Genomic DNA, 113,893 nt, shown 5'->3' with positions numbered 1-113,893 from the left:
CAAGCTGCTGGCGGTGTTCTCCTGCATCGCCATCGTGGCGCAGGTGGGCCTGTGTCTGCGCCGGCTCCGGGTGCTGCTCGGCGTGGAGGCCACCGAGGGGCCCTGCAAGCCGGAGCAGCTCGGGCAGGCCCTGCTGGAGGTCCACCGCATCGCGGACTTCACCTTCCTCTGCACGCTCGCCACGTGGCTGCTCACCCCCGTCTTCGTCAACCTGGGGCTGTGGGTGAGCGGCGCGTCCATGAGTCTGGACGAGGTGGTGCGCGTGAGCTGGCCGGGGCTGCTGTTCGGCCCGCTCTCCGCGCTGCTGACGTACTGCATGGTCACGCTGCGGGCCCGGCGCGTGGTGCTGGAGATGGCCCCCCTGGGCCTGACGCCCGAGCTGGCCATCTCCGTGGCGCCCCGGCGCTCGCAGATCCGCCTGCGGCTGAGCCTCTTCACCGGCATCGTGGTGGTGACGCCGGCCGTGCTCATCTGGGACGTGTGCTCGTCGCTGGCCAACCGGGCGTTCGATCAGGTGCTGGCGGAGACCAACCCGGTGCGGCAGGTGGCACTGGCCGAGCAGCTCCGCTCCGAGGCGCTGTTGTCCGGCGGAGCGCTGTGCGCGCTCGTCTTCGCGGTGGCCCTGGCCGCCGCCTACCTGGGCGGCACGCTGCTGGGCCGTCCCATGCGTCAGTTGGGGGAGGACGCCCACCGCATCGCCGAGGGGGACCTCAGCCGCCCGCGCATCATCCCCGCCGAGGACGAGGTGTGGGCCGTCTCGGCCGCCTTCACCACCATGCGCGCCCACCTGGCGGACGTCCTGGCCCAGTTGCAGCGCGCCGGCTACCGCATCGGCACCACCACCGAGGAGATCCTCTCCACCTCCGCGCGCTACGAGGGCGGTGCCGCCGAGCAGGCCAGCTCGCTGGACGAGACGAGCGCCACCACCGAGGAGCTGGCGCGCTCGGCCCGGCAGATCGCCGAGAACGCCGGCTCGGTGGCGGAGATCGCCCACAAGACGCTCGCGGCGGCCCGGAACGGGCAGGCCAGCGCCGAGGCCTTCCTCGAGACGATGAACCGCATGCGCCACGACAACCAGGCCATCGCCACCGCGGTGGCCCGGTTGAACAAGCGGGTGCAGCAGATCGGAAAGATCGTCGAGTTCATCAACGGGGTGGCCGACAAGTCGGATCTGCTCGCGCTCAACGCCGAGCTGGAGGGCACCAAGGCGGGCGAGGTGGGGCAGGGCTTCTCGCTGGTGGCCGCGGAGATGCGCCGGCTGGCGGAGAACGTCATCGAGTCCACCAAGGAGATCGAAGGGCTCATCGAGGAGGTGCAGGACGCCTCGGGCGGCGCGGTGATGGCCACCGAGGGCGGCGTGCGCGCCACCGAGACGGGCACCTCGCTGGCGCAGCAGGTCTCCGAGTCCTTGCGGCAGATCGTCGAGCTGGCCGGGCGCACGTCGGACGCGGTGCGGGCCATCTCGCTGGCCACGCAGCAGCAGCAGGGCGGAACGGATCTGCTGGCCGAGGCCATGGCGGACATCCTGCGCATCACCCAGCAGAGCCACAACGCCACCAAGCAGGTCATCAGTGCCAACGGCGACCTGTCCACGCTGGCGCGTGATCTGAGAGGAGTGGTGGAGCGCTTCCAGATCGATCCTCCGGTGCCAGGAGGCAAGGTGTGAGCGCGCGGGAGAAGCTGCTCAAGCAGTTCCGCGAGCTGGTGGGGGTGCGGCTGGAGCGCATCAACCGCCGCATCGTGGAGTTGGAGGCGGGCGCGAGCCTGGAGGCCGGCCGCACCGTGTTGCGCGAGCTGCACGGCCTGAAGGGCGAGGCCCGGATGATGGGCTTCGACGCCATCAACTCCGTCGTGCACGAGATGGAGGAGCTGGTGCGCTGCACCGAGCGCGCCGAGCATGCGATGTCCGCGGGCTCCATCGACGCGCTGCTCCACGCCGGAGACGCGGTGCTGGTGCTGGCCGGGGCCTCGCCCGAGCCGGCCCAGACGCCTCCCGAGGTGGACAAGCTGGTGCGGTGGCTGAAGGAGTGCACCCGCGCCGAGGCTTCCAATCCGGCGGTGCCCGCGTCTCCCCCGGGTCCGGCACAGGCCCCCGACTCCCGGGCAGAGCCCGCGACCGTCCCCGCGCGCAAGGACGTCCACGAGAAGGAGCGGGATGACCGGGAGGAGGTCACTCCCTCCTGGGGCTCGGCCCCGCTGGGCGTCTCCATGCCCTCGCTGGTGTCCCGGCAGGCGCCGCCCCCTCCGCCAGTGACTCCCGCGCACCCGGCGCAGCGGCCTCCCCTGGTGGGCCGGTCGGTGCCGGTGGAGCCTCCGCGGGTCCAGTCCTCCGCGACGACCGTGGCCACCACCACCATCAACCGGATGCCGCCCGCCTCGCCCGAGGTGCCCGTCCGGACGGGCTCGGTGCCGGGCGTGCGCGCGGGAGACCGTGCGGATGGCTCGGTGCGCATCGGCGTGGCGAGCCTGGATCTGCTGACGAGCGCGGTGACGAACCTCACCCAGGTGTCGCGCCGCCGCGAGCTGGCGACGGCCCGGCGCTTGGAGCTGGCGCGCGAGCTGAGCCTGCTGGCGCGGGCCGCGGAGGACCTGGGACCGGCGGCCGCCGCGCTGTCGGAGCGGCTCGGCAGGACGAAGGAGCTGGCCGCCGCCCTCCACCGCGAGGCGAAGCTGCTGGCCAACGAGGAGCTGCGCGACCTGGGCTACGTGGCCGAGGAGGTGCAGCGCCTGCGCATGCTGCCGCTCTCCGTCCTCTTCGAGCCCTACCCGCGCATGGTGCGGGACCTGGCGCGCGAGCTGGGCAAGGAAGTGGAGCTGGTGGTGGACGGCGAGGACACCCGCGCCGACCGGGCGGTGGTGGAGGCGCTGAGAGACCCTCTGCTGCACCTGGTGCGCAACGCGCTGGACCACGGGCTGGAGTCCCGGGTGGACCGGGTGGCCACGGGCAAGCATCCGCGCGGGCGGCTGACGCTGGGGGCCTCGCGGGATGGCAACCGGCTGGTGCTGCGGGTGCAGGACGACGGCGTGGGCCTGGAGCCCGCGCTGCTGCGCCGGGCGGCGGTGCGCAAGGGCTACCTGGACGAGGCCTCGGCGTCGGCGCTGACGGACCAGGCGGCGCGCGAGCTCATCTTCCTCTCGGGTTTCACCTCGCGCGAGGTGGCCACGGACATCTCCGGGCGCGGCGTGGGGCTGGACGCGGTGCGCAGCTCCCTGCGGGCGCTGGGCGGAGACGTGCTGGTGGCGTCCACGCCGGGCCGGGGCACGCGCTTCGAGCTTCCGGGTGCCGGTGTCCCTCACCGTGTCCCCGCTGCTCTTCGTGAAGGTGGCCGAGGAGACGCTCTGTCTGAGCGCCGTCCACGTCTCGCGGGCGATGAAGGTGGAGGCCTCGCAGATCAAGGAAGTCGCCGGGCGCGCGGTGCTCCTGGTGGATGATCAGCCCATGCCCTTCGCCTCGCTGGGGGCCCTGCTCGGGCTGGGTCCGGACGAGGTGGCGGGCGAGGGGGCCCTGGTGCTGGTGGTGCGCAGCCAGGGCGCCACGGCCGCGCTGGCGGTGGACCGGGTGCTGGAGGAGAGCGTCCAGGCCATCCTGCCGCTCAAGGGGCTGATGGCGCACTTCCCGCACCTCACGGGCGCCACCACCCTGGCGGACGGCCGGCTCGCCATGGTGCTGTCGGCGGCCCACCTCATCGCCAGTGCCCAGGGCACCCTGGGCCTGCGGATACCTCGCGCGCCCGCGGCCGCCCGTCCCCCCGCCGCCCCCCGCCGCCGCATCCTCGTGGTGGACGACTCCCCGCTCACCCGGGAGCTGATCGGCTCCCTGCTGGAGGCCGTGGGGTACGACGTCATCATGGCCACCGACGGCATGGAGGCCCTGGACATGCTCAACGGGAGCCTCAACGGGTACCTCAACGGGAACCTTAATGGGGGCTCCAATGGTCCGAAGGTGGACCTGGTCTGCACGGACCTGGAGATGCCCCGGGTGGACGGGTTGGAGCTGACCCGTCGCCTCAAGGAGCATCCAACCCACAAGGTTCTCCCGGTGGTCATCCTCACCACGCGTGGAGGCGAGGAGGACCGGCAGCGTGGGTTGGCGGCCGGAGCCAACGGCTACATCACCAAGGGTGACCTGGTGCGTCAGGATCTCGTGGATGTGGTGGGCCGTCTCCTGGGCTGACATGCGCCTGCGGGACTGGGGCCCATATTGGGTATACTCGGGGCGTCGCGCACGGGGTATGGAAGCCACATGGGCAAGAAAGTGTCAGTGCTGGTCGTTGACGACTCGCACATCTGCCGACAGCTGATTTGCGAAGCTCTGGGCCGGGATCCGGACCTGGAGGTTGTCGGGACTTGCGCCAACGGCAAGGAGGCGCTCGAGGCCGCGCGGGAGCTGCGTCCGCAGGTCATCACCATGGACGTGGAGATGCCCGTGATGGACGGGCTCACGGCCGTGGAGCACATCATGGCCGAGGTGCCCACTCCCATCCTGATGCTGACGGCGGATCCGCGGCAGCAGGCGCCGGAGCTGACGTGCCGGGCGTTGGAGCTGGGCGCGCTGGCGCTGCAGATCAAACCGGCCATCGACGCGGGCACCGAGGCGTGGAACCTGTCGCGCGAGGTGAAGCTGCTGTCCTCGGTGCGCGTCATCCGGCACATCCACAACAGCAAGCGCCGGCCGCCGCTGCCGGGCAGTGGGACGACGCCCGCTCCGGTGGTGGGCATGCCCTACGGGGTACTGGCGGTGGCCAGCTCCACGGGAGGCCCGCAGGTCCTCTTCCGGATGCTCTCCGAGCTGCCGGCGGACTTCCCCACGCCCATCGTCATCGTCCAGCACATCAACGCCGCCTTCTCCGAGTCGCTGGCGGGCTGGTTGGCCAACTCCTCGAAGCTCAAGGTGCGGCTGGCGACGGACGGCGAGCAGCTCCTGCCGGGCAATGTGCTGATCGCCCCGCCGGGGCAGCACATGTCCATTCCCTTCCGGGGGCGGGTGGCGCTGAGGCAGGGCGTGGAGCGGGACGGGCACATGCCCTCGGGCACGGTGCTGCTGGAGAGCGCGGCCAAGGCCTACGGGCGGCGCACGCTGGGGCTCATCCTCACCGGCATGGGCGAGGACGGGGCGGACGGCATGCTCGCCATCAAGCAGGCGGGCGGAATGACGTTGGCGCAGAACGAGGAGTCGTGCGTGGTGTTCGGCATGCCGGGCGCGTCGGTGGCGCGCAAGGCGGTGGATCACCTCGTCCACGGCGACGACATCGCGGGAGCGCTGGTGCGGCTCGCCCGGGGTGAGTCCCTCGCCGCGGGGCGCTGAGCGCCGGTGGCCCCTCCCACCTTCCCGCTGGCCTCCAGTCCCTTCCACGCCTTCGTGGCGCGGCGGACGGGCATGGCGTTGAGTGATTTGCAGTGCCGGCGGCTCGACGAGAAGCTGACGGCACGGCCGGGGGGGTTGAGCCCGCAGTACCTGCTGCACCTGCAGTCTCCGGCGGGCGCGGCGGACCTGGCCGAGCTCATCGACGCCATCTCCGTGCAGAAGACGGAAGCTCTTCCGGGACGAGTCGCAACTGGAGGCGCTGCGCGCGCACGTGCTGGGGCCCATGGTGGCGAGGATGCGCCGGCCGCTGCGGCTGTGGAGCGCCGGCTGCGCCACGGGCGAGGAGGTGGCCACGCTGCTGGTGATGCTCGCCGAGGTGGGGGCGGAGTCCTCCAGCACGGTGCTGGGCACGGACATCTCGGAGACGGCCATCACGCGGGCGCGGGAGCTGTGCTTCAGCGCGGAGCAGCTCCAGCGGGTGCCGTCCGGGGCGCGCGAGCGCTGGTTCCTGCCGGCTCCCGGGGGCCGCTTCACGCTGGTGGGGCACCTGAAGGATCGGGCCGGCTTCGAGTGCCACAACCTGATGGACCTGCCGTACCCGACGGCGGTGGAGGGGCAGGGCTTCGACGTCATCGTCTGCCGCAACGTCCTCATCTACTTCTCGCCCGAGTCCTTCGAGCGGGTGGTGGCGTCGCTGGCCGCGCGGCTGGCGCCGGAGGGGATGTTGGTGCTCTCGGCCGCCGAGCCGCTGCTGCGCACCCCGCCGAGCCTGCGCACCGTGCGCTTCGAGCAGGCCTTCTTCTACGCCCGGGCGCAGGAGGCCACGGCCTTCGTCGACGCGGTGCTGCCCGGGGCCCCGAGGACGCCGAGCTCCGGTGGCCTGCCCGCGGTGGGCACCCGCCAGCCCCTGCCGAGGACGCCGAGCGTCAGCGGGTTGCCGGCGGTGGGCGCCTCGACGTCGCTGCGGACCGCGACCTCGGGCCGCTTTCCGGCGGTGGCACCCCAGAAGCCGGAGGGCTCCACCGAGGTCCAACCCGGGGATGCGGGCGCGCACTCGGAGGCGGATGCCCTCTTCGCGAAGGTGCTGGAGTGGGCCTCCTCGGGCGGCGAGGCGAGCCCCCAGACGGCGGAGTCGCTGCGGCGCTGCCTCGCGTTGGATCCAGACCTGTCCGCGGCGCGCTACCTGATGGGGATGTTGCTGGAGCAGCGGGGCGCGCTGGCCGAGGCGGCCGCGGAATACCGGCGGGCCCTGCGCTCGCTGGAGGAGGGGAGGGCGCGCGCCACCCCCTTCTTCCTCAACAACGCCCGGCTCCAGGTGGCCTGTGCCCGCGCCATCGAGCGGGTGGAGCGGGGCGCCGGTCCTCCTCCGGCGCGTTGACGGGCAGGCAGGCGGGCCGCGAGGACGTGAAGAAGCCCGCGCGGGCCCGGGGGTTTGACCGTAAGATGCGCCCCCTATGCGAAGGCTTGCCCTGATCGCCCTCCCGCTCGCGCTCTCCGGCTGCTTCTACCCCGCGGATCGCGGGCGTGCCCTGGAGACCCGTCTCGCGAAGCTCGACTCCACCCAGGCGCAGCTCCAGGCGGAGCTGAAGCAGACCCGCGAGCAACTCGACGCCACGCTGCCGAAGATCGACGCGAAGATCGCCGAGGTCTCCAAGGCCCTGCAGAGCCTGGACAACGCCTCGCGGCGCTCGGGCGCGGACATTGGCATCCAGCTCCAGAAGACGGTGGAGGACCTGGCCCAGCTTCGCGGCCAGGTGGAGACGTACCTCTACAAGATTGGCGAGCTGGAGGGCGCGCTCACCAAGACGAACGAGGAGACGGAGAAGCGGCTGCTGGCCCTCAAGGGCGAGGCGGCCCTGAAGGAAGCCGAGGCGAAGAAGAAGGCCGAGGAGCTGAAGCGGCCCACGGACAAGAAGGAGTTCCTCGCGCTGGCGCAGGAGAAGGCCAAGGGCGGCGACGTGGCCGTGGCCCGGCAGCTCTACTCGGAGTTCCTCAAGAAGTGGCCCAAGGACGCGCTGGCCTCCGAGGCCCACTTCGGCCTGGGGGAGACGTACTTCACCGAGGACAAGTGCCGCGAGGCCCTCCACGAGTACGGCAAGCTGCTGCAGGAGTACCCCAAGGCCGAGTCCACTCCGAATGCGTACCTGCGCTCGTCGGAGTGCTTCAAGAAGCTGAAGATGCAGGATGAGTCGCGGCTGGCGCTCGAGGAGCTCGTGAAGGGCTACCCGAAGTCGGAGGCGGCGAAGACGGCCAAGGCGCGCCTGGCAGAGCTGGACAAGGCGAAGAAGGCCGATCCCAAGAAGGGTGGAAAGAAATGAGCTGGCGTCTGACGCTGCTGGCCGTGCTCTCGCTGCTGCTGACGCCCCTGGTGTCGGGCGCGGCGTCCAAGCAGGTGGTGCTCCTGTTCACCGGAGACAACGGGGGCGAGATCGCCCCCTGTGGTTGACGCCACAACCCGTCTGGCGGTCTGGCCAGACGAAAGACGGCCTTCTCGCAGGAGCGCGCGAATGGCGGGCCGGTGCTGGTGCTGGATGCGGGCAATGCGCTCTTCAAATCCTCCAGGCCGGGAGGGGATCCGAAGGAGAAGGAGCGGGCCGCGCTGCTGCTCGAGCTGATGGACGCGATGGGCACCACGGCCATGGCCGTGGGCTCGCGTGACCTGACGCTCGGGACGGACTTCCTCGTCCGCACCACCAAGGGCAAGAAGCTGAAGCTGCTGTCCGCCAACCTGGTGGGCGCGGGAGGCAAGCCGCTCTTCCCGGCCTCCACGGTGGTGACGGTGGGCGACGTGAAATTCGGGCTGGTGGGCCTCTCCCCCGAGGGGCCTGCCGGCGCGCAGCAGGGCGTGGTGGGCAAGCCTCCGGTGCCCGCGGCCATCGCCGAGGCCCGCCGCCTGCGCACCCAGGAGAAGGTGGACGTGGTGGTGGTGCTCGCCGCCATGCCCTACCCGGATGCCCTCGCGCTCTCCCAGGAGGCGGGCAACTCCGTGGACTTCATCCTCCAGTCGCACGACAACCGGGGCCAGGGCGTGGCGCAGCGCAACGACTTCGCCACCCTCGTCCCCACGGGCGAGCGGGGGCGGCAGATCGGCCACCTGGCGCTCTCCGTGGGGGGCAAGGGGCCCTTCGTGGACCTCTCCGAGCCGGAGCGGGCCCAGCAGAACCTGCGGATCCTCGATGCCAACCTCCAGCAGGCGCGGCGGAGCCTGGCGGCCGCCAAGGACGAGCGGACCCGGAAGACCTGGGAGGAGACCATCGCCAGCTTCGAGGCCCGCAGGAAGGCGCTCGCACTGCAGGTGGAATCGGGCAAGCAGGGGCTCGAGCGGACCCACCGCCTCTCGTACATCCAACTGGGCAGCAACGTGCGGGATGATGCCGAGGTGAAGAAGCGGGTGGAGCGAATCGAACCCCCGGGTTCCGCATCTCATTAGTCTGGACGGGGCCCGGTCGCGGGCCTTGTGCCAGGGCCGGTCCGCCGTTATAAGCGCCGGCCTACCTCTAGAACGCCAGACCTCCCACCCCGGTGTGGGGGCAAGGCGCAGGGAGTTGTCCAAATGAAGCCCGATCTGCACCCGGTCTATCCCGCCGCCCGTATCACCTGCGCGTGCGGTCACACCGTCGAGACCAAGTCCACGCGTGGCTCGTTCACCGTGGAAGTCTGCTCGAACTGCCACCCCTTCTTCACCGGCAAGTACAAGCTGCTCGACACCGCGGGCCGCGTGGAGAAGTTCCGCAAGAAGTACGGCACGGGGGCGGGGACGTCCGCCGCTGCTCCCGCCGAGGGCGCTGCTCCGGCCGCTGCTCCCGCCGAGGGCGCTGCCCCCGCCGCGAAGAAGACCGCCGCCAAGAAGGCCAAGGCCTAGTCTCTTCCGCCTCACCGCGTAGCACCCGCCGAGCACGGCGCTGGAAGGCCTCGATGAGAGGCACTCCCGCCGTGCTCGCGGCGTTTCTGGCACCCGCGTTCCACGTCAAGTTTCAGGGTGCTACAGGCCAAAATTTGGACGTAGCACGCTGTTGCCCGCACATTGCCGCCCGTCACGACGACCCCTGACGGAGGCGAGATGTCCGCGGAAGCCACTGCCCTGAAGCTTGTTCAGCAGCCCTCTCTGCGCGAGAGCCTTTTCGCCAAGAGCGATGCCTACCGGCTGTACCAGGGCGATAGCCTGGCGCTGCTCGAGCAGTTCGACGCGGGCACCTTCGACATGGTGTTCGCCGACCCGCCCTACTTCCTGTCCAACGGCGGCTTCACCTGCAAGAACGGCAAGCGCGCCGCGGTGAACAAGGGCGGCTGGGACGTGTCGCGCGGGGTGGACGAGGACCACGCCTTCACCACCGCGTGGCTCAAGGCCTGCCAGCGGGTGCTCAAGCCCACCGGCACCATCTGGGTGAGCGGCACGCAGCACGTCATCTTCTCGGTCGGCTTCGCGATGCAGAAGCTCGGCTACAAGCTGCTGAACACCGTCACCTGGTACAAGCCCAACGCCAGCCCCAACCTGGCGTGCCGCTACTTCACGCACTCCTCCGAGCTGCTCATCTGGGCCTCGCCCAAGCCGGCGGCCAAGCTGCAGCACACCTTCAACTATTCGAAGATGAAGGCGGACAACGGCGGCAAGCAGATGCGCGACGTGTGGGCGCTGCCGCGCACGGGGGACGAGGAGCTGGCCGCGGACGAGTCCGGCCGCGTGTGGACGATGACGGCGCCGCGCCGCGAGGAGAAGGCGCACGGCAGCCACCCCACGCAGAAGCCGGTGTCGCTGCTCGAGCGCGTCATCGAGGCGAGCACCCCCGAGGACGCGGTGGTGCTGGACCCCTTCAACGGCAGCGGCACCACGGGTGTGGCGGCGATGAAGCTGGGCCGGCGCTACGTGGGCATCGACATGGACGAGCAGTACCTGAAGCTGTCGCAGAAGCGCCTGGCCGAGGCCGAGCGCGCCGCGCGCCGGTAGTCCTCACTTCGTGGCGAGCTGGAGGGGCTGGCCTTCCGGCACGTGCTTCATCGCCACCGAGTTCATGCAGTAGCGCAGTCCGGTGGGCGGCGGACCATCCGGGAAGACGTGTCCCAGGTGGCCATCGCACCGGCCGCAGCGCACCTCGGTGCGCAGCATGCCGTACGAGCGATCCTGGTACTCCGTCACCGCATCCGGCCCGAGGGGCTGGGTGAAGGAGGGCCAGCCGGTGCCCGACTCGAATTTCTCGCCGGACTTGAAGAGCGGGTTGCCGCAGCCGGCGCAGACGTACGTGCCGGGCGTCTTCGTCCCGAGGAAGCACCCGCTGCCGGGGCGCTCGGTGCCATGGTGGCGCAGCACCTGGTACTCCTCGGGTGTCAGGCGCTTGCTCCACTCCTCGTCACTGAGGATGAATTTGTCAGCCATGTCTTCATCCTGCTGTCCGCCCTGCCCGGGAGCAATCCTTCCTTGGGGCTCGGCGCTCGGGGATTGACACAGGCTGTGTGGGTGCCCATCCTGGGCGTCTGGTTCGCGCGGATGCTCCTTGCGCGGCGGGAGGTGTGCCATGGGACGTGTCGAAAACGGTGTCTCTGGTCTCTCCACGCTGCTGCTCGCGTAGCCGGGCGCGTTCCGTCTCACCGCTGAACGGACCCGCTGGCTCCGGTGCTCGGGCACCGGTGTGGAGCCTCGTCTTTTCCTGACTGATGGCGCCGTGCCCCCGTGCGGGTGCGGCGTCCAGGGAACCGTTCGCTCCATGAGCTCGAAGCCTCGCCGTCCCCGCGGCGCGTCGCCACACGACGCGTCCCTTCCGGCGCGTCACCTGCGCCTGCAGTCCTCCATTTTCGAGGAGGTGTCCCTCCTGTTCCGAGGTGAGCTGTCCGACCCGCTGCTCGAGGGCGTCACGGTGACGACGCTCGAGCTGTCCCCGGACGGCCGCCAGGCCCGTATCGGCTTCACCCTTCCGCCCGAGCGCCAGGAGTCCGGCCCCGCTCCGGTGGAGGAGGCCCTCGAGCGCGCGACGGGGTTCATCCGCTCGCAACTCGCGCTGGGCCTGAACCTCAAGCGCGTGCCGAACCTGCGCTTCGTCTGCGTGGGCGTGGCACCGCGCCTGCTGGCCACCGACGGGGAAGGAGACGCGTCATGATGCCTCGTGTCCTCGAGAGCCCGCCCGGGGCCCTGCCCATTCTCGCCTGGGCGCGCGAGGTACCGCCGGGCGCGGTGAAGCAACTCCAGCACATCGCCAGCCAGCCGTACGTGGTGGAGCACGTGGCGGCGATGCCGGACGTCCACGTGGCCCAGGGCGTGGCCGTGGGCACCGTCTTCGCCACCGAGCGCACCGTCGTGCCGGGGGCGCTGGGAGGAGACCTCGGGTGCGGTGTCAGCGCCCACCGGTTCGCCTTCCCGGCGGCGTCACTGGGGAGGGCGGAGCTGGAGCGGCTGCTGGCGGCCGTGGCGCGCCGGGTGCCGGTGGGAGACGCGGTGCACCGGGGCGCGGGCCTGCCCCTGCCACCGGAGCTTCCAGGCGGCGAGCCTCTCCACCCACCGGCTCCAGAAGGACTGGGAGCGCCTCGCGCCGCGGCACCTCGCCACGCTCGGGGGAGGCAACCACTTCCTCGAGCTGGACCGGGATGCCGGGGGAGACCTGTGGCTGCTCATCCACACGGGCTCGCGGGGCATTGGGGGCGCCATCGCCTCGCACCACCTGCGGGTGGCCGCCGCGCAGGGGGTGGGCTCGCTGCCGGGCCTGCGCACCGACTCGCCCGAGGGGGCCGCGTGCCTGGCGGACATCGACTGGGCCTGCCGCTTCGCCCGGGCCAACCGTGACGTGCTCGCCGCGCGGGCGGTGGAGGTGTTGTCCGAGGCGCTCGGCTGCGAGCCGGAGCCGGGCGCGAGCGTGGACGTGCACCACAACTACGTGGAGGAGGAGGCGCACCTGGGCCGCGTGCTGCTCGTCCACCGCAAGGGCTCGGTGGGGCTGGAAGCGGGGCAGCGGGGCCTCATCCCCGGCTCGATGGGGACGGCCTCGTACGTGGTGGAGGGGAGGGGAGCGCCGCTGGCCTTCCGCTCCTGCTCGCACGGGGCGGGGCGGGTGCTCACGCGGAGCGAGGCCCGGGCGCGCATCCGCCCGGCGGCGCTGGAGCAGGCGCTGCGCCGGGTGGTGTTCGACCGGGGCCGGGTGGAGGCACTGGTAGAGGAGGCTCCGGCCGCCTACCGGGACATCGCGGAGGTCTTGGAGGATGAGGCGGACCTGGTGTCGCCAGTCTTGAGGCTCACGCCCATCGCCGTGCTCAAGGGCTGAGCCTGCTACTCCAACTCCTTCCACATGTGCACCAAACTGTTGTTGGGCCGCCCCATGAAGGAATCGAGCAGACGTTCCTCGACACCGTGGGATTCCCAAACAGCCGCTGGCTCAAGCCCAATACACTCCTGGGGGGACGCCTCTCTCGAATTGCCGAGGGTGTCGAAAATCCAACAGCGCCGGAGTGGGCCCACTTCCATTCTGAATTGGACAATGGGTTGCGTCAGGCGCGCCTCGAGCTCTCTCCTCCCAATGAGTTCCCATGACTTCGGGTAGGGATACTTGACCATAATCCTGAAAAGAACGGGCTTGGATGCGATCCTGTCCAGGTCCGAGTCTGGACTGGTGGTCCTGTAATTGTAGAAGGCATCGAAATGCAATTCGAGAGCCCTCCCATAGCCGAAGGAGCCGTCTGGGAGGGGAATTCTCCAGAATGAACCTGGTTTATGCTTTGGCGGCATATCCTAGTATCCTGTGTAACGGTGAAGCTCGCCCCAGCGAGTTGTAGCAGCATCGTGAAACCGTCTGCCCCGCGGGTTGTCTTTTGCCACGGCGCGCACGACGTTCTCGGTTCGATGGGGCTTGCCCGTGTCGGACTGGGCGCCTCCATGGGAATCCATCAACTGCTGCTCTCTTCCGCGAATCCGCCAATACGCTGGATCATCATACCGCAGATTGTAGTCGATGGCGGTTCCAATATCGAACACATCAAGTTGTGCTTGAGCAAATGAAACATCCTTCGGGTCTTCGTTCTCATCAACATGATGATTCCTGTCTCGGTACCGAAGGGCCAACTGTGCCTGGAGGTCAAGAGGCAGGCCAAGATCAACGACCATGCTGGTGCGCCCTGAGTAGTAGAGCCTGGTTCTCTTGTTGAGCTTTCTGTAGGTCACATAGAGACGGCCGCGTTTGTTTTTGCTTTCTCTGCCGGATTCCGCATCTGGCTGTCCACTGGGAAGAGCGCGGAAAGAAGACACTGACTCGGGTTGGGGCGTGGGCGCGCTTGTCTCTACTGACGCAGTGCGATCAGGCGCCTGGTGAATGAGGATTTCTATTTCGAGGGTGCTCGGAGTCGCAGAGCCCTTTGGGGGCTGATACCGGCCTTGAACCCATCCAGAAACGTCTCCGAAGTGTGTGCCGTAGAACTCGTCCGCGATGTCGATGGGGGTCTGCTCACCGTCCATAACCGCTTTGACGGTGAGGCAAAGCAGCAGAACACTGCCCGTGGCCGCGACGACCGCGCCGCCCGTGACCAGGGCTTCTCCTCCCGCAGTGCCTGCTCCTGCCGCGGTCGTGCCGCCTTGAGGCACCGGGCGCAACATGCCGCGGGGGACCCCATCGCCTGTGCCTCCGCCAGGAAGCCCTCGCAGCGGTGGTTGGGAACGGGGACGTGGAGCAGTCGGCGAACTCGCCCCCGGCGCGGGCACGGCGGCAGATGCTTCACCTTGTTCTGCCTGCGCAACGCCGCTGCTCGGGATGTAGACGCAGTACCTTGCTTGTCCAGTGGCAGGGAGAACGCTCCGGGGAACGCTGCTACACCCCACGAGCAACATGCATGTCAGCAGAGCCACCCCTCTTGGCACCCAGCGCCTCCTGGCAGGAGCTCCGCTCGCGAGGAGCCCCACGCGGGATTACAGGGAGGCCGTGCGACCGAGTCAACCAAGGGACCGCGAACGCGTGGAGGCGGCGGGAATCGAACCCGCCGCCCCTCACTCTTCACCAGGCTACGGCAAGCTCACCTCTTGGAGGAGCTGTCCGAGGTCCAGGGGTTTGCGGAGGACTCGGACGTCCGCGAGCCTCCGGCGGCTGCAGCAGGGCGGTGACCATGACCACGAGCGTCGCCTGAAGCAGTCCTTCGGCGCGGCTCTGTCTGACCAGCCAGCCTCCGCTTTCTCCCGGCAGGACGTAGTCCGTCACCAGCAATGAAACACTCTCCGCGCGCAGGCTCGCGATTCCCTGCTCGGCGGTGGCGAAGGCGTTGACCCGGTAGCCGCTCGTCTCCAGAAGCTCCGTCAACGCTTCCCGGATGGCGCCGTCGTCCTCGACCAGGAGGGCCGTGGGTTGAGTCTTCATGGCTTCTCCTTGGGCACCACGGCTTCCGGGGTGGAGGCCAGCGGCAGCCGGACCGTGAAGGTCGAGCCTTCGTTTGGAATGCTGGCGAGCCCGATGCTCCCGCCATGCGCATCGATGATTTCCCGGACAATCCACAGCCCGAGCCCCATGCCCGAAGGACCGCCGCTGTGGGCGCGCTCGAAGCGCTCGAAGATGCGCCGCTGCTCAGATGCCGGTACGCCCAGCCCCGTGTCCGTCACCGCCAGGACGGCGAAGGCCCCCTCCCGGCGGACCTTGATGTGCACGGGCTTCCGGTTGCCGTATTTCAACGCGTTGGAGAGCAGGTTGCCCACCACCTGCTCGAGCCGCGCCACATCCCACTCCCCGGTGACTGGCTCCGCGTCCAGCGTGACCTCGATACCGCCCGCGGTGAGCTCGTCCGCGTTGCGCACCAGGAGATCCCTGGCGAGCTCCGCCAGGTCCACGCTCGTGCGCTTCAGCTCGATACGCCCCACGGTCATCCGCGAGACGTCCAGCAGCAGATCGATGAGTGTATTCAGCCGCTCGGTCTGCCGGACGGAGGCCTGCAGCTTCGTGGTGAGCACCTCCACCGCCAGGCCCGCTCCCGTGCTGACGCGGTGCAAGAGGTTCTGGACCTGCAGCCGGAGCGCCGTCAGGGGCGTGCGAAGCTCGTGGGCCGCGGTCGCGAGAAACGCATCGTGCAGGCGGACGCTGTTGCTGACCTCCTCATAGCGGCGCGTGCTCTGAGTCTCGCGGTCCCGAAGCTCGGTGATGTCCCGGAACGAGGTGACCACGCCGGCGAGGCTTCCCTCCGCGCTCGCCAGGGGATGGGAGGTGAACGAGAGCCAGCTCAGCTCGCCACCCGATTGCCGGATCCCGATGATCAATCCGCGCTCGGATTGCCCGGTGCGCAGGCACACCAGCGCGGGACAATGCTCCAGCGAGAACGGGCTGCCATCCTCCTGAAGTGCTTCACAGTGCTCGAGCACGGAGCGCCTGCCCAGCAGCGCATCGGCTGGGATGCGCAGGATGCGCTCCGCGCTCGGGTTGGTGGCGCGGATGACGCCGTCCTGATCGTGGAAGACCACTCCTTCTTCCATGCCCTGGACGACGAGCCGGTAGTGGAGCTCCATCGGGTTCGGGGATTGAGACCCACTCACCGCTTCGTTCCTGGCGACGATACGTTTGGCCGCGTCCACGCGCGTTTCTCCTGGTTGCTCTGTGTCACCTCCGCCCTCCCCCAGACCGGCAGGGCCCATAGCAATCGAAATGCCACTCCTCGGCGCGTGGGTCGGCGCCGAACAGTGGCAGATCGTTCCCTGTAATTTTGGGGGGTTGAGGGTCGGCCGCCGAACAGCGAGCGTGTCGCCGGCTCGACGAGAACGGCCTCGTCGGGGCGGACACTGAAAAAACAACAGCCCGGCGTCCGGAAGAACTTACCGGATTGTTCGGCGATCGACCCACGCGCGGGGCCGATCGCCGGAGGAGGCGAAGCAGGAGAGGACGCCCGGGACTACGCGGCGGGCTGCTCCTTATGAGAGCGCCAGATGAAGGAGTAGACGTCCATCAGGTCGCGAGGCGGGTGCCCCGCGGCCGTCAGCCGCTCCGAGGTCTTCCGCGCCACGTCCAGGAATCGCTCGTAGGTGGTGCTGGCGACGGGCGCGTGCTTGTCCGCCGTGAGGTTCAGGACGAGCGCCTGCTGCTCGAAGACGGTGGGCTTCACGAAGGTGTGCTGCGCGGGGGCGTAGAGCGCCTGCAGCAGCGTGGCCAGGGGCCAGGTGACCTTCCGGCCCTGGCCCTCCGCGTCCCAGATGCGGACCGAGCTCGCGAACTTCTCGAAGCGCGGCCCGTGCGCGCCCTCGCCGTGCAGCAGCCCGCCCAGTGCCGTCACGAACGCGGCCCGGTCCTCCTCCTTCATGGAGGTGAAGGGGATGGGGCCCTCCAGGGGGAAGACGAGGTTGGTGAAGCCCATCAGCTTCTTGGCGGCCTCGAAGGTCTCCTCCGGGGTGGCGCTCGCCAGCCGCTCGGGGGAGAGCGTCTCCTGGGCGAGCTTGATGGCGGCGGTCTTGTACCCCTTCTTGCCCTTGGCCTCGGGGGCTCCCCGCTCCTCGGAGACGAACTTCTCCCCCGTGAAGCCGCCGGGGAAGAAGGTCTCGAACCAGCGCACCTGGGCTTCGAAGGACGGGAACACGGCGGTGAGCGGGCGCGCCGCCTTGGCCTTGGCCTTGGCGGACTTCTTCGCGCCGCCCTGCGGGTGCTTCCCACGCAGCCGGGTGTCCACGGTCCGGGCCTCGTCGGCGCTCAGCTCGACGGCCTGGAGCCCCTTCACCTGGGACTTGATGAAGACTTTCCGCCCCCCGTGTTCGAAGGCGAGGACGAGCTTGCCGTCCTTGTCGTCCAGCAGGGTCGCGCGACCCCACGAGGGTTGGCTCTCCAGCGTGAAGAGGGTCGGGGTGGCGGTGGCGCGCATGCGGTTCTCCTGGGGTGTGAGCCGTCCGCGTCCGCGACGGGCTCGTCGCGGTGGCGCTCTTCGGCAAGGCCCCACGGATGAGGGGGGCCACTCAGGTATACGCCAGCGACGGAAAACATGTTGGATGCGCGGGAGCCTCTGGCGCACGACACCGGCCGGGCGCTGGGCCGGGTTGGCCAGGAAGCAGGCTCAGCGCGCCCCCCAGTCCTTGAACCTGGGGGGCTGAAGCGGCGGCTCAGGGCAGGGCGACGGCCTGCTCCAGCGCCTCCTGGATCTGCGGCAGCGAGTAGGGCTTGGGCAGCACCACCACGCCCTCCAGGGGCGCCTCTCCCCGGGGGAGGGCCACGTTCCCATGGCCCGAGGCGAGGATGACCTTCATCCCCGTCTTCCGCTCCGCCACCTCTCGCGCCAGATCCACTCCCGACGCACCCGGCAGCGACACGTCGGTGAACAGCACATCGAAGCCGCTGGCGGCCATCGCCCCCCGGGCCTCCTCGGCGCTGGTGACCGACAGGACCTCGTGCCCCAGCAGATCCATCAACTCGACCGCCGAGGAGCGCACGTCCTCGTCATCCTCCACCAGCAGCACGCGCAACCGGCGGGACGCGGCGGGCGCGGGCGGGCGCGCGGGGGTGGTGGGGGGCGTGGGGGGCGTGGGCGCCGGCGCCGCAGCCGCACGGGGCGGCCCGCGGACGGCCAGCCGCTGCTGGCGGCCGTTGAGCAACTGCCGCAGCCTGCGGGCCAGCTCCTCCCGGCTGTAGGGCTTGCTCAGCAACTGCACCCCCGCGTCCAGCCGGCCACCATGAACGATGGCGTTCTCCGTGTAACCCGAGGTGAAGAGCACCTCGATGTCCGGGTGCAACGCCTTGGCCTGCCGGGCCAGCTCGGGGCTGCGCACCGGGCCGGGCATCACCACGTCCGTGAACACCAGATCGACGGGGACGCCGCTCTCGAGGATCACCAGCGCGCTCTGCGCGTCCACGGCCTTGAGCACGCGGTAGCCCAGCTCGCTCACCATCTCCACCACGGTGGTCCGCACCTCGGCGTCGTCCTCCACCACCAGGATGGTCTCCGAGCCCCCTTCGATGGGGCCGGTGACGACCTGGGCGTCCGCCGACTCGGCCTCCACCGCGCGAGGCATGTAGAGCTTGATGGTCGTGCCATGCCCCAGCTCGCTGTAGAGCTTGATGTGGCCGCCACTCTGCTTGACGAAGCCGTACACCATGCTCAGGCCCAGGCCCGTGCCGCGGCCCTCGGGCTTGGTGGTGAAGAACGGCTCGAAGGCCCGCTCCATCACCTCGGGCGTCATGCCGCCGCCGGTGTCCGAGACGGCCAGCAACACGTACTGGCCGGGGAGGATCTCGGGGTGCAACCGGCAGTAGTGCTCGTCGAGCACGGCATTGCCGGCCTCGATCGTCAGCTTGCCGGTGCCGTTCATGGCGTCCCGGGCGTTGACGGCCAGGTTGATGATGACGTTCTCGAACTGGTTGGGATCCAGGGCCGTGTTCCACAGCTCCTTGGAGGTGGAGGTCTCCAGCTCCACCTCCTCGCCCAGGGTGCGGCGCAGCAGATCATCCATGCCGCGCACCAGCTTGCTCACGTTGACGACGAGCGGTTGGAGGGGCTGGCGGCGCGCGAAGGAGAGGAGCTGGGAGGCGAGCTTGGCGCCCCGATCCACGGCGCGGGCGGCGGTCTGGACGCGGTTCAGGGCGCGCTCGTTGCCCACCACGTCGCGCTGCAGGAGCTGGAGGTTGCCGGCGATGACCTGGAGCAGGTTGTTGAAGTCATGCGCCACGCCGCCGGTGAGCTTGCCCACGGCTTCCATCTTCTGGGACTGCCGGAGCTGGGCCTCGGTCTTGCGGCGCTCCTGCTCGCTCTCCTCGAGCGCGCGGGTGCGCTCGCGCACCAGCTCCTCCAGGTGCTCCTGGTAGTGGCGCACCTGCGCCTCGGCGAGCACCCGCGACGTGACGTCCTGGCCATAGACGAGGACGGCCAGGACGGGCCCTCCCGGCAGGCGGATGGGCCGGTAGTCGAAGTCGAGGAACAGCTCCTGCAGCGGATCGCTCTCCTTCTTGCGGAGGGCGATCTTGAAGGCGCGCATGCTGATCGACTCGCCCTGGTGGAACACCCGCTGGAACAGGCCGTAGACGCCTTTGTTCTTGTCCTCCTTGAGCTCCGGCCGCACCTGGAGCAGCGGCATGCCGATGATGTTCCGGAAGCCAACGAACGGCAGGTAGTTCTCGTTGACCATCTCGAAGACGAAGTCGGGCCCGCGGAGGACCGCCACCACCCCCGGCAACGTCTCGAGCAACTGGCGGAGGTAACGGCGCTCGTGCTCCAGCTTCTCGTTGTTCTCCTGCACCGTGGACATCCGGGCCAGCAGGGGCGCGAGCTGGTCCAGGGAGAAGCCCTCCCGCCCGTCCTCCCGCGCCCACTTCGCCAGGTCCGTGGAGCGCAGGTCCGTCACATCCACGGCCTGCTGGAGGATGAAGGCCACGTTGCCCGCGGCGTCGAGGAGGGGCTTGTGGGAGTAGGTCCAGAAGCGCTCCTCGAGCACCGGCCCCGCCTGGGTGGGGCGGGAGATCGGCCAGGCCACCATCGGGACGATGTCCGCCGTGCGCCGGGTGAGCACCCGCTCGAGGGACTCCCGGAGGATTCGCGGGCCCTCCGGGTCCGCGGGGCGAGTGCCCTGGGGGAGCACCTCGAAGACGTTGCGCCCGATGATCTCCTCACGCCGCAGCGACGTGGCATTCAGGTAGGCCTGGTTGGCCGCGACGTATTTCAACTCCCGGTCCAGCGCCATGAGCGGAGCCGGAGCGGAGTCGAACAGGTTCTGGGTATCGATCATGTGGGACATGCGGGATTCAGGATAGACGACGAAGCCGGTCCAGAGGACAGGTATCCCACGGCTTCCTGTCTAGTTGTCGCCCCAGGTGAAACCAGTACCCAGGGTGAAGGTGACGCCCTGGGCCCAGGGGGCCGTGGGGGGCGCGAACGCGCGGTACTGCGCCTCCGCGCTCAGGGAGACCCCGCGGCTGAGCAGCGTGTGGAGCCGCAGGCCCACCGGCAGCTCCGGGAAGAGCTGGCCTCGCTGGGAGGACAGGCCCGCACCCGCCGTGGCGCGCAAGTCGAGCCCTCGCGAATAGCCGAGCCGCGCCGTCAGCAGCGGGGGAGAGAGCAGCGCGAGCGACCAGGCATTCGCCCCGGCGCCTCCCACGAGCGGATGGGCCAGGGCCCGTGCGTAGCTGGCCGAGAGCGCCATGGCCCAGGGCAGGGGGAAGAGGACGCGGGCCCCGGCCACCGGTGCGGCACCGCGCAGCGTGGTGACGGCACCTCCCAGCACCTCCAGGGCGAGCCCGGGAGAGGGTTTCCACCGGGGCTTCGCGGCCAGCTCGCGCGCCTCGGCCAGGGCGGTGAGCCGCTGCGCCGCGTAGAGGAGGAAGGCGCGGGAGTAGGCCACGGCCGACTCGACCCGCGCGTCCACGAAGTCGTCGTACTCGGCGGGGTCCACCTTCCACGTCCGTCCCTGCCAGCGCACTTCCTTCGAATCGAAGGCATTGCCCACCACGCCATAGGCGCCGAAGGCCCCGGGCCCCGGGGTGGCCGGCGCGGCCCAGAACGCGCTCCAGGGGATGGTGCCTCCCTGCACGCGCAGCGCGCCCGTGCGCACCACCTCCAGCGTCTCCCGCGCCAGCGCGAGCTGCGCCTCCACGCCGGAGAGCGGCTCGATGTCCCGCCCCGCGTGCACCAGGGCCTGTCTCGCCGCGTGCTGCTCGAAGCGATCCGACAGCCCGTGCATCACCGGCACCACGTGCATGGGGACCGCCATGTCCTGGATGTGGTGCACCAGGTGGCCCACGCGATCGAAGGCCCGGGCCAGGTCCCCGTTGCTCGCGGCCTCCTCGGCCTCGGCCCACAGCCCCTGCACGCGGGCCCCGGAGTCCTTGCGGAAGGAGGAGTCCAGCGACGTGCCCGGGTGGAAGAAGTGGTGGTAGCCGGTCCACTTCACATGGAGGTTCAGGTCCTCCGCCCGGCTGCCCTCCACGATGGCTTCCCGGTGGGCCGCGAGCTCGGGGTGGCCCGCCGCGAGGGCCGCATCGACGGAGGCCCGGGTCATCGCCTCATGGTCCGGCACCGAAAAGGCACTGGCTCCCAGGGGGAGGAGGAGGGCGAGCAGCGGCAGGAGCGGCAGGCGGGCAGGAATCATGGGCATGGCGCGGAGCCATCGTAACCGTCGGCTTTCCAAACGCTTCCCGCGCCGGACCCGGGGAGGAGGGCGCCCGCCTGGGTCCTTGCTGCTACTGTGACTCGAAAGTTCCGCTTGGAGTGTCGGAATGTTTCACCTCCGTGACAGGTCCGGCCGTCCAGGAGTACGGACTGTGCCCAGGGGCTGTTCACGGACTGTACGGAGCCTCGTATGCTGGGCCCGTGCAAGCCAGCGCTTCCAGCAACTCTCTGTCGTACGAACCCGGCCCGATCGTCCGCCGGATGGTCATGACGCAGCAGATCTACACGCTCTTCGGCATCCCGCCGCTCGTGTACCTCATGATCCTCATCTCCGGGCTCAACGGGGAGCAGGCGATCGACGTGTCGAAGTTGCTGCTCCCGGTGCTGATCCCCGTGATGGGCGTGGCCATCCCGTACGCCGTCCTCTACGTCACCGTGGGCAACGCCCTGCGGGAGCTGCCGGGCGATGTCCCGGGCTCGCGGCTGATGCGCATCCTCAAGGTGCCGGGGATCATCGACGCGACCACGCTGCTCACCACGATGGCCGCCTCGGGGCTCTTCGTCGGCATCTCCGCCGTGCGGCACGGCAAGAGCCTGTGGACCATTCCGTGGGCCATGGGGACCATCTGGCTGCTGGTGGCGCTGCTGACGCTGCAGGAGCGCTTCTGGTACGAGAAGATCCTCCAGCCCTACGCGCTCGCGGAGTTCTACAAGAACCCCGGGCAGATGCCGCGCTCCTACGGCTTCTTCTGGCCCCGCCAGTCCTGGTTCCTTCCCTACGCCTTCGCCCTCTTCGTGGGCTGTACGCTGGTGTCGCTGGCCACCATCATCGGCCGGCAGGGGTACGAGGCCCATGAGTTCCTGATGAGCCGGCTCGACACGGCGAGCCCCGCCGAGATGGCCCCGCTGGTGCGGCAGACCATCCGCATGCTCTTCGAGAACTCGGTGATGCCGATGGCCCTGGTGGGCGCCTACCTGCTGATCAGCTCCGCGCTCGCGGCCTGGTTCCTGGCCCGGCGTCAGACGGAGGGCACGCAGAGCGTGCAGCGCACCCTGGAGGGGTTGGTGCAGGGCAGGCCCCGGCTGCCCGAGTGGGTCTCCACCGACGAGGTGGGAGATCTCTCGGCCACCACCGCGCGCGTCTTCGCGCAGCTCAAGTCGTTCGCCAACTCGCTGGCGTCCTCCGCCCAGGCCCTGCGCGACTCGGCGGAGCAGCTCGGGCAGTCCACGGGCCGGCAGACGGAGGTGCTGACGCAGCAGGCCTCCGCCCTCCAGGAGACCCAGGTCACCGCCCAGGAGATCAAGCACACCTCCGTGCTCGCCTCGCAGAAGGCGGAGGCCATCCTCAAGCAGACCGAGCGGGCGGATCAGCTCAGCATCTCGGGTGACACCGTCCTCCAGCAGGGCATGGCGGGCATGCAGGAGATCGGCTCCCAGGTGCGCGAGATGTCCACGAGCATCCGCGCCCTCGACGAGCGGGCCCGGCAGATCGCCCACATCACCACCCTGGTGAAGGGGCTGGCGGACCGCTCCAACATGCTCGCGCTCAACGCCGCCATCGAGGCGGTGCGCTCGGGCGAGGCCGGCAAGGGCTTCAGCGTGGTGGCGCGGGAGATCCGCACCCTGGCCGATCAGTCCATCAAGGCCACGCGCGACATCACCGACATCCTCCAGGACATCAGCGACGCCATCCTCTCCACCATGAACCTCATGGATCAGGGCTCGGATCGCGTCGAGGTGAGCTTGCGGCAGATCCGCGACTTCAGCACCCAGGTGCAGCAGATCTCCGGCATCGTCCGGGACAATGCCTCCTCGGTGCGGCAGATCACCGTCGCGGTGAGCCAGCAGGACGTGGGCATCGCGCAGATCTTCGAGGCGGTGAACGATCTGTCCAAGGGCATGGACCAGACGATGAATCAGCTCCGGGCCTCGGATGACGTGCTCGCCCAGGTGCGCAACGTGGCGGAGCAGGTCTCCAGCGTCGTCGCCGGTTACGGCTGGCAGCAGGAAGGCCCGCGGTCGTAGCGGGCCCTCCGGCTCACTCCGCCAGGCTGTCCCGATCGAGCTCCAGCGCGAGCATGGCGCTGCGCTCGAAGATGCGATCCAACCGGAAGGGCCGGTAGAGCTCCTTGCCCGTCCAGAGCATCTCCTGGCGCTCGGGGGCCACGTCCTTCTGGGCCCCCATCCACCCGGCGGCCCGCTGGAGGGCGCGCTTCACCTCGGGCCCGAAGAGGCCGTGGTTGCGCAGGGCGCGCAGGGCATGGACGGCATAGGCCGTCTCCAGGAGCGAGGGCGTGCGTGCCATGCCCCATCCCCCCTCGGCGTGCTGGGAGCGGAGCAGGGCTTCCACCGCGGGCCGGACCACGTCGGTGGCCCCCGCGCGGCAGAGCGCGAGCATCACCTGGGAGGTGCTGTAGAGCCAGGAGGCGTGCCACTTGTCCATCCTCCACAGGCCATCGGCGCCCCGCTTCTCGGCCAGCCAGCGCACCTGCCGCGACACGTCCTGGCCGAGGATCGCCAGCGCCATCACGCCGTGGGCGGTCGTCGTCACCGAGGGCTGCATCTCGTGGGCGTAGGTGATGAACTGCCCGTCCGCGAGCTGGTAGCGCTGCAGCAGGCCGCCGTCCACGGCGTGGCCGGTCTCCTTCAACATGGCGAGGCAGGTGGAGGTGATGTCTCCGTCACAGACGAAGAACTCGCTCATGCCGTAGCCCTCCGGGCGCACCGCCCGGTACAGGCCCTCGAGCTGGGGGCGGACGACGTCGCGCAGGCCCGGGTGATCCAGCAACCCCGTGGAGAACAGCGCCAACAGGCTCCAGGACTGCTCGTAGTGCACGATGGGCCACACGGTGGGCACCACGCCCGGCAGGCCCGTTCCGGTGGCCTCCGCGGCAGCGCGCAGGAACTCCTCCGCGCCGAGCACCTCCGCGGGCAGCTCCCGGGTGCCGGGCGGCACGGTGGCCCGGCGCAGACGCAACCAGTGCGCGGTCGCCGCCGGGCTGTTGCCCACGCCCTTCGAGCCATCGAGCACATTCATGTCGGGCTCGGTGCCCCAGGCCTCGAAGGAGTGGATGGGGGCGGTGCCGGCCCGGTGCTTCATCCGGGCGATCAGCCCCCGCCGCCGGGTGCCCAGCGCGCTCAGGGACAGGAAGGGCTTTTGCGGCAGCTCGATTCCCACCGCGGCCGCCTCTTCCAGCAGCCGCGGGAGGATGAGCTCGGCGGCCACGGGGATGTCATCCGGGAGCGGGCCGTCGAAGGCCCACGCCTCCGCGGTGCGGCGGAAGAACTCGATGCCGCCCTCCACGGCCTTGCGGCTCTCCTGGGTGTCACTGGTGCCGCGCAGCGCCAGCACGGCCGCGAGTGTCGGAACGTGCCTCGCCAGCGGCATCAGCTCCGAGCCCCACCCGCCATCCGGGCGCTGCTGGCGCATCAACCACTCGACGGCGGGCCGGGGATCCTCGGGGGGGGCGTCCCGGAGAACCTGGGCCGTGTCATAGACGGACGGAGTGAGGATTCCGCCCTGGGCGCCTAGCGCCTGAATATCCGCTCTGAGCTGGGCGATGAACCACTCGGGGGTCGAGGGCATGTGGATCACCTGGAAATGGGGGTAGTCCGACTCCTAACACGGCGGTTCCACCCGGAGGAATCCGGCCTCCGTTCCGGAGGGGACAAAGCAGGCGGGTGACCCGGAAGCGGCGGATTCCAGACCATGCGCCTGTGGCTTTTCCTGGCACACGGTAGAGGCGTGGCCAACGCGGTGCACCACGCTCCACGGTGCGCCTCGGCGGACATGCCGAACGCTAGAATCCGAGGCATATGAGCGACTCCACGAAGGCCGCGCAGTTCGGACAGACTCGGGACGAGACGAAGAAGAACCCGAAGGTGTTCAACCTCCCGGTGAAGATCGATCCGTACGTGAGCACCCAGGTGGAGAAGAAGAAGCGCAAGGCTGAGAAGTTCGATCCCTTCGCCGTCGACTTCGCGGCTCCCAAGCCCGAGGATTTTTGAGGCGGCGAGCACCATGTCCCACGAGCTGCCGCCGCCCGAGGTGCGACAAGGGCTCCTCTCTGGAACCGGTTGCGAGGTCATCGTTAGGGCCGGGCTGTTTGATTCCAGGGGACCGCTCTCCTGAGTGCCCACCAGAGGAACCAACGAGCGCCCATCCCAACCGGGAGCGTGCACCTGCTCCGTTGAAACCCTTATGAAGGGAGAGCACGGGTGGCCCCTGGCGGGAGCGGGGGCCGCACGAGGAGATTGAACATGTTCCGGATCGATTCAGAGAAAGACCTGCTGCAAGCGTTCCGCCCGAGGGACCGGAAGACGCTCGAGCTTCCCGCCGGCCTCCAGTTCCCGCTCTTCGTCCGCGACTACCTGGCGTGGACCGAGCCGGCCGGGACCCGGGTATTCCTGGTGCTCCCTTCGCAGGGGAGCAGGCTGCCGGTGGGCATCGCCTTCCGCCGGGACTCGCAGGGCGGGGGATCGGGCTCCTGCATGTGTGACTGGTGCCACTCCTACGGCTCGGCGGACGAGATCGGGATGCTCACCACGGACGTGAACTCGAAGCGCCGGGTGGGCGTGAGCCTCTGCATCGACCTGCGCTGCAAGGAGAAGCTGGAGACGGCGGCGGACCTGTCCGGCCGTCACCCGCTCGAGCTGATGAAGCCGCTGATGGAGCGCATGAGCCGCTTCGCTCGCGAGGCGCTCCGGATCGAGACCGTCCCGGAGAATTGACACCGGGCTTGTTCCGCTCCCCCTGGCTGTTACAAGGGGCCGCAGACACATCCGAGGCAACCCCAGTGCCTCCGTTCCTTCGAGGCCCTGATGAACTTCTCCGCGCTCCCGCTGTCACCGCCGCTGTTGCAGGTCCTCGAGGAGCTGGACTTCCAGACCGTCACGCCCATCCAGGCCCAGAGCATTCCGGTGTTGTTGCAGGGCCGGGATCTCGTGGGCCAGGCGAAGACGGGGAGCGGGAAGACCGCGGCCTTCGCGCTTCCCATCCTGGAGAAGATCCGGCTCCAGAACCGGCGGCTCCAGGCGCTCGTGCTCTGTCCGACGCGGGAAGCTCTGTGCCCAGGTGGCCGGGGAGATCCGCCGGCTGGGCCGGAGATTGCCCGGGCTCCAGATCCTCGTACTCGCGGGAGGCCAGCCCGTCCGGCCCCAGGTGAACGCGCTCGAGAACGGCGCCCACCTCGCGGTCGGGACTCCGGGCCGCATCCTGGACCTGCTCCAGCGGGAGGCCCTCGACATGGGGCAGCTCGCCACCGTGGTGCTCGATGAGGCGGACCGGATGCTCGACATGGGCTTCCGGGAGGACATGGAGCGCATCCTCCGCGAGACCCCTCCCACGCGGCAGACGGTGCTCTTCTCGGCGACGTTCCCCCCGGACATCGAGCGGCTGAGCCGGACCTTCCAGAAGCAGCCCACGCGCGTGACGATCGCGGAGGCACCCGAGGCGGCGCCCGACATCCAACAGCTCCTGTACGTCTGCGAGCCCGAGGAGAAGACGGCGCTCCTGCTGCGCATCCTGCGGCAGTACCAGCCGGCCTCGGCCATCGTGTTCTGCAACCTCAAGGCGACGGTCGTCGAGCTGACGCGGGCCCTGTCCCAGGCCGGGGTGGGCGCGGACGGGCTCCAGGGAGACATGGAGCAGATCGAACGCGACAACGTGATGGCGAAGTTCCGCAACCGCAGCACGCGGATCCTCATCGCGACGGACGTGGCGGGCCGCGGCATCGACGTCGAGGCGCTCGATGCCGTCGTCAACTTCGATCTGCCCTCGCAGCCGGAGCCCTACGTGCATCGCATCGGCCGCACGGGGCGCGCGGGGAGGAGAGGCCTGGCCATCGCCCTCGCCACCCCGCGAGAGGACCACAAGGTGGAGCTCCTCGAGGAGGCCACCGGGGTGAAGCTGGAGCGCGCGAACGCGGAGACGCTGCCCCCGGCGGACGCGAAGGGTGGGGCGTCCCTGGCGGCGGACTGGGAGACGCTCTTCATCTCCGCCGGACGCAAGGACAAGATGCGGCCGGGTGACATCCTCGGGGCCCTGACGGGAGAGGCCGGCGGCCTGAACGCCACCGACATCGGGAAGATCGAGATCCACGATCATCACGCCTTCGTCGCCGTCTCCAAGACCATCGTGCGCGTGGCGTTCCAGCGGCTGCGCGACGGCCGGATCAAGGGGCGCAAATACCGCATCGAGCGGGTCCGGTAGCGTGCACCATGTACTGTCCATTGCTGATGGGCCTGGGACTGATCGCCTTCGCCCTCTTCGCGTGGTTGCAGCACCTGTACATGCGACACCACGGAATCCTGGTGGTGGCGGAGGTCGTCGGGGGGACCATGACGAAACGGGCGAGGGGCAAAGGGGCGAAGGTCAAGGCACCCCGGCGCAAGGACTGGTACGGGCTGCTGGTGCGCTATCAGCCGCCCGATGGGGAAGCAGTGGAGCTCGGCGTGGCGACCCGGCGCCCCATGTCCTCCTTCAATCCAGGTGACAAGGTCGAGGTGCTGTTCAACCCGGCGAAGCCCGACCTGGCGGTGTTCCCGGATGAGAACGTGATGGTGGGCCCGATGCTCCTCGCGGGCATGGGCCTCTTCATCGTCATCGTCTTCCTGGCCACCACGTAGGGTCCGCGAGGCGCTCCCGGGCGCCTGTCAAGCCGGAAACTCAAGGCGGGGAGGTGACCCACGCGGGTGGGTCTTCCGCGGCATTTCTCCTCTTCCCGAGGGGGGTGCACCCGGGCCCTGGCCACGGCCGGGCATGTCAGACCCAACCGGTAGTGTTGCTTCATGGCGAACACCGGCAAGGAAGGGTCTTCCGTGGCTGATTTCCGTGAGAATCCGTGCGTCTCGGTCAACAAGCTGGGCCAGTACCTCACCGCGCGGCCCGCGTTGCGCAAGCGCATCATCCACGCCCAGAAGCACCCGTGTGATCCCAAGTACCTGCGTTACCCGGAGGCCGCCCAGGCCATCATCGAGTTCCTGTGCGGCGGCCGGGACGAGACCATCCTGCGCTACCACCAGCACCGACTGCTCCACGCCGAGCCCGAGTCGGACTTCGACGCCCACCGGCTGGCGCTGTGCGCCGAGGCCCTCCACCGCTTCCTCAAGGCCTCGGGCGAGCTGGCGCTGACCCATGCGGTGGCCAGTCCCGCGGACGAGGGGCTGCCGCCGCTGGCGCTGGCGGGGGTGGCCATCAACGTGCGGCCGGAGATCCTCCTGCGCAGCGTGGACCGGCACGGGGTGATGCGCTCGGGCGTGCTGAAGCTCTACTTCTCCAAGCACACGCCGCTGGACGAGTCCTCCGGGCAGTACATCGCCACGGTGCTCCAGCTCTTCGCCGAGCAGAACCTGAAGCAGCAGGGCGAGGTGGACCACCGGCTGGTGCGTGTCTTCGACGTGTTCGCCGGCAAGGTATTCGTGGCACCCAAGGCCCAGCAGCGGCGGCTGGGGGACGTGCACCTGGCGTGCGAGGAGATCGCCGCACGCTGGCCCATGAACTGAGCGGCTGGCGGGCGGGGAAACGAAGACTTCTCTTCCCGCGGCCACCGGCACAGGATGAGGGAGGATGTCTCCCCGCGTCTCCTCGCACCGGCCCCGCTGTCCGCGCTGCAACCTCCCGTTGCACCTGTGCCTGTGTGCCGAGATTCCCCGGGTGGAGACGCGCACCCGGTTGCTCCTCCTCCAGCACGTGGTGGAGACCTGGAAGAAGAGCAACACCGGGCGGGTGGCCGCGCTGGCCCTCGCCAATTCCAGGCTGCTCACCTATGGCTCGCTGGACGAGCCCCTCGACACGGCCGTGCTCTCCGAGCCCGGCACCTGGCTGCTCTTCCCCGATGGCCCCACCGCGCCGCCGGACGCTCCCGCGCCGAGGCAGCTGGTGGTGCTGGACGCGAGCTGGTCCCAGGCGCGGCGGATGACCCAGCGGATTCCGGTGCTGCGGACGCTCCCCCGGCTGGTGCTGCCGCCCCTGGCGCCCGGGACGCTCCGGCTGAGAGATCCCACGCACCCCTCCGGGATGTCCACCCTGGATGCGATTGCCCGCGCGGTGGCGGTGCTGGAGGGACCGGAGGCGGCGGCACCCCTGGAGCGGCTGGCCGCGCTCCGGGTGCAGCGGATCGCCGAGTGCGGGACGCTGTATTGAGCCCTTCGTGTGCTTCCGCCCAATCCCTATCGTGCTTCCACGGCGGCCTCGAGCACCTCCGGCCGCTGCTTGCGGATCATCAGGCTGAGGGGTACGGCCACCAGGGCGATGGCCGTGGCCACCAGGTAGACGTCGTTGATGCCCTCCACGAACGAGAACAGCTCGATGTGACGGCGCTCCGTCATTCCCTGCTGCACGAGCACCTGCGCCTCCCGGGCGGTGAAGGTGGACAGGAGCGATGTGAAGATGGCGATCGAGAAGGCCCCGAACACGTTCCGCAACCAGTTGCTGATGGAGGAGGCGTGGCCGGTCAGCTCGCGTGAAATCTGCTCCATGCCCGCGTTGCTGGCCGGCATCATGGAGAGCGCGATACCCACGTTCCGCACCACCATCCACCCCACCATGTAGGAGCGTGAAACCTCCGGCGTCAGGCGGCTCAATGCATACGTGCCGCCCGCGATCAGCAGGACGCCGGCCGCCATGAGCGTGCTCGGCCCGAGCGAGCCATACAGACGCCCGACCAGCGGCATCAGGAGCGCCATGGCCAGGGAGGCCGGAAGGAGGATCAATCCGGTCTCCAGGGGCGACACGCCCTGGATCTGCTGCAGGAACAGCGGCACGAGGAACGCGCCCGAGTACAGGCTGATCGTGATGATGCTCGAGATGATCAGCGTCACCACATAGCGGCCGTTGGTGAGCACCCGCAGGTCGAGCAGCGGAGCGCGCGTCTTCAACTCCCTGACGACGAAGAGGATCAGCGACAGCGTCCCGAGCAGGAACAGGGACACGGTCTTCCCATCGGTCCACCCCCAGGCCCTTCCCTGACTCAGGGCGATCAGGAGCGACAGGGTGCCGGTGATGACGGTGAGCAGTCCGGGGAGATCGAACGCCTTGGGGGACTGCAGGCGGTAGAAGGGAATGGTCCGCACGGCCAGACCCACGGCGGCGAGGCCGAGCGGAACGTTGATGAAGAACAGCCACCGCCAGTTGCCCAGGGTGATCAACCAGCCCGCGAAGGTCGGCCCGAACGCGGGAGCGAGGCTCGCCGACAGGCTCCAGAGACTGGCGGCCAGCGCCTGCCGCTCCCGTGGAACGAGCTGGTAGATGAGCGTCATGGTCACCGGCATGATGGCGCCGCAGAACGCGCCCTGCAGGAACCGGAAGGCCACGAGCGAGCGCGCATCCCAGGCCAGTCCACACAGCACGGATGACAGGATGAAGCCCACCAGGGTGGCCACGTACAGCCATTTGAAACTGAAGCGCCCACCGAGATAGCCGGTGAGCGGCGCGCTCGTGCCCATGGCGAGCATGAAGCCCGTCAGGGTCCACTGGAGCAGGGAGAGCTCCGCACCGAAATGCCGCTGCAGCTCGGGAATGGCGATCGTGATCGTGCTGGAGCTGAGCACGGACATGAACGACCCCACGAAGAGGGCGAACATGAACGGCCAGAAGCGGGTGGCTCGCGGCGTTTCGGTGGGGTGCATGGGCTTCAGGCTAGCCCCATACCAGCGGCAGGCTCGTGATCGCCAGGTTGAAGCCACCCATGAACTTCGGCGGTGCCTGGGGATCCAGCCGGAACGGCGGGACGCGCTTCAACCACTCCTCGTAGAACACCTTCATCTCCAGGCGGGCCAGATGCAGGCCGACGCACCGGTGCGGACCCGTGTTGAACGTCTGGTGCTGCTCCTTCCGGCCCAGGATGAACTGCTCGGGATTCGGGAACGCCTCGTCGTCGTAGTTGGCCGCGGGCAGGAGCAACGACACCATGTCGCCCTGCTTGAACTGGACGCCATGGAGGACATCGTCGCGCATCACCCGCCGGACCGTGGACGCGATACCATAGAGCCGCAGCAACTCCTCGATGGCTCCGGGCAGGAGGCTGGGGTCGGCCCGGAGCTTCGCCTGCAACTCCTGATCGCGCGCCAGGTGCCGGACACCAAAGCTCAGGGCATTCACCACGGTCTCCAGCCCCCCGAGGAACAGGGTGATGCTGTAGCCCAACATCTCGTGGAACGTGGGATGGCGGCCGTCGAGGTTCACGTCGAGCAGCCGGCTGATCAGATCATCCTCGCGCTTCTCCTGCCGGGCCTTGATGCTCTCCGCCAGGATCCCCGCGATGCGTTTGAAGACCTCCGCGCGGGCCGCGGCATCCACCGTGGAGGACGTCGCCTGCGTGGCCAGGTGACGGAACTCCGCCAGGCGGTTGGTCGGCATGCCGGCCAGCTTCATGAACAACGTGACGGGCAGCGGCTCGGCGATGTCCGAGAGGAAGTCGCAGCGCCCCGCGCCGAGCACCTGGTCGATGAGCTCGTTCGTCATGGTCCGGATCGCCGTCTCGAGTCCGGCAACGGATTTGGCCGCCAGCGGCTGGTTGAGCGGCGCCCGGTACATCGTGTGCCGCGGCGGATCCACCCCGATGGGCAGCATCATGAAGCCCTGCTGCGGCTCCTTGTTTTCCCCCGAGTGTTCCCCCGAGGCCGCGGCGCCGATGAAGCTGTTGCTGTACACCTCCGGGTTCATCGTGATGTCCACGATGGCCTTCTTCCGGGTCACCACCCAACTGCCACCATTGAACGGGGTGAAGAAGATGGGCGGCGCCTCCTTGATGAGGGAGCGCATCCGGGCGTGCGGATCCTCGAGCAGCCGCGGATCCCTGGCGTTGTCGTACTCGTAGACGAGCTCCGGCGGGACGTGCGCGGGAATCTTGTCCAACTTCTGTCCGCTAAATGAACTCATGTTCAGAACTCCCTGACTGTTGGAGGAAGAAGCGTGGGGACCTGACCGGTCCTCACTCGCTCGTCTGCGAGACGGGGAGCCGGACCACCAGTCCATCCAGCGCGGGCGTCACCTTGAGCTGACAGGTCAGCCGGCTGTTGGGTTTCACGTGGAAGGCGCACTCGATCATCCCCGCTTCCGCCGCATCGGGCGGGGGGAGCTTCGTCATCCAGGATTCATCGACGTAGCCGTGGCAGGTCGCGCAGCTCGCGAAGCCTCCGCACTCGGCGATGATGCCTGGCACGAGGTTGTCCATCGCCGCCTGCATGACGGACTGGCCCTCCTTCGCCTCGACCTGGTGCTCCTTCCCATCCGCCTCGATGAATTTGATCTTCGCCATGGGTTCTCCTGGGTGTTCCTTCCGGGTGTGGACTGTCTTCAAGCGGCGAGGCTGTTGAGGGGGACGGCTGCGTCGCCCAGCCGGGTGACGTCCACCTCCGCCCGGCTCGAGACCAACCGTTTCGCGGCCATGAACTCCGCGGGGCGGCCCATCACATCCGCGGCGATGACCCGTCTGCCTTTGAGGTAGAAGGCCGAGAACTCCTTGCCCTCGGCGGAGCCCCGTGTAACGCACTGCTCGTAACCGGTGGCGAGCCCCACCATCTGCAGCTTCAAGCCGTATTGATCCGACCAGAACCAGGGAATGGCGGCGGAGGGCTCCCGCTTGCCCATCAGGGTGGCCGCCGCCACGCGCGCATGCTCGATGGCATTGGGCACGGACTCGAGCCGGATGCGTCCGCCCGTGTAGGCGCTGGGCTGATTCGCGCAGTCCCCGATGGCGAGGATGTCCGGATCGGCCGTACAGGCGTACTCGTCCACGACGATGCCATTGTCGACGGCGAGGCCCGCCGCGGAGGCCAGCTCCGTGTTGGGGATGAGGCCGATTCCCACCAGCACCAGGTCCGCCTCGAGCCGCTCCGGCACGCCGTGACAGGCGAGGCTCACCCCGCGCACCTGGCGCCGGGCCTCGTCGAGCTCCAGGTCCCGCACCTCGCACGAGAGCCGGAACGCCACGCCCCGCTCGCGGTGGAGCTGCTCGATGAACGAGGACACCTCCGGACCCGTCACCCGGGAGAGCAGGCGCGGCGCCGCCTCCAGCAGCGTCACCCGCAGCCCGAGCTGCACGGCCACGGCCGCGACCTCGAGCCCCACGTAGCCGCCCCCGATGATGACGAGGTGGTTGCCGGGGATGAACCGCCCGCGCATCGCCTCGACGTCGGAGATGGAGCGAAGGGAGAACAGGTTCTCGGGCCGGGCACCCTCCAGCCCGGGAAGACTCAAGGGACGTGCCCGGCCTCCCGTGGCCAGAACGAGCTTGTCGTAGCCGAGCCGGCGCCCATCCCCCAGGGAGAGCTCCCGCGTGGCGCGGTCGATGGCCTCGGCGCGCGTGCCGGTCTTCAGCTCGATGTCGAAGCGCTCATAGGTCGCCAGCGGCTTGAGGTAGAGGTCGCTCAGCGCCACCTTTCCCTGCAGGAACCCCTTCGAGAGCGGAGGCCGCTGGTAGGGCGGATGCGCCTCGTCCCCCAGCAGGAGGACGCGCCCCTTGTAGCCCTGCTTTCGCAAGCCGGCGGCCAGCTCGCCACCGGCCTGGCCGGCTCCCACGATGACGATGCGCTCTTCCATGACCACGACATTCCTCTCGGTTGTTTTCAACGTCTGGACTGCCTACGCGGTCACCGCCGGGCGGTGACGGGGGCCAGCCACAAGCCGACGAGCGCGTCGACCAGTCCGGCCGCGGTGGACTCCCACGTGGAGCGGGGCAGGGCGGTGCCCGCGTGCAGCGCGCGCTCCCGCTCGGCGCACATGTGCACGATCATCAACCGGCTCATGGCACTCCGCTCCTGCCGCACCTCCTCGGGGAGACGCGGGACCAGCCGGAACGTGCCTTCGATGGTCTGCTGCATCGATCTCGTGGAGACCGCTTCGTTGGTCACGAGCTCTCGATAAGCGGGATGGGTCATCACCTGGGCGATGAACCGCGCGTACCAGGTGGGGCTGCCCAGCGAAGCGAGATGCCCGGTCAGCGGCCGCACGAGGCAGGACACCCACTCGCGCAGATCGGGCGAGCCTTTGATCTCCGCGAGCATCTCGCTCCGCCGCCGCTCAACCGCTTCGGAGTGCCGGCGCACGATCGCCAGCACCAGGTCATCCTTGCTGCCGAAGTGGTAGCCCACCGCGAAGTTGTTGGACTGGCCCGCCGCCTCGCTTACCTGGCGGTTGGAGACCGCCTCGACGCCGTGCTCGGCGAACAGCCGCTCCGCGGTGACGATGATCAGCTCGCGGGTCTCGCTGCCCCGGTCGGATTTGCTCGGGCTCATCAGCGCACCGTCAGTTCATCCGCGCCGCGGGGGTGCACAGCCGCGCTCTCACCATGGCCACGGGCGTCTCCCAGTGGTGCTCGAACCAGAAGTCGAGGAACAGCGGGGCCGCGCGGCCCCGCTGGTACGCGGCCTTCACCCGCCGCAGGTACTCGGACCGGCTGACGCCGGACTGTGGAGCCTTGAGTTGTGCGAGCGTGCCCACCAACACGATGAGCAGCGCGGCCGGGAGCCCCAGGTTGCCCAGCACGTACGCCTGCAATTCCATCTCGCCCACCACGTCCGTGCCGTAGCCCGTCACCAGGTGCATCAGGTCATGCGTCTCGCGGTAGCGCTTGGTGATGAAGTCGACGTCGTTCTTGAGCTCGAGCGTCGTCTCGAAGGGCGAGATCTTGTTGTCGCGGTAGTAGCGCGCGTAGTCATGGCCGAGCGTGCCCTCGGGCAAGCGCTCGAGCGCGGCCAGATCCAGATCCCTGGCCTGAAGGGAAGGGCGCTCGGAGAGCATGCGGCGTCCCTCCTCGCTCCGCTGGAACTTCGGGACGAGAGACGCATAGACGTCGAGGTCCAGGCTGGCTTGGATCGCCTGGCCATAGACGGGATTCCCCTCGTCGCCCCGGACCTTCTTCAGGGCATGGAGCGCCACGCGCAGGCGGGTGAACAGGGATGCGTTGTCGGGCAGGAGCGCCTTGGGGTCGACCTGCTGACTGTTGCCGGCATTCATCATGACTGACCTCCGGAGGGGGAGCCCGGCCTCGAGCCCACGTGAAAAGAGTTAAGTCAGATGACTGATGAAGTCAATTGACTTAAATCAATGCCTGGAGAGGAGGCGAGCGTGGCAGCTCCCGCCTCCGTGCTCCGTCAGTTCATCCGCGCCGCGGGAGCGCACAGCCGCGCGCTCAACGTGGCCACGGGGGTCTCCCAGTGGTGCTCGAACCGGACGCCGAGGAACTGCTGGGACGCGCGGCCCCGGCGGTACGCGGCCCACAGCCGCCGCAGGTACTCGGACCGCCCGACGCCGGCCTGCGGAGTCTTGAGGTGTCCGAGCGTGCCGAACGCCAGGATGAGCACCGCGGTCCGGATCCCCAGGTTGCCCAGGGCGTAGGCCTGCAGCTCCATCTCGCCCACCACGTCGGTGGCGTAGCCCGTCAGCACGTGCAACAGATCATGCGTCTCGCGGTAGCGCTTGCCGATGTAGTCGATGTCGTTCTTGAGCTCGAGCGTCGTGTCGAAGGGCGAGATCTTGTTGTCGCGGTAGTAGCGCGCGACCCCATGGCCGAGTGTCCCCTCCGGGAGGCGCTCGAGCGCGGCCAGATCCAGATCCCTGGCTTGCAGGGAAGGGCGCTCGGACAGGATGCGGCGCCCCTCCTCGCTGCGCTGGAGCTGCTGGACGAGCGAAGCGTAGACGTTGCCGTCCAGGCAGATGTTGAGCAACTGGCCGCAGGTGGGATTCGCCGGGTCGTGCTGGAGCACCTGCAGGCACCGGGTCGCCACGCGCAGGCGGGTGAACGTGGAGGCGTTGTCGGGCAGGGACAGGGTGTTGGGGTCGATCATGGGGGCCGTTCCTATTGTGGCAACAAACCGCTCATCTGATTGAGGATGAACCGCGCCGCGCGCTGGGGGTTCAGTCTGTAGACGGCATCCATGAGCTTGGAGTCGGAGCCCACCAGGACGCGGTAGCGGTTGTTCTCGATGCCTTCGAGGATGAGCCGCGCGGCCTTGTCAGGAGCCAGCATCTTGACCGGCGGCGCCTCTCCGGCCTTGAGCTGCAAGGTATCCATCACCCCCGAGTTCGCCGCGATGTTCGTCCCCACGGCCCCCGGGAAGACCACCGTGACCCGCACGTTCGTCCCCTGCAGCTCCGAGCTCAGACCTTCCGTCAGCAGCTTCACGGCCGCCTTGGAGGCTCCGTAGATGGTCTGTCCCGGCACGGGCAGGAAGCCCCCCATGCTGGAGATGTTCGTGATGTGCGCCTCCGGGCGCGCGAGCAGGTGCGGCAGGAACGTCTTGATCATGTAGAGCGTTCCGAACAGGTTGACGTCCATCACCCGGTCGATCGCCGCGTAATCGAGGTCCTTCAACTTGACGAAGGGTTGAATCACCCCCGCGTTGTTGATGATGCCGTCGACCGCGCCGAAGCGGGAGATGACCTGCTCCGGGAGCGCCTCCACCGCGGCCCGGTCCGTGATGTTCACGGTGTAGGTGGCCAGGTTGGCCCGGTTCATCCCCGCCAGCTTGACGGTCTCCTCGAGGGCGGACGGGTTGATGTCCACGGCGGCGACGCTCGCGCCCCTCGACAGAAGCGCGAGGACGAGCTCCCGGCCCATGCCATTTCCGCCGCCGGTCACGACGACGATCTTGTTCTGGACCTTCATGGCCGTGCTCCCCCGGACGTGGGGACGAACCGGTAGAGCGCGCTCTCCACATCGGACGACAGATAGATGGTTCCCGAGCCGCCCACGGCGACTCCCGTGGGGATGTACCCGGGCGGCAGGCCCTCGCTCTCGGGCAGCCCGATGCGCAAGCCGCTCGCGATGACCGTGGAGCGTCCCGTGGCCGGATCGATGCGCACCAGCCGCTTGCGGCCCACCTCGGCGACGATCAATCCGCCGTCGGGATGCCGGGCGATGCCCTCCGGTGCCTTCAGGCCCTTGGCCACCGTGCGCCGCGCCCCATCCGACAGGCGCACCCGGGTCACCCGCCCCGAGCGCACCTCCGTGACGTACACCCCCGGTTCCTCGGCCTCCGTGTCGGCCACGAGCCCCACGGGCCCCTCCAGGCCCTCGGTCAGCACCGTGGTCCCAGCGGGCTCGGCGGCATCCACGCGCACGAGCTTGCCCGTGGTGGCCTCGGCGAGGAGCAGCGTGCCATCGGGGAGCTCGAGCGCGCCCTGGACGCCATTCGTGTTGGGAATCGTCCGCAGCACCTCTCCGGAGGTTCTATCCAGGACCTGCACGGCCCCCAGGTAGGCACTGCTCAGCACCACGTGCTTCGCGGCCAGACTCACGTGCATCGGGAAGGTCATCCGGCTGGAGAGGACCCGGGTCGTCTGGGTGATCTTCCCGTCACGCCCGCCCACCCGGCGAAGGGCATACACATCCGCCACGTACAGGTTCTCGTCCGGATCATCCGGCGCGACGGCGAGGCCGGAGGGCACGGTCAAGCGCGCCTCGACCACGGGCCGGATGGAGCCATCGGCGGGATTGACCACGCGGATGTCGTTGTCCACCATGTTGGACACGTACACCTGGTCATCGGGGCCGACCGTCAGGTTGTCGAGCCCCGTGGGCAGCTTCGCGACGACCTCCTTGTCTCCCGTGGGCAACCGGACGCGGACGAGTTGGCCCAGCGCCGAGTCCACCACGTAGAGGTTCTCGCGGCGCGAGTCGAAGTTGGCGGCGACCGGCATCGCGAAGCCCTGCGCCACGGCCTCGAGGGTCCCCGTATCCACATCCACACGGGCAATCTGCCCCTTCATCAGGAGCGGGCCGTACAACTTGTCGTCCGGGCCGAACTCGAAGCCGTTGAGGAAGCCGTGCCCGGAGAGGATTCGGCGAGGAGGCTTCTTCCCGCTCGGATCCACTTCCGACAGCGCATCCTCGCCCCGGCCGAGCTGGGTGACGTAGAGCCTGCCGTCGCGGCGGAAGGCCAGCGAGTTGAGGCCCGGCAGCTCCTTGGCGATGACGCGCGTCTTTCCATCCGGGGTGCGCCGCATCAACCGGCCGGAGAAGAAACCGGTCCAGTAGACGGAGCCATCCGGGCCGATGGCCACATCATCCGCGCCGCCCAGCGGAGGCCCCACCAGGGTGCTCACCGCACCCGTGCTCAAGTCGATGGAGTGGACCGACTGGCCGAGCAGATTGCTGGCCAGCAGGTGCCCCTTGCCATCGAGCGCCAGCCCATGGACGCCCTGGAAGGGAGAGCCGGCCACCACCACCTCCTGACGGTATGCCGGGGGTGGGGGAGGGGCGGAGAGGGCCGGGGTGCTCGCCATCAACAGCCCGGCGAGCAGGGTCTTGTAGGGGAATCGGTGCATGAGGGGCCTCCGGATGGGGTTCAGGCGCTTACGCCGTGCCGGTGGCGCGGGGTGCCGTGGATTGCGTGAGCTCCAGGCCCGAGAGCTCATCGGTCTGACGCCAGCTCCGCAGGATGTCGATGAACTCGAGCGTGCCGCCCGAGTAACCGGCGCTGCGAATCGCGCTCGGGGGAGGCTGGATGCCCTCGTTGTTGATGTAGCCGGGCGTGCATTCGGCACCGCCGAAGACGTGGCCGCCCTTCTGGAGGCTGCCGAGGATCATTCCCCACCACTGCTGCTGCGCCTGCTCCGTCGGTTCGATCGTCTCGACGCCCCGCTTCAGGCACTGATCGATGATGTAGGCGGCGTGCCGCGCCTGCTCGCCGAGGATGTGGACGAAGTTGATCGCCCAGCTGCTCTGGATGAGGCTGATCATCAGGAGGTTCGGATAGCCGCGGCTGGTCATGCCGTGGAGCGTCGAGGGGCCGTCGGCCCAGCTCTCGCGCAAGGACTTGCCGCCGCGCCCGCGAATGTCGAAGCCCAGCTTGCGGGTGTAGTCGCCCGTCACCTCGAAGCCCGAGGCGTAGACGAGGCAGTCGACCTCGTACTCCTTGCCGTTCACCACCACGCCGTTGGGCGTGATGCGCTCCACGCCCTTGCCGTCGGTATCCACGAGCTGGACGTTGGGGCGGTTGAACGTGTCCAGGTATTCGTCGTGGAAGCAGGGCCGCTTGCAGAGGGGATCGTAGTAGGGCTTGAGCGCCTCGGCCGCCACCGGATCCTTGACGATGGAGGCCACCCGCGCGCGGATCTCCTCCATCTTGCGGAGGTTGGAGAGCTGGTGGAGCTCGGCCGCCTCCTCGGGGCTCCTGGCGCGGCGGCTCTCGCTCGCATCGAAGAGCGCGGTCCACCCGTCCCGCACCAGGTCGGCCTCCTGCTCGAGACCGGAGACGAGCGCGGTGAAGTTGCGGATGCGCTCCTCCTGCCAGCCGGGCTTGAGCGTCTTCACCCAGGCCTCGTCGGTGGGCTGGTTGGCCCGCACCCCGACGCCCGAGGGCGTGCGCTGGAAGACGTACAACTGTTTGGCCGAAGCACCGAGCTGGGGGACCACCTGGACCGCGGTCGCGCCCGTGCCGATGATGCCCACGCGCTTGTCGGCCAGCCGGGTCATGCCGCCCGTGGGGCCGCCGCCGGTATAGGCATAGTCCCACCGGCTCGTATGGAAGCTGTGGCCCTTGAAGGTCTCGATGCCCGGGATGCCGGGCAGCTTCGCCTTGTGCATGATGCCACCGGCGATGATCACGAACCGCGCCGCGAGCTTGTCTCCCCGGCTGCTCGTGACGTTCCAGCGCCGGGTGTTCTCGTCCCAGTCCATCTGCTCGACCTGGGTCTGGAACAGCGCCGCCTTGTAGAGGTCGAACTGCCGGCCGATCCGCTGGCAGTGGGCGAAGATCTCCGGTGCCTTGGCGTACTTCTCCTTGGGGATGTAGCCGGTCTCCTCGAGCAGCGGCATGTAGATATAGGACTCCACGTCGCAGGCGGCGCCCGGATAGCGGTTCCAGTACCAGGTGCCGCCGAAGTCGCCGCCCTTCTCGATGATGCGGAAGGAGTGGACTCCAGCCTGGCGCAGCCGCACCGCCGCCAACATGCCGCCAAAGCCACCGCCGACGACCAGCACGTCGAGCTGCTCCGTCAGCGCCGGACGGGTGAAGCCGGGCTCGACGTAGGGATCCTTGTCGAAGTCCGCGTAGACCCCGCTGAGGTCGCGGTACTGGGCGTTGCCGTCAGCACGCAGCCGCTTCTCGCGCTCCAGCCGGTACTTCTCCCTCAGCGCTTCCGGAGAGAAAGAGGCCACACCCGTCTTCGACTCACTCATTGCGGTACATCCTTTCGACCCGACATCCACGGAGTATGTACACAGCCGTGTACATCGCTGGACATAGCCCAATTCCTGTCGTAAGTAAACGGTTGTGTACATGTCCGGCCCTTCCGAGCCCAAGCGAGCGATGCGCCAGCGCGATGCCGATCGCACGCGCGCGGCGATCCTCACCGCCGCACGCACGCTGTTCTCCACGCGAGGCTTCGCCAACACCGGCGTGCGCGAGGTGGCGGAGCTCGCCGGGGTGAACTCCTCGCTCGTCGGCCGCTACTTCGGCTCGAAGCTGGGGCTGTTCCAGGCGGTGTTGGAGGAGATCGACATCACCCCGATGCTCCACGGAGACCGGCGCCGCTTCGGAATGGACATGGTGGGGATCTTCTTCGACGTGCCGGACTCACCGGGCCCGCTGCTGATGATGATCCTCTCGGCGGCCGACCCCGAGGCGCACGCGGCGACCGTCGAGGTTCTCCAGAAGAGGGTGATCGAGCCGTTGGCCCGGTGGCTGGGACCTCCGGACGGCGAGGGTCGTGCGGTGCGGCTCAACATCCTCTGGAGCGGCTTCCTCACCAGTTGGAAGCTGCTGCCCCTCCAGGCGCTCGCCGGGGAGCGCGTCGCCTCCACCCGCCGCTGGCTGGAGGCCGCGACCCAGGCGATCGTCGACGAAGGCGCGGCCTGAGCGAGGGCGTCGCGTCCGGGTGAAAACCGTTTCCGGTCCTCGGGTGCGCCGACTATCCTGCCGCGCCGAGCAGCCCGGCCCGTCTCGTCTGCCCGCGAGTCACTGGCCAGCCGCTCGCCAAGGAGACGACATGACGGGCGAGTATCCCCAGGATCAGTTGATGGCGTTCGTGCAGGCCATGGCCAACGTGGTGGCGAGCGACGGCCGTATCACCGAGGACGAGCGCCAGCACCTCGACAACGTGGTGGCCGGTGTCGGCCTGTCGCCCCGCGACCCGGAGGTCTCCGCGCTCATCGAGCGGGAATTCCAGAAGCCCGGCCGCCTCTCCGACATCGTCAGCAAGATTCAGAACCGCGAGATGCGCGCCGCCCTCCTGCGCATGATCGTCGAGGTGTCGTGCGCCGACGGTGAGATCGCCAACGAGGAGCGCGCGTCGGTGAAGGAGGCCGCCGGCGCCTTCGGTCTCGACGTGTCGGTCGCCGATGAGCTCATCGATTGGACGCTCGACTCGATCAAGCTCGAGCAGCGCGAGCGCGAGATCATGGCGAAGCTGCTCTGAGCTTCCGGACAGGATTCCGGTTCCCTCCGAGGGTCCCCACCCGGGCTCGTTCTTGCGTGGCCTGCCCACCGGTTGGAAGGGATTTGCCCTCTTTGTCGTCCGTGGAACCGGCATCCCGGATGCAAGTGCCAGCCCGGGAGGGCATGCCCGTGTCAACGGGATGCCTGTCCCGAAGGCTGGAGGTTGAACGTGGGAAGGCTGAAGCACTGGGCGAGGTGGGGAATGGGCGTGGCGGCGGTGGGGCTGCTCACGCACTGTGGGAATACGATTGAACCGGACGAGACGGCCAGCGGGCTCGCGCGAGAGGGCCGGGGGCTCGAGGAGACCCGTGTCTTCACCCCGGTGGCCGATGCTCGGGTGGAAGGGGATTACCCCTCCCAGAACTTCGGAAGCTCCGACTCGCTGAAGGTGGATGGCTCACCCGAGTACACCTCCTTCCTGCGCTTCGAGGTGAGCGGGCTCACGGGCACCGTCCGCCGCGCGAAACTCCGCTTGTACGCCACGGCCCCGACCGCCACGGGCCCCGCCGTCTACACGACGGGCTCGGCCTGGCAGGAGGGCACGCTCACCTTCCAGACGAAACCGGCGGCGCAGTCCCTGTTGTCCCGCGTCACCTCGGTGGCCTCGAGCACCTGGGTGGAGTGGGACGTGACCGCCGCCGTTCAGGGCAATGGCACGGTGAACCTCGCGGTGAGCGCCACGGGCACCGATGGCACCGCGTTCTCCTCGCGGGAGGCGTCCAACACCGCGCTGCGGCCCCAGCTCGTCGTGACGGTGGAGACGGGCAGCACGCCGCCGCCTCCGCCGCCTCCTCCTCCCAGCGGGAACGGCTGGACGTTCCATGGCGCGGCGCAGGGAGGGCCCCGGTACGTGTTCGGCGTGAGCGCCGACGAAGGGGGCAACCTCTGGGTTGCCGGTGGTGAGGAGGGGTTGTTCGTCCTCCAGAACGGCCAGACGCAGTTCCGCCGCTTCACCATGGCGGATGGCTTGCGGCCCTACGGCTACATGCTCGATGGGAGTGCCCCCGCGGGTGAGAAGTACCTGAAGGTCATCTCCGTCGCCGGAGGCCCCCCGGGTGTCGCCTTCGTCGGGTACGAGGGCAAGAAGCCCGCCGCGGGCATGCCCACGTGCGAGGATGAATGGGACGCGGCGCCCGCGGTCGGCCGCACTCCGGATGCGAGCATCTACAAGAGTGGTGACGCGGACCGCGTGACCCTGACGGCCACGGGCATCCAGGTGGTGCATTACGACCTCTCCACCGGCCCCAACAAGGTCTCCGCCGAGCCACGCGGGCGGGAGAAGCTCTGCAACATCCTGCGCATTGCCTACGATTCGCGGACGAAGAGCGTCTGGTTCGGCGCCAACCACGGCTTTGCCTGGGGCAGGTCGGACTTCGCCGGGTATGGCTGTGCCCCCGGAACCTGGGACTACGGCTGCGCTGGAGTGATGGAGCACGTGCATCCGGCCATCAACGCGTGGAACGCGGACCAGACGCGCGTGGTGCTGCTCACCGACGCGTATTACGGCGTCTCGGTCGCCGCGAATGGAGACGTCTGGTTTGGCGGCGCCAACCGCTCCACCCGCTTCCGCTACGGCACCAACAACTACAATTATTGGGCGGCCCAGACGCAGAGCGAGGGCAGTTCCTATGCGTGGAACCGCTACGACATCTGGCCGGACGCAGTGGGTGAGCCCAACGTGCCCACCCGGGCCCAGCGTGTGGACGACAATGTGTCGGGCATGGCGGTGATGAGCGACCAGAGCGTATGGGTGGGGAGCTGGGGCAGGGGATTGGCACTGCTCGACGCGAATGGGGCCCGCCTGCGCACGCTGTCGACCGAGCTCGTCGATGGAAAGGGCTACGTGTCGGCCGTCGCGGGGGACCCGCTCGACAACAGCGTGTGGGCGGGCGCGAGCTGGGGCGGAGGCCTGAGCCGCGTGCAGGGCACCACGGTGCGGAAGTACGGCACGGGGGTCCTTCCGGAGGAGCTGGTCTGGATGCGCATCTCGGACATCCAGGTGGACCGCTCGAGCAGCCCGCGGCGCATCCTCGTGGCCTTCCAGGGCACCGACACCACGCCAGGTGCCATCGGCGTGTTCACGGGCCCCTGAGGAGGTGAGGGCCCACGCGGAGGGAGCTCCATGTCTCTCCCTCCGCGTGGAGCCAGTCCGTTCGCCCGCTCCGCTCCCATCTCAGGAGTCGAGCAGGACCGAGAACCCGCCGAAGATCATGCGCTTGCCGTCGAACGGCATGCCCTCCATCGCCTTCATGCGCGGATCCTCCATCATCTTCTTGCTGCCCTCGTCGCGGGCCTCCTTTGACGGCCACTCGATCCACGAGAAGACCACCGTCTCCCCGTTTTCCGCCTTCACCGCGCCTTTGAAGTCGGTGACCTTTCCGTCGGGCACATCGTCGCCCCAGCACTCGACGACGCGGGTCGCGCCATATTCCTTGAACAGGGGCAAGGTCTTGGCAGCCAGCTCCCGGTAGGCGTCCTTGTTGGCGATGGGCACCGGAACAACGAATCCATCCACGTAACTCATGGTGTCTCCCAGGGGGATCAGAGCGGAGTCGTTCACCCGATACCTTCAGTCTGGTGGCCCACGTCCGCAATGGGCCGGGAGCGAATGGCCTCCATCCCTCCTATACTTCGCGCTGGCGTGGGCCTGTGTGCCGGGTCACCAGCCGGGGCAGGGCCCCAGGGAAAAAGGAGTCGGCTATGGGAATCACGATGTCGCCGCGGGACTACGCCACGGCATTCCGCATCCTCGCTGCCTCCGCCCGGCACCCCGAGAACATCGGGCAGGCCGTCGAGGAGCGCATCCTCCCCCGGCTGCCGAAGCAGTCCGCGCTGCTGGACGTCGGCGCGGGGTCGGGCAAGGTGGCCGAACGGCTCGCGCCGCACTTCGGCTCGCTCACCCTGCTCGAGCCCAATCAGAACCAGATCTCCGGGTTCAAGCACGAGAAGGCCAAAGTCTTCCTCGAGCCCCTGGAGCGCTTCCAGTCGCCCGAACAGTATGAGCTCGTCGTGTGCTCGCACGTCCTGTACCACGTGCCCCTCGCCGACTGGGGAGGGTTCATCGACAGACTGCTCACGTTCGTGCGCCCCGGCGGATACTGCGTGATCGTCATGGCCGCCGGCCGGGGGCCGACCTACCGGCTGTGTCGCGACTTCTCGGAGACGATGCTCTTCGGCGAGCAGTTGCTCACCACCATGCAGCAGAAGCGGCTGCCGCACGAGGTGCTCGCGACGATGAGCGGGTTCGTGGCGAAGACCTTCGAGGAGATGCACACGCTCTGCCGCTTCTTCGTGCTCGAGGGCTGTTACACGGCGGAGCAGCTCGCGGCCCTGAGTCAGGACGAGGTGCGCACGCTGGATGAAAAGATTCGCGTGCACGCCGAGCGCTGCCGGGACGCCGACGGGGTGTACCGCCTGGATCAGGATGAGGATCTGATCATCATCCCCAAGCCGTAGCCTACCCGGCTCATCCTCCGTCCATCGCCACCGCCACCGCCGCTGGGATCGTCTCCCGCATCCACGGCAAGGGCGCGGCCTGCCCCGCTTCCGCCCGGCCCCCTACAGCGGCCCCAGGCCTCGCACAGGTAGGTGCTCGGAGCGCCCGCTGGGCTGGATTCCAAATCCGCCGTGGCTGTAGGATTTCAACTGTCTTTCAGCGAAGACTGAGAAGACAGGAGAGCCCCGGAGTCATGAACGCGATGCCCAGTCCCAGCAGCTCCACCTCAAACGTGCTGACCGAAGGACTCTTCCAGGTGCAGCACCAGGCGCTGCTGCGCACCATCATCGACGGCATCTCCGAGGGAGTGATTCTCGCGGACGCCTCGGGCCAGCTTCTCTACTTCAGCCCGTACGCCCACAAGCTGCTCGGCTTCGGCCCGGCGGAGACGGCGCCCGAGAAGTGGAGCGAGCACTACGGCATCTTCTACGCGGACACCCGGACGCCGTGCCCCTCCGAGCGGCTGCCGCTGTACCGCGCCCTCCACGGCGAGGAGACCCCCGAGGAGGAGATGTTCGTCCGCAACGCCCAGCTCCCGGACGGTCAGCACGTCCATGCGAGCGCCCGGCCCATCCGTGACGAGCAGGGAAAGCTGCTGGGGGCGATGGTCACCCTGCGCAACACCCACGGGCAGCGTCAGGCCGAGGCCAGCCAGCGCCGCACCGAGCAGCAGTTCCAGCTCATCGTGGAGGCCGCCCAGGAGGGCATCTGGACGGTCGACACGGGCAATCGCACCACCTACGCCAACCGCTTCATGGCGGAGATGCTCGGCTACACGGTGGACGACATGTTGGGCAAGCCCCTCCACGTGTTCATGGACGAGGAGAGCCGTGCCCTCGCCGACCGGAACATCGAGCAGCGGCGCCAGGGCGTCGCCGGTGTCGTGGACATCAAGCTGCGCCACAAGGAGGGCCGGCCCGTCTGGACGATCATGTCGTCCAACCCGCTGCACGACGAGCAGGGCCGCTACACCGGTGCGCTGGCCATGGTCACCGACATCACCCGGCGCCGCGCCGCCGAGGAGGAGGTGCGCCAGCTCAACGCGCAACTGGAGCAGCGCATCGCCGAGCGCACCGCCCAGCTCGAGTACTCCAACCGCGAGCTGGAGGCCTTCGCCTACTCCGTGGCGCACGATCTGCGTGCCCCGCTGCGCTCCATCTCCAACTTCACCCAGGCGCTGGCCGAGGACTGCGGTGACCAGTTGGACGGCATCGGCCAGGAGTACCTCGTGCGCATGCGAGCCGCGTCCCGGCGCATGTCCGAGCTCATCGACGGCATCCTCTCCCTCTCGCGCGTCAACCGCACCGAGTTCGTGGAGACGGAGGTGAACCTCTCCGCCATGGCCCACGCCATCGCCGAGCAGCTCCAGCACGGCCAGCCCGAGCGCTCGGTGCGCTTCCTCATCCAGGAGGGGCTGGTGGATCGGGGAGATGTCCATCTGCTGCGCAGCGTGCTGGAGAACCTGCTGGGCAACGCCTGGAAGTTCACCCGCGACCGGCCCGAGGCGGAGATCGAGTTCGGCTGCACCCAGGCCGGGGACCGGCGCGTCTACTTCGTCCGGGACAACGGGGCCGGCTTCGACATGGCCTTCCAGAACAAGCTCTTCGGCGTCTTCCAGCGCCTGCACACCCAACAGGAGTTCGAGGGCAACGGGGTGGGCCTGGCCACCGTGCAACGCATCCTCCGGCGCCATGGGGGCACCGTCCGCGGCGAGGGCCGGGTCGGCCAAGGCGCCACGTTCTCCTTCTCCCTGCACGATCCCACTCCCGCCGTGCCGGAAGCCGAGCGCGGCCCCGCCATCTGAGAAGACAGGGGAGAACAGCAGCACCGGCGCGTCTCCACAGGCGTCCAGCGCCGCCGTCATCACCCGGCGCGACAGGCCTCGCCCGCGGTGCGAGGGCACGCAGCCCACCGCACCGAGTTGGAAGGCCTCCACCTCGAGCCCCTCCAGCCGCAGCCGCAGAAGGCGGTCTGCAGCGCGGTGTCGCGAGGACCTATCAAGGTGATATGCGGGCTTCCCATGTCTCGAAACGACGTCGAACTCCAGTGTCGTTGCGGAAAGATACACGGATGGCTGCGCGATGCGGCGCCAGACACGGTGAACCGCGTCGTCTGCTACTGCGACGACTGTCAGGCGTTCCTGCACCACCTCGGCCGCGCCGAGCTGCTCGACGGGCACGGCGGCTCGGATATCGTGCAGGTCGCGCCATCGACGCTCTCGTTCGATCGGGGCCTCGAGCTCGTCACCGCCGTGCGCCTCACGCCCAAGGGCCTCTATCGCTGGTACGCGAGCTGCTGCAAGACGCCGCTCGGCAACACGGTGTCGCCGCAGCTCCCGTTCGTGGGAATCGTCACCGAGCTGCTCCTGCAGGCGCCGAACGCACGCCCGTGTGACGAGGTCTTCGGCGCGCCCCGTGGCCGGATCCTCGGCAAGTTCGCGATCGGCCCTCCGCCGCCCGGGTCGGTGGAGACGAACGTGCGCCTGCTCGCGCGGATGATCCGCAAGTTTCTCGGCTGGAAGCTCCGCGGCAAGACGTGGCCCCATCCGTTCTTCGACCGCGCGAGCGGCCAGCCGAAGCACCCGGTCTCGGTGCTCTCCACGGCCGAGCGTGACGCGCTACGCTCGCAGTGTGGCCCGCGTCCCGCTCGAGCGTGACCGCGGGCCGCGGCCGAGCTGAGCTATCACCTCGGACACCCTCACACTGGGAGTGATTGATGCACACGGTTCGCGGTCCACGTTCCCTGTCCACGACCCTGGCCTTTCTTGTCCTCGCGACCGCCGGAGCCGCTACGGCCGTGTCCTGCTCGGCGCCGGACGAGGGCAAGCCCGAGCCGGGTCTGTCCGAGCCGGCCCTGCGTGTCCGGGACTGCGAGGGACCGGCGACCAGCCTCCCGGCCGAGCTCGCCGCGACGCTGGAGCCACGCCCGGAGCCCAGGACCCAAGACGATCATTGGGCCGACATCGCGCGTGAGGTGCCGGGCGGGTTCGCGGGTGTCTTGTACGACGACGGCCAGCCGGTCCTGATGCTCACCCGGCCGGAGGAGGCGCAGGAGGCGAAGGCGGCGCTCGCCTCGCATGTCTCGCCCGGCTTCTTCGATGTGGCCCATGCCGAGGTGCGCCTGGCGCGGTGGGACTTCGCTCAGCTCGCCGACTGGTATGCCTACCTGGGGACGCAGGGGCTCTGGCGTCCCGAGAATGGGGTGCACTTCGGGGACAAGGATGAGGCCGACAACCGCATCGTCTACGGCGTGCTGGATGCCGCTTCGCGAGCCCGGGTCGCGAACGAGCTCGAGGCACTCGGCGTGCCGTGTGACCTCGTGCTCGTGGAGATCCGAGCGCCCATTCGCGGACTGTCCGCCGAGTGAGCACCAGGCCTGGTGCTCACGCGTCTGGAGCGCCGTACGTCTTCTGAAGGTAGGCGACGATGTCGGCGGACTCGAACATCGCCTCGCCGGTGTTGGGGTCGGAGAGGTAGGGCACCATCATCCGCCCCGAGCGCGCGAGGAAGTCCGGGCGGCGCGGGCTGCCCTTGGCCAGGTTGTGCAGCAGGTAGGGCAACTCCAGCCGGCAGAGCGTCTCGCGGACGATGCGGCAGTACGGGGAGGCCTCGAAGCTCCACAGCTCCAGCGGCTTCTCCGGGGCCCGGCCCGGCTGTGCCCGTGAGCCGCCAAGCCCGCGCGTCCACGACGCGAGGATGGAGCTGGCGGTGGTGAGCGGTCCGAGCGCCAGTCCCCTGGCCACGTTGCCGTCACCATAGGTCTCGAAGAGGTAGCGGATGATGTCGTTGGACTCGTACATCCGCTGGCCGGTGTTCGGGTCCACGAGGTAGGGGAACTGCTGCTTGCCACCCAGCTCCACGGCGCGGGGGCGGAAGCGGGTGCCGCCCTTGGGACATGGGTAGATGAAAGCGTCCAGGTCGAGCACGCAGAGGGCCTCGCGGACCTTGCGGCAGAAGGGGCAGTTCTCGAACTCGTAGAGCTCCAGCGGCTTCTCGGGGCGCTTGCCGAGCGCGGTCACGTATTGGCCGAACCCGAGCCGGGCCACACTGGCCGCGTAGGACGTCGTCACATTCACGATGCGGATCATCGCTTCTCCATTCCACCACTTCCTTCCAGGTCACTCTGCGCCCATCCCAGCACAGGCGCAATTCCTCCCCATGAGCGCCGGCTTGGAGGAGAATGCATGCCTTGGTTGGGCCCTTCGGGCTCGAGGAGGCGAACGTGAAGAAGGTCCTGATTGGAGTGGGCATCGGCTGCGGGTCCCTGGTGCTGGTGGGCATCATCGCCGTGGTCGCGGGTGGCTTCTGGATGAAGGGGAAGGCAGAGGAGTATTCCGGCGATATCCAGGCCGCCGGCAAGACCGCGGAGGAGACGCGGCAGCGGGCGGACGCGCTCAACCAGAAGTACCCCTTCAGCGCGCCGGCCAAGGGCGTGCCGGTGACCATCGAGGAGAAGCGGCTGCAGGAGTACCTCGCGGTCCGCACCACGCTCCAGCCGGTCTTCAAGGCGTACGAGCAGAAGGCCAAGGAGCTGCAGTCCTCGGCCGGCGAGAACCCGGGCCTCGGCGATGCGTTCAAGGCGATGAGCCAGCTGACGTCCTTCATCTCCGAGCTTCAGTCCACCTGGATCGACCAGCTCGAAGGCAAGAAGATGTCGCCCAGGGAGTACCATGCCATCACCGCCGCCCTGTACACCTCGAACTGGGGCGCCGTGGCCGGTGACATGCGGCGGCAGCAGCGGCCCATGTTCGAGCAGGCGAAGAAGACGCTCGAGCAGCAGCTGGCGGCCACGCAGGACGCGGAGATGAAGGCGGCGCTGGAGGAGCAGCTCGCGAGCATCAACGAGCAGCTCGCGCAGCTCCCGGCCGAGGACGCCGTGCCCGGCGAGGCCGAGAAGGTCCACAAGGCCAACCAGGTCCTCTACACGAAGTACAAGGCGCAGATTGAGGAGCAGGCGCAGCACGGCCTCGATTTCATCCTGCTCGGCCAGGAGAACGACAGCTCGCTCGGTGAGGCGCTGGAGAACATCCACACGGGCACGGAGCCGGACGGCGCCAACGAGGAGATGGAGTAGAGCCGCACGCCTCGTGCACGGCCTTCCCGGGGGAACCGGCCTGGAGGAGGCCGTCATATGCGGGACGTGCTCCGCTCCGCCGAGTGGATACCTCGAGGGTCACCCAGGCGAGTGTGTCCACCCGCGGGTGGGTGCGCGCATCCACCCGGATGGCGTTTTCGGGTTCCCGGTCAACGGCCCACCTCCGCCGCCCGCGCGCTCCGCCGGAGCGCCTGGGGTGGCTGCCCGAACAGCCGCACGAAGGCGCGGCGCATCCGCTCGGGGTCCGAGAACCCCACCGCGCCGGCCACCTGCTCGATGGACTCGGAGCCCGTCTCGAGCCGCACCCGGGCCGCTTCCGCGCGCAGCCGCTCGATCGCCTTGGCCGGTGTCTGCCCCGTCTCCGCCAGGAAGGCCCGTGCGAACTGACGCGGGCTCAGACACGCCACCTCCGCGAGCCGCTCCACCTTCAACGGCTCATGCAGATGCTCGCGCGCGAAGGTCAGTGCCTGGCGGATGCGATCCGAGGGAGGGGCGAGCTCGAGCAGCGTGGAGAACTGGGACTGTCCTCCCGGACGGCGGTGGTAGACCACCAGCGCGCGCGCCTTGGCCCGCGACACCTCGAGGCCGAGATCTTCCTCGATCAGTGCAAGGGAGAGATCGATGCCGGCGCTGACTCCCGCCGACGTCCAGATGGGACCGTCCTGGATGAAGATCCGCTCCGCGTCGACGCGCACGCGCGGATAGCGGCGCTGCAGATGCGCGGCGAATCCCCAGTGGGTGGTCGCTCGCCGGTCATCGAGCAGCCCCGCGGCGGCCAGGATGCCGGCACCGGAGCAGATGCTCGCGACCCGCCGGGACCTCGCCGCCGCGGCCCGGACGAACTCCAGCACCGGGGCCGATTCCATCGCCGCCAGGGTCGCCACTCCCCCGACGACCACGAGCGTGTCGAACGCGGGCTCGCCGAAGCGCTCCGTCATGACCGCGACGCCGGAGGAACTCGCGATCAGTCCTCCCTCCGCGGACAGGAATCGCAACCGGTAGGGGAGCAATTCCCGTTCGCCTGGGGGCGCCTCGAAGACCGCCACGGGTCCGGTGAAATCGAGGATCTGGAACGCCGGGAAGAGGAGGAAGCCAATGTCACGGGCCATGGCGGAAAAAGAGGGAACTACGTCCTTTCGGACATGAGCCTGACAAGCCAGAGTGGCTTCGTCAAACCAGACAAGGAGTTCCGGCAATGGCTTCGAACCTCGAGATTGTCTTTCCACTCTACCCCGGTGTGTCGTTTCTGGATTTCATGGGACCGCAGGCGGTGTTCGGGATGCTTCCCGGTGTGAGGCAGATCTTCGCCTCCGTGGGAGGGCAGCCGATCCGTGAGGGCGCCCTGACGCTCGATCCCCTGACGCGGCTGGAAGACGTGGAGCGGTGTGATGTGCTGTGTGTCCCGGGTGGGCCCATGGTGAACGTGGTGAGGGATCGCGTCTTCATGGATGCAATCCGCCGGCTGGCCTCCACGGCGCGTTTCGTCACGTCCGTGTGCACCGGCTCGGTCATCCTGGGGGCCGCGGGATTGCTCGAGGGCCGGCGAGCGGCAAGCCACTGGGCCGCTCGCGAGCAGTTGTCCTTGTTCGGAGCCATTCCGGATGAGGGGCGCGTGGTGCGAGATGGCCATCTCCTGACGGGCGGAGGCGTCACGGCGGGAATCGATTTCGGGCTGACGCTCGCGGCCGAGCTGGCGGGCCCCGTCGTCGCCCAGTCCATCCAACTCCTGCTCGAGTACGCTCCCGCGCCCCCCTTCGACGCCGGACGTCCCGAGGCGGTCTCGCAGGAGGTGCTGGCCCAACTGGCCACGCTCTCCACCGCGGTGGGTTTCGACATGGCCGCGGAGACCGCTGCCTTGCAGCAACTGGGGGCGAGCTCCGCGTGGCCCGGGCCTGACGCCGGACGCTGCTGCGCCATGGACGTGAGGCCCCTTCCCAGAAAGCAGCCGGGGACCTCGACCGGGCGCGCCCGGGTGCAACGGGTTCGCATCCCTCATGGACGGGCGAAGGCCTGAACCGTGAACGGCTACTGGCGCCCATGCGGCCGGGCTTGGGCCACACGGCCCGTCCGATGACAGGCATTGAGAGGGACGCGGTGGGTGAGCCGGGCGTGTCAGTGGTGGGCTGTATCTTGTCGTTCATCAAGCCCTGGTCATGCCCATGACACCACGACATCGCACGTCCATCTCCATGCAAAACATTGCTCGCTCCCCGGCTCCCGCGCTGCTTTCCGCGACGGGGAGTGATGGGCTCATCCGGCGGGAGACACCCCTTTTCGACGGCATCGAGCCCCTGGAACTGGAGGACTTCCGCACGGGCTCTCCCGCCCGGCGCGAGGACTTCGCGGAGCGGCTCATCACGCACCTGAACGAGCGCGGGTTCTTCTACCTGGAGCGGCCCTCCGCGCTGCTGGAGCAGCACGGCCTGGAGGGGAGCTTCGAGCGCTACGAGGCCATCTACCAGCATGCCCTGCTGGCGCATCCGTACCTGAACGATCTGATGCACGCGCCCACCGTCTTCCAGACGGGCTACAACTTCACGTGGTTCCCGGAGTCCACCGTGGTGCGGCAGGCCATCGAGGCCTTCATGGCCAAACCCGCCACGTGGAAGAACTTCCGCAAGCAGTGCGTGCCCGCGCCGGTGCGAGAGCTGCTGGAGGCCTCGGAGGAAGCCTACCGGGCCTGCTACGCCGTCTCGCTCGTGCTGCTGGAGGCGCTGGAGCTGGGCCATGGCCTGCGCGAGGGCGGGCTGCTGCGCCTGTTCCGCAAGCACACGGAGGGCGCCGTCCGCTTCGTGAAGTACCACGCGCCCAACGCCACACGGAGCCGCCGGCAACTCGTCACGCATGCCTCCGAGCCCCACTCCGACAAGAGCTTCTTCACCTTCAACCTGGGCGAGTCCCGGCCAGGCCTGGTCTGGCTGGGCGGAGACAGGCCCTGCCTGCTGCCCAACGGGCAGGGCCACTGGCTCATCACCTCGGGCCGCTACTCCGAGGGGCTGACGCGGCTGTTGGACCGGCCCGTGAGGCCGTTCCCGCACACGGTGCACAACGACGGGGAGCGTGTCGTCGTCCTCGGCTTCGTGACGCCGGAGGGGATGCTGCACGACCTCCCGGTCGAGGAGTGGCCCATGCCGCGGCTGGCCTCCCCGTCCCATGGCTGAGCACCGCGAGGGTGGGAGGCCCCGGCAGCTCTTCTTCTCGCCACACCCGGATGACATCGCGCTGGCGGCCTTCGCGAGCCTGCTGCGGGTGCCCCCGGGCGTGCCCCGGGCGTTGATCAGCGTGTTCACCCAGAGCTGCTGGGAGTTCGTCCTCCCGGTGGACCGGACACGGGCGTTCGCGGTGACGTCGCGGCGGCTGGAGGAGGACCTGCGCTTCGCCCGCGCCTGGGGAGCGAGCCTGGTGCACCTGGGCTTTCGCGACACGAGCCTCCGGCTGTCACCGGGCGTGGAGGATCGGCGTCCGTCCACCGCGGATCCGCTCTTTCCCGCCGTCCAGGCCGCGCTGCGGGACGTGCTGGAGAACGAGGCGCCGGACGTGGTGTGCCACGTGCCGCTGGGCATCTCCGGGCACGTGGACCACCTCATGGTCCGGGACTCCCTCCTGGCGCTCCGCGGGGGCGCGCGGGGCGTCGTGTTCTACGAGGACCTGCCGTACTGCGAGCAGTACACGGAAGAGGAGATCGCGGCCTTCGTGCGCGCGCTGGGGCTGGGGCTCGCTCCGCACCTGCTGGAGCTGGGAGCGGAGTGGCCCGCGAAGGTGAAGGCGATGCGCCTGTACGAGAGCCAGCTCGAGGCGAAGACGATTCCCGCCATCGAACGCTACGCCCGGAGGTTGGGGGCGGGGCGGGGGATGGCCGAGCGGGTGTGGAAGGTGGATGCGAGATGAGTACGCGTGACTTGAAATGGGAAGGACCCCTGCTGGTGCATGTCTCCTACGAGGCGACGCGCACGCTGGGCGGCGTGGGAGTGGTCCTGTCGCAATTGCTTGCATCGCCCGGGTTCCGCGAGGGCTGCAAGCGCACGCTGCTGGTCAGCCCGCTGGTGCGGCCTTGCGGCCTGGGCAGCTATGAGATGAGCGAGTCGCTCGAGCGGGACCTGGAGGCCAGCGGAGAGGTGCTCTACAGCGGCCTGCGGCGGCACAACCCGCCGGAGCTGGCGCGGCGTCTGCGGCCCGTGGAGGAGCGGTACGACGTGTCGTTCGTCTACGGGAGGAGGGAGGCGCCGGGGGGCCCCGTGGAGGTGTTGCTGGTGGACCTGACGGACGTGTTGCGCAGCCAGCGGGTGCTCCTGGGCACCATGCCCTCGTTCCTGCGGCGCATGCGCACGGTGCTGGGGGTAGACGTCCCGCTCGACTGCCGGGGCGCGCGTGCGCTGCCCTGGCGGCTGGCGTCCAGGGCCTGGCGGAGCCTCTTCGGCGAGCGGCTGGGCGGCTCCGCGCTCGTGAACGGGCTCTACCGCAAGGCGGTGCACCATGGACTGCGGCACGCCCCTCCGCTGGACCACGACGCGATGATGGGGCTGGTGATGGCCGAGCCCGTCTTCGACGCGGTGGAGGCGCTGAAGCCCGAGGATGGCTCCGGCGCCGTCATCCTCTCGCAGGAGCACCTGTCGCTGCCGCTGGCCTACAAGGCCCGGCTGGACGGCGGCGGGTGGTGCCGGACGGTGTTCTACGCGGGCGAGGTGCGCACGCCGCGGGTGGTTGTCGAGTACGGCGCGCAGCCGGGGCAGGTGGCCTCGGACAACCGCTATTACCAGGTGCAGCGCCTGGCGCTCGCGCAGGGGCGGACGATGGACGAGGTGTTCCCGGTGGGCTCCTGGACCAGCTTCCGGGTGCTCCGGGGCGGCCACGCGTGCGACGGGGTGGGGGCCGTCAGCGAGTCCGTGGCGGACGAGTTGCGCTTCCTGGACCGGGGCTTCCGGGAGCGGCCCGTCACCGTCATTCCCCATGGCCACCGCGCGGTGGAGACGAGCTGGGAGGCGCGCAACGACAGCCGGGCGAAGGTGCTCCGGCACGTGAAGGAGCGCTGGGGGGTGGACTGCCAGCTCCTCCTCACGCGCATCTCCCGCGACGAGGTGTGCAAGGGCCTGTCGCGGGACGTCACGGTCTGCGAGTACCTGGCGGAGCTGCTGCCGAAGGAGCGGCTGCCGGCGGTGCTGCTCCTGGTGACGCAGTGGTGGGAGAACGATCTCTCGCCCAACATCCGTGCGCTGAGGGCGCGCGTGGAGGCGTTCAACGCGCGGCGCACGGGCATCCACATCGCGCTCATCAACCAGCCCACCTGGCCCGCCGGGCTGGACTTCACGCGCGATGACCTGCTCCGGGCCACGGACGTGTCGCTGGGGCAGTCGATGTACGAGTCCTTCGGCCTCGCGCAGCTCGAGGCGCTGAGCGGCGGGGCCATCTGCGTCATCTCGGGCGTGAGCGGAGCGCGCCCGACGGTGCGCGCGCTGTGCGAGCGGCTGGGGACGCCCGAGGCGGCGTATCCCAACCTCGTGGTGGCGGACTACGCCGCGGAGGAGGCGCGGGTGCCGCCGCGCACCGTCGAGGAGTGGAAGGCGCTGTCCGGAGAAGAGCTCCACGCGTTGGAGCGGCGGACGGCGGAGTCCGTGGCGCGGCGGGTGGTGGAGCGGCTCCCCCGTGACGAGCGGGCCGCCCGTGCGTTGCTGGAGACGGGCCGGCGGCTCGCCGGGCAGATGCAGTGGGAGCCGCTCATCCGTGAGCAGTTGATTCCCTTCATCACTGGAACCTGACATGAATTCGAATGCACCGGGGGTCACGCTCATCGTGGCCGCTCATCCCGAAGACGTGGCGCGCCTGTTCAGCACGGTCTGCGCCGGGGCGGAGCTCGCCGTCGTGGCGGAGGAGGACGGCCTTGGACGCGAGCTGGAGACGGTGGGCCGGGCGCTCGGGGCGCGCGGCATGCGAGCGCTGACGCCCGCCGGGCTGGAACCCTGGTGCCGCGAGCAGGCGGCCCGGGGCGGCGTGCGGGTCTTCACCCACAGCCCCCAGGAGGAGGCGCCACGCCACCGCGACGTCTGCCTCGCGGTGAGCCGCGTGTTCGATCGGCTCCAGGTTCCCGCGCTCGGAGCGAGGCCCACCGCGTTCCAGGTGCTCGACGACGCGGCCTTCCAGCGCAAGCTGGAGCTGCTGAACGCGCTCTACCGCGACCGGCCCGGTGGCACGGAGGCGTGCACGCACCCGGTGCGGGACGGGCTGGGGGTGGAGGCGTTCTGCGAGATCCGTCACGCGGATGTGGTGCGGGCGTTGTCGCTGACGAAGCCGGAGATCTTCGCCGAGCTGGAGGACCCGTGGGGCTTCACCCACTCGACGTACGAGCGTGAGCGCTACGCCCTCACGGCCCAGGTCCTGGGCTCGCTCACCGGGAGCCCGCCCCGGAGCGTCGTGGACGTCGGGGCCTGCGAGGGGTTGATGACGGAGCGGCTCCGGTCGCTGTTCCCGGAGGCGGTGGTGCACGCGGTGGAGGCGGATCCCCACTTCGCCGCGCGCCTGCGCCAGCGGCTGGGGAGCGACGAGCGGGTGCGCATCGTGGAGGCGTCCGCGCTGGACGTGCCGCTGGAGGCGGACCTCGTGCTGCTGGCGGAGGTGCTGTACTACCTGCCCGTGGAGGCGGGGCGTGAGTTGCTGGGCCGCATCCGTGCCTCGCACCTGTTGACCTCCTACGGTGGGCCGTTTGGTGAGGAGGTGCACGCGGCGCTGCGGGCGCTCGGGTGGCGGCAGGTGGTGTGTGGCTCGTTGCCTGCGCGCATCGAGCCGGTGGATGGCGTGGCGAGCCCGCTCCTGGTCCGGCGGGCCGGCACGGACGTGCGACTCTGGAGCCGGTGAAGCCAGGGCGGAGCGGGCGGAGGTGGCTCACCCTGCGGACGCTGAGGCCACGGACCGCTGTTCCTCTCCACAGGGCCCCATCCCGCCTATACGCCTAGGAGCGGAAGATCCAGCCGCCGTCCACGGGGAGGGTGGTGCCGGTGGTGAAGGTGGCATCGGCGCAGAGATAGAGGATGGCACGGGCCACCTCGTCGGGCTGCCCGATGCGGGCCAAGGGGTGGTAGGTCTCGGCCATCATCCGCTGGGTGGCCGCGTCGCCCTGGGTGAAATCGAGGAAGGTCTCCGTCTCGATGGAGCCCGGGGCCACCGCGTTGACGGTGATGCCTTCCGAGGCGACCTCGAGCGCGGCGGTCTCGGTGAGGCTCTCCAGCGCGCGCTTGGTGGCCCCATACGCACCCAGTCCGCGGAACGCGCGCTTGCCGATGGCGGAGGAGACGTTGACGATGCGGCCGCCTCCACCCTGGGCCCGCATCTGCCGGAGCTCGGCGCGCATGCACCAGAAGAAGGCCGTGAGGTTGAGGTGGAGCACCTGGTCCCAGTTGTCGTCGGTGCAGTCGGCGATCGTGCAGGGCTGGCCGGTGATTCCCGGCACGTTGACGGCGCAGTCGAGCCGGCCAAAAGCAGCCACTGTGCTCTCCACGGCCCGGGTCACGTGGGACAGTTGGGTGATATCGGTCTCGAGGAAGCGGGCTGTGCCACCCTGGCCGAGGATCTCCTGGACCACTGCCGAGCCCTTGGTCACGCGCCGTGCGGCCACGACGACCCGGGCTCCGGCCTGGGCGAGCGTCAAGGCCGCCGCCCTGCCGATGCCGCCACTTCCACCCACCACCAGCGCTACCTTGCCATCGAGCCGAGCCATGGTTCACCTCCCGTGGGCGGGCACCTTACCTGACGGGGCATTGGCGGCGCCATCGCCTCCGCGGCTGCTCCACAAGGCGTCCGGGGGGATGCGGTGTGCCGCTTCACCCGGGAGGCCGAGCTGCTCGCCGGGCTGCGCCACCGGGCGTCGTGGCGCAGGTGGCGCATGGACAAGAACCGAATTGGGTCCCCTGATGCGAGCCGTGCCTCCTGAGGGCGGCCTGGGCAGGCATGCCCAAGGAGGCTGCGTGGCCTCTGCACCGGCACGGCTCCCAGCTCGGCCGGCACCCGTCAGCGGCCCTCCTCGGCCCCTCTGCACCAGCCCTCCCCCTCAACACGGCCTCTCTCCTGCCTATACGCCACGGCGCGAAGGACGGCCACCAGGACAGCAGCCGAGCCTCGGGCCCGCGGAGATCACCAGAGCACCAGCAGCCGAACCTCGGGCACGGTGGACGGCACCAGCAGCACGGCAGCCGAAGCTCGGGCGTCGAGGCGACAACTTCCCTGACACAGGGGGCCACGGTCTTCCCCGGCGTCCCCGTGAGTAGGCCCCCACCTGACACACCGGCTACCTCCTGGAAATAGGGTTCGGTCCATGCCAACAAGAGCACCTGGCCACCCGTAGGCGGGGAGGCCAGGGAGGAGCACGCATGGACGAGGAGAAGAAGTCCGAAGCGAGCGGGGAGGGAGCGGAGCGGGTGGGGCCGTACCTGCTTCAGGAGCAGGTGCAGCAGTCCGGCGACAGCCAGGAGGAACTGTATCTGGCCACCAACGAGACGAGCGGGGCCACGGCCCTGGTGCGCAAACACGCCGCCGAGGAGGGCAAGGCAGCACGGAAGAACTGGCGTGTGTTCCTCGGCTCCTGGGCCGCAGGAGGCTACTCCACCATGGAAGTGGAGCACACCGATTGGGCCAGGGCCCAGGACAGGCAGTCGGCGGAGTCGTTGCTGCTCACGTTGGAAGGTGTGCTCGAGGAAGTGCGGCACATGGTCCGCGCCGTGTCCGGCCCCCATGAGTCCCGCTTCCGGTGGCGTCTGGGATGGGGCGTGGCGAGCGCCGTCACGGTAGGCGCCCTGCTCCTCGCGCTGGTGCGTCTGGCCCCCGTGTCCCAACCCCCGAGCGCCCTACCAGCCCCCCTGCGCCACGAGGTGCCCACGGCAGTCGAGACGCCGGACTTCAACGCCTGGCTCACGGACACCACCCCCCCGGGGCCACCCGTACTCGCCCGGCCTCTGCCGAAAGAGCCCTTCAAAGGACAGAAGCGCCCTCCCTGCACGCGCTACACCGAGGTCGAGCTGGTGGGCGCCTGCTGGATGCCTCACGAGCTCAAGGCCCCGTGCCCGGAGACTCTCTTCGAGTACCAGGGCAAATGCTACGCGCCCTGCTTCAGCGCGAAGCCGCCGCCCTCGTCGCTCGGGCAGTAAGGGGCGCGGGCCGCTCGCGTCTGGTGCCGGGTTCGCTCGTCCTCGCTCCCATCCCGAGAACCACCCGGGGTGAGCGTGCTGTGGGTTCTCCCGCTGGCGCTGATGGCCATGCTCCCGCGACGCGGAGCTGCTCTCGCGCTCACGGCGTACCGCGACGGGCAGCGAAGGTGTCAAACGACTCGTAGGGCGCGAGTTGTTGGAACGAGTCCTTTGACACCTTCTATGGCCTATACCTCGTCATCCTCAGGCGAATCCTCCAACAACTCGGGTTCAAGCGGCTGATCAGGCCAGTCATCCGGAATAAGACGCTCTGCATCTGTCCACCTCCGCGCAGCACTCATAAAGCGTTCATCATCTCGGAAGTAGGCATGCTCTAACAGAAGTACTTGGAGATCTCCCTGTCGGGCAACTTCATCAAAAAGGAAGTCGATGTATTGCTTCACGATAGCACGATCATCAACCTCTACTTTCTCCTCATTCTCTCCGAGATCCGCTGGATAAAATGGGCGACTGATCTGATCGATTACGAGAAATCCTGGCACAGGACGCCTGTGCGACGAAAAATATTTATGGAGCGCCAGCACAGTCGCCAGATGAAGCGTCACAACATTCTCATCAGAGCCAACTGCGCTGAGTTCTTTAATCGCGCGGCCATCCCTGATGTGAACAGACATTTTCTTTGCAACGAAACGAACCCGCCAGGGCTTTAGTTCCTTGCTGAATGGCAGTCTTGCTATATGCTCTGTCGCGAGTGCTGAGATTTCATCCTCGGCCTCTGACAATTTCTTGGCGATTGCTGCATCATCCACGCTGTCCGAAAGAAGATCGTACTCTTCTCTTAATACATTCGTCCTCTTTGATGTTGCCGCTGCGGCCCTCTCTCGTTCCATGTGCATGAAGTATTGGATCTTCCCCAACACCAAAAACTGCCTATCTCGGTAACTTTTTACGCGTCCTGACTCTTCAAGTGCATTAACAAGTCCCTTGAGTTTTTCGTCGACTGTAGATAGTTCTTCGCCAATGCGTTCGATTTCAGCCTCAATGCTGCTGCGATAATCATCAAGCTGAGGGCGGACTTGGCGTGCATCGCCCATTTCACGCTGTAGCTGGCTGATGGCTGCATGAATGGACTGGAGCGTTTCGGTAGGCTCTGAGATTGGCGACTCGCACACAGGGCAATGTTCTGCCAGCTTCTCGGAAAAAAGACCAACAACCTTCAACCGGTTTACTTGTGCGCTGGCTGCCTGCTGATACCCACTCGCAATGTCAACGGCCTCATCCGCAGCACTGAGACGACGTTTTGCGACGAGCAATCGACGCAACAGGGTATCCCTGCGTTCATGAAGCTCTTCAACTTGATCAGACGTCCCCCGTCTGCTCACGGCAGGAATCCCAGCTTTTATTACGCCACTCAAAGCATCGCGCAATCCACGCTCGCTATTTATGGTCGGCGCATCGCAAAGGCCAACCTGCACCGCCTCTGAAACAAGCACTGCCAGGGGTGCCAACTCAGATAGGTCCATTTGGGCAGCGGGTTCCTGCTCTCCTGGTGCTCTAATAGCGAGGCGTTTGCGCAGATCGCGCAGACGCTGCTGGCGCGCGAAAGTGCCCTCGTCGACAACACCCAAGAAGTACGGCAGCGCCCGAATGTTTCTAAGCCCCGAGCCCCCAATCATCTCCTGGAAAAGGGTTTCGCTGCTCTGAATCACCCCTGCTCCCTGCACAAGGTAGGGAATAATATTGCGGAGCGATACCTGTCTGCCGGTTGCTGTGCTCCCATGGGAGTTGGCTCCGCGCACTACGCCAATTCCCAAGCGCCCTTCCAGCCAATGCTGAGCGTCATTTCTGCTCAGTTGAGCAACGCATTCTTCGGCTGACTCTGGAATTTCAAGTTGAGTTCCCTCGGCAACGAAGAACTCCCGCTTATCTTCAGGCGCATTCCGGAGTCGTCGCGCAACGAAGAATCGCTGCTCGCCACGGCACCACAAAGCCCCTACCCACGATACGGCAGTGCCAACGCGATTTGGAATATTGCACGACTTAGAGGCAAGGCAGTAGTTGAGGATATTGATTAGGGCGGTTTTTCCGGTATCTCCAGGCCCGGAAATTACATTTACAGAATTCTTCGCTAGGGGGAGGGATTTGCGTTGCCCATGGTGGCTGTATAGAAAAAAGCTTTCAATCTGCCATCTGCTCATGGCGCAACCCGCAGTTTAGAGAGTATGAGGGCAGGAGCCCCAGCCGCAGCTAGCATCTCGCCAAGTCGTCGTGCGCGCTGTAGGAGGCGCCGCAGCTCAGATTCGGATTTTGCCCATGTTCCGGGCTTGCGCAATAGACCTTCGTTTACCGAGCGAACAGCGCCATCGTTTCCTATTACTAGTGCACCGGCGGCAAGCCCGAATAGTAGCGAAGCGCGATGAACTGGAAGATAGGAGGCCATGATTTGCGGGAACTCTGAGACAACTTCAGGAGACGCGTCAATCCAGGCGAAAAATGGCATTGACATCGATAGTTTATTGAGTGCCAAGCCGAATGGTTGATGTAAAACAAGAGGAATGCATACGGGCAAGAGAGGAAAGGGGGGGCCTCTTTTTGAGACGTCTATATATCCACTGCACGTTTGCCACAAAACAACCGCCCCTAGCGCAGGGTTGAGGGACGCAAAGGCGTCAACCGACACGTCCTTGAGTTTCATGGCTTCTCCTTTAGGCGCGCCTCGTAATCGGGATGCCAGCCCACCTTTTTCTCATCAGCAAGTTGCTGCAAGACTCCACGTGTCATGTACGAGCTATTCCACGAAGCGCCTGAAATGCGCTGCTCGTCCGGAGCTTGCCGCAAAGCCCAATCAAGAACTTCTCGGCCCACCGCGATCTTTTCGTCCTCTGTTCCTCCCTCGCAATTGTCGCACGCTGGTTCGAATTGGAATTTCCAAGTTTCGATCAAGCGAAGATCAAACCTGCCCTGTTCATTCCAATCAGTTAGACCCTCGTTGACCCATGCCTCGCGCTGCATCCTTGCTTTCCAGCGAGCGATGACAGCTCGGTTTGTGTACCCATCCCCGCGCCTTACGAGTTGGATTTGCTGTACGAGCACGCCTGCTGCTTGCTTCAGTGCATTGATGTCTTCCGGAGGAGCTGCATCCTCAAAATCCCCTGGGAGGGTTCCCGTGCTCATCTCTCGCAGAAGCGCGGAAATCTGCTGGGTCACTTCGGCCTTTGTGATGGGCTCTGGCTTTTCAGGTGTAAGACTCTGTGCTGCGCGCAACGCCCACCATTCCAAGAGCCGCTTCGCAATGGAGAAGCGATATTTCTTTTCAATAAGGTGGAGGTGCTTCGCTGCATGTTCATTGAGCGTGGCAATGGTCGCGCGTTCGGAAGCCAAGTGGATTCGCGCGATAAGGTGTTTGCGCTCCTTTTGGCTTAGTCTTAGAAATTCTCTACACAAAGGTGCGCGAGCCGTTAACTTCTTTGAGTCCTGTGTGTTTTCATCAACTACTCGCTGCGCTTCTTGCTCCAATGCGTTGAGCAATGCCTTCCGGCTGCCATTGCCCATCAACACTGCGAGGACATTGTCGTCCCCAATAGATGCGCTGGTCACCAATATCAGTCTGTGGTGAGTGATTTTTCTGCGTGCCAGGGTGGACCAGTTTGCGAGAGTCTTCCAGAGTTGCTCACTTGCTATTGTGAGCGTGCGCTTGGCGGTTCGTGAGTATTTGACTTGAAAAAGCGAAGGTCTGTTTCCCGAGAAATGAATGTCGTCGAGATTCTCAAGGGTTACGGCCTCAGCGTCCTCATTGGATTCGCGCAGGAGAATGATGAGGGCGTAGAGTGCTTGGAAGTAGTACCCGGCCGCTGATGCACTCGCCTCGCGCGCATGAATCTCATCGATTACTGGTGAGGGCGGTTGATCATGTGAGGCATCGCGCATCACGCTCCTCCAAAATGCCTGAGCGGGCCATGCTGCCTCGCTCCGTCACAAGTGTAGCCAACACTCCTATGCCGCGCGAGCATACGGCAGAACGTCCGTGGAAGCCGTTTCCTGCGTCGGCAGGTCGATTCACCCGTTGGAACATAAAACGGATGCGGACCCAATTATGGGCTTAGGGTGGTGCAGAGCGGAGGAGGAGCGTTGCCGGGGGCGAAAGGGCGTTCGCAGGGCCGGAGAGAACCGGCCGTATAGCCCACTTGGGACACACGCCTACCTTGGTCGCCGTGCCATGAGAGCTAGGACCGCATAGATCTGATTCGGAACTGTTTGAGGCCGACAGCCTAGGGTTGAAGGTTAGGGGAGCGCCGCTGCTGGGCGCAAGCGGGGCTGTCGGCCCCTCGGCAGACTTTGCAGGGAGTAGGCCTACCCTGGCCTATTCCGCATGAGGAGCAGCCGATGCCGACATGTACCCCGGGGTGCCCAGAAAGCCGCTGCATGACGGACCGGCCAGTCCCGTCGCTCCCTCAGGGTCGTTCTTCACCCCGGCGACGCACCAGGGTTCTTGTTTACCTTTGTGTAAACGCTGAGTTCCTGGGCCCGGCGACTTCCCTCGGAAGGGCCACTTGCCAGCCGCAAGAAGCCCCTCCAAAAAGGCGAACAACATCTATGGCGACCGATTAGCGGAGGTGGCGTGAATCGAAGCCGCCGCCTCCGTGGGCCTCGCACCTACGCGCGGTTGAGGATGGACTCGACCGCGGCCTGGGCGATGGGGTGGTAGCGCTCGGCGTAGCGGTTGAACAGGCTGCGCGCCAGCGCCTTGCCCTCGGACGTGGCCGCCAGTGCCCCATACAGCGGCTTGAGGTACTTCATGCGTCCCACCTCGCCCAGGAAGGCCTCGGTGCGTCCCAGCGCCGGCGGCCAGCCCGCCCGCAGCGACGCCGCCAGCCACGACACCAGCACCTCCGCGTTGTGGCTCTTCGTCAGGTGGAAGCGCTCGTCCAACTGCCGGAACACGTCCCGCGACGTCCCCGGCGGCAGCGAGTGGATGTAGAGCTGCCACTCGGCCGGGGTCCAGTCCTTCACTTCCTCCACCGTGGGCACCTTGGCCTTGTGGCTCGTCATCCGCTCCAGCCGCTCCGAGCGCGGCACCGGCGCGCTGCCCGGAATGCCCGGCTTGTTCAGGTACGCCTCCGCGTCCACCTTCGCCAGCGCCCCCGGCAGGTGCTGCTCCACGAACGCCGTGAACTGCTCCGTGGTGAGCGCCTGGAACCGATGCGCCTCCAGGTAGCGCTTCAGGAAGGTGTCGAACGCCGGCCGGCCCACCGCGTCCTCCAGCGCGCGCAGCAGCAGGAAGCCCTTCTCGTAGGGCACCTGCGAGAAGGCCTCGTCCGGGTCCACTCCCGACAGGTGCGTGCGCAGCGCCGTGAGCTGCGGATGGTCCTTGAAGTGCTGGACCGCGTCCTCGAGCGCGCGCCGCCCCAGCGATGCGTGCAGCTTGGCCACGTCCTCCCCGTACAGCGCCTCGATGATGCGCCGCTCGGCGAAGACGGTGAAGCCCTCGTTCAGCCAGAAGTGCTCGGCCGACGCGTTCGTCACCAGGTTGCCCGTCCACGAGTGCGCCAGCTCGTGCGCCACCACGCTCACCAGGCTCTTGTCCCCCGCCAGCAGCGTGGGCGTCAGGAACGTCAGCCTCGGGTTCTCCATGCCCCCGTACGGGAACGAGGGCGGCATCGTCAGCAAGTCGAACCGCTCCCAGTCATACGTGCCGAAGAGCTCCTCCGCCGCCCGCAGCATGGCGTCCACGTCCTCGAACTCCTCGGCCGCCTCCTCCAGCACCTCGGGCTCGGCCCACACCCGCGAGCGCGGCCCCAGCTCCTTCGCCGCCAGCCTCCCCACCGCGAAGGCCAGCAGGTAGGGCGGAATCGGCTGTGGCATCTCGTAGCGCTCCACCGCCTCCACTCCCTGCTCCTCGCGCCCCGTGAAGCCCGCCGCCATCACCGCCTTGAGCTCCTTGGGCACCGTCAGCTCCGCCTTGTAGCGGATGCGGATTCGCGGCGTGTCCTGGAGCGGTACCACCGAGCGTGCGTGGATCGCCTGGCACTGGCTGAAGAGGTACGGGTACTGCCCTCCCGCCGTCTGCGCCGGCGTCAGCCACTGCAGCGCGCTCGCCTGCGGGGATGTCCGGTAGCGGATGGTGAGCTGCTTCGTGCCGGGGCGCAGCTCCACCCTCAGGCGGCTGCCGAGAATCGGTTCGGGCGGGGACACCAGGAAGGGCAGGGGCTTGCCCTGAGCGTCCACCACCGAGCGGATCTCCAACTCCCTCGTGTCCAGGTCCAGCGGGCCGGCGGATGCTTCCCTCAGGGCGAGGGTGGCCTCCGCGTGCAGCCGGCGCGTTCGGAAGTCCACGCGCGCCTTCCAGGTGAGGGTCTCGGTCTCGGGTTGGGTGTCGTCGTTGTACGAGTGCGGATCGAGTCGGGCCATGGGGGCTCGTACCTTACCTCCCACCCGCCGGTGACAGGGGCCTCAAGAGCCGGTTGACTTTTGAATCAACCGGCGCAATGTCTCCTGCCATCCTTTTTCAATCAGGGAGCCTCTTTCGATGACGATGCGGATCCGCAAAGTGGCAGTTCTGGGCGCGGGCGTGATGGGCAGCGGCATCGCCGCGCACCTGGCCAACTCGGGCGTGCGCGCACTCCTGCTGGACATTGTTCCCCCCAAGGCGGCACCGGGTGAGGACACGGCCTCCAAGGCCTTCAAGAACAAGTTCGCCCTCGGGGCGCTGGCCAACATGCGCAAGCAGAAGCCCAGCCCCATCGTGTCCGAGCAGGTGTTCACGGCCATCGAGGTGGGCAACTTCGAGGATGACCTGGGTCGGCTCGCCGAGTGCGACTGGATCATCGAGGTGGTGAAGGAGGACATGGCCGTCAAGCAGGCCCTGTTCGCCAAGGTGGAGCAGCATGCGCGCAAGGGCACCATCATCAGCTCCAACACCTCGGGCCTGTCCATCAAGGGCATGCTGGAGGGCCGTGGCGCCGACTTCCGCAAGAACTTCCTCGTCACCCACTTCTTCAACCCCGTCCGCTACATGAAGCTGCTGGAGCTCGTGGCGGGCCCGGAGACGGACCCCGAGGTGGTGAAGAGCATCCACCGCTTCGGCGAGGAGGTGCTCGGCAAGGGCATCGTCTACGGCAAGGACACCACCAACTTCATCGCCAACCGCGTGGGCACCTACGGGATGATGCGCACCATCTCGGAGATGCAGAAGGCGGAGCTGTCCATCGAGGAGGTGGACAAGATCTTCGGCCCCGCCATGGGCCGCCCCAAGTCCGCCGTGTTCCGCACTGCGGACATCGTGGGCCTGGACACCTTCAGCCACGTGGCGAAGAACTGCTACGACACGCTCACCCAGGACGAGGAGCGTGAGGTCTTCGCCATCCCCGACTTCCTCCAGAAGATGGTCGCCAAGGGGATGCTCGGCGACAAGAGCGGCGGCGGCTTCTACAAGAAGGACCGCAGCGCCGGGGGCAAGGACATCCTCGCCCTGGACCTGAAGACGCTGGAGTACCGGCCGCAGGTCAAGGTGCGCTACGAGTCGCTGGGCGCCGCCAAGGACGTGGAGGACGTGCGCGAGCGCGTGGCCACCGTGCTCAACGGCCAGGACAAGGCCGCGAAGTTCGCCGAGCGGATCACGCTGGACGTGCTCGCCTACGCCAGCCGCCGGATTCCGGAGATCGCCGACGACGTGGTCAACATCGACCGCGGCATGCGCTGGGGCTTCGCCTGGGACCTGGGGCCCTTCGAGACCTGGGATGCCTACGGCGTGAAGAAGGGCCTGGAGCGGATGAAGGAGCTGGGCCTCAAGCCCGCCGCCTGGGTGGAGCAGATGGTGGCCTCGGGCCGCACGTCCTTCTACGGCGTGGAGGGCGGCAAGGACACCTACTGGGACATCCCCAGCAAGTCCGTGAAGGTGGTGCCGGAGAACGCCCGCACGTCGCGCGTGGAGTACCTCAAGCGCGGCAACAAGAAGATCACCGGCAATGAGTCCGCCAGCCTGTGGGACATGGGCGATGGGGTGACGCTGCTGGAGTTCCACTCCAAGATGAACTCCATCGACGACAACATCATCGCGATGATGAACACGGCCCTGGACGAGACGGAGAAGAACTTCCGCGGGCTCGTGGTCGGCAACGATGGGGCGAACTTCTCGGCGGGCGCCAACATCATGGCGCTGCTGATGGCGGCCAAGAGCGACGAGTTCGAGGCCATCCGCAAGATGGCGTCGGGCTTCCAGGCGGCCAACCAGCGCATGCGCTACAGCCCGGTGCCGGTGGTGACGGCGCCCTTCAACCTGACGCTCGGCGGCGGCGCCGAGTCGGCCATGGGCGGCAACGCCATCCAGGCCTCGGCCGAGCTGTACATGGGCCTCGTCGAGGTGGGTGTGGGCCTCATCCCCGGCGGCGGCGGCACCATGCAGCTCCTGCGCAACGTGTACGGCGCGTACGCGGCGGACAAGGACTTCGACGCCTTCCCCTTCATCAAGAAGGTGTTCCTGGCCATCGGCACCGCGAAGGTGGCCACCAGCGCCGAGGAGGCGCGCGAGCTGGGCTTCCTCAACGCCAACGACGGCATCAGCGCCAACCGCGACTTCCTGCTGTCGGACGCCAAGCAGCGGGTGCTCGGCATGGCCAACGCGGGCTTCCGCGCGCCGCGCCCCACGCGCTTCCGCCTGCCCGGCTCCAGCGGCTTCGCCACCATCGACATGATGCTCTACGACATGGAGCTCAATGGCCAGGTGTCCGCGCACGACCGGAAGATCGCCCAGAAGCTGGCGCGCGTGCTCACCGGCGGCGACACCAGCCCCTCCGTGCTCGTCACCGAGGAGCGGCTGCTGGAGCTGGAGCTGGAGGCCTTCCTCAGCCTGTGCGGCGAGGAGAAGACGCAGGACCGGCTGATGTTCATGCTCGAGAAGGGCAAGCCGCTGCGCAACTGAGGCGGCGGCGTTAGCCAGTTTCCAAGTCATTCAGTGATTCGAGATTCTAAAGCCCGGGGGTCGCTCCCCGGGCGAGGAGACAGACAGATGCCCGGTCGAGTCGTGATTGCCAGCGCGGTGCGCACCCCGTTCACCCGCGCGCACAAGGGAGAGTTCAAGGACACCCGGCCCGATACGCTCGCGGCCCTCGCCATCAAGGAGGCCGTGGCCCAGGTCCCCGGCCTGAAGCCCGAGGAGATCGAGGACGTGATCCTCGGCTGCGCCATGCCGGAGGCGGAGCAGGGGATGAACGTGGCACGCAACGCCGCCCTGCTCGCCGGGCTGCCGGACACCGTGCCCGGGATGACCATCAACCGCTTCTGCTCGTCGGGCACGCAGTCCATCGCCCAGGCGGCGCAGGCCATCAAGGCGGGGATGATCCAGGTCGCCGTGGCCGGTGGCACCGAGTCCATGACGATGGTCCCCATGGGTGGCAACAAGGTGAGCGCCAACCCGGAGATCATGGAGAAGTTCCCCGAGGTCTACACCTCCATGGGCGCCACCGCGGAGAACATCGCCTCGCGCTACAGCGTGTCGCGTGAGGACGCGGACAAGTTCGCCTACGAGAGCCAGCGCCGTGCCGCCACCGCGCGCGAGCAGGGCAAGTTCAAGGAGGAGATCGTTCCGGTGACCACCACCGTCTTCGACGAGGACGGCAAGGCGCACCAGGTGACGGTCTCGGTGGACACCATCCTGCGTCCGGACACCACGCTGGAGGGGCTGGCCAAGCTCCGGCCCGCCTTCAACCAGAAGGGCGTGGTGACGGCCGGTAACGCGTCGCCGCTGACGGACGGCGCGGCGGCCGCGGTGGTGATGACCGAGGAGAAGGCGCAGCAGCTCGGGGTGAAGCCGCTCGGCTACTTCCTGGACTACCAGGTGGCCGGCGTGCCCCCGGAGATCATGGGCGTGGGCCCGGTGCCCGCGGTGAAGAAGCTGCTGGCGAAGAACAACCTCAAGGTCGAGGACATCGACGTCTTCGAGCTGAACGAGGCCTTCGCGGCGCAGGCGCTGCACTGCATCCGGGAGCTCGGTATCCCCCTGGACAAGGTGAACCCGAACGGCGGCGCCATCGCGCTGGGCCACCCGCTGGGCGTGTCCGGGACGCGGCTGGTGGCCACCATCCTGCGCGAGCTGAAGCGTCGCAACGGCCGCTACGGCGTGGTGACGATGTGCATCGGCGGCGGCATGGGCGCCGCGGCCCTCATCGAGCTGGCGAAGTAATCACGGGTTGAATCCCGTCACGAGGCCTCTCCCGGCTCACGCCTGGAGGGGCCTTCGTGTTCTCGGAGCCTCCGCCGCCCGGGGCGCCACGCGACGAGCGCGTGCAGGGTGACGTAGAGGCACGGCACCACGAAGAGCGTGAGCAGCGTTCCCAGGCTGAGCCCGGAGAGCGTGACGAGCGCGAGCGGACGCAGCAGCTCGGTGCCCTCGCCGAAGCCGAGCGCGATGGGCACCAGGCCCAGCGTGGCCAGCAGCGTGGTGATGAGGATGGGGCGCAGGCGCATGGGCGCGGCGCGTTGCATCGCCTCCAGGCGCGACAGCCCGGGGGACTCCTCGCGCAGTTGGTTGGCGAGCTCCACCAGGATGATGCCGTTGCCGACGATGACGCCCACCAGCATCACCATGCCGATGAGCGCGGTGGCTCCCATCGCCACGCCCGTCACCACCAGCCCCAGCGTTCCGCCCACCAGCGCGAGCGGGATGGTGAAGAGGATGACGAGCGGGTCCACCAGCGAGTCGTACTGGACGGCCATCACGGTGAGCACCAGGAAGATGGCGAGCCCTCCCAGCACGAACAGCGAGCGTTGCAGCTCCCGATTGCTCCGGGCCGCGTTGCTCTCCATGATCGACACGCCGCGCGGCAGCTCCACCTCGGAGAGGATCCGCTCCACCTCCGCCAGTGCGTCGCCGAGGCTCGCTCCTTCCGCGAGGTCTCCCGCGATGATGAACACCTGCCGCTGGTTGATGCGTTGGATTTCCGCCGGGGTGGTGCCCTCGGACACGCTCGCCACCTCCGAGAGCCGCACCGGCGCCTGTCCCGCGTAGACGATCGGGAGCTGCTCCAGTTGGGAGCGGGTGCGCAGCGCCTCGCGGGCCAGCTTCACCCGGACGTCCACCAGCCGCTCCCCCCGCTGGAGCTGCGTGGCGATGGAGCCCTCGAGCGCCGTCTGCACCGCCTGGCCGATGTCTCCGGATGACAGCCCGAGCAGCCCCGCGCGCTCCGGATCCCTCCGCACCTGCACCTCGGGCTGCACGGGGTCCGCGTCCGGGCGGTAGCGCGCGAGCTTCGCCTTCTCGTCCAGCGCGGCCACCACCCTCTGTCCCGCGCGCTCCAGTGCCTGGGGATCCTCGCCCTCGAGCACCACGTCCACCTCGGCGCGCACCGGCGAGTTGCTGGTGATGAGGCCGCGAATCTGCTCCGGTGCGAGCCTCAACCGGATGCCCACCAGGTTGAACTTCGCCATCTCGGCGTTGACGCGGGCCACGTAGGCCTGCACGTCCGTGCCCGGCTCCAGGGTGATGGTGCTCGAGGAGCGCAGCGCGTTCTCCGACGTGGCGTTGCCGAAGAGGAAGCCTCCCACCGTGGTGAAGACGTAGCGCGTCTCCGGCTGGCGCATCAGCAGATCGTCCACCTGCTTCATCAGCCGCTGGTTGTCGGCGATGGGTATCCCCGGCGGAAGCTGCACGACGAGGCGCGCCTGGCCGGTTCCCACCCGCGGGAGGATCTCCGTGGAGAGGAAGGGCAGCACCAGGGCCGCGAGCAGCCCGAGCCCCACGAACACCGCGGCGATCACCGGCAGCCGGTGGGCCAGTGCACGCGAGAGCAGCGTGCCGTACCCCTGGGTGAGGCGATCCACCCGGGCGCCGAACCAACGCACCGGTTTCAGCCGGGACAGGCCGCTCGTCTTCCGGATGGACAGCAGCCGGGCCGCGAGCGAGGGGATGACCGTGAGCGCCGTGACGAGCGAGGCGCCCACTGTGAAGAGCACGGTGAGGATGAGCTCGTTGAAGAGCAGCGACACGAAGCCGCCGATGAGCAGGAAGGGCACCACGGCGACGAGGTTCGTCGTGGTGGAGGCCACCAGGGCCGATTCCAGCTCGGTGGCCCGTGCCTGGGTGAGGGGGATGAGCTCGGGGAGGGGGAGGGTGTCCGCCCCGCCATTGCCGTCTCCGTTGCCCCCGTTGCGACGGCGCCGCTCCTCCACGCCTCGCACGATGTTCTCCAGCACCACGATGCAGCTATCCACCGCGCCGATGCCCACCGCCAGCCCGCCGAGGCTGAAGATGTTGAGCGAGGCGTCCGCGAGCGACAGCAGGCTCACCGCCATCAGCGTGCCGAGCGGAATGGACAGCACCACGATGAAGGTCTGCCGCAGCGAGCCGAGGAAGAGCAGCACCATGAGGCTCGCCAGCGCCGCTCCGGCCAGGCCCGAGAGCGCCACGTCCTGGATGGAGCGCTTGATGAAGACGGACTCGTCCAGCGTCGCGGTGAGCACCGTGCCCTCCGGTATCGTCCCCCGGCGCCGCAGCTCCTCCACCCGCGCCTTCACCGCGTCGACGACCTCCACGGTGTTGGCCTCCGGCTGCTTCTGGATGCTCACCTTCACCGCGGGCTGGCCGTTGAGCGTGACGAAGACGCGCTCGTCCTCGGTCCCGTCCACCACGGTGGCGAAGTCCCCCAGAAGGACTCTGCGTTGCTGGGGCGCCGCGGGCGGCTCCGGCGTTCCGGTGCCGGAGGAGGTCCGCGCGGGCGTGGTGTCCACGAGGAAGGGCAGGCGCTCGAGGCTCGGAGGCGTCGCGGAAGCGCCCCATCGTGCGCACGAGCGACTCGGCCCTCCGGCCCTCCAACCGTCCCGCGGAGATGTCCTGGTTCTCCGCCTCGAGCCCCTGCAGCACCTCCACCAACCCCAGCCGGGAGGACTGCAGCCGTTGCAGGTCCACCAGCACCTGGACTTCCTCGACCGCGCCACCGGACACGTCCACCGCCGCCACGCCGGGCACCACCGCGAGCTGCCGTCCCAGCTCCTCGTCCGCGAAGATGCGCAGCGCCCGGCCCGAGAGGCCGGGGGAGGTGAGGGCGAACTCCACGACGGGCAACTGCGAGGGGTCCACCTTGAAGAGGCGCGGCTGCTCGATGGTGTCCGGCAGGTTGCCCCGGGCGCGGTTGACGGCCGCCGTGGCGTCGTTGAGCGCCTGGTCCACGTCGCCGCCCGGCTGGAAGTACAGGTTGATGCTGACCTGCCCCTCGCGCGTCTGCGAGAAGACCTGCACCACGCCCTCCGTCGCGGCGAGGGCCGCCTCCAGCGGGCGGGTGATCTCCTCCACCGCCACCGAGGGCGATACGCCGGGCGCGTTCACCCGCACGCCGATGCGCGGGTAGGTGATGGCGGGGAGCAGATCCACCGGCAGGCGGAAGAGGAAGAAGAGCCCGAGCACCACCACGGTGGCCGCGAGCATCAGGGTGCCCACCGGACGCCGCACCGCGAGCGCGCTCAGTCCTCCCCGCTGGCGCGGCGCTTCTCCCGAGGGCTCCCGTCCGCTCTCACTCACGGCCACCTCCGCCGCCACCCTCCGGCGCGGGCGTGTCCGACAGCGCGCTGGGGCGCACCTCGGTGCCCGGCTTCAGGGGCCGCTCGCTGCGGACCACCACGCGGTCGCCCTCCCTCAGCCCCGAGAGGATCTCCACCTGCCCATCCGCGCGAGCGCCCAGGCGCACCTGCCGCTCCTCCACCCGGGCCTTGCCATCGGCTTCTCCCGTCACGACGAAGACGCGCCCCTGGTCCGGTGACGCCTCCGGGAGGCCGCCATCGGTCTCGGTTCCGGAGCCCCCCTGGGCGCCGGAGAGGCCACCCGGGGCGCCTTGTTGATCCACCCGGAGGGCCGATTCGAGCACCAGCAACTGCTCCGCGCCCCCATTGTCGAGCCGCACCCGGGCGAGCAGTCCGCCGCCGATGCGGCCCCCGGGGTTGTCCAGCACCACTTCCACGGGCACCAGCCGGCTCTGGGGATCCGCCTGCGGAGACACGCGCGCCACGGTGCCGGTGAAGGGGGTGTCCCCGAAGGCATCGAGCTGGAGGGAGACCTTCTGCCCGCGTTTCACGCGCGAGAGCCTCCAGCTCGGACACGGAGACGGCCACCTCCACCTGCGAGAAGTCCCCCACGCGCAGCACCTCGTTGCCCGCCAGCACGAGGTCTCCCAGTGAGTGCAACCGCTCCACCACGCGCCCGTCCATCGGCGAGCGCAGGCTGGCGAACGAGCGGCGCTCCCGTGATGCCGCGAGCAGGGCCGACTGGGCACGCACCCGGGCCTTCGCCGCCGACACGAGGCTCCGCTGCGTGCGCACCTCCTGGGACGCCGCCCGGACGGCCTGTTGCGCGGTGCGGGCCTGGGTGGCGCGCTGCTCCGCCTCCTGCCGGCTGGCGATTCCTCGCTGGGCGAGCCGCTGGTACCGCTTCGCCTCCACCTGTGCCTGCGCCTGGGCGAGCCGCGCCTGCTCCAATGCGCTCCTCGCCTGGGCGACCCCCGCCTCCGCGCTCGCCACCTCCGAGCGGGCCTCGGCCAGTCCCGCCTCCGTCTGGTGCACCTCCGCGTCGAGGAGCGCGGTGCTCAGCCGCCCCAGCTCCTGGCCCTCCTTCACGGTGTCGCCCACGTCCACCGTGAGCCGATCCAGGTGTCCCTCCACCCGGGCGCGGATCGCCACCAGCTCCGCCGGCTGGGTGGTGCCCACCAGTGTGAGGGGCGCGCGAAGCTGTCCCCGCCGCGCCTCCTTCACGTCCACGGCCACCGCGCCCTGGCCTCCGTCTCCCGCGCCTCCCTGGCGTCCGCCTCCACCTTCCGGTCCGCGGGCACAGGCCCCGAGCACCAGCAGGAGCACCAGCCCCACGGTGCGGGGCGGGCACGGGGTTCGCTCATTCTTCAGAGAGGACATGCCGCCTCCACCATCAACGCCTCCACGCGCGCCTGCACCAGATCCAGCTCTCGCAGGGCGAGCGTGCGCTCCGCCTCGCGCAGCTCCTCGGCGCTCTGCACCAGCTCCAGGCTGGTCCCCACGCCCTCCCGGAAGGCCTCCTGGGTGAGGGCATCCGTCCGGGCCGCGGCATCCCTCGCTCGCCGAGCCGCCACCCGCAGGGCCTCCGCCAGCGCCACGCCCCGGCGCGCCTGCTCCACCTCCACGTCCAGGGCCCGCCGCACGGACTCGAGCTGTTGCTCGGCCACCGCGAGGTTGGCCCGTTCCGCGCGCACCGTGGCGCCCCGCACGCCTCCGTCCCACAGGGGCACCTCCAGCACCGCGGCGATGTTCCACACGCTCACGCGCGCCACCCCCGGGTCCACCGAGAGGGCCGTCAGGGGAGCTCTGCACCCCCAGCCTGGGCACGTAGGCGGCGCGTGCCCCGGCCACCTCCCGCTCGGCCGCGTGGATGGCCTCGCTCGCGGCCACGAGGTCCGCTCGGGACTCTCCCTTCAGCGGACGGCACAGCGCGGCCAGTTCGTCACGCAGGCCGTCCAGGCGGAAGCCCGGGGCCAGCCCCACCTCCGCATCGGCGCCGAGCGCCAGCCCCAGCCCGGCCCGTGCGCGCCGCAGGGACTCCACGCTGGAGAGCAACTCGGCGCGGGCGACCTCCAGGTCCCTCGCCGTGCGCAGCGCGTCCAGCTTGCGCCCGGAGCCCAGCCGCTCCGCCTCCACGGTGAGCCGGTGCCGCTCCTGGGCCTGCGCGAGCCCCAGGCGGTTGATCTCCACCACCCGCTCGGCGGCCACCACCGACACGAGGCCGCGCGCGAGCTCGCGCACCAGGAGCCTCCAGGTGTCCTGCGCGGAGGCATTCGCCGCACGCTCCCGGGCCCGCGCCGCGGACAGTTGCTGCCAGGCCGGTACGTTGAGCACGGATTGCGTCGCGTTGGCACGCAGCGCGAGCAGGGGCGAGGTGGGCCTCGACTCTCCCTCGTCTCCCCCCACGTTGATGCCGCCCCCGCCGCCCTCGACGACGAGCGAGCCGCCTCCTCCCGCCAACCGCTCCTGCAGGGACAGGGAGGCGCTGACGCCAGGCAGCAGGGGCGCGAGCGCCAGGCGGCCCTGGGCCCCGGCCAGCTCGAGCTGGGCGAGTGCTGTCCGTAGCTCCACCGAGCGCGCCCGGAGCCGTCCCACCGCCTCGTCCCAGGTGGTGAGCATCACCTCGGGGGCCGGGGGAACCGTCAACTCCGCGACGGGCTGGGACTCGGTGTTCGCCGACGCGGGCACCCCGGCTTCACCGGAAGCGGGAACGGCGGCGAGCAGGAAGAGGGCCAGCAGCATGGGCAGGGAGGAGATGGGTTCCACATGCTCGATCCGGAGCCCCCTCGCAGCACGGAGCGGACGTTGTGCCGCGGCAGGGTAGGGGACCCAACGCTTCGCCTGCTCGATCCCGCACAGAGTCCTCGCGCTGGAGGGCAGGCGGTGACGGGGGCGCGGAGGGCGTGCGTCCACAAGACGCATGAAGTGCTCCGCGCGTACCGTTAGGGTGTCTTCCCCTCGTCCAACGGGTGAAAGACATGCTCTATCAGGTGGTCCTCTACCTTCATTCCTGGTTGCGCTGGGGGGTGGTGCTCCTCGGCGCACTCACCCTCGCCCGGGCGGTGCATGGCTGGGCGCGGGCCCGGGAGTGGAACCAGACGGACCGGCGCGTGCAGAAGCTCTTCATCGCCTTTTTCGACAGCCAGGTGCTGCTCGGGCTGACCCTCTACTTCCTGCTCAGCCCGTTGACGCCCAAGAGCCTGGACGGCTTCCGGGTGGCCATGTCCAACACCCTTCTCCGCTTCTTCGGCATCGAGCACGCGTTCGCGATGGTGCTGGCGCTCATCATCGCGCACGGGGCCTCCGACGCGAGTCGCAAGGCCGGGCACTCCACGGTGAAGCACCGCCGGTGGGCGGTGGGACTGCTCATCGCGCTCCTCTTCATCGTGGTGGGAATCCCCTGGCCCGTATTGCCCTATGGAAGGCCGCTGCTGAGAACGTTCTGAGCATGGACGCGTGGTGAGCGGCGGTCTCGTCTCGCGCCACGGATGCCGTGCGCGCTTCGGGACGTCTCCGGGGGCCTCTGCTTCTCGCAAGGGCTCGAAATGTCGGAGCGCCTTCCTGGCCCGTGGCTTGCGCTGTGTCTGGAGCCGCCGCACGCACTCTCGACACCCGCGGCGGCCAGGAGACACGAACATGACCAGCGTAGGCCCGAGGCGGAACGACGACACCCTGGTGCTCGGAATGAACCCGCACACCCAGGCGGAGGCCGAGGCCATCCAGAAGTCCAACCCCAGCGCCCGGGTGACCACCCTCCAGGACTCCTTCCGGGACGATCAGGTACGGGCCCGGGGCTCGGATGGCGCGATGCGGGTCCACGACTTGAGGACGGATGCGGGCCTCCGGAGCTTCGTGGGCACCCTGGGGCTGCCGCTCGCCCAGGGACAGCAGGTGGCGGCGGCCATCGCGAGTGCCGGGGAGGATGCGCGCGACGAGCTGGCGCAACTGGCCCAGGTGTGGGCCCGGGCGGAGAAGGGGGGCGTCGTTCCCTCGCGTCTCGTGCTCTCCGGGCACAGCGGGGGCTCGGGCCTGTGGGGCGAGGAGGGGAGCTTCTCGAATGGAGTGCTCTCCCGTCGCAGCCTCGCGATGCTCGCGGCGGCCATGCCCCGGGCCGCGGCGGGGGTCGAGGACCTGTGCATCGCGGCCTGCTACAACGGCGGCGAGACCACGATGGAGGCGTGGCGCTCGCTCTTTCCCCGCCTCCAGACGATGTGGGCCTACGACGGCAGCGCGCCCGGTACGTTCTCCGGGGCCACGGCGCATCTGGCCCGGTGGGAGAAGGCGACGCGCGGCGAGGTGGATTCACTCCGGCCGGATCTGCTCCGGGGGCTGCGCAAGGGGGAGAACCTCGCGGTGTGGTCGCGTTTGGGTGGCCACCAGACCGCCACCGTGGGCGCGAGCACCGCGGATCTGCGTGCCCGTCAGGCCGCGGGTCATGCGGCCTTCGCGCGTTACTTCCGGGGCGACGAGGTGGTGCGCGATACCCAGCGTGGCCCGCTGCGGGAGCACTACAACACCCTCCAGGCCCTGCTCGGCCGGCCCGAGGTTCCCGCCTCCGAGCGGACCGGGCTCGAGCGGGCGCGGGATCAGACCCTCCGGCTCCTCTTCTATGGGAACGTCTCCGTGCGCTTCCAGGCGACTCACCGGGCCGCGATCCAGCGGGGGTTCTCGGCGCTGGGGTTGAACGTTCCCGACTTCTCCCGGCTCGACCGGAAGGGGGCACTGGCGCTGATTCAGTCCTTCGAGGCCGAGCTCGGCCGCCGGAATCCGCGACCCGTGGAGGCACAGCGGTTGATGCCCCTGCTCACGGAGGGGTTGCGAGATCTTCAGCGCTCACGCATCCCGGACAACTGGTTGTGACAGTGGGGTAGGGCACGGTGACGGGCACCCTCACCCCGTCCCTCTCCCGGGGGGAGAGGGGAGGTTGGGCAGCGAGGGGGCCTCCTTGGCTTCCTTGGCCTCCGTGTCCTCTACCGGGACTCCCGCCATTCGCAGCACTCGCAGTGCGTTCGTGGTGTCCACGACGCCTGGCCGGAGCTGGTAGTCGAACACCATCTTTCCGTTCTCCAGGTGATCACGGAAGTGCATGTTCACCACCTTCCCGCCGTGCTCCTCCGCCAGGTTCGCGAGGGACAGGTCGTGCGTCGTCACCCCGCCGATCGCCCCCGTGGCCAGCAGCAGCCGCAGCACCTCGCGGGAGGCGATCTGCCGCTCCCGCGTGTTCGTGCCGAGGAGGATCTCATCCAGCAGGAACATCGCGTGTCCCTTCGCCGCGGCCGCCGCGTCCAGCACGGCCTTGATGCGTTGGACCTCCGCGTAGAAGTACGACACGCCCCGCTCCAGCGAGTCCTTCACCCGCATGCTCGTCAGCACCTGCAGCGGTGTCACCGAGAAGCTCCGCGCGCACACCGGCGCTCCCGCCAGCGCGAGCACCGTGTTCAGCCCCACCGCGCGCAGCAGCGTCGTCTTGCCGGACATGTTGGAGCCCGTGAGCAGCAGCGCGTGGCCCGGCCCCGGCAGCTCCACGTCGTTCAGCACGGGCTCGTCCAGCAGCGGGTGGCCCACTCCCACCGTCTTCACCTTCGGCCCGTCCGCCTCCAGCGTGGGCCAGGTGAAGCCCGGCCGATCGAAGGCCAGTCCCGCCAGGCACGAGAGCGCCTCCAGCTCCGCCAGCGCCTCGAACCAGCCCCGCACCCGCGCCGCGTGCTGCTGCTTCCAGTTCTCCAGCGCGAACAGCGCGTGCACGTCCCACAGGGTGAACAGGTGCACGATGGGGTGGAACTGGTGCCGCTTGAACTCCACGAACGAGTAGAGCCAGCTGAAGCGCTTCAGGTGCGTGGAGACCGGCGGCTCTCCCTCGTGCTGCATCCCCGCCTGCACCCGCCGCAACTCCGGGTGCTCGAAACGCTCCCGTTCCACCCGCTCGAAGATGGGCGCGTAGCGCACGAAGCCGTGCTCGCCCGCGCTCATCCGCTCCTCCATGGCGCGCAGCGGGCCCCGCGTCAGTCTCACCACCGCGAGCTGCACCAGCACGCCGGCCCACCACACCCGCCCGTGCACCACGCCGAAATTCCCCAGCACGAGCAGCGTCAGCGTCACCAGCGGCAGAATCACCGCCACCGGCCTCGCCCACCGGATGCTCGTGAGCGACGGCCCGCTCTCCGCCCATTGAATGAAGAGGCCGGGGTCCGCCTTCTCCTTCGCCACCGTGCGCGCCTCCACGCACACGTCCTGGCGGAACTCCACCCGGGGCACCAGCTCGCGCGCCGCTCCCTGCCGCGCCTGTACCGCCTCCGCCTGCGCCGGCCAGGACAGCCACGCCGCGAGCCGCTCCTCGCCCGCCCGCGTCGCCGTTTCGTTCATGAGCTGGAAGACGCTGCCCTGCCCGAAGACGTCCAGGTCCGCCGCGTACAGGTGCGAGCCCGTCAGGAAGCGCTCCCCCCGCTCGGCGAAGTCGTGCCAGCCCCGCGTCAGCCGCGCCAGCCCCCGCTCGTTGAGCTGCACGTACAGCCGCTGCCGCTCCTCGCGCAGGAACACCTGGTGGTGCAGCACCGCGAGCAGCAGGTACACGGCGAACGCCGCTCCGGCCGCCCACCACCACGTCCTGGGCAACCGCTGGAACAGGACGAGCCCCGCCACCGCGGCGCTCGAGAGGAACACCAGGGCGCGCAGGTTGGCGTAGCGGGCGCTGACATCGTCCAGCCGCTTCAGCTCCGCCTCGGCGGCGGCGCGGCGCTCGGTGTACGTGCGATGCGGAGAGGAGGACTCGGGGAGCGGAGTGGTCACGGGCGCGCGCATGCTGAGTCTGGCGGGCGGACAGGGCAAGCCCGGACGTGCACGCGGTGCCCGGAAAATGGCGAACCCCGGCGCCAGGCCCGTCTGACGGGCGGCTGCCGGGGCTCTCGGGTGTCGTGCCCGTCAACCGGGACACGTGGGGGCGGCACACCAAGTGGCCACCGCGGCGACTCGGCGACGGATGTCTCCACCCCCGTCCCTCTCCTCGCAGGAGAGGGAAGACACCCGCTCTCCAGCCGAATCACTTCTCCTTGGAAGCCAGCTTGCGCAGCGCCTTCTGGTCACGGATGCAGAGGATGCGGCCCACGTTGCCCAGCACGCCGTCGCGCTTCATCTCGTTGATGAGCGTGGAGACGAACGAGCGGGAGGCGCCCACCAGGTCCGCCAGGTCCTGCTGGGTGATGCCGCGCAGGTCGGTCTCGCCGCCGTGCGGGCAGCGCTCGCCGTGGGCCTCGGCCAGGGTGAGCAGGGTGTCGGCCAGACGGGCCGGCACTTCCTTGAAGGTCAGGCCCAGCACGCGCTTGCGCAGGGCACGCACGCGCTCGGCGTAGGCGCGAACCACGTCCACCGCCAGGGCGGGGCGGGCCTCGAGCTGCGCGCGGAAGTCGCGGCCCTCGATGCTCCACACCTCGGCCTCACCGGAGGCGATCGCCATCTCCTCCACCGGCGTGCCCTCGGGGCGGAACAGCTCGCCGAACAGGTCGCCCGGGCGCAGGATGCTCACCACCGAGCGCGAGCTGTTCTTGCCCAGCCGCATCAGGCGCACGCGGCCGCTCTTGAGCAGGTACACGCGGTCCGTCGTGTCGCCGGGGCGGTAGATGACCGAGTTGTGCGGGAAGCTCTCGACCTTGAAGTAACCCTTGAAGTCGATCGCCTCCTGGCCGGGGATCAGCTTGTTCGCCGTGACGAGCATCCCGGAGCTGGTGGTCTGGATGGGGGCGACGACGTTGGAGCCGATAGGACCGAGGGGACGATTGAAACCGTGCATGTGGGTTACTCCTGCAGGCGGTTGAAGGTTGGCTTGCTGTGCTGCGGACGGAACAGTCCCTTTCCAAGCTTTGTGCCAACGCCAACGCTTCTCCCAAGTCCTGAAAAACCCTGCAATGACGGCTACTTGGCGCTACAGCCCCCGTTTCTCACCTTCCGAGTGTCCGAAACCTGAAACGGAACGTTCAAACAGTCTGATCAAGTTGAACGTTTCGTTCAATTCGTGCGGGGTGTTGTTGGACGTCCGACAATGTCCGGAAAGCGTCCATCGACGCTCAAACCGGCTGATCCTGTCGCACACCGTACTTCTGGAGCTTGCGCTCCAGGGTGGGGCGACTGATGCCGAGGATCTGGCAGGTCTTGCCCTTGTGACCCTTGGTCACACTCATGGTCAGTTCGATCAGCATCCGCTCCGCCTCCTCCAGGGTGGGGATGCGGCTGGGATCATCGATCTGGGTGACCAGGAAGTTGGGCAGGGCGTGGCCGGAGTGTCCGTTGGTGTGGACGGGGTGGCCGTTGAGGTGGGGCCCCCCGTGCTCGGACTCGGCGGGCTCGAGCGCGGGCAGGTTGTCGGAGAGCAGCACCTCGCCCGGGGCGAGCACCACCGCGCGCGTCAGGACGTTCTCCAGCTCGCGCACATTGCCCCGCCAGGGCAGGCGCATGAGGTGGTCCAACACCTCGGGGGGCACCCGGGTGACGCGCTTGTGCACCTTCTCGTTGATGCGCTCCAGCAGGTGGTGCACCAGCGAGGGGATGTCATCGCGCCGCTCGCGCAGCGGGGGGAGCTGCAGCGTAATCACCTTGAGGCGCTGGTAGAGGTCCTCGCGGAAGCGGCCGGAGGACACCTCGTCCACCAGGGTGCGGTGGGTGGCGGCGATGACGCGGGCGCGCAGCTTGATGCGCTTGACGCCGCCCACGCGCTCGAACTCGCGCTCCTGGAGCACGCGCAGCAGCTTGGCCTGGAGCATCAGCGACATGTCGCCGATTTCATCCAGGAAGATGGTGCCGTCCTCGGCCATCTCGAACTTGCCCGGCTTGACGGCGCTGGCGCCGGTGAAGGCGCCCTTCTCGTGGCCGAACAGCTCGCTCTCCAGCAGCGTGTCCACGATGGCCGAGCAGTTGATGCCGATGAAGGGCTTGGGCTCGTCGTAGGAGTAGTTGTGGATGACGCGGGCGATGAGCTCCTTGCCCGTACCGCTCTCGCCATGAATGAGCACGGTGGCGCGGCTGGCGGCCACCTTGCCAATCTCCTTCACCAGCTGCTGCATCGACGGGCTGGTGCCGACGATGTCGCCCAGGCGCGCCGCCGCGGTCTCCACGTTCATCGTGGCCGCCCGGCGGGAGAGCTGCCGGTATTCCAGGGCGCGCGACACCACGATGTCCAGGGCGGTGAGGTCCGGGAAGGGCTTGTGGATGTAGTCGAAAGCCCCGGCCTTCATGGCCCGGATGGTCGTCTCCATGTCATGGAAGGCGGTGACGAGGATGATGCGCGCGTCCCCGCACAGGCTCTTCATCTCCTCGATGATGTCCAGGCCCGTGCGGTCCGGGAGCTTCATGTCGAGGATGACGACGCCCGGCATGACCTCCTGCGCCACCCGGAGCGCCTCGGAGGCGCGGGTGGCCGTCACCACCTGGTAGCGCGGACCGCCATCGTGCTCGATGTCCTCGAAGTGCATCTTCAAGGACTCGAGCAGGGAGAGGTCGTCGTCGACGATGAGAAGCGTCTCCATGGTCCTCAGGTGGCGAAGGTGAGTGTGAACACCGTGCCAGTCTCGGGGCTCGTCTCGGCGGAGACGTCACCCCCCTGGTGTTGCAGCACGCGGCGCAGGGCGGCCAGCGACAGGCCGGCCCCTCGCGCCAGGTGACACTCGTAGGGTTTGAAGAGCGAGTCGCGGTGCTCCTCGGGCAGCAGGCCGGCGGGCTCCTTGAGCTCCATCACCACCCGTCCCTCGGGGCCCGGGCGGATGGCCACGTCCACGTTTCCGCCCTCGGACGACGGCAGTCCCATGGCCACGTTGAGCAGCACCTGGGCCAGCACCGGCCGCAGCCTGCCCGCGTCCACCCGCACCTTGGGCACGTCCGGCGCCTCGTCCACGCGCACCTCCACGCGGCGCTCGGTCAGCTCCGGAGCCACCATGGCCATGGCCTCCTGGATGAGCGAGCGCGGCGCGTGCTGCTCCAGGTTGGGCGAGGTGCCCCGGCCGTACTCGGAGAGCTGCCACAGCATCCGCTCCAGGGTGCGGATCTCCCGGTTGGCGATGGTCAACCGGCGCTGGTCCCTCTCGGAGAGGCCCGTGTTGCGCGCCAGCGTCTGCACCGCCATCTTCACGGAGCTGAGCGGGTTGCGCAGCTCGTGGCTCAGCTGCGAGGCGAGCCCGGAGAGCTGCACCGGCGGCGCGCCCTCCAACAAGGTGCGCAGGTCCACCACCACGGCGGTGGCCTCGCCCTCCTCCATGATGAGCGTCAGCCGCAACGGCACCGGATCTCCCGAGCCGAGCGAGGCGGAGAGGAACTCCACCGCCCGGCGATCCTCGCGGGCGAGGGCGTCCAGGTGCCGGACCTTCTCCGGGGTGGTTCCCAGCACCACGTGGAGCGGCCGCTCATTCAGCTCCGAGGCGGGACGGTGCAGCACGGTTTCACAATCGCCCGCGGCGCGGGTGAGGCGCAGGTGGGGGGACCATGAAATCTGGACGGCTTGCAGCAAGTGGAGGTTCATGGGCAGGTGCGAAAGATAACGAATCGCCAGCGCTGATGCCCCCCATGGCGATGTGGTTCCCCTTTAGAATCCGATACTTGGCGCTCCGGGCCCCCATGGAACGGCCCTGGCGGGCGCCTGGATGTCCGCCAGGTGACACTCCGGGCGGGATGGAAGTCCGCCAGGTGGCAGGTCCATGGAATCCCAGGGAAGTGCGATCATCCTCCCGATGACGGATGGAGGGCGGGGGTAGAGCCATGTAGGTTGCACATCGTCGTCGGTGGCTAACCCCCGCCACCCGCCACCCCGGAGATTCAAATGACCGCCAACAAGAAGAACCTGAAGAAGCTGGGCAAGCGTCGTGGTCAGGGTATGACCGAGTACATCATCATCGTCGCCCTGATCGCCATCGCGGCGATCGGCGTCATCACCCTCTTCGGCAACAACATCCGCAAGCTCTTCGGCGCGTCCGCCGAGGCCCTGGCCGGTGAGGAGAACGTCTCCAACACGGGTGAGAAGGCCACCCGTCAGCTCCAGAAGAAGTCCCTCAAGACGTTCGGTGAGAACGAGGCGCTGTAAGCCCGTCGCCGCAAGGCGTCTCACGCAAAGGGGCGGCTCTCCGGAAGGAGGCCGCCCTTTTCGCTTGCGGGGCCCCGGCCAGGGACTCAGCTCGAGAAGCCCAGCCGGCGCAGCATCACCCGGCGGATGCTCGGGAGCCGGAAGCGGTAGATGAGGGCGTCCGAGAAGTAGTGGGCGAGCACCACGCCCAGGCTCAGGGTGGTGAGTCCGCGCAGCACCACGTGCGACCTCAGGTCCGCGCCCGCGGCGCTCACCGTGCCGTGCGAGGGCCCGGAGATGACCAGGTGCACCACGCCCAGGGCCAGCAGCGGGAGCATGGACACCACCATCACCGGCCATACCCAGGCGCGGCTCACGCGGGAGGGCGGGTCTCCCTCGCGCGGCTCCAGCATGCGGGCGGAGAGCAGGTAGTACTCGAGGCCATGCAGGCCGGGCAGCATGACGTTGCCCCAGGCGGGCGCCACCAGGGTGAGCCCCGTGGCCACGGCGACGGTGAGGAGGTAGAGCACCTTGGGCCCACTGGCCGTCCCGGAGCGCAGCAGGGTGCGGAACAGCAGCCCGAAGTAGCCGAGCCACACCGTGAGCAGCACCGCCATCGCGCCGTGGGGCAGCGGCGTGCCCTGCTCGAGGTCCAGGTAGGGCGTGTCCCCGGGGCGGGGGGACTCGGCGACGAAGAAGAGCCGCACCAGCACCAGCGTCAGCATCACCGGGACGAACCACAGTTGCAGCCGGCGCTCGAGCGGGGCGGGGGCGGACAGTCCCGCCTGGAAGCCGCGCAGCGTGTGCAGGGCCCAGAAGCCCTTGCACTGAGAGAGGATGTGGTGGAGCCCGAAGACGTTGAAGAGGACGCCCACCACGTAGGCGTAGCCCGTGGAGTCCGCGTAGTAGAGGGCGAACAGGAGGGCGCCCACCCCGAGCATCCCGAGGCTCCCGAGCAGCACGTGGCGCGGCTGGCGGGGCTCGGCGGTGAGCACGTCCCGGTGCACCGCGAAGAGCAGGAAGGTGAGCACCACGTGGGTGCCGTTGCCCAGGAGGTACTGGGCCGTCCAGATGGCCAGCCGGTTGGCCGAGCCGGACACGGGCTGGGCCAGCAGGGTGCTCACCATCCAGGCGAGCACCGTGAAGGCCAGGGGCACCACCAGCAGGAGGCCATCCAACCGGGGGGAGAACAACCACAGCCCTCGGAAGGAGAGGCTCCCGGCCGGGGCGGCGGACGGAGGGGTCAGCGTGGCGGTGGGGCTCGACGGCATCATCGCGCCGGCAGTGTAGCAGATGCCGCCACGGGTCCGTTCAGAGGTTCACCAGCACCATCTCCAACAGGTCCGGCTTGCCCTCGGCGTGGAACTCGACGCGCAGCTTCTTGTCCTGGTCCCACTGCGTGCCGTCCCCCGGCCCCAGCTTCAGGAGGGCGAAGTTGCGCTGCCACAGGATGCGGGTGCCGGGGTTGCCGGGGATGGGCATCAGCGCGCCCTGAATCCGCTCCCCATTCATGAGGGCGTGGCGCACCCGCTTCGCCCCTTGCTTGATGACCACGGCCTTGAGGCCACTGGGGGCCGGGTGGGCAATCCCCGACGAGGTCACCTGGTAGAACTCCGGAGCACTTCCGTTCGGCAGGGTGTGGATGGCGCTCCAGATGCGCGCCACCGCCCCCACGTGCGCGTCACCGCCCAGGAGCGTCACCTCCACCCCCGGGCGTTGCACCATGAAGTCGAACAGCCGCGTCAGCAGCTGCCCGCATTCCCCGCGGTTGTTCGGCGACACCCAGTTGTCGCGCAGGTCATCCATCACGCCGAAGACGTCGCCCGTCTGCTCCAAGAGGGCGAGCGTCGCGGCCACCTCCGCGTGGACGATGGGCACGCCCACGACGACGTAGACCCAGCGCAGCGACTCGTCCTTCCGCCAGTCGTCGAGCACCGTGTCGAGCACGCGGTGCTGGTTCGCCCCCAGCACGCTCGAGCGGTGGTAGTCCCGGTTGGAGCGGCCATCCAGAATGATGAACCCGACGCCATTGGAGCGGAAGCAGGAGAAGAAGGAGTCGTCCGCCGGAACCTGCGTCCCGTCCCGGTGCTTCAGGTAGGCCGGATCCAACGGCGGGTTGTTGACGCCCTGGAACTCCCGGAAGGCTTGCGCCGCCGCCTGGAAGTAGCGCTGCGAGGACGGGAGCCTGTCGTCGTCGTTCGAGCCGTAGCCGTCGTAGATGTCGTGGTCGTCCCACATCATCACGGAGGGACAGCTCGCGAGCACCTCCCGGATGTCCGGGTTGTCGCCCCAGAGGCGCACGTACTCCTCCCGGTACTCGGCGACGAGCTCCTCCCGGGTGACGGACGAGTCATGCTTCTCGTGCCAGCTCCAGATGTCGTCGGCGTAGATCTGATCTCCGCAGTGGATGAGCAGATCCACCCGCCCCGCGTCGATCTGCTTGCGCAGGCGCTTCCACATGTCGAAGCGGTTGCGCTCGTCCGAGTGCTCGATGGCATTGCAACTGAGCAGGACGACCCGCGGGGGCCGTCCCTCGTCGGCGGGCAGCAGGCGGAAGGAGTAGCGGCGCTGCGCCCCGGACATGAGGGCCGGGGCCATGGGGCTCGGCAACCCGAGTGGCTGGCAGTCCACGGCGTACCGGATGGTCGCTCCCGGTGTCAGCCCCGAGAAGCTCGAACGTGCCCATCCGGTAGGGGCGGGCGTCCCGGAGCGGGAGGGTGAGGAGCTGCTCCCCCCCCTGCGCTCGCTCCGACCAGGCCAGGTGCGCCACCTGGACGTTCGCATCCGCCACCACGGTGATTCGCGCGCTCGTGCGCGTGCATGCACCTACGAAAACCGCTCGGGCTTCGGCCATCGGGAGTTTCCCCCTTCTCCCCGTTGCTCGGGACGGCGGGCATCTTGGACCCGCGCGTCCCGGCCGGCAAAAGCCACCCTCCGGGGGTGTCCGGCAGGTGTCAGAAGCTCGCCTGGACCAGCAACCGCGCGGCGACGACGTTCTGCCGCGAGATGGGCGCGCCCTTCTTGAGCAGGGTGGTCTGGTCCGGCTGCTCGGTGAGGACGTACGAGCCGACCGCCTCCTCGAAGATGACCGGGGCTCCGAGCTGGATGGGCAGGTCCGCGATGATCTTCGCGCCGAAGCCCTTGAACGAGTAGGTCAGCGACGGAGTCACCTCCTGCATCGAGCGCCTGCCGGTGATGGGCGCCTCGCCCACGGCGAATCGCTCGTCCGGGAGCACGAGCGCGTACCGGAGCGCGACCTGCACCGGATTCCACTGGTAGGCCACCTGTGCCCGGCCACCCGCCACCCGGATGCTGCCGTAGAGATTCTGGTAGACGCCGAGGTTGGCCTCCACCTCACCCGACAGCACGCCGGGGCCCACGGGCGCGCGCGCCGCGACGTCGGCTCCCGCCTGCCACAGACTGCCGAGGTTGAACGGCGCCTGGGCGACGAACGGGTTCCAGTTGCCGTTGATGAGCAGCGGCTTCTCCGACGACTTGGTGTTGAACACCGTCGAGTGGCCCACCAGCGAGTCCTTCACGTAGAGGCCGTTCACGAAGAAGGCCATCTGGAGCTTGTCGGGCATGGCCTGGAGGTCGCGGGTCGCGAAGACGTCCTCGCCGATGCCGGTGTCGACGCCCGCGCGCAGCACCACCATGGGGGTGCCGAGGGTCTGCGGCAGGTAGCGCTCGGGGATGTCCCGGCCGCCGCCCGTGAAGATGCCGAGGCCCGCCACCACGGGGCCCGCCTGGGTGTGAAAGGTCGCGCCCACGTCCCGGCCCACCCGGAAGGCGAGGTTCTGGATCGACCGGTCCGCGAAGAGCAGGGTGCCCGACTCGGTCAGGCGCTCGCGGCCGTACGGCACCCGGAATTGGCCCACCCTCACGTACGAGTTCCCGAGCACCTTCACCGGGATGTCCACGTACATGTCCAGCAGGCCCAGCGAGATGCCCGGGGTGGGCGCCTTGATCTCGTCCTCACCACCGAAGGCGAGCATCACCCCGTAACGCCAATCGTCCACGTTGCCCGAGAGGGTGAGCCGTCCCTGCTTGAGGAAGAGGTAGAGCCGCTCGTCGTTGCGCGCTCCGTCGTCGAGCTTCTGGGCGAAGCCGAGGAGCTGCAACCGGCCTCCCACGTTCATGCTCGCGTTCTCGGTCCGGAGGACTTCGGCGCCTTGGGCCACGCCCGAGACTCCCAGGAGTGCGGCGGCCAGGGTTGCTGCCAGATTCTTGAGCTTCATGGTGTCTACCTCTCCGCGCCGTGCTCTCCACGGCTCTGGTCGAGCACCCGGAGTGCTCGGTGGCGCTTGGACCAGCCGCCTCATGCCGTGAGGACAGAGCAAGGTGCGCGCCAACACTCCTTCCAGGTGGAGGAGGGGTTCACGGCCTGCACCATCTGCGCGGGCACTTCTCGCCGCGCAGGACTTGCACCACGAGGGGCGCGCCTCCCCGCGAGGGCCTTCACGGCACATGGCTTGTAAGGAGAGAGGGGCGTACCCGATGGAGACCCCGATGCCCAATCCCCCTCAATGGAGCAGCAGCCGCCCCGCGGGCCTTCTCCGGGCGGCGCTCCTGCTCCTCTCGCTGGGAGGGTTGGCTCCGGCGGCTCGCGCCCAGGAGGCCCAGGCCGGTGGCGAGCGGCCCTTCACCGAAGGAGAGGTGCTCGCCTATCAGGTCTCGCTGGGAAAGCATGGGCGGAGTGGGACGGGGTGGCTGCGCGTGCAGCCCGCCCAGCCGCTGCGTGCGGAGCCGGTGGTGCTGCTGCGCTTCGACTTCGAGACCACAGTGGGGCCCTTCCACATCCAGCACCACTCGCGCTCGTGGCTGAGCGCCCGGCGCATGACGGCGCTGCGCTACGAGGTGGATGAGCGCGTCCCGCTCAAGACCGTGCGAGAGCGGGTGGAGATCTTCCCCGACGACCAGCGCTGGGAGCGGGCCGCCACGAAGGGACGGAGCAGCTCGCTGGAGCCGCTGGACGAGCTGTCCTTCCTCTATGCGCTGCGCACGATGGCGCTCACCCCGGGGGTCGTCCACCGGTTGGATCGCCACTTCGATGCGCGGCGCAACCCGGTGGTGGTGCGCGTGCTGCGGCGAGAGCCTCTGCGCGTACCGGCCGGAGAGTTTTCCACCGTGGTGGTGGAGATGGAGGTGCGAGACCCCGAGCGCTTCGGTGGCCGGGGCCTGCTGCGGCTGTACCTCACCGATGATGCACGCCGGCTGCCGGTGCGCATCGAGTCCCAGGTGCCCGTCGCCGGGCAACTGGTGCTCGAGCTCAAGCCGCCCCTGCCGGACAACGAGAGGAGAGTCGAACCATGAAACGCCTTGTTCCCATTTTCATGATGGCGCTGGCGTGGCCGGGGATGGCCGCCGCGCAGTCGAACGTGGAGCTGTTGCCAAGTGGCGAGCTGGCCATCGACGGCAAGTCCACGGTGCGCGACTTCACCTGCCAGGCGAAGGGGATGGAGGCCCGGTTCACCCCGGGAGAGGCCGGCGGTGAGCTCACGCTCGAGCAACTGACCGGGGCGCTGCGCGAGGTGCGGTTGGAGATTCCCACCAGCAAGCTCGACTGCGCCAACGGGACGATGAACGAGCACATGTATGGCGCCCTGCTGATGGCGCAGCACCCCACCATCCGCTTCCGGATGAGTGGCTACGAGGCGGGGGCCGCGAAGGATGGTCAGGTGCCCCTGCGCATCCGCGGCGAGCTCACGATGGCGGGAGTGACGCGGCCGATCGATCTGGTGGCCCATGCCACGTCCGCGCCCGCGGGGAAGCTGCGCGTGCAGGGCCGGTACCTGTTGCGCATGACCGACTGGGGCGTGCGCCCGCCCACCCTGATGCTGGGCACCCTGAAGGTGGGGGACTCGGTGGTCATCCGCTTCGACTTCGCCCTGGCGCGGAAGTAGGCCCCCGGCTCACGGGGTGCCGGGGTCGGCCAGCGGAGGCGCGGCGGGCGAGAGCACCTCGGCGAGCCGGCGCGACAGCTTGGGCCGGCCGCTCGACTCGTTGAGGTGCGTCACGTCGACGAAGTCCTCGGCGGTGAATCCGGGCGCTTCCGACAGGTCCACCACCGGCACGCCCGCCTCCCGCGAGAGCCGGGCCACCACCTCGGCCAGCCGGGCGCGGCCCTCGGGCGTCAGCCGCACCCAGGCCCTGTTGCGTGGCGCCAGCAGCAGCACGGTGCGCTCGGACACGCCGGCCAACGTCCGCAGCGCCTCCCCGAAGGCGGCCACCTTGCCCTCGTCGAAGCGCAGCTCCAGCAGGTCGCTCGACTCCACCCGCCACGCCAGATCCTCCTCCATCACCTCCGGCGCCGAGCGCATCCGGGCCCAGGCGAGGTAGTCCTCGCGCGTCTCGTCGTACAGGAGGCGCGCCTCGCCCCGGCGCACCGGGTCCCACTCCGGCACGCGCCGCCCCTCCGCCCGCTCCCTCCCGGCGCGCAGGCGTGCGGCCAGGGCCTTGCGCCCGTCATCCAACGCCTCGGGCTCCAGCCCGTCGAAGAGCTGGTGCTCCAGCAGCGAGGTGACGGCCAGGGGCGATGTTCCACCCAGCGCCTGCAGCGCCGCCAGGTGCGAGGCCTCCTCCGGTGAGCGCAGCGCCGTCTCCGCCAGCTCGCCCGGCGTGGCCAGCAGCGCCTGCTTCACCTGGGCCAGCTCGCGGAAGCGCGAGGCCTGTCCGCGCGCCAGGGTGGCCTGCAGGGGCGTGAACTCCACCACCGTCAGCCGCGCGCGATGGCCCCTGCGCTGGAAGGCCTCCGCCACCCGGCGCGCCAGCAGCCGCTGCACCTCCGGCTCCACTCCCGGGAAGCCCAGGTTGTAGGCGGTGACACGCGGCCCTCGCAGGTGGGCCTCGAACACCTCCGGCGAGAAGCCGTGCTGGATGAGGGACGAGCCGAAGACGAGCGCCGCGTCCTCCCTCGCGGCGATGTCCGGCAGCACCCCGAGGAAGTCCCGGACGCGGCCGGCCCCCTCGGTGAGACGGGCCCGGGTGTCCGGGCTCGTGGTGCGCTCGAGCAGGGCGATGAAGCCGCGCGCCATCACCAGCGCCGCCAGCAGGACCCCCAGGCCCACGGCCAGGGCCTTCGCGGCGGTCCGGTTCTCCGCGGGCAGGGGAGGGCTCATCCGGTGGTCTTCGCTCCGCGGGTGGCCTGTTCACCCTTCTCGGCCACGGGCATGTAGACGCGGAAGGTGGTGCCCTTGCCGACTTCGCTCGACACCTCGATGCGCCCTCCCATCGCCGTGACGATGCCGTGGCAGATGGAGAGGCCCAGCCCCGTTCCCACTCCCACCGGCTTGGTGGTGAAGAAGGGCTTGAACAGCCGCTGGAGGTTCTCCGGCGGAATCCCCACGCCCGTGTCCCGCACCGACACCACCACCCACCCCGCATCCACGCGCGCCGTGGTGACGCGGACGCTGTGGCCCTTCGCATCCCCCTCGGGAATGGCCTGCCCCGCGTTGACGAGCAGGTTGAGGAAGAGCTGCCCGAGCCGCGACTCGTTGGCCAGCACCCGCGGCACCTCTCCGTACTCCTTCACCAACTGCGCCCGGTGGCGGATCGCGGTCCGGGCCAGGCTCGCGCACGAGTCGAGCACCGCGTGGATGTCCACCGGGCCCAGGTGCTCGTCCTCCCGGCGCGAGAAGCTCCGCAGGTCATGCACGATGTTGCGCATGCGCTCGCCGCCCTCGAGCGCCTCGCGCAGCGCCTGTTGCACCTCCTGCGCCTGCTCGTCCGACAGCGGCTTGCCCGCCTCGCCCGCCTCGCCCAGCTCATCCACCGCGAAGCGCAGGTTGCTCAGCACGTAGGAGATGGGGTTGTTGAGTTCGTGGGCCACGCCCGCCGCCAGCGTGCCGAGCGACACCATGCGATCGGTGGTGCGCAGCTTCTCCTGCACCTGCTTGCGCTCGGTGATGTCGCGCGCGATGGACACCACCGCCGGCTGGCCGTCGAACGGGATGGAGAACGTCACCACCTCGCCCAGCACCTGCTGGCCACCCCGGTGCCGGAAGCGCACCTCCCGCGCCGAGCCGGGCAGGGACGTCTCGGCGAGTGGATCCTGCTCGCCGGGCATGAGCAGCTCCTCCACCGCCAGGCCCCGCAGCTCCTCCTCGCGCGCATGGCCCAGCAGGGTGACGGCCGCGGGGTTGGCGAAGAGCAGCGTGCGCTCGCGGTGGACGAAGATGGCGTCCGGCGAGCGCTCGATGAGGGTGCGGAAGCTGGCCTCCGAGCGCAGCAGGGCCTCCTGGTCCTGGCTCAGGCGCTCGGCCATCTCGTCGAAGGCGCGGCCCAGCGTTCCCACCTCGTCCACCCCGCGCAACCCGGCGCGTGCGTGCAGCTCCCCCGCGGCGAGCTGGCGGGCCACCGCCTCCAGGCGCCGCACACGCCGCCCCAGCGCGAAGTGGAAGAACAGCCCCAGCAACCCGGCGATCAGCACCAGCAGGAGGCTCGAGCGCAGCGCGGAGCGCTCGGCCCGGTAGCGCTGCGCGGCCTTGAGCTGCGACAGGTCATGCTGGAGGTAGAGGATGCCCACCCGTGCCCCCTGGGACTCCGGGTTGAGCTGGAGGGGGTAATAGCCCTCCACCCGGGAGCCGTCCTCGCTCACCCGCACGTCTCCGCTCATCCGCACCCGCGCGGCCTTCATGCGGACGAGGGCCTCCGGACGGATGAGCTCCGGCCACGCCTCCCAGACCGGATGGCCGATCAACGCGAGCCGGGTGGAGGCCAGCACGGTGCGCTGGTCGTCCAGGATCAGGCCCACCGTCAGGTCCGGATTGGAGCCCAGCTCCGCGAGCTCCTCGCGCACGGCCTCGAGCTGCCCGGTGCGCAGCAGGTACTCGAGCGTCCCCTGCAGGTGCGTCATCCGCAGGGTGATGTCCTCGCGCACGTGCTCCTCCACCTGCTGCTCGCGGTGCGCCATGTCGCGATGCAGGGTGTAGATGCCGAAGAAGCACGCATACGCGAGCAGCAGCAGCGGGACGAGCACCCGCATGGACAACAACCGGTGCCACCCGGCGCGCTGGGCGGGGACAGGGGCTTTCATGGTGACACCCGCAGCAGTGGCGCGGCATCGAGCATCCGCGCGGACTCCGTCCTCCCCGGGAGCCCTGGGAGGAGCTGGTGGTGCCGCAGCAGCGCGCCCATCCGCTCGATGGTGTCCTGCAGGCCCGGCCGCGCGCCGGTGAGCAGGGCCCGCTGGGCGGGCGCGTCCATGAACCGCACGCCGGACAGGGCCTCCTGGAGCCGCCGCGGCTCCAGGCCGAGCCGTCCCGCCATCCGTTGCATCGCCTCCTCGGGGTGCTGCTGCTTCCAGGCGAGCGTGGCGAACCAGCCGCGCAGCAGCGCGTCCACCTGCCGCGGCCACGCTTCGAGGAAGTCCTTGCGGACCACCAGCACGTCGACGATCTCCCCGGGGATGCTCGCGCTGTCGAAGAGCTTGTGCGCGCCCACGGCCGCGAGCCGCTGGCAGTACGGCTCGAAGGTCACCACCGCGTCCAGCTCGCCCCGCTGCCAGGCCTCGGCATGGGTCTCCAGGGGGCTGAGCTCCAGCCGGATGTCCTCGCGCCGCAGCCCGGCCTGCTCGAGCACGCGGGTGAGCATGTACATCCCGAGGAGCGACTCCTCGGAGCCGATCCGCTGGCCCGCGAGCCCGGAGAGGGACGTCACACCGGGCCGGACCATCAGGCAGTCGGCCCCATGCGAGGCGTCGAGCACGAGCACCACCTTCGGATCATGACCGAGCTGCTCGAGGGACAGCACCTCCTCGAGGCTGGCGGACACGGCGTCGATGGCGCCATTGCGGAACGCCCGCAGGAGCTGGGCGGAGGACCTGTACTCCACCAGGTGCACGCGCTGGGCGGGAATGAGGCCCAACTGCTGCCCGAGGAAGAGGGGCTCGCTGCCGGGCCAGGGGATGGTGCCCATCCGAAGCCGTGGCTCGGGTGTTGGCGTGCAGGCGCACAGCAGCAGCAGTGCCGCGAGCAGCCAGCTCTGGGGTCTGGGCGCGTTCATCGGAGGTCGAGCTCCAGGATATCAAGCGAACCAGGCGCCAGGGGCGCGCTCAGTTGTTGGAGTAGAAGAGCCCCAGCTTGCCGGGCAGCCGGCGGAACTCCAGGGCCGGCATGTCGTCGCTGTTCTGGAACTCCGGGGCGCGCGCGGCCAGCTCCTGGAGCTTCTCGTCCCCCAGGGCGATCAGCTCCTCGAAACCGGCGAGCCCGTTCTCCAGGCCGATGGGCCCGAACAGCGCCCGGCCCTCGTCGTACTGGCGCAGGAAGATTTCGCGCTGGTGCGGCCGCAGCGGCTCCGCCGAGGCGATGAGGGTGAGCCCGTCGCCATAGGCCGGAATGGCCTTCACGTGGGGAAACACCTCGTGGATGCCGTGGTACAGCGACGCGACGTCCGGCCCGAAGATGTGCTGCGTCAGCACGCCTCCCGGCTTCAGGCGCGAGCGCGCCATCTCGTAGAACTCGCGGCTGAAGAGGCTGGAGGAGCCCGGCAGGTACGGGTCCGACATGTTGACGGAGATGATGTCGTAGCGCTCGGGCGTGGTGGCCAGGAAGTGCCGCCCGTCGGTGACGTGCACCTGGATGCGCGGGTTGTCGAAGTAGCGGTGGTTGCCCGGGCTGAACAGGCTGGCGTGCTCGACGAGCGCCGGGACGATCTCCACCGCGTCGATGGAGCGCACCTCGGCGACGCGCGAGAACGCCCCCGCCGTGATGCCGTAGCCCGAGCCGATGTTGAGCACCTTCTCCAACTGGGGCGCGTAGAGGATGGGCAGGTACGCCTGGGACTCCTGCACGTACTGGGTGCTGGGATCGCCGTACAGGTAGACGAGGTGGGTGCGGTTGTTGAGCACCTGGAGCCGGCCCTCGTCCAGGCGCACCACGCTGAAGATGCCGTGCGCGTCCTCGCTGCTCACCAATGCGTTCTTCGTGTCCACCACCGGCGGCACCTCGGTGCTGCGCGGCAGGATGATGGCGAGGAAGCTCAGGCCCGCCACCGCGGCCAGGGCATGGTCCGAGGGCCGGAAGTGCTGGCGGAAGGCGTACACCAGCCCCAGCAGGGACAGCACCAGCAGCGCCGAGTTGAAGGCGATGAGGCCGTTGGAGCCGATGAGGTTGATGAGCACGTAGCCGCTGGCCAGCGAGCCCACGAGGCTGGCCAGGGTGTTGAAGCCGTACACGAGCCCCACCCAGCTCGCCCGGTTCTCCACCCCGGCGGGCCGGGCGGCGAGCGCCAGCGGGAAGAGCAGCCCGAGCGCCGTGGCGGGGAACACCACCATGACGAGGATGAAGAGGACGACGAGGCCGGGGTTGCTCGCCTGCAGGGCCGGGCGCTCCAGCAGGAACGCGGCCGAGAAGGAGATCAGCGTGAAGGCGCACGAGTAGAGCAGGATGCGCCACAGCGGATTGGGCCCGCGCAGCAGGACGCTGCTCATGCGCGCCGCCTGGCCCATGAAGAGCAGGATGAGCGCCAGCGCGATGCTCGTCACGTAGACGCGGTTGCCGAACGCCAGCGACAGGAAGCGCGTCCAGGTGATTTCACACGACAGCGCGATGAAGCCCGAGAAGCCCGCGAGCGCCAGCAGCATCGGGCGGCTGAGCAGCCGGCCCTCCGCGGAGACCGCCGCCGGGGCGCCCTCCTCGGCCTCGTCCCCGGCCCCCACTGGAACGGGCGGGAAGTAGCGGCTGGCCAGCAGGGCCACGCAGAAGATGAGGCCATTGAGCACCGCGGCGGCCACACCGGCCCGGATGCAGCCCAGGTAGTAGATGAGGACGAAGCTGGCGACGATGCTCCCCGTGGCGCCGCCAATGGTGTTGATGCCGTAGAGCGCGGACACCTGCCGGCGGTCCGTGACGAGCTGGCTCACCAGCGGCAGCGTCATGCCCATGAGCGTCGTGGGCACCGCGATGAGCGCGGCGCAGACCGTGAACTGGCTGGCCAGCAGCTTCAGCAGCGGCGCCGTGGGGGAACCGGAGAGCGACAGGTAGAAGCCCTGGTGCGTGAAGAGCGTCCAGGTGACGAGCACGGCGCTGAGGCCCACCAGCAGCTCCACGCCGCCATAGGCCGCCAGCGGATGGGCCGCCAGCCACCGGCCGCGCTTCAGGAGCTGGGACATCAGGAAGCTGCCGAGCGCCAGACCGAGCATGAACACGGTGATGACGCACGACATCGAATAGATGGTGCTGCCGAGGATGATGCCAAACCCGCGCAGCCAGATGATCTGGAACACGAGCGACGTCATGCCCGTGCAGAACAGGAGCGCGCAGAGGAAGCGGAAGCGGGAGCGGCTGAGCGTCGTCGTCGGGGCGGTCATGGATGCTCGGCGGCGAGCCGGGAGTAGGGGGAGAGCGCGCGGATCCGCGCCTGGTACTTGTGGGCCTCGTCCTGATCTCCGCGCTGGAGCGCCAGGCGCGCGAGGGCCTCGGTGGCGGCGAGGTCCGTGGGGTTGTGGCGGACGGCCTCCTCGAGCAGTGCCCGCGCACGGCCGGGCTCCAGCGGAGGCTCCACGCGGGCGGCCAGTCCCAGCACCTGCCCCGTCCACACCCCGGCGGCCGGGTGCGCCGGGTACACCTCGAGCGCCCGGCGGAAGTCGGCCGTGAGGGACCCGGCGTTCTCCAGCACCTCCGCGGGCGGCCGGGCGCCGAACGCGTCGAGGGCCGCCACTCCCCGCAGGAAGTGCTGGTCCGCCTCGTGGACGCGCTGCACCTTGGCGCGCAGGGACTCCAGTGCTTCCTGGCCGCCAGGGGCCGCGCGCAGGTGCTCGAAGATGAAGGCCGGGTCGTGGGAGACGAACCGCTCGACGGTGGCGGCGATCTCCCGGGGCGGATCCTGCGGCAGGAAGTCCAGCACCGGGTTCATGTCCCGGTTGATGAGCGGCACGCGCGAGGCGATCTCCGCCAGCCGCTCGGGGCCGGCCCGGAAGCTGGCGAAGAAGACGGCCGGATCTCCCCAGCCGAAGCCCTCCAGGTCCGCCAGCGCCACCCGCTCGAACTTCTCCCGCCACGCCTCCCAGTCGATGTTCGCCTCGTCGCGGAAGCCGAGCAGGAAGGCCTCCTGCGTGTTGAGGCCCAGCGGCAGCCACAGCAGGCTCTGCGGGAAGACCTCCTGGAACGTCTTCAGGATGACCAGCGCCTTGGTGGTGCCCGCGTTGAGCGGCAGCCACGCGAGCACCACGCCTCCGGGATTCAGGTGCCGGCGCGCCTCGCGGAAGTGCTCCTGCGTGTAGAGCCGCAGGCTGCCCTCGCTCGCGAGGATCATCGAGTCCGACATGATGACGTCGTACGTGTCGGGGCTCATCTTCAGGAAGTGCCGGCCGTCCATCACGTCCACGCGCACGTTGGGGCGCTGGCTGGCCTTCTCGTTGAGGGCCTCGAAGTACTGCTCGGCCATCGGAATCATGTGCTCGTCGAGCTCGGCGATGTGCAGCAGTTCGGGCTCGTAGAGCTGCAGCGTCCGGGCGAGCTCGCCCACGCCGTAGCCGATCTCCAGCACGCGGCGCGGGTTGGAGTGCACGAGCATGGGCAGGTGGGCCTGCAGCCGCTGCGTCTGGCGGCGCGTGGGCACCGTCTCCCCGGACTGGAAGGGGCCGCCCATGAGCACCCGCTCCCCGTGCGCGTCCTCGGCCACCAGCACCGGCTGCAGGCTGCCCTCGTTCTGGGCGATGATGTGGAAGCCGGGCCGGAGCCCCGCCTGCTCGTAGAAGCGCGTGAGCCAGTCCCCGCTGAACCAGCCCACCAGCCCCACGGCCGCGAGCCCCACCCCCACCATGAGCGGGCGCCTGGGCAGCGGCCGGAGCGCCAGGCCTGCCACGCTCGCGGCGATCAGCAGGTTGAGCCCCGCGGTGAGCAGGAGCGCGTGCGAGGTGCCCACCCACGGAATGAGGACGAAGCCCGTGAGGCACGAGCCCAGCACCGAGCCGAGCGTATTGGCCGAGTAGAGGTTGCCGACCGTCCGCCCCAGCAGCCGCAGGGGCCCCGCGTACAGCTTGCCGGCCAGGGGGAAGAGGCCTCCGAGCAGGAGGGTCATCCCGAAGAGCATGAGGAAGGCGGTGGCGATGGTGAGGGGCCGTTGCCCCGCGTGGCTGACGAGCGACAGCACGGGCAGGGTGATGAGCCCGAGCAGTCCGAGGATGAGCTCGAAGAGGATGAAGAGCTGGAGATCACTCAGACCGGGGGGACTCCAGCGGCTGAGCACGAGGCTGCCGAGGCTGATGCCCAGCAGGTACACGGAGAGGACGCAGGCGAAGGTGGCCAGCTTCCCCAGCAGGAGGAAGTCGAGGGTGCGGAACCAGATGACCTCGTAGGCGAGCGCGCAGAAGCCGGAGAGGGCGAAGGCCGGCAGGAGGATGCGCGCCGCGGCCCCAGACTTCCCCTCGCCGGATTTCCCCTCTCCCTCCGGGAGAGGGACGGGGTGAGGGTGTTGGACTTCCGTGTGTCCTCCCCGTGCCTCCCTCCGCGCCATCACCAGGGCGGCGATGCCCGTGACGAAGTTGAGCAGGAGGGCGGCGTGGTAGCTGGCCTCGTAGCCGATGGCCCACACCAGTCCCAGCATGAGGATGGCGCCGGCGGAGGCGCCCAGGGAGTTGATGGCATAGAGCCGGCCGAGCGCGGACTTCACGCCCTCGGCGTGGGTCACCGCGTGCCGGACGATGGCGGGCAGCGTGCCGCCGATGAGGGTGGCGGGGATGGCGATGAAGACGAAGGCGATGAGGAAGACGAGCCACTTGACGGTGGCCTGGGGGGCCCGGGTGTACAGGGCCTCGTAGAGCGCGCCGGTGTGCTGGAAGGCGTAGAAGGCGGCGAGCCCGCTGAGGGCGACGCCGAGCTCCAGCACGCCATAGAGGAGCAGGGGCCGCCGGGAGGGGCCGTCCACGAGCCTGCCGAAGACGTACGAGCCCACCCCGAGTCCGAGCATGAAGGCCGTGATGACGGCGCTCACGCTCTGGGTGGTGCCTCCCAGCAGGTACGTGAAGATACGGGTCCAGAGGACCTGGAAGAGGATCCCCGACAGCCCCGAGAGGAAGAAGAGCCGCAGCACCCAGGGCCGGATGGAGGGCTCGGGGGAAGAGGCGTCATCGCTCGTCGGGGGGGCGGGAGGATCGGTCGGACGGAGCACCGCGGCCGTGGTCTGTCTCATCGGGCGTGGGCGAGAATGCCACACCCGCAGCGAAACGTCTCCCGGGTGACCTGACGCCGGGGGAGCCCGCTCAGGGCTCCGCCCAGCCTGTCTGCCAGGCGATCAGGGGAGGGTGTCCGCCGGAGGGGCCGCCGCCTGGCACACGCCCCCCACCAGCTCCAGCCGCGGCTCGGCGACGAAGATGCAGATGGAGACGACGTCACACTGCCGGTTGAACCGCTCCTCGCGCTGCTCGAGCCGCTTGAGCGCCCGCTGGAGCGCGTTCTCGTCCGTCGTCTCCGAGCAATAGACGACGTAGTCCCTCGGCCCGCCGCAGGCCTGGGCTCCCACCGGAGCGGTCCGGCACTGGCTGACGTCCGTGCACCCCTCGGCCACGGCGAGCTTCCCGGGCCTCGGTCTCGAGCTGCCCTATCTCCGCCCGGTTGCACTGCCGCTGACCGGCTTCCTGGGCGATGGCACTCGTCCCCCACAGCGCGAGCCCCAGGCCCGCTGCCCGCATCCATGTCCGCATCATCTGATCCCCCCTCGTGTTGTCACTGACGACGTCCGTCACGGTGAGCACCCTGGGAGGGGGTCACAACCGGGGGCCTTCCGCCGGACAGCCGCCCGTCAGGAGGGCCGAAGCCCGGGGCCGAAAGTCCGGAAAAAGACGCTTACGCGACATCCTGGATAACCCGCGTTTATTTACTGGAGTGCTGGATAATTCCAGCTTAGCTGGCAAGAAGCGTGCTTCCGTTGGCTTTCCCTGGTGCACAAAAGATGCTCATGAAACGAGGCTTGCCATGACGAAGGACTTCCTGAAGGACCAGGTGTGCCTGGTGACAGGTGGGGCTCAGGGGATTGGCTGGGCGACGGCGCGGCAGCTCGCGGCGGCCGGGGGCACGGTGTACGTGTGCGACATCTCCGAGGAGCACCTGGCGACGGCCCCCGCGCGGGCGGCCGAGACGCCCTGGCCCGAGCGCTTCCACTTCTCCCGCTGTGACGTGTCGGACCGCCAGCAGGTGGAGACGTGGTGCGCGGGCATCCTGGAGAAGGCGGGCCACATCGACGTGCTCGTCAACAACGCGGCCTTCGTGCGGTGGGAGAACGTGCTCGACATGTCCGTGGAGGACGTGGAGCGGACGATGGCGGTGGGCTTCCATGCCATCGTCTACACGACGCACCGGGTGCTGCCCGCCATGCTGGCGCGGGGGCGGGGCCACATCATCAACATCGGCTCGTCGGCGGGGCGCGTCTTCGCGGGCAACTCGTCCGCGGCGTATGCGGCGGTGAAGGCGGCGGTGGACGGGTACTCGCAGACGCTGCAGGTGGAGCTGAGGAGCACCCCCGTGCAGGTCATGCTCGTGCGCCCCGGGACGGTGGCGGGGACGGAGTTCTTCGGCAAGCACGTGCCCTCGTCGCGGATGCCCCGGCTGGCGGACTTCGTCCCGCCCCTGACGCCCGATGAAGTGGCGAGGGCCATCATGGATGGGCTCCAGCGGCGCCGGCCCATCGTGGACGTGCCGCGCTCATTAGGGGCCTTCTACCTGCTCTTCGAGCACGCGCCGGGCTTCATGCGCTGGCTGGCGCGCGTGGGCGGCAGTGCCCGGAGTGACTTCAGCATGCTGCCGAGCCGGACGGGCTGACGTGGGCCTCTTCCGGCCTCTGAGAGTTCGAGAGCGCGCGGCGACTGTTCGCGGGAAACGGAGCCAATGTGCGCAAAGCACCAGCACGGCTCCAAACGGCGACACTTCCTCTGGAGCCCACTTTCCCGGGCTTGGGGGAAGACATGATGAAAGCCACCGAATTGCTCGGAGTGATGCTGCTGGTCCTCGCCGCGGGCTGTGGCCCGGTGGACGAACCCGCGAACCCGTCCGCGGAGGCTGTCCGCACGGAGGTTCAAGAACTCCAGGATGACAATGGGCTGGCCTTCAACGGCCTCGCCTTCAATGGACTGGCCTTCAACGGCCTCGCCTTCAATGGGCTGGCCTTCAACGGCCTGTCCAGCGCCAGCTTCTCCTCCTGGTTCCAGGCGCACCCGGCGGAGTCCAACCAGTTCATGAAGTACCTGGTCCATTGCTCCGTCCCGGCCGGACAGACCCGGACGTACTCGAATGGCACGTCCACCTATGTCTGGAATGGGGGCCTCGGACTGGCACCCGCCTGGTCCAACGGCTCGCCCGCGACCCTGGCGGAGCAGCAGGTCGTCTCCGCGTGCCTGGGGGCCCTCGCCAACAAGTACGGACGCACCGTCCAGATCTCCGTCCTGGGCTCCACCGCGCAGGGGCAGCCCATTCCCACCACGTCCTCGGAGATGGGCGACTTCACCATCCGGGAGGGCTGCTTCTTCGGAAACCTCTTCAATGGCGAGGGGCTCTTCGTCGGAAACGACCAGGGCCTGCTGCCCCCGGCGCAGAGCAGCCTCCGCGCCTGTGCGCTCTCGGGCGGCAACGCGTGCCCGCCGCTCACCCATGTGGGGACCTGCCACGGGCGCTGCCGGCACGACGCCACGGGCTCCTACTTCGCCCAGTGCACCTTTGAGGGTGTCACCTACCAGTCCCTCACCACCCGGCTCCGCCCCCAGGACATCTACACGTGCGGTGACGGCATCTGCCAGCCCAGCGAGTCCTGCGGCACCGGCAATCGCCCCGACAACTGCCGGCGCGACTGCGGCTCCTGCGGCTGAAACGCTCAGCCCCGGATGATGGGCGGCCGCATGGGCGCCCCGTGGATCTGCGCCTCCAGCTTCCGGGCCTGCTCCACCAGGGCCGCGTCGCCGCTGGCCTTGACGGGCTCGAGGGCCTTCAGCGCCTCGGGCTTGCGGCCCTGGTTGAAGAGCGCCAGCGCGAGATTGAGGCCCACCCGGGGCTCGTCCGGGTGCTCCTCCGACAGCGCGCGCAGCACGCGCTCCGCCTCCGCGGCCCGCTCCTCCGCCAGGTACAGGCGGGACAGGTCCAACATGGGCTCGAGGATCCGCGGCGCGGCGCGGTGGAGCTCCTCCAGCAACGCGAGCGCCTCGGCCTGCTGGCCCTGTGCCGTGCGCACCTGGGCGAGCGCGTGCTTGGGCTCCACCGCCGCGGGCGCGCGCTGGATGGCCTCCTGGAGGGCCTGGGCCGACTCGGGCAGGTTCCCCATCGTGAGCAGGGCCAGTCCGCGCTGGTAGAGGGGGTTGGCATCCCCGGGCTTGAGGGCCTCGAGGGCCCGCGCCGCCTCGACGGCCTTCTGGGGCTCGCCCATCACGAGGGCGCACTGGAAGCGCGCCTCATGCAGGGGCGCCTCGCGCGGGTGGGCGGCCACCGCCTCGGTCAGCACCGTCATCGCCGGGGCGAAGTCCTTCAGGGCCATGAGCGCGCGGGCATGCAGCAGCCGGGGCATCCACTCGCCGGGCGCCAGCCCGCTGGCCACGCGGAACACCTCGCGGGCCTTGTCCGGCCGGCCCTGGCGCAGGGCCACCTGTCCCAGGTCCACCAGCGCCTGGGGGCTCTCGGGTTGAATCGTCAGCGCGGCGCGCAGGGCCTTGGAGGCCGCGTCGTCCATGCCCCGGCGCAGCAGGGCCTGCGCATGGGCGTAGTGCTCCACGAAACCGGCGCCCGCGGCCTGGGCGAGGCCCGCCAGCCGCTCGAGCACCTGGGGGCTGTCCCCATCATCCTCCAGCGAGAGGCTCAGGGCCCGCGCGGCCGGGTGCTGGGGGGAGAGCGCCACCGCGCGCGCGAGCGACTTCCGGGCCGCCTCGGACTGGCCCAGGGCGAGCTGGGCCCGGGCGAGGCCGAACCAGCAGTCCACGTCCTGGGGATGCGAGCGGAGGGCGGCCTCGAAGGCGGAGACCGCCGCCGCGAACTCGCGTCGTGCGAGGAGCTGCAGACCTGGCTGGGCGTGCTCGGAAGGATTCATGGCGCTGGACATTGTAGCCCTTCCGTCAGGCACGCATCAGGGGATTGAGGCCATACTGGCGGGCATGTGGCGGCACCTCTTCGGGGCGGCTTTCGTGCTCGTCCCCGGCCTGCTCGCGCTCCAGGCCTGGCGTTTCCTGCGGCTGTCCGCCACCCCTCGAGGCCTGGCGGGAGCGCGCTTCCACCCCCGCGCTCGAGCTGCGGACGGAGGAGGGGCGGGTGCGGCTCTCCGCGGGAAACTACGCGCTCGTCTTCCCACGGAATGCGGAGGTTTCCAGCGAGGCGCCGGACTCGAGGTCCTTGCACGAGGGAGACGTCGTCTGCGCGCTGGTCACGCTCGAGGAGCGGGGGCGTCACCCCCGGGCGAGGGCCGAGTGGCTCTACGCCGCGCCCCTGTCGCACTACCTGTCGGACGTCCCCGGGGACGTGCGCCTGCTGCGCCGGGCCGTGGCGGCGCTGTGCGCTACCTCGGCCCTGGGCGCGGTGGGATGGGGCTGGCTGGCCCGAGGCGGCTAGCTCAGTCGTCCCAGGTGGTGAGCATCCCGGGGATTTCACGGGCCAGGTTGCCCGCGTTCACGTTGCCGGAGACGTCGAGGCCCACGCCCACGCCCACGGCCGCATAGGCCTTGGCCTTGAAGTGGGTGAGGCCGGCCTCGAACTCCGCGCCCGCCATGGCGCCCGCCGCCGCGGTGACGCCCAGCTTGCCCTTGGCCACTTCATTGCCGTTGATGGTGGTGGTGATCTCACCGGACAGGCTGCCCTTGGCGCCCGCGAAGCCCTCGGCTCCGGCGGTCACGGACACGCCGTCCTTGCCCACGTGCACCTTGAGGTTGACGGAACCGTCGATGCCGACGTTCCCCTCGGCGCCCAGCTTCACCTTGACGGAGATGTCCTCTCCGTTGACCTTGAACTTGAACTCCTTCTCGGCCGAGCCCTCGGCCTTGATGAGGTTGGCCTCCACCTCGAGCTTGACGTTGATGTCGACGCCCTTGAGGCCCTTGGCCTGGATGTTCGCCTCACCATCCACCTTGAAGCTCGGCCCCGTCACCTTGCCGCTGACGTCGACGCCGCCCGGCAGCTTGCCCTTGCCCTCGGCCAGGGTGGCGCCGCCCGCCTCGTAGAGGGGCTTCGAGTCCTTGCCCTTCGTGGACAGGAGGGTCGTCGTGCCCTGCGGGGTGACCTTGCTCTTCTCGGTGCTCTGGGTGTCCTTGCCCTTGTACTCGTACGAGTCCCGCGTCCCGGTCTTCTTGTTGTCGTACGTCTTCGACTTCGTCGTCGTGGACGTCTTCTCGTTGGAGCGGGTCGTCGAGGTGGTGACGCGGTTCTCCTTCACCGCGCTCTTGGAGGAGCCGTTGCCCGTCGTCGCCCGCTGCCTGTTCACCTCGATGCCGGTGCTGCGCGAGTTGCTGTAGAGGTTCGAGTCGGAGCGGCGGATGGGGGGCATGGGAGGTTCTCCGGCGGAGCCACGAAAAAGGGGCCCGGAATGCTTCGCTGACCGCATTATCGCGAGGTCGCCGCGCGAGTTGCGTGATTCCAGGCGATTTTCTCGAAGAGCATGGCATCGTCCCCGGGATGACCTCAAACCCACGGCGTTCCAAGGCGGTGTGGCTGGCGTTGGGATTCGCGGCCCTGGTGTCCGGCGCGCTCGCCGGAGGCCTGGGGTACGCCTCGCACCTGGCCGGGGAGGAGGCGGGACAGGCGGAGTCACTCCCGGTGTTGGATGCTTCCAGCCTGGGTGGAAAGTCGCCGGGGGAGGCCGTGCTGGTGGCGGGGAAGCTCGCCAGCGACAACCCGGTGCGCTTCCGCCGCTACGTGGCGTACCTCCATTTCGAGCCGTACCGGGACACCTCGGGGAGCAGCCCGCGGACGCGGTGGCGGGTGAGGGAGCGCGTCACGCCGTCCCTGCTGGTGGAGACCGGCTCGGGCCGGGTCCGCATCCGCAACGAGGACTATCAGCTCGGCGCGGCCACGGGGGAGCCCGGGGAACTGGACGAGCGGGGCCCCACCTCGTGGCGGGACGAGAAGGACGAGGGGGCGTGGGACCCCGCGAGGCCGTCCACGGGCTCCCAGTGGTACACCGGCTTCGAGGCGGGCCAGGACGTCGTGGTCCTGGGCTCCCTGGCGAGCGGAGGGGCGACGCCGGAGGTGAACGCCACCCGCGTCTTTGGCGGCACGAAGGCGGAGCTGGTGGCCTCGGCCCAGAGCTCGGCCCGTTTCTTCCAGATAGCCGCCTGGGTGCTGGCCCTGGTGTGCGCGGCGGTCCTGCTGGGGCTGGTGTGGCCCTTCCTGAGCCCCGCGCGGCGCTGAGCCGTCCCGCATCGGTGGCCCCCCACTCGTAGTCGACTACGAGTGAAGGGTGGCCCGGTGCGGAGCGGAACGCCGGGCCTCGGGCGGAGGGAGAGGCGTCACGCGGAGGAGAGCAGGTGGGCGGTGGTGTCCCGCACCGCGCGCCGTGTGGCCTCGTCCTGGGCGACGGCGGGCCACGGCTGCTCTTGCTCCTCGACGAGCCAGCGGGCCTCGCCAGCGGGGGACCAGCGCTCGCGCGCGAGGATGCGTGCGAGGCGCGCGGCACACACCTCGGGGGCTTCCCAGCCGCGCTTCACGAGCGACAGCAACCAGCCCATCGGCCCGGTGCGCGCCCCGAGGTCCGTGCGCACCACGCCGGGGTGGAGGACGACGACATCGAGCTTCCGGGTGGGCGGCCGCCACGTCGCGCATGGCGAGGGCGAAGCACAGCTTGGTGTTGCAGTAGGTGCGGATGCCGGAGAAGTCCGCACCGGTGGGTGTGCGGGCCGCGTCGAAGTGCCCCTTGAGGATCAACCCGGCGCTCACCACCAGGATGCGGCGCAGGCGCCCGGCCTCGAGCAGTGCCTGCTGCATCACGAGCGGCGCGAGGTGGTTGACGACGAAGGCGGCCTCGAGCCCGTCGGGGGTGAGCTCCGCCTGGACGGCCACAGCCCGGCATTGTGGATGAGCGTCGCGCCCGGGGTGACGGTCTCCGCGAGGCGCTGCCCGAGGGCGCGGGCCTCGGCCCGTGACGAGAGGTCTCCCGGGACGGCGATGGCGCGTCCGCCCTTCTGCGCGATGGCGGTGACGAGGGCCCCGAGGCGGGCGCGGTCCCGGGCCACGAGGACGAGGCGAGCTCCGTGCTTCTCCGCCAGGACGAGGGCCAGCGCGTGGCCGATACCGCGCGAGGCGCCGGTGAGGATCAAGTCAGCCATGGCCGGAGCGTGACAGGCCTGTCCCCGGAGAGGAAGACGCGCTGGGGACCGAGTTCTTCCAACCCAAGACACCGTCTGTCATCATGCACCGAGGCTGGCGGCCGGGAGCAGGCTGGGGGGCATCATCTTCGCCGTGCCTCTTCAGGAGAACCCGACATGATTCACGGCAGCCGTCTCCGAGCTTCTCGTTCCTTCCTGGCCAGGCTCTGGCCGCTGGTGCTGGGCTTCCTGTGGCTCCACTGCAGCCCCGCGGACCCTTCCACCGGGGAGCACCCGGACCGGCTGACGCTGAATGGCCAGCCCCTGGAGCTGGAGGGAACGACGGCCCCTGTCATGATGGCGGGCTGGAGGTCCATCCGCTCCATGGCGGTGGCCCGATACGAGCACACGGCGACGCTGCTCCCGTCGGGCAAGGTGCTCGTCGTTGGGGGCTCCAACAACCTCGGCGACGCTCTGGCCGGCGCGGAGGTGTATGACCCCGCGGCGGGCACCTGGGCTTCCGCCGGCGCTCTGGCCTCGGCCCGATACAGTCACACGGCGACGCTGCTGCCCAATGGCAAGGTGCTCATCGCTGGAGGCGTCAGCGGCTACTTCGGCGGCGCCATGGCCAGCGTGGAGGTGTATGACCCCGGGACGGGCACCTGGGCGTCCACCGGCTCCATGGTCAGTGCGCGCATCGGCCATACGGCGACGCTGCTGCCTTCCGGTAAGGTGCTCGTCACCGGGGGCTACAACGGCAGCGCCATGGCCAGTGCGGAGGTGTATGACCCCGCGACGGGCACCTGGGCTTCCACCGGCTCCATGGTCAGTGTGCGCAACGGCCACACGGCGACGTTGCTGCGGGATGGCAAGGTGCTCGTTGCTGGCGGCCGCAGCAGCGACGCTCTGGCCAGTGCGGAGGTGTATGACCCCGCGACGGGCACCTGGGCTTCCACCGGCGCTCTGGTTTCGGCCCGCACCCAGCACACGGCGACGCTGCTGCCTTCCGGTAAGGTGCTCGTCGCCGGGGGCTACAATGGCAGCGCCATGGCCAGTGCGGAGGTGTATGACCCCGCGACGGGCACCTGGGCTTCCACCGGTTCCCTGCCCGTTTCGCACTACAGCCACACGGCGGCCCTGCTGCCTTCGGGCAAGGTGCTCGTCGCCGGGGGGTACAGCGGCTACTTCTCCACCGGGATGACGGAGGAGTATGACCCCGTGACGGAAACCTGGGTGACCACCGGCTCCCTGGCCAGGGCCCGGGCCGAGGTCCCGGCGACCCTGCTGCCCAATGGCACGGTGCTCATCGCGGGGGGCTCCAACGGCAACCCGCTGAGCAGCGTGGAGCTGTATGAACCCGGGGCGGGTGCATGGACTTCCACCGGCGCTCTGGCTTCGGCCCGCAACAGCCACACGGCGACGGTCCTGCCCTCGGGCAAGGTGCTCGTGGCCGGGGGCGACTCCGGCAGCGGCGCCCTGGCCAGTGCCGAGGTGTATGACGCGGGGACGGGCACCTGGGCTTCCACGGGCTCGCTGGCCACTGCACGCTCCAAGCACACGGCGACGCTGCTCCCGACGGGCAAGGTGCTCGTGGCCGGGGGCTCCCACGGCAGCGGCACCCTGGCCAGCGCCGAGGTGTATGACCCCGTGACGGGCACCTGGGCCTCCACCGGCTCCATGGGCTCGCCTCGAGCAGGCCACACGGCGACGTTGCTGCACGATGGCAGGGTGCTCGTGGCTGGCGGCGTCAACGGCGGCGCCCTGGCCAGTGCGGAGGTGTATGACCCCGCGACGGGCACCTGGCTTCCCACCGGCTCCCTGACGCGGGGCCGGGACCGTCACACGGCGACGCTGCTGCCCAATGGCAGGGTGCTCGTCACCGGGGGGTACGGCCTTTTCTACGAAAGCATCTCGGAGGAGTACGACCCCGGGACGGGCACCTGGGTCTTGACCGGCGAGATGGAGGTCCCGCGCTACAACCACACGGCGGTGCTGCTGCCCAATGGCAAGGTGCTCGTGGCCGGGGGCGAGTCCCTCAGCAGTCCCCTGGGGCGAGCGGAGGTGTATGACCCCGCGACGGGCACCTGGCGCCTGGCCGGCGCCACGGCCACGAACCACGTCTCCGCCACGGCGACCGTGTTGCCCTCGGGCAAGGTGCTCGTGGCCGGGAGCTTCAGCGGCACCGGCTCCCTGGCCAGCGTGGAGGAGTATGAGCCCGGGACTGGCACCTGGATTTCCAGTGGCGCGTCCTTGAACACTCCCCGAGGGGGCCATACGGCGACGCTGCTGCCCTCGGGCCAGGTGCTCGTCACCGGGGGCTCGAACGACGGCGGCCCTCTGGCCAGCGCGGAGGTGTATGAGGACACGGGAGCCCTCGAGGCGTGGCGCCCCGGTTTCCTGGCCACGGTCTCGAGACCGGGGGCGGTCATCCACCTGACCGGCAACGGCTTCCGCGGAGTCTCGGAGGCGAGCAGCGGGAGCACCCAGAGGCTTCGCCACCAACTTCCCGATGCTCGGCCTGATGGCGGTGGAGGGGGGCGCCCTGACGAGAATGTCCCGAGGGAACTACTCGGACACCTCGGTGACGGGCACCGTGCCGGCCGTCCCGGGTGGCTACTACTTCCTCACGGTCATCACGAACGCCATCCCCGGTGGGCGGATGCTCCTCGTGCAAGGGACGCCCTTGCTGGCCCCGGTGGTGGTGACGCCCGCCAGTGGCGCCATGCTGGAGACCGTGACACCCGTCATCTCCGGCACGGCCGAGGTGGGCAGTACGGTGACCATCTTCCTGGATGGAACGGCGGCGTGGACCGCCGCGACCGATGACCTGGGGAACTGGAGCGTCACTCCGAGCACCGCGCTGGCGCAGGGACTCCACTCCGTCACGGCGCGGGCGGAGGATGCGGCCGGCAATATCAGCCCTGACGCCCCTTCCCGCTCCTTCATCGTGGACACGGAGGCGCCTGACGCCCCGGTGGTGCTGACGCCCGCCAGTGACGCCCGGGTGAATAGCGCCATGCCCTCCATCTCGGGAACGGCCGAGGCGGGCAGTACCGTCACGATCTCCCTGGATGGGAAGGTGGCGGGGACGGCCACCGCCCATGCCTCGGGGAACTGGAGCGTCATCCCCAGCACCCCGCTCACGCAGGGGGCTCACTCCGTCACGGCCCGGGCGACGGACGCGGCCGGCCATACCGGCCCTGACTCCCCCTCCCGGTTCTTCACCGTGGACACGGTGGCGCCTGGGGCTCCCGTGGTGCTGACGCCGGCCAGTGGCGCCGTGGTGAATACCGCGACACCCGTCATCTCCGGAACGGCCGAGGCGGGCAGCAGGGTGTCCATCTTCCTCGATGGCAGGCCAGCGGTGGCCGCGGTGATCGATGGCGCGGGGAACTGGAGCTTCACTCCGAGCACCGCGCTGGCGCAGGGGGCTCACTCCTTCACGGCCCGGGCGACGGATGAGGCCGGCAATACCAGCCCCGCGTCCACGTCTCGCTCCTTCCGCGTGGACACGGTGGCGCCTGGGGCTCCGGTGGTGCAGACGCCGGCCAACGGCGCCTGGGTGAATAGTGAGACACCCGTCATCTCCGGAACGGCCGAGCCGGGCAGTACCGTCACGATCTCCCTGGATGGGACGGTGGAGGGGACAGCCGTGGCCGATGGCGCGGGGAACTGGCGCTTCACTCCGAGCACCGCGCTGGCGCAGGGGGCTCACTCCCTCACGGCCCGGGCGACGGATGCGGCCGGCAATACCAGCGCTTCCACGTCCCGCTCCTTCCGCGTGGACACGGTGGCGCCTGGGGCTCCGGTGGTGCTGACGCCGGCCGGTGGCTCCGTGGTGAATACCGCCACGCCCTCCCTCTCCGGAACGGCCGAGGCCGGTAGTACCGTCACGCTCTCCCTGGAGGGAACAGTGCTGGGGAGCACCGTGGCCGATGCCTCGGGGAGCTGGCGCTTCACTCCGAGCACCGCGCTGGCGCAGGGGACTCACTCCGTCACGGCGCGGGCGAAGGATGTGGCCGGCAATACCAGCCCCGACTCCATCGCCCACTCCTTCACCGTGGACTCGGAGGCGCCTGGGGCTCCGGTGGTGCTGACGCCGGCCAACGGCGCCTGGGTGAATAGTGAGACACCCGTCGTCTCCGGAACGGCCGAGCCGGGCAGTACCGTCACGATCTCCCTGGAGGGAACGGTGGCGGGGACGGCCACCGCCAATGCCTCGGGGAACTGGCGCTTCACTCCGAGCACCGCGCTCACGCAGGGGGCTCACTTCGTCACGGCCCGGGCGACGGATGCGGCCGGCCATACCAGCCCATATTCCACGTCCCGGTACTTTTTCGTGGACACGGTGGCGCCTGGGGCTCCGGTGGTGCTGACGCCGGCCAGTGGCGCGGTGGTGAATACCGCCACGCCCTCCATCTCCGGAACGGCCGAGGCGGGCAGTACCGTCACGCTCTCCCGGGAGGGGACGGTGCTGGGGACCACCGTGGCCGATGACGCGGGGAGCTGGCGCTTCACTCCGAGCACCGCGCTGGCGCAGGGGGCTCACTCCCTCACGGCCCGGGCGGCGGATGCGGCCGGCAATACCAGCCCCGCCTCCACCGCCCCCTCCTTCAGCGTGGACACGGTGGCGCCTGGGGCTCCGGTGGTGCTGACGCCGGCCAGTGGCGCGGTGGTGGATACCGCCACGCCCTCCCTCTCCGGAACGGCCGAGCCGGGCAGTACCGTCACGATCTCCCTGGATGGGAAGGTGGTGGGGACAACCGTGGCCGATGACGCGGGGAACTGGCGCTTCATTCCAGGCACCGCGCTGGCGCAGGGGACTCACTCCCTCACGGCCCGGGCGACGGATGCGGCCGGCCATACCAGCGCTTTCACGTCCCGCTCCTTCAGCGTGGACACGGTGGCGCCTGGGGCTCCGGTGGTGCTGACGCCGGCCGGTGGCGCCGTGGTGAATACCGCCACGCCCTCCATCTCCGGAACGGCCGAGGCGGGCAGTACCGTCACGATCTCCCTGGAGGGGACGGTGCTGGGGAGCACCGTGGCCGATGGTTCGGGGAGCTGGCGCTTCATTCCAGGCACCGCGCTGGCGCAGGGGGCTCACTCCCTCACGGCCCGGGCGGCGGATGCGGCCGGCAATACCAGCCCCGCCTCCACCGCCCGCTCCTTCAGCGTGGACACGGTGGCGCCTGGGGCTCCGGTGGTGCTGACGCCGGCCAGTGGCGCTCTGGTGAATACCGAGACACCCGTCATCTCCGGAACAGCCGAGGCCGGTAGTACCGTCACGATCTCCCTGGATGGGAGGGTGGTGAGGACCACCGTGGCCGATGACGCGGGGAACTGGAGCTTCACCCCGAGCACCGCGCTGGTGCAGGGGGCTCACTCCGTCACGGTCCGGGCGACGGACGCGGTCGGCAATACCAGCGCTTCCACGTCCCGCTCCTTCAGCGTGGACACGGTGGCGCCTGGGGCTCCGGTGGTGCTGACGCCGGCCAACGGCGCCGTGGTGGATACCGAGACCCCCGTCATCTCCGGAACGGCCGAGGCTGGCAGCACGGTCCTCCTTTCCATTGACGGCGAGGTCGCCGGAAGCACCCGGGCGAACAGCGACGGCACCTGGAGCTTCGAGCTGCACGGAGGCCCTTTCTTCGGGACGCCACACGCTGGTCGTCAGCGCGGTGGATGCCGTGGGCTATCAAGGCCCGGCCTCTGCCCCGACGTCCTTCACGATCACGCTCCCTTCCCCCCCCCCCGCCTCAGGAGGGCGGCGGATGCGCCGCGGCCCCCACCTCCGCCGCGAGCTGGGTGGCTGTTGCCCTCGGAATCGGGTGCCTGCGCCGCCGCAGGCACCTGGGAACCTCGCGCCGCGGGATCGCGTAGGCGGTCGTTCTGTCAGCGGCCCTCGAGAAGGTGGCAGGCTTCTTGCTGAACGAGGGCCGCACCCCGAGATTGGACGCTGACGATGCGCCTCCCTGGCCTGTTGCTGACGTTGCTCGCCGTACTGATGTGGCCGTCTGGTCCCGTCCGAGCGGAGGATGTCTCCGGCCGGCCGCGGCGTGGGCGGGCGGACGCGCTGCACGCCGCGGTGGTCCGGGGCGACCGCGCCCTGGTGCGGCAACTTCTCGAGGCGGGGGCGGAGCCCAACGCGCCGGACGCCCGGGCCGCCACGCCGCTGATGCTCGCCCCCGACGCGCCCATGGTCGAGTTGCTCGTGGCGGGTGGAGCGAACGCCCGCGCCGAGGATGCCCAGGGGCGTACCCTGGTGGGACGTATCGTAGAGGCAGCCTCGCGTGAGAGGCCCTCTGTCCAACTCCTGCGCGCGGTGGTTCGCGCGGGGGCGGACGTGGACCGGGCCCACCGCGCGGGTGAGACGCCGCTGGAGGTCGCGGCCCGGCGTGGCGACCTCGAACTGGTGCGGGAACTGCTGTCGTTGGGGGCCCGCGTGCCGGGTGCCCTGGAGCGAACCGCGATTCGAGTCGCGTTGCCCGTGTCCTCTGGCGCGGGCGTCCGGCTGGCGGAGGAGTGGGGCTGGCACGGGCGTGAGCTCGTCTTCCGCCGGCTGCATGTCCGGCTCCTCACGAGCGCGGCCGAGGCCGTGCCGGTGCCGCTGGAGCTGGGGAGCCCGCTGAGCGAGGCACTCACGGAAGGGGAGGTCGAGCTTGCCGTGGAGGGACCGGACGGCCAGCCGGCACCGGCGGAGGTGGCCCAGCAGACCGAGTCGGTGATGCAGGTCTCGGATGAGGGGCCGCACGTCGAGCTGCACCGGCTGGAAGACGGGCCGCTCCGCCTGGAAGGCCGCGCCCGCGCTCGCTCCGGGACGCTGGCGGCTCTTCGGCCTGGAGGCGCTGCCGGCCCCCTTCCCCGCTTTCACGCCCGGCGAGCTCGAAGCGGCGTTCGAGCCGGAGAACCGGCCGCGCTGGCTCGAGGTGCTGCGGCGGTCTCCGGAGGCTGCCAGACCGTTCATCCACCGCATGCGCATCCGTCTGAGTCTCGCCTCCGGTACCGTCAAGACGCTGGAGCTCCAGCTCCCCTCCGGCTGCTGAGCCTGGAGCCCGCCAACTCCACGTGTAGGGTCGGGTACACGACGCCGGACGTAGTACCAACTTCCCTGGACAGGTTCTCTGAGGTAGGACGAGAGGCCTGACTGGAGAAGACATGTCCACGACCGTTACCATCACCATGCAGGAGCGAAGGTTTTTCGAGCGCATCTACCAGGTCGTCGAGCAGGTGCCGCACGGCCAGGTGTCCACCTACGGTGACATCGCGATCATCGTGGGGGGAGGGTGCGATGCGCGCATCGTGGGGCTCGCGATGGGCGACCTGGGACCGCGCGCGCCCAAGGTGCCCTGGCAGCGGATCATCAACCGCTCGGGGGGCATCAGCACGCAGGGCTACAACCAGCGCGAGTTGCTGGTGGCCGAGGGCGTCGAGTTCGACGAGAAGGGCAAGGTGCACCTGGACCGGTTCCGCTGGGCCGGGCCGAGCCAGGAGTGGGCGGCGAAGCACGGCTTCACCCCGCTGCCCGCGCGCAGCTCGGGCAAGGAGGAGGACAAGTCCCAGATGCGGCTGTTCTGAGCCGCCGTGCCTCAGAACTGGAAGTAGATGAAGCTCTGCCCCGGTGTGCCAATGGCCATGGCCACGGCCATGCACGTGGCCACCGCGGGCCAGAGCAGGGCAGGGCGCCGTTGCAGCCCGGTGCGCTCGGCGAGCGCGGACACGCCGTGGCACACCACGA

Annotated in this window: 94 protein-coding genes and 7 pseudogenes (2 of these 101 running past the window's edge); 50 read left to right on the top strand and 51 right to left on the bottom strand. The window is 69.1% G+C overall.

All coding sequences use genetic code 11. From position 1 onward, the window contains the following. The 10 genes and pseudogenes from ACN28I_RS15075 to ACN28I_RS15030 all read left to right on the top strand — a co-directional run. A protein-coding gene (locus tag ACN28I_RS15075; RefSeq protein ID WP_420942728.1) for a methyl-accepting chemotaxis protein crosses the window boundary here: on the top strand, positions 1–1,666 show its 3' portion. It extends 158 nt beyond the left edge of the window; the window shows 1,666 of its 1,824 coding nt (coding positions 159–1,824); its start codon lies off the left edge, out of view; it ends in the stop codon at positions 1,664–1,666. Next, positions 1,663–3,432 carry a chemotaxis protein CheA gene (locus ACN28I_RS15070; RefSeq protein WP_420942727.1) on the top strand — a complete coding sequence of 590 codons (1,770 nt, stop codon included), beginning with the start codon at positions 1,663–1,665 and terminating at the stop codon, positions 3,430–3,432. Before ACN28I_RS15075 ends, ACN28I_RS15070 begins: the two co-directional genes overlap by 4 nt. Continuing rightward, on the top strand, positions 3,317–4,174 hold the full coding sequence (locus ACN28I_RS15065; protein WP_420948642.1) for a response regulator: 858 nt from the start codon (positions 3,317–3,319) through the stop codon (positions 4,172–4,174). Before ACN28I_RS15070 ends, ACN28I_RS15065 begins: the two co-directional genes overlap by 116 nt. Before the next feature lie 69 nt (positions 4,175–4,243). Further along, positions 4,244–5,305, top strand: a complete 1,062-nt coding sequence (cheB, locus tag ACN28I_RS15060; RefSeq protein ID WP_420942726.1) for a chemotaxis-specific protein-glutamate methyltransferase CheB — start codon at positions 4,244–4,246, stop codon at positions 5,303–5,305. Positions 5,306–5,576: 271 nt separating this feature from the next. After that, positions 5,577–6,683 carry a CheR family methyltransferase gene (locus tag ACN28I_RS15055; RefSeq protein WP_420942725.1) on the top strand — a complete coding sequence of 369 codons (1,107 nt, stop codon included), beginning with the start codon at positions 5,577–5,579 and terminating at the stop codon, positions 6,681–6,683. Positions 6,684–6,759: 76 nt separating this feature from the next. Then, the gene (locus ACN28I_RS15050; RefSeq protein WP_420942724.1) at positions 6,760–7,623 is read left to right on the top strand and encodes a tetratricopeptide repeat protein; all 864 of its coding nucleotides are present in this window, start codon (positions 6,760–6,762) and stop codon (positions 7,621–7,623) included. After that, on the top strand, positions 7,620–7,751 hold the full coding sequence (locus ACN28I_RS15045; protein ID WP_420942723.1) for a hypothetical protein: 132 nt from the start codon (positions 7,620–7,622) through the stop codon (positions 7,749–7,751). Before ACN28I_RS15050 ends, ACN28I_RS15045 begins: the two co-directional genes overlap by 4 nt. Before the next feature lie 72 nt (positions 7,752–7,823). Then, positions 7,824–8,735 carry a 5'-nucleotidase gene (locus tag ACN28I_RS15040; RefSeq protein WP_420942722.1) on the top strand — a complete coding sequence of 304 codons (912 nt, stop codon included), beginning with the start codon at positions 7,824–7,826 and terminating at the stop codon, positions 8,733–8,735. A 123-nt stretch (positions 8,736–8,858) separates the two neighbouring features. Continuing rightward, positions 8,859–9,077, top strand: a pseudogene (gene rpmE, locus ACN28I_RS15035) (50S ribosomal protein L31); the annotation flags it as partial. Positions 9,078–9,365: 288 nt separating this feature from the next. Then, positions 9,366–10,250, top strand: coding sequence for a DNA-methyltransferase (locus ACN28I_RS15030; protein WP_420942721.1), 885 nt, complete (start codon positions 9,366–9,368; stop codon positions 10,248–10,250). A 3-nt stretch (positions 10,251–10,253) separates the two neighbouring features. On the opposite strand, the gene msrB is transcribed toward ACN28I_RS15030, so the two are convergent. After that, positions 10,254–10,676, bottom strand: a complete 423-nt coding sequence (gene msrB / locus ACN28I_RS15025) for a peptide-methionine (R)-S-oxide reductase MsrB (protein ID WP_420942720.1) — start codon at positions 10,674–10,676, stop codon at positions 10,254–10,256. 328 nt (positions 10,677–11,004) lie between these two features. Here msrB and ACN28I_RS15020 point away from each other — a divergent pair, with 328 nt between their 5' ends. The 3 genes and pseudogenes from ACN28I_RS15020 to ACN28I_RS15010 all read left to right on the top strand — a co-directional run bounded on the left by ACN28I_RS15020 (position 11,005) and on the right by ACN28I_RS15010 (position 12,549). Then, on the top strand, positions 11,005–11,394 hold the full coding sequence (locus ACN28I_RS15020) for a ribosome-binding factor A (protein ID WP_420942719.1): 390 nt from the start codon (positions 11,005–11,007) through the stop codon (positions 11,392–11,394). Next, positions 11,391–11,666 (top strand): annotated as a pseudogene (locus ACN28I_RS15015) (RtcB family protein); the annotation flags it as partial. The gene ACN28I_RS15020 and the pseudogene ACN28I_RS15015, both read left to right, overlap by 4 nt. Then, positions 11,626–12,549, top strand: a complete 924-nt coding sequence (locus ACN28I_RS15010) for an RtcB family protein (RefSeq protein ID WP_420942718.1) — start codon at positions 11,626–11,628, stop codon at positions 12,547–12,549. The pseudogene ACN28I_RS15015 and the gene ACN28I_RS15010, both read left to right, overlap by 41 nt. Before the next feature lie 5 nt (positions 12,550–12,554). Here the strand turns inward: ACN28I_RS15010 and ACN28I_RS15005 are convergent, their stop codons facing one another. The 7 genes from ACN28I_RS15005 to ACN28I_RS14975 form a co-directional block, all read right to left on the bottom strand. Next, on the bottom strand, positions 12,555–13,010 hold the full coding sequence (locus tag ACN28I_RS15005; RefSeq protein WP_420942717.1) for an immunity 26/phosphotriesterase HocA family protein: 456 nt from the start codon (positions 13,008–13,010) through the stop codon (positions 12,555–12,557). 3 nt (positions 13,011–13,013) lie between these two features. Continuing rightward, a complete protein-coding gene (locus ACN28I_RS15000; RefSeq protein ID WP_420942716.1) occupies positions 13,014–13,871 on the bottom strand; it encodes a hypothetical protein in 858 nt (285 codons plus the stop codon). 394 nt (positions 13,872–14,265) lie between these two features. Then, positions 14,266–14,622 (bottom strand): response regulator, encoded by a 357-nt coding sequence (locus ACN28I_RS14995; RefSeq protein ID WP_420942715.1) that lies wholly within the window; start codon positions 14,620–14,622, stop codon positions 14,266–14,268. Then, positions 14,619–15,821: an ATP-binding protein gene (locus ACN28I_RS14990; protein WP_420942714.1), complete on the bottom strand. Its 1,203-nt coding sequence runs from the start codon at positions 15,819–15,821 to the stop codon at positions 14,619–14,621. The genes ACN28I_RS14995 and ACN28I_RS14990 overlap by 4 nt, the downstream gene beginning before the upstream one ends. Before the next feature lie 314 nt (positions 15,822–16,135). Next, the gene (locus tag ACN28I_RS14985) at positions 16,136–17,092 is read right to left on the bottom strand and encodes a hypothetical protein (RefSeq protein ID WP_420942713.1); all 957 of its coding nucleotides are present in this window, start codon (positions 17,090–17,092) and stop codon (positions 16,136–16,138) included. 235 nt (positions 17,093–17,327) lie between these two features. Beyond that, positions 17,328–19,949: a response regulator gene (locus tag ACN28I_RS14980; RefSeq protein ID WP_420942712.1), complete on the bottom strand. Its 2,622-nt coding sequence runs from the start codon at positions 19,947–19,949 to the stop codon at positions 17,328–17,330. Positions 19,950–20,009: 60 nt separating this feature from the next. Then, positions 20,010–21,305 (bottom strand): hypothetical protein, encoded by a 1,296-nt coding sequence (locus ACN28I_RS14975; protein WP_420942711.1) that lies wholly within the window; start codon positions 21,303–21,305, stop codon positions 20,010–20,012. A 281-nt stretch (positions 21,306–21,586) separates the two neighbouring features. Between ACN28I_RS14975 and ACN28I_RS14970 the strand changes: the two genes are divergently transcribed. Beyond that, a complete protein-coding gene (locus ACN28I_RS14970) occupies positions 21,587–23,344 on the top strand; it encodes a methyl-accepting chemotaxis protein (protein ID WP_420942710.1) in 1,758 nt (585 codons plus the stop codon). A 13-nt stretch (positions 23,345–23,357) separates the two neighbouring features. On the opposite strand, the gene ACN28I_RS14965 is transcribed toward ACN28I_RS14970, so the two are convergent. Beyond that, the gene (locus ACN28I_RS14965) at positions 23,358–24,905 is read right to left on the bottom strand and encodes a hypothetical protein (RefSeq protein WP_420942709.1); all 1,548 of its coding nucleotides are present in this window, start codon (positions 24,903–24,905) and stop codon (positions 23,358–23,360) included. Positions 24,906–25,135: 230 nt separating this feature from the next. On the opposite strand from ACN28I_RS14965, the gene ACN28I_RS14960 reads away from it, so the two are divergent. From ACN28I_RS14960 to ACN28I_RS14935, 6 genes and pseudogenes are all read left to right on the top strand, one after another. Next, positions 25,136–25,327: a hypothetical protein gene (locus ACN28I_RS14960; protein WP_420942708.1), complete on the top strand. Its 192-nt coding sequence runs from the start codon at positions 25,136–25,138 to the stop codon at positions 25,325–25,327. A 252-nt stretch (positions 25,328–25,579) separates the two neighbouring features. Then, on the top strand, positions 25,580–26,050 hold the full coding sequence (locus ACN28I_RS14955; protein ID WP_420942707.1) for an FBP domain-containing protein: 471 nt from the start codon (positions 25,580–25,582) through the stop codon (positions 26,048–26,050). 90 nt (positions 26,051–26,140) lie between these two features. Beyond that, positions 26,141–27,530: pseudogene (gene dbpA / locus ACN28I_RS14950) on the top strand (ATP-dependent RNA helicase DbpA). 8 nt (positions 27,531–27,538) lie between these two features. Then, positions 27,539–27,946 (top strand): DUF3592 domain-containing protein, encoded by a 408-nt coding sequence (locus ACN28I_RS14945; protein WP_420942706.1) that lies wholly within the window; start codon positions 27,539–27,541, stop codon positions 27,944–27,946. Between the two features lie 192 nt (positions 27,947–28,138). After that, on the top strand, positions 28,139–28,822 hold the full coding sequence (locus tag ACN28I_RS14940) for a hypothetical protein (RefSeq protein ID WP_420942705.1): 684 nt from the start codon (positions 28,139–28,141) through the stop codon (positions 28,820–28,822). Between the two features lie 64 nt (positions 28,823–28,886). Beyond that, a complete protein-coding gene (locus tag ACN28I_RS14935) occupies positions 28,887–29,462 on the top strand; it encodes a tRNA-uridine aminocarboxypropyltransferase (RefSeq protein WP_420942704.1) in 576 nt (191 codons plus the stop codon). 26 nt (positions 29,463–29,488) lie between these two features. Here ACN28I_RS14935 and ACN28I_RS14930 read toward each other — a convergent pair whose 3' ends face one another. The 10 genes from ACN28I_RS14930 to ACN28I_RS14885 form a co-directional block, all read right to left on the bottom strand. Beyond that, positions 29,489–30,946, bottom strand: coding sequence for a DHA2 family efflux MFS transporter permease subunit (locus tag ACN28I_RS14930; protein WP_420942703.1), 1,458 nt, complete (start codon positions 30,944–30,946; stop codon positions 29,489–29,491). Between the two features lie 10 nt (positions 30,947–30,956). Beyond that, positions 30,957–32,198, bottom strand: a complete 1,242-nt coding sequence (locus ACN28I_RS14925; RefSeq protein WP_420942702.1) for a cytochrome P450 — start codon at positions 32,196–32,198, stop codon at positions 30,957–30,959. Between the two features lie 52 nt (positions 32,199–32,250). Next, positions 32,251–32,577, bottom strand: coding sequence for a 2Fe-2S iron-sulfur cluster-binding protein (locus tag ACN28I_RS14920; protein ID WP_420942701.1), 327 nt, complete (start codon positions 32,575–32,577; stop codon positions 32,251–32,253). A gap of 38 nt (positions 32,578–32,615) precedes the next feature. Beyond that, positions 32,616–33,860, bottom strand: coding sequence for an NAD(P)/FAD-dependent oxidoreductase (locus tag ACN28I_RS14915; RefSeq protein WP_420942700.1), 1,245 nt, complete (start codon positions 33,858–33,860; stop codon positions 32,616–32,618). Between the two features lie 50 nt (positions 33,861–33,910). Next, positions 33,911–34,555, bottom strand: coding sequence for a TetR/AcrR family transcriptional regulator (locus tag ACN28I_RS14910; protein WP_420942699.1), 645 nt, complete (start codon positions 34,553–34,555; stop codon positions 33,911–33,913). A 10-nt stretch (positions 34,556–34,565) separates the two neighbouring features. Further along, positions 34,566–35,279: a Coq4 family protein gene (locus ACN28I_RS14905; protein WP_420942698.1), complete on the bottom strand. Its 714-nt coding sequence runs from the start codon at positions 35,277–35,279 to the stop codon at positions 34,566–34,568. Between the two features lie 134 nt (positions 35,280–35,413). Continuing rightward, a complete protein-coding gene (locus ACN28I_RS14900; protein WP_420942697.1) occupies positions 35,414–36,106 on the bottom strand; it encodes a Coq4 family protein in 693 nt (230 codons plus the stop codon). An 11-nt stretch (positions 36,107–36,117) separates the two neighbouring features. Beyond that, positions 36,118–36,927 carry an SDR family NAD(P)-dependent oxidoreductase gene (locus ACN28I_RS14895; RefSeq protein ID WP_420942696.1) on the bottom strand — a complete coding sequence of 270 codons (810 nt, stop codon included), beginning with the start codon at positions 36,925–36,927 and terminating at the stop codon, positions 36,118–36,120. Further along, positions 36,924–38,588, bottom strand: coding sequence for a gluconolaconase (locus ACN28I_RS14890; RefSeq protein ID WP_420942695.1), 1,665 nt, complete (start codon positions 38,586–38,588; stop codon positions 36,924–36,926). The genes ACN28I_RS14895 and ACN28I_RS14890 overlap by 4 nt, the downstream gene beginning before the upstream one ends. A gap of 28 nt (positions 38,589–38,616) precedes the next feature. Next, on the bottom strand, positions 38,617–40,443 hold the full coding sequence (locus ACN28I_RS14885) for a flavin-containing monooxygenase (RefSeq protein WP_420942694.1): 1,827 nt from the start codon (positions 40,441–40,443) through the stop codon (positions 38,617–38,619). A gap of 100 nt (positions 40,444–40,543) precedes the next feature. Between ACN28I_RS14885 and ACN28I_RS14880 the strand changes: the two genes are divergently transcribed. The 3 genes from ACN28I_RS14880 (at position 40,544) to ACN28I_RS14870 (ending at position 43,793) form a co-directional block, all read left to right on the top strand. Further along, positions 40,544–41,122 (top strand): TetR/AcrR family transcriptional regulator, encoded by a 579-nt coding sequence (locus tag ACN28I_RS14880; RefSeq protein ID WP_420942693.1) that lies wholly within the window; start codon positions 40,544–40,546, stop codon positions 41,120–41,122. A 130-nt stretch (positions 41,123–41,252) separates the two neighbouring features. Continuing rightward, positions 41,253–41,681 (top strand): DUF533 domain-containing protein, encoded by a 429-nt coding sequence (locus ACN28I_RS14875; RefSeq protein WP_420942692.1) that lies wholly within the window; start codon positions 41,253–41,255, stop codon positions 41,679–41,681. Positions 41,682–41,870: 189 nt separating this feature from the next. Beyond that, a complete protein-coding gene (locus ACN28I_RS14870) occupies positions 41,871–43,793 on the top strand; it encodes a DUF7594 domain-containing protein (RefSeq protein ID WP_420942691.1) in 1,923 nt (640 codons plus the stop codon). Between the two features lie 81 nt (positions 43,794–43,874). Here ACN28I_RS14870 and ACN28I_RS14865 read toward each other — a convergent pair whose 3' ends face one another. Beyond that, positions 43,875–44,225: a DUF1428 domain-containing protein gene (locus ACN28I_RS14865; protein WP_420942690.1), complete on the bottom strand. Its 351-nt coding sequence runs from the start codon at positions 44,223–44,225 to the stop codon at positions 43,875–43,877. A gap of 176 nt (positions 44,226–44,401) precedes the next feature. On the opposite strand from ACN28I_RS14865, the gene ACN28I_RS14860 reads away from it, so the two are divergent. The 4 genes from ACN28I_RS14860 to ACN28I_RS14845 all read left to right on the top strand — a co-directional run bounded on the left by ACN28I_RS14860 (position 44,402) and on the right by ACN28I_RS14845 (position 48,563). Continuing rightward, positions 44,402–45,157 (top strand): class I SAM-dependent methyltransferase, encoded by a 756-nt coding sequence (locus ACN28I_RS14860; protein ID WP_420942689.1) that lies wholly within the window; start codon positions 44,402–44,404, stop codon positions 45,155–45,157. A 233-nt stretch (positions 45,158–45,390) separates the two neighbouring features. Then, entirely contained in the window at positions 45,391–47,001 is a 1,611-nt protein-coding gene (locus tag ACN28I_RS14855; protein ID WP_420942688.1) for a PAS domain S-box protein, read from the top strand. 216 nt (positions 47,002–47,217) lie between these two features. Then, complete coding sequence (locus ACN28I_RS14850) at positions 47,218–47,853, top strand: DUF6151 family protein (protein WP_420942687.1); 636 nt, start codon at positions 47,218–47,220, stop codon at positions 47,851–47,853. A 140-nt stretch (positions 47,854–47,993) separates the two neighbouring features. Further along, positions 47,994–48,563 (top strand): hypothetical protein, encoded by a 570-nt coding sequence (locus tag ACN28I_RS14845; RefSeq protein WP_420942686.1) that lies wholly within the window; start codon positions 47,994–47,996, stop codon positions 48,561–48,563. 16 nt (positions 48,564–48,579) lie between these two features. Here the strand turns inward: ACN28I_RS14845 and ACN28I_RS14840 are convergent, their stop codons facing one another. Next, positions 48,580–49,284: a glutathione S-transferase N-terminal domain-containing protein gene (locus ACN28I_RS14840; protein WP_420942685.1), complete on the bottom strand. Its 705-nt coding sequence runs from the start codon at positions 49,282–49,284 to the stop codon at positions 48,580–48,582. Positions 49,285–49,418: 134 nt separating this feature from the next. On the opposite strand from ACN28I_RS14840, the gene ACN28I_RS14835 reads away from it, so the two are divergent. Next, positions 49,419–50,270, top strand: a complete 852-nt coding sequence (locus ACN28I_RS14835) for a hypothetical protein (protein WP_420942684.1) — start codon at positions 49,419–49,421, stop codon at positions 50,268–50,270. Positions 50,271–50,440: 170 nt separating this feature from the next. On the opposite strand, the gene ACN28I_RS14830 is transcribed toward ACN28I_RS14835, so the two are convergent. Continuing rightward, positions 50,441–51,400, bottom strand: coding sequence for a GlxA family transcriptional regulator (locus ACN28I_RS14830; protein ID WP_420942683.1), 960 nt, complete (start codon positions 51,398–51,400; stop codon positions 50,441–50,443). An 86-nt stretch (positions 51,401–51,486) separates the two neighbouring features. Between ACN28I_RS14830 and ACN28I_RS14825 the strand changes: the two genes are divergently transcribed. From ACN28I_RS14825 to ACN28I_RS14805, 5 genes are all read left to right on the top strand, one after another. Further along, positions 51,487–52,305, top strand: a complete 819-nt coding sequence (locus ACN28I_RS14825) for a DJ-1/PfpI family protein (RefSeq protein ID WP_420942682.1) — start codon at positions 51,487–51,489, stop codon at positions 52,303–52,305. 175 nt (positions 52,306–52,480) lie between these two features. Beyond that, complete coding sequence (locus ACN28I_RS14820) at positions 52,481–53,452, top strand: hypothetical protein (protein ID WP_420942681.1); 972 nt, start codon at positions 52,481–52,483, stop codon at positions 53,450–53,452. Next, complete coding sequence (locus tag ACN28I_RS14815) at positions 53,445–54,179, top strand: PIG-L deacetylase family protein (RefSeq protein WP_420942680.1); 735 nt, start codon at positions 53,445–53,447, stop codon at positions 54,177–54,179. The genes ACN28I_RS14820 and ACN28I_RS14815 overlap by 8 nt, the downstream gene beginning before the upstream one ends. Beyond that, positions 54,176–56,044, top strand: a complete 1,869-nt coding sequence (locus tag ACN28I_RS14810; protein WP_420942679.1) for a hypothetical protein — start codon at positions 54,176–54,178, stop codon at positions 56,042–56,044. Before ACN28I_RS14815 ends, ACN28I_RS14810 begins: the two co-directional genes overlap by 4 nt. Before the next feature lies 1 nt (position 56,045). After that, positions 56,046–57,137, top strand: coding sequence for a class I SAM-dependent methyltransferase (locus ACN28I_RS14805; RefSeq protein WP_420942678.1), 1,092 nt, complete (start codon positions 56,046–56,048; stop codon positions 57,135–57,137). A gap of 94 nt (positions 57,138–57,231) precedes the next feature. Here the strand turns inward: ACN28I_RS14805 and ACN28I_RS14800 are convergent, their stop codons facing one another. Beyond that, positions 57,232–57,996, bottom strand: a complete 765-nt coding sequence (locus ACN28I_RS14800; RefSeq protein ID WP_420942677.1) for an SDR family NAD(P)-dependent oxidoreductase — start codon at positions 57,994–57,996, stop codon at positions 57,232–57,234. A gap of 649 nt (positions 57,997–58,645) precedes the next feature. Between ACN28I_RS14800 and ACN28I_RS14795 the strand changes: the two genes are divergently transcribed. Next, positions 58,646–59,419, top strand: coding sequence for a hypothetical protein (locus ACN28I_RS14795; protein WP_420942676.1), 774 nt, complete (start codon positions 58,646–58,648; stop codon positions 59,417–59,419). 227 nt (positions 59,420–59,646) lie between these two features. Here the strand turns inward: ACN28I_RS14795 and ACN28I_RS14790 are convergent, their stop codons facing one another. The 4 genes from ACN28I_RS14790 to ACN28I_RS14775 all read right to left on the bottom strand — a co-directional run bounded on the left by ACN28I_RS14790 (position 59,647) and on the right by ACN28I_RS14775 (position 65,827). Beyond that, a complete protein-coding gene (locus tag ACN28I_RS14790; RefSeq protein ID WP_420942675.1) occupies positions 59,647–61,617 on the bottom strand; it encodes a DUF3732 domain-containing protein in 1,971 nt (656 codons plus the stop codon). Next, the gene (locus ACN28I_RS14785; protein WP_420942674.1) at positions 61,614–62,114 is read right to left on the bottom strand and encodes a three component ABC system middle component; all 501 of its coding nucleotides are present in this window, start codon (positions 62,112–62,114) and stop codon (positions 61,614–61,616) included. The genes ACN28I_RS14790 and ACN28I_RS14785 overlap by 4 nt, the downstream gene beginning before the upstream one ends. After that, complete coding sequence (locus ACN28I_RS14780; RefSeq protein WP_420942673.1) at positions 62,111–63,346, bottom strand: ABC-three component system protein; 1,236 nt, start codon at positions 63,344–63,346, stop codon at positions 62,111–62,113. The genes ACN28I_RS14785 and ACN28I_RS14780 overlap by 4 nt, the downstream gene beginning before the upstream one ends. Positions 63,347–64,072: 726 nt before the next feature. Then, positions 64,073–65,827: a M1 family metallopeptidase gene (locus ACN28I_RS14775; protein WP_420942672.1), complete on the bottom strand. Its 1,755-nt coding sequence runs from the start codon at positions 65,825–65,827 to the stop codon at positions 64,073–64,075. Between the two features lie 118 nt (positions 65,828–65,945). Here ACN28I_RS14775 and ACN28I_RS14770 point away from each other — a divergent pair, with 118 nt between their 5' ends. Further along, entirely contained in the window at positions 65,946–68,336 is a 2,391-nt protein-coding gene (locus ACN28I_RS14770; protein WP_420942671.1) for a 3-hydroxyacyl-CoA dehydrogenase NAD-binding domain-containing protein, read from the top strand. An 87-nt stretch (positions 68,337–68,423) separates the two neighbouring features. Continuing rightward, entirely contained in the window at positions 68,424–69,596 is a 1,173-nt protein-coding gene (locus ACN28I_RS14765; RefSeq protein WP_420942670.1) for a thiolase family protein, read from the top strand. A gap of 17 nt (positions 69,597–69,613) precedes the next feature. On the opposite strand, the gene ACN28I_RS14760 is transcribed toward ACN28I_RS14765, so the two are convergent. From ACN28I_RS14760 to ACN28I_RS14735, 6 genes and pseudogenes are all read right to left on the bottom strand, one after another. Then, positions 69,614–72,040 (bottom strand): efflux RND transporter permease subunit, encoded by a 2,427-nt coding sequence (locus ACN28I_RS14760; protein ID WP_420942669.1) that lies wholly within the window; start codon positions 72,038–72,040, stop codon positions 69,614–69,616. 133 nt (positions 72,041–72,173) lie between these two features. Beyond that, a pseudogene (locus tag ACN28I_RS14755) lies at positions 72,174–72,857 on the bottom strand (efflux RND transporter permease subunit); the annotation flags it as partial. 61 nt (positions 72,858–72,918) lie between these two features. Further along, a complete protein-coding gene (locus ACN28I_RS14750) occupies positions 72,919–73,476 on the bottom strand; it encodes an efflux RND transporter periplasmic adaptor subunit (RefSeq protein ID WP_420942668.1) in 558 nt (185 codons plus the stop codon). A 28-nt stretch (positions 73,477–73,504) separates the two neighbouring features. Further along, positions 73,505–73,609, bottom strand: a pseudogene (locus ACN28I_RS14745) (hypothetical protein); the annotation flags it as partial. Positions 73,610–74,292: 683 nt separating this feature from the next. Next, positions 74,293–74,688: a TolC family protein gene (locus ACN28I_RS14740; RefSeq protein ID WP_420942667.1), complete on the bottom strand. Its 396-nt coding sequence runs from the start codon at positions 74,686–74,688 to the stop codon at positions 74,293–74,295. A gap of 661 nt (positions 74,689–75,349) precedes the next feature. Next, positions 75,350–75,544, bottom strand: a pseudogene (locus ACN28I_RS14735) (TolC family protein); the annotation flags it as partial. Between the two features lie 359 nt (positions 75,545–75,903). Here ACN28I_RS14735 and ACN28I_RS14730 point away from each other — a divergent pair. Further along, positions 75,904–76,371, top strand: coding sequence for a hypothetical protein (locus ACN28I_RS14730; RefSeq protein WP_420942666.1), 468 nt, complete (start codon positions 75,904–75,906; stop codon positions 76,369–76,371). 190 nt (positions 76,372–76,561) lie between these two features. Beyond that, complete coding sequence (locus ACN28I_RS14725) at positions 76,562–77,785, top strand: hypothetical protein (protein WP_420942665.1); 1,224 nt, start codon at positions 76,562–76,564, stop codon at positions 77,783–77,785. 30 nt (positions 77,786–77,815) lie between these two features. Here the strand turns inward: ACN28I_RS14725 and ACN28I_RS14720 are convergent, their stop codons facing one another. From ACN28I_RS14720 to ACN28I_RS14705, 4 genes are all read right to left on the bottom strand, one after another. Next, the gene (locus ACN28I_RS14720) at positions 77,816–79,723 is read right to left on the bottom strand and encodes a MutS-related protein (RefSeq protein WP_420942664.1); all 1,908 of its coding nucleotides are present in this window, start codon (positions 79,721–79,723) and stop codon (positions 77,816–77,818) included. A gap of 238 nt (positions 79,724–79,961) precedes the next feature. Further along, complete coding sequence (gene mrpC, locus ACN28I_RS14715; RefSeq protein ID WP_203403370.1) at positions 79,962–80,708, bottom strand: Crp/Fnr family transcriptional regulator MrpC; 747 nt, start codon at positions 80,706–80,708, stop codon at positions 79,962–79,964. A 274-nt stretch (positions 80,709–80,982) separates the two neighbouring features. After that, positions 80,983–82,437 carry a sigma-54-dependent transcriptional regulator gene (locus ACN28I_RS14710; protein ID WP_420942663.1) on the bottom strand — a complete coding sequence of 485 codons (1,455 nt, stop codon included), beginning with the start codon at positions 82,435–82,437 and terminating at the stop codon, positions 80,983–80,985. A gap of 5 nt (positions 82,438–82,442) precedes the next feature. After that, positions 82,443–83,411: a histidine kinase dimerization/phospho-acceptor domain-containing protein gene (locus tag ACN28I_RS14705; RefSeq protein ID WP_420942662.1), complete on the bottom strand. Its 969-nt coding sequence runs from the start codon at positions 83,409–83,411 to the stop codon at positions 82,443–82,445. A 309-nt stretch (positions 83,412–83,720) separates the two neighbouring features. Here ACN28I_RS14705 and ACN28I_RS14700 point away from each other — a divergent pair, with 309 nt between their 5' ends. Beyond that, on the top strand, positions 83,721–83,981 hold the full coding sequence (locus ACN28I_RS14700) for a hypothetical protein (protein ID WP_420942661.1): 261 nt from the start codon (positions 83,721–83,723) through the stop codon (positions 83,979–83,981). 86 nt (positions 83,982–84,067) lie between these two features. Here ACN28I_RS14700 and ACN28I_RS14695 read toward each other — a convergent pair whose 3' ends face one another. From ACN28I_RS14695 to ACN28I_RS14685, 3 genes are all read right to left on the bottom strand, one after another. Beyond that, entirely contained in the window at positions 84,068–85,234 is a 1,167-nt protein-coding gene (locus tag ACN28I_RS14695) for a hypothetical protein (protein ID WP_420942660.1), read from the bottom strand. Between the two features lie 37 nt (positions 85,235–85,271). Next, positions 85,272–86,558: an alkaline phosphatase D family protein gene (locus tag ACN28I_RS14690; protein ID WP_420942659.1), complete on the bottom strand. Its 1,287-nt coding sequence runs from the start codon at positions 86,556–86,558 to the stop codon at positions 85,272–85,274. A 356-nt stretch (positions 86,559–86,914) separates the two neighbouring features. Beyond that, entirely contained in the window at positions 86,915–88,198 is a 1,284-nt protein-coding gene (locus tag ACN28I_RS14685) for a porin (protein ID WP_420942658.1), read from the bottom strand. 259 nt (positions 88,199–88,457) lie between these two features. Between ACN28I_RS14685 and ACN28I_RS14680 the strand changes: the two genes are divergently transcribed. Both ACN28I_RS14680 and ACN28I_RS14675 read left to right on the top strand, forming a co-directional pair. Then, positions 88,458–89,273: a DUF3108 domain-containing protein gene (locus ACN28I_RS14680; RefSeq protein ID WP_420942657.1), complete on the top strand. Its 816-nt coding sequence runs from the start codon at positions 88,458–88,460 to the stop codon at positions 89,271–89,273. Continuing rightward, positions 89,270–89,863: a YceI family protein gene (locus ACN28I_RS14675; protein WP_420942656.1), complete on the top strand. Its 594-nt coding sequence runs from the start codon at positions 89,270–89,272 to the stop codon at positions 89,861–89,863. Before ACN28I_RS14680 ends, ACN28I_RS14675 begins: the two co-directional genes overlap by 4 nt. 9 nt (positions 89,864–89,872) lie before the next feature. On the opposite strand, the gene ACN28I_RS14670 is transcribed toward ACN28I_RS14675, so the two are convergent. From ACN28I_RS14670 to ACN28I_RS14645, 6 genes are all read right to left on the bottom strand, one after another. Continuing rightward, complete coding sequence (locus ACN28I_RS14670; RefSeq protein WP_420942655.1) at positions 89,873–91,078, bottom strand: hypothetical protein; 1,206 nt, start codon at positions 91,076–91,078, stop codon at positions 89,873–89,875. After that, the gene (locus ACN28I_RS14665; RefSeq protein ID WP_420942654.1) at positions 91,075–92,994 is read right to left on the bottom strand and encodes an ATP-binding protein; all 1,920 of its coding nucleotides are present in this window, start codon (positions 92,992–92,994) and stop codon (positions 91,075–91,077) included. The genes ACN28I_RS14670 and ACN28I_RS14665 overlap by 4 nt, the downstream gene beginning before the upstream one ends. Continuing rightward, positions 92,991–93,962, bottom strand: coding sequence for an ABC transporter substrate-binding protein (locus tag ACN28I_RS14660; RefSeq protein WP_420942653.1), 972 nt, complete (start codon positions 93,960–93,962; stop codon positions 92,991–92,993). The genes ACN28I_RS14665 and ACN28I_RS14660 overlap by 4 nt, the downstream gene beginning before the upstream one ends. 49 nt (positions 93,963–94,011) lie before the next feature. Further along, positions 94,012–96,267: a fused MFS/spermidine synthase gene (locus ACN28I_RS14655; RefSeq protein WP_420942652.1), complete on the bottom strand. Its 2,256-nt coding sequence runs from the start codon at positions 96,265–96,267 to the stop codon at positions 94,012–94,014. After that, the gene (locus ACN28I_RS14650; protein WP_420942651.1) at positions 96,264–99,089 is read right to left on the bottom strand and encodes an MFS transporter; all 2,826 of its coding nucleotides are present in this window, start codon (positions 99,087–99,089) and stop codon (positions 96,264–96,266) included. The genes ACN28I_RS14655 and ACN28I_RS14650 overlap by 4 nt, the downstream gene beginning before the upstream one ends. Before the next feature lie 102 nt (positions 99,090–99,191). Continuing rightward, positions 99,192–99,464 (bottom strand): hypothetical protein, encoded by a 273-nt coding sequence (locus ACN28I_RS14645; protein WP_420942650.1) that lies wholly within the window; start codon positions 99,462–99,464, stop codon positions 99,192–99,194. A gap of 407 nt (positions 99,465–99,871) precedes the next feature. Here ACN28I_RS14645 and ACN28I_RS14640 point away from each other — a divergent pair, with 407 nt between their 5' ends. Then, entirely contained in the window at positions 99,872–100,714 is an 843-nt protein-coding gene (locus ACN28I_RS14640; RefSeq protein ID WP_420942649.1) for an SDR family NAD(P)-dependent oxidoreductase, read from the top strand. A gap of 143 nt (positions 100,715–100,857) precedes the next feature. Continuing rightward, positions 100,858–101,754 (top strand): hypothetical protein, encoded by an 897-nt coding sequence (locus ACN28I_RS14635; protein WP_420942648.1) that lies wholly within the window; start codon positions 100,858–100,860, stop codon positions 101,752–101,754. A gap of 5 nt (positions 101,755–101,759) precedes the next feature. On the opposite strand, the gene ACN28I_RS14630 is transcribed toward ACN28I_RS14635, so the two are convergent. Continuing rightward, on the bottom strand, positions 101,760–102,959 hold the full coding sequence (locus ACN28I_RS14630; RefSeq protein ID WP_420942647.1) for a tetratricopeptide repeat protein: 1,200 nt from the start codon (positions 102,957–102,959) through the stop codon (positions 101,760–101,762). Positions 102,960–103,177: 218 nt separating this feature from the next. On the opposite strand from ACN28I_RS14630, the gene ACN28I_RS14625 reads away from it, so the two are divergent. After that, positions 103,178–103,474, top strand: coding sequence for a hypothetical protein (locus ACN28I_RS14625; RefSeq protein WP_420942646.1), 297 nt, complete (start codon positions 103,178–103,180; stop codon positions 103,472–103,474). A 1-nt stretch (position 103,475) separates the two neighbouring features. Here the strand turns inward: ACN28I_RS14625 and ACN28I_RS14620 are convergent, their stop codons facing one another. Continuing rightward, positions 103,476–104,402 carry a transporter gene (locus ACN28I_RS14620; protein ID WP_420942645.1) on the bottom strand — a complete coding sequence of 309 codons (927 nt, stop codon included), beginning with the start codon at positions 104,400–104,402 and terminating at the stop codon, positions 103,476–103,478. Between the two features lie 128 nt (positions 104,403–104,530). Here ACN28I_RS14620 and ACN28I_RS14615 point away from each other — a divergent pair, with 128 nt between their 5' ends. Continuing rightward, positions 104,531–105,265, top strand: coding sequence for a hypothetical protein (locus ACN28I_RS14615; RefSeq protein ID WP_420942644.1), 735 nt, complete (start codon positions 104,531–104,533; stop codon positions 105,263–105,265). 98 nt (positions 105,266–105,363) lie between these two features. Here ACN28I_RS14615 and ACN28I_RS14610 read toward each other — a convergent pair whose 3' ends face one another. Next, on the bottom strand, positions 105,364–105,618 hold the full coding sequence (locus tag ACN28I_RS14610; RefSeq protein ID WP_420942643.1) for a hypothetical protein: 255 nt from the start codon (positions 105,616–105,618) through the stop codon (positions 105,364–105,366). Positions 105,619–105,837: 219 nt separating this feature from the next. After that, complete coding sequence (locus tag ACN28I_RS14605) at positions 105,838–106,179, bottom strand: SDR family NAD(P)-dependent oxidoreductase (protein WP_420942642.1); 342 nt, start codon at positions 106,177–106,179, stop codon at positions 105,838–105,840. Positions 106,180–106,335: 156 nt separating this feature from the next. Between ACN28I_RS14605 and ACN28I_RS14600 the strand changes: the two genes are divergently transcribed. From ACN28I_RS14600 to ACN28I_RS14580, 5 genes and pseudogenes are all read left to right on the top strand, one after another. Beyond that, positions 106,336–108,984 carry a Kelch repeat-containing protein gene (locus tag ACN28I_RS14600; protein WP_420942641.1) on the top strand — a complete coding sequence of 883 codons (2,649 nt, stop codon included), beginning with the start codon at positions 106,336–106,338 and terminating at the stop codon, positions 108,982–108,984. Then, positions 108,881–111,778, top strand: a pseudogene (locus ACN28I_RS14595) (Ig-like domain-containing protein); the annotation flags it as partial. The gene ACN28I_RS14600 and the pseudogene ACN28I_RS14595, both read left to right, overlap by 104 nt. A gap of 62 nt (positions 111,779–111,840) precedes the next feature. Next, entirely contained in the window at positions 111,841–112,038 is a 198-nt protein-coding gene (locus tag ACN28I_RS14590) for an MYXO-CTERM sorting domain-containing protein (RefSeq protein ID WP_420948641.1), read from the top strand. 82 nt (positions 112,039–112,120) lie between these two features. After that, complete coding sequence (locus tag ACN28I_RS14585; RefSeq protein ID WP_420942640.1) at positions 112,121–113,302, top strand: ankyrin repeat domain-containing protein; 1,182 nt, start codon at positions 112,121–112,123, stop codon at positions 113,300–113,302. Between the two features lie 11 nt (positions 113,303–113,313). Next, positions 113,314–113,733: an MGMT family protein gene (locus ACN28I_RS14580; protein ID WP_420942639.1), complete on the top strand. Its 420-nt coding sequence runs from the start codon at positions 113,314–113,316 to the stop codon at positions 113,731–113,733. 11 nt (positions 113,734–113,744) lie between these two features. Here ACN28I_RS14580 and ACN28I_RS14575 read toward each other — a convergent pair whose 3' ends face one another. Next, a protein-coding gene (locus ACN28I_RS14575; protein ID WP_420942638.1) for an MBOAT family O-acyltransferase crosses the window boundary here: on the bottom strand, positions 113,745–113,893 show its final stretch. Its footprint extends 1,252 nt past the window's final position; the window shows 149 of its 1,401 coding nt (coding positions 1,253–1,401); the start codon falls outside the window, past its right edge; its stop codon occupies positions 113,745–113,747.

This window comes from Archangium gephyra (genome assembly GCF_049060025.1).
GTDB lineage: Bacteria > Myxococcota > Myxococcia > Myxococcales > Myxococcaceae > Archangium > Archangium gephyra_A.
Note: the sequence above shows the minus strand (reverse complement) of the source record. Positions and strands in the feature narration are given on the sequence as shown.

Coding starts and splice junctions, on each gene's coding strand:
- cheB (WP_420942726.1), top strand. CDS start 4,244: ATGGGCAAGAAAGTGTCAGTGCTGGTCGTTGACGACTCGCACATCTGC.
- ACN28I_RS15050 (WP_420942724.1), top strand. CDS start 6,760: ATGCGAAGGCTTGCCCTGATCGCCCTCCCGCTCGCGCTCTCCGGCTGC.
- ACN28I_RS15045 (WP_420942723.1), top strand. CDS start 7,620: ATGAGCTGGCGTCTGACGCTGCTGGCCGTGCTCTCGCTGCTGCTGACG.
- ACN28I_RS15030 (WP_420942721.1), top strand. CDS start 9,366: ATGTCCGCGGAAGCCACTGCCCTGAAGCTTGTTCAGCAGCCCTCTCTG.
- msrB (WP_420942720.1), bottom strand. CDS start 10,676: ATGGCTGACAAATTCATCCTCAGTGACGAGGAGTGGAGCAAGCGCCTG.
- ACN28I_RS15020 (WP_420942719.1), top strand. CDS start 11,005: ATGAGCTCGAAGCCTCGCCGTCCCCGCGGCGCGTCGCCACACGACGCG.
- ACN28I_RS15005 (WP_420942717.1), bottom strand. CDS start 13,010: ATGCCGCCAAAGCATAAACCAGGTTCATTCTGGAGAATTCCCCTCCCA.
- ACN28I_RS15000 (WP_420942716.1), bottom strand. CDS start 13,871: ATGTTGCGCCCGGTGCCTCAAGGCGGCACGACCGCGGCAGGAGCAGGC.
- ACN28I_RS14995 (WP_420942715.1), bottom strand. CDS start 14,622: ATGAAGACTCAACCCACGGCCCTCCTGGTCGAGGACGACGGCGCCATC.
- ACN28I_RS14985 (WP_420942713.1), bottom strand. CDS start 17,092: ATGCGCGCCACCGCCACCCCGACCCTCTTCACGCTGGAGAGCCAACCC.
- ACN28I_RS14980 (WP_420942712.1), bottom strand. CDS start 19,949: ATGTCCCACATGATCGATACCCAGAACCTGTTCGACTCCGCTCCGGCT.
- ACN28I_RS14975 (WP_420942711.1), bottom strand. CDS start 21,305: ATGCCCATGATTCCTGCCCGCCTGCCGCTCCTGCCGCTGCTCGCCCTC.
- ACN28I_RS14970 (WP_420942710.1), top strand. CDS start 21,587: ATGACGCAGCAGATCTACACGCTCTTCGGCATCCCGCCGCTCGTGTAC.
- ACN28I_RS14965 (WP_420942709.1), bottom strand. CDS start 24,905: ATGCCCTCGACCCCCGAGTGGTTCATCGCCCAGCTCAGAGCGGATATT.
- ACN28I_RS14960 (WP_420942708.1), top strand. CDS start 25,136: ATGAGCGACTCCACGAAGGCCGCGCAGTTCGGACAGACTCGGGACGAG.
- ACN28I_RS14955 (WP_420942707.1), top strand. CDS start 25,580: ATGTTCCGGATCGATTCAGAGAAAGACCTGCTGCAAGCGTTCCGCCCG.
- ACN28I_RS14945 (WP_420942706.1), top strand. CDS start 27,539: ATGTACTGTCCATTGCTGATGGGCCTGGGACTGATCGCCTTCGCCCTC.
- ACN28I_RS14935 (WP_420942704.1), top strand. CDS start 28,887: ATGTCTCCCCGCGTCTCCTCGCACCGGCCCCGCTGTCCGCGCTGCAAC.
- ACN28I_RS14930 (WP_420942703.1), bottom strand. CDS start 30,946: ATGCACCCCACCGAAACGCCGCGAGCCACCCGCTTCTGGCCGTTCATG.
- ACN28I_RS14925 (WP_420942702.1), bottom strand. CDS start 32,198: ATGAGTTCATTTAGCGGACAGAAGTTGGACAAGATTCCCGCGCACGTC.
- ACN28I_RS14920 (WP_420942701.1), bottom strand. CDS start 32,577: ATGGCGAAGATCAAATTCATCGAGGCGGATGGGAAGGAGCACCAGGTC.
- ACN28I_RS14915 (WP_420942700.1), bottom strand. CDS start 33,860: ATGGAAGAGCGCATCGTCATCGTGGGAGCCGGCCAGGCCGGTGGCGAG.
- ACN28I_RS14910 (WP_420942699.1), bottom strand. CDS start 34,555: ATGAGCCCGAGCAAATCCGACCGGGGCAGCGAGACCCGCGAGCTGATC.
- ACN28I_RS14905 (WP_420942698.1), bottom strand. CDS start 35,279: ATGATGAATGCCGGCAACAGTCAGCAGGTCGACCCCAAGGCGCTCCTG.
- ACN28I_RS14900 (WP_420942697.1), bottom strand. CDS start 36,106: ATGATCGACCCCAACACCCTGTCCCTGCCCGACAACGCCTCCACGTTC.
- ACN28I_RS14895 (WP_420942696.1), bottom strand. CDS start 36,927: ATGAAGGTCCAGAACAAGATCGTCGTCGTGACCGGCGGCGGAAATGGC.
- ACN28I_RS14890 (WP_420942695.1), bottom strand. CDS start 38,588: ATGCACCGATTCCCCTACAAGACCCTGCTCGCCGGGCTGTTGATGGCG.
- ACN28I_RS14885 (WP_420942694.1), bottom strand. CDS start 40,443: ATGAGTGAGTCGAAGACGGGTGTGGCCTCTTTCTCTCCGGAAGCGCTG.
- ACN28I_RS14880 (WP_420942693.1), top strand. CDS start 40,544: ATGTCCGGCCCTTCCGAGCCCAAGCGAGCGATGCGCCAGCGCGATGCC.
- ACN28I_RS14875 (WP_420942692.1), top strand. CDS start 41,253: ATGACGGGCGAGTATCCCCAGGATCAGTTGATGGCGTTCGTGCAGGCC.
- ACN28I_RS14865 (WP_420942690.1), bottom strand. CDS start 44,225: ATGAGTTACGTGGATGGATTCGTTGTTCCGGTGCCCATCGCCAACAAG.
- ACN28I_RS14860 (WP_420942689.1), top strand. CDS start 44,402: ATGGGAATCACGATGTCGCCGCGGGACTACGCCACGGCATTCCGCATC.
- ACN28I_RS14855 (WP_420942688.1), top strand. CDS start 45,391: ATGAACGCGATGCCCAGTCCCAGCAGCTCCACCTCAAACGTGCTGACC.
- ACN28I_RS14850 (WP_420942687.1), top strand. CDS start 47,218: ATGTCTCGAAACGACGTCGAACTCCAGTGTCGTTGCGGAAAGATACAC.
- ACN28I_RS14840 (WP_420942685.1), bottom strand. CDS start 49,284: ATGATCCGCATCGTGAATGTGACGACGTCCTACGCGGCCAGTGTGGCC.
- ACN28I_RS14830 (WP_420942683.1), bottom strand. CDS start 51,400: ATGGCCCGTGACATTGGCTTCCTCCTCTTCCCGGCGTTCCAGATCCTC.
- ACN28I_RS14825 (WP_420942682.1), top strand. CDS start 51,487: ATGGCTTCGAACCTCGAGATTGTCTTTCCACTCTACCCCGGTGTGTCG.
- ACN28I_RS14820 (WP_420942681.1), top strand. CDS start 52,481: ATGCAAAACATTGCTCGCTCCCCGGCTCCCGCGCTGCTTTCCGCGACG.
- ACN28I_RS14815 (WP_420942680.1), top strand. CDS start 53,445: ATGGCTGAGCACCGCGAGGGTGGGAGGCCCCGGCAGCTCTTCTTCTCG.
- ACN28I_RS14810 (WP_420942679.1), top strand. CDS start 54,176: ATGAGTACGCGTGACTTGAAATGGGAAGGACCCCTGCTGGTGCATGTC.
- ACN28I_RS14805 (WP_420942678.1), top strand. CDS start 56,046: ATGAATTCGAATGCACCGGGGGTCACGCTCATCGTGGCCGCTCATCCC.
- ACN28I_RS14800 (WP_420942677.1), bottom strand. CDS start 57,996: ATGGCTCGGCTCGATGGCAAGGTAGCGCTGGTGGTGGGTGGAAGTGGC.
- ACN28I_RS14795 (WP_420942676.1), top strand. CDS start 58,646: ATGGACGAGGAGAAGAAGTCCGAAGCGAGCGGGGAGGGAGCGGAGCGG.
- ACN28I_RS14790 (WP_420942675.1), bottom strand. CDS start 61,617: ATGAGCAGATGGCAGATTGAAAGCTTTTTTCTATACAGCCACCATGGG.
- ACN28I_RS14785 (WP_420942674.1), bottom strand. CDS start 62,114: ATGAAACTCAAGGACGTGTCGGTTGACGCCTTTGCGTCCCTCAACCCT.
- ACN28I_RS14780 (WP_420942673.1), bottom strand. CDS start 63,346: ATGCGCGATGCCTCACATGATCAACCGCCCTCACCAGTAATCGATGAG.
- ACN28I_RS14775 (WP_420942672.1), bottom strand. CDS start 65,827: ATGGCCCGACTCGATCCGCACTCGTACAACGACGACACCCAACCCGAG.
- ACN28I_RS14770 (WP_420942671.1), top strand. CDS start 65,946: ATGACGATGCGGATCCGCAAAGTGGCAGTTCTGGGCGCGGGCGTGATG.
- ACN28I_RS14765 (WP_420942670.1), top strand. CDS start 68,424: ATGCCCGGTCGAGTCGTGATTGCCAGCGCGGTGCGCACCCCGTTCACC.
- ACN28I_RS14730 (WP_420942666.1), top strand. CDS start 75,904: ATGCTCTATCAGGTGGTCCTCTACCTTCATTCCTGGTTGCGCTGGGGG.
- ACN28I_RS14725 (WP_420942665.1), top strand. CDS start 76,562: ATGACCAGCGTAGGCCCGAGGCGGAACGACGACACCCTGGTGCTCGGA.
- ACN28I_RS14720 (WP_420942664.1), bottom strand. CDS start 79,723: ATGCGCGCGCCCGTGACCACTCCGCTCCCCGAGTCCTCCTCTCCGCAT.
- mrpC (WP_203403370.1), bottom strand. CDS start 80,708: ATGCACGGTTTCAATCGTCCCCTCGGTCCTATCGGCTCCAACGTCGTC.
- ACN28I_RS14710 (WP_420942663.1), bottom strand. CDS start 82,437: ATGGAGACGCTTCTCATCGTCGACGACGACCTCTCCCTGCTCGAGTCC.
- ACN28I_RS14700 (WP_420942661.1), top strand. CDS start 83,721: ATGACCGCCAACAAGAAGAACCTGAAGAAGCTGGGCAAGCGTCGTGGT.
- ACN28I_RS14695 (WP_420942660.1), bottom strand. CDS start 85,234: ATGATGCCGTCGAGCCCCACCGCCACGCTGACCCCTCCGTCCGCCGCC.
- ACN28I_RS14690 (WP_420942659.1), bottom strand. CDS start 86,558: ATGGCCCCGGCCCTCATGTCCGGGGCGCAGCGCCGCTACTCCTTCCGC.
- ACN28I_RS14685 (WP_420942658.1), bottom strand. CDS start 88,198: ATGAAGCTCAAGAATCTGGCAGCAACCCTGGCCGCCGCACTCCTGGGA.
- ACN28I_RS14680 (WP_420942657.1), top strand. CDS start 88,458: ATGGAGACCCCGATGCCCAATCCCCCTCAATGGAGCAGCAGCCGCCCC.
- ACN28I_RS14675 (WP_420942656.1), top strand. CDS start 89,270: ATGAAACGCCTTGTTCCCATTTTCATGATGGCGCTGGCGTGGCCGGGG.
- ACN28I_RS14670 (WP_420942655.1), bottom strand. CDS start 91,078: ATGAGCCCTCCCCTGCCCGCGGAGAACCGGACCGCCGCGAAGGCCCTG.
- ACN28I_RS14665 (WP_420942654.1), bottom strand. CDS start 92,994: ATGAAAGCCCCTGTCCCCGCCCAGCGCGCCGGGTGGCACCGGTTGTTG.
- ACN28I_RS14660 (WP_420942653.1), bottom strand. CDS start 93,962: ATGAACGCGCCCAGACCCCAGAGCTGGCTGCTCGCGGCACTGCTGCTG.
- ACN28I_RS14655 (WP_420942652.1), bottom strand. CDS start 96,267: ATGACCGCCCCGACGACGACGCTCAGCCGCTCCCGCTTCCGCTTCCTC.
- ACN28I_RS14650 (WP_420942651.1), bottom strand. CDS start 99,089: ATGAGACAGACCACGGCCGCGGTGCTCCGTCCGACCGATCCTCCCGCC.
- ACN28I_RS14640 (WP_420942649.1), top strand. CDS start 99,872: ATGACGAAGGACTTCCTGAAGGACCAGGTGTGCCTGGTGACAGGTGGG.
- ACN28I_RS14635 (WP_420942648.1), top strand. CDS start 100,858: ATGATGAAAGCCACCGAATTGCTCGGAGTGATGCTGCTGGTCCTCGCC.
- ACN28I_RS14630 (WP_420942647.1), bottom strand. CDS start 102,959: ATGAATCCTTCCGAGCACGCCCAGCCAGGTCTGCAGCTCCTCGCACGA.
- ACN28I_RS14620 (WP_420942645.1), bottom strand. CDS start 104,402: ATGCCCCCCATCCGCCGCTCCGACTCGAACCTCTACAGCAACTCGCGC.
- ACN28I_RS14615 (WP_420942644.1), top strand. CDS start 104,531: ATGACCTCAAACCCACGGCGTTCCAAGGCGGTGTGGCTGGCGTTGGGA.
- ACN28I_RS14605 (WP_420942642.1), bottom strand. CDS start 106,179: ATGGCTGACTTGATCCTCACCGGCGCCTCGCGCGGTATCGGCCACGCG.
- ACN28I_RS14600 (WP_420942641.1), top strand. CDS start 106,336: ATGATTCACGGCAGCCGTCTCCGAGCTTCTCGTTCCTTCCTGGCCAGG.
- ACN28I_RS14590 (WP_420948641.1), top strand. CDS start 111,841: ATGCCGTGGGCTATCAAGGCCCGGCCTCTGCCCCGACGTCCTTCACGA.
- ACN28I_RS14585 (WP_420942640.1), top strand. CDS start 112,121: ATGCGCCTCCCTGGCCTGTTGCTGACGTTGCTCGCCGTACTGATGTGG.
- ACN28I_RS14580 (WP_420942639.1), top strand. CDS start 113,314: ATGTCCACGACCGTTACCATCACCATGCAGGAGCGAAGGTTTTTCGAG.